Source organism: Arcicella sp. GW822-FHT02H01 (genome assembly GCF_058802005.1).
Genome location: NZ_JBXANT010000001.1, coordinates 1,740,858 through 1,856,200 on the forward strand (window position 1 = coordinate 1,740,858; position 115,343 = coordinate 1,856,200).

The 115,343-nt window shown below is 34.8% G+C and carries 94 protein-coding genes and 3 tRNA genes (2 of these 97 cut by a window edge); 40 read left to right on the forward strand and 57 right to left on the reverse strand.

Annotation, left to right across the window (positions count from 1 at the left end; genetic code table 11):
* From AC1RNE_RS07415 to AC1RNE_RS07435, 5 genes are all read left to right on the forward strand, one after another.
* Window positions 1–931, forward strand: partial view of a family 10 glycosylhydrolase gene (locus tag AC1RNE_RS07415; protein WP_492800385.1) — the 3' portion only. 149 nt of this gene lie to the left of the window's left edge; the window shows 931 of its 1,080 coding nt (coding positions 150–1,080); its start codon lies beyond the left edge, outside the window; it ends in the stop codon at window positions 929–931.
* A gap of 508 nt (window positions 932–1,439) precedes the next feature.
* Window positions 1,440–4,097 (forward strand): sensor histidine kinase, encoded by a 2,658-nt coding sequence (locus AC1RNE_RS07420; RefSeq protein WP_492800386.1) that lies wholly within the window; start codon window positions 1,440–1,442, stop codon window positions 4,095–4,097.
* A 405-nt stretch (window positions 4,098–4,502) separates the two neighbouring features.
* Window positions 4,503–7,928: a sensor histidine kinase gene (locus AC1RNE_RS07425; protein WP_492800387.1), complete on the forward strand. Its 3,426-nt coding sequence runs from the start codon at window positions 4,503–4,505 to the stop codon at window positions 7,926–7,928.
* 89 nt (window positions 7,929–8,017) lie between these two features.
* Complete coding sequence (locus AC1RNE_RS07430) at window positions 8,018–8,392, forward strand: response regulator (RefSeq protein WP_492800388.1); 375 nt, start codon at window positions 8,018–8,020, stop codon at window positions 8,390–8,392.
* Between the two features lie 89 nt (window positions 8,393–8,481).
* The gene (locus AC1RNE_RS07435; RefSeq protein ID WP_492800389.1) at window positions 8,482–12,033 is read left to right on the forward strand and encodes a PAS domain S-box protein; all 3,552 of its coding nucleotides are present in this window, start codon (window positions 8,482–8,484) and stop codon (window positions 12,031–12,033) included.
* A gap of 3 nt (window positions 12,034–12,036) precedes the next feature.
* On the opposite strand, the gene AC1RNE_RS07440 is transcribed toward AC1RNE_RS07435, so the two are convergent.
* The 4 genes from AC1RNE_RS07440 to greA all read right to left on the reverse strand — a co-directional run bounded on the left by AC1RNE_RS07440 (window position 12,037) and on the right by greA (window position 17,016).
* Window positions 12,037–13,128: a hybrid sensor histidine kinase/response regulator gene (locus AC1RNE_RS07440; protein ID WP_492800390.1), complete on the reverse strand. Its 1,092-nt coding sequence runs from the start codon at window positions 13,126–13,128 to the stop codon at window positions 12,037–12,039.
* Window positions 13,129–13,462: 334 nt separating this feature from the next.
* Window positions 13,463–13,867 (reverse strand): response regulator, encoded by a 405-nt coding sequence (locus AC1RNE_RS07445; RefSeq protein WP_492800391.1) that lies wholly within the window; start codon window positions 13,865–13,867, stop codon window positions 13,463–13,465.
* A 427-nt stretch (window positions 13,868–14,294) separates the two neighbouring features.
* Window positions 14,295–16,370, reverse strand: a complete 2,076-nt coding sequence (locus AC1RNE_RS07450; RefSeq protein ID WP_492800392.1) for a BatA domain-containing protein — start codon at window positions 16,368–16,370, stop codon at window positions 14,295–14,297.
* 172 nt (window positions 16,371–16,542) lie between these two features.
* Window positions 16,543–17,016: a transcription elongation factor GreA gene (gene greA, locus AC1RNE_RS07455; RefSeq protein WP_492800393.1), complete on the reverse strand. Its 474-nt coding sequence runs from the start codon at window positions 17,014–17,016 to the stop codon at window positions 16,543–16,545.
* Between the two features lie 506 nt (window positions 17,017–17,522).
* Between greA and fmt the strand changes: the two genes are divergently transcribed.
* From fmt to AC1RNE_RS07480, 5 genes are all read left to right on the forward strand, one after another.
* On the forward strand, window positions 17,523–18,437 hold the full coding sequence (fmt, locus tag AC1RNE_RS07460) for a methionyl-tRNA formyltransferase (RefSeq protein WP_492800394.1): 915 nt from the start codon (window positions 17,523–17,525) through the stop codon (window positions 18,435–18,437).
* 38 nt (window positions 18,438–18,475) lie between these two features.
* Window positions 18,476–18,757: a hypothetical protein gene (locus tag AC1RNE_RS07465; protein WP_492800395.1), complete on the forward strand. Its 282-nt coding sequence runs from the start codon at window positions 18,476–18,478 to the stop codon at window positions 18,755–18,757.
* Window positions 18,758–19,163: 406 nt separating this feature from the next.
* Window positions 19,164–20,333, forward strand: a complete 1,170-nt coding sequence (locus tag AC1RNE_RS07470; RefSeq protein WP_492800396.1) for a DUF6973 domain-containing protein — start codon at window positions 19,164–19,166, stop codon at window positions 20,331–20,333.
* 13 nt (window positions 20,334–20,346) lie between these two features.
* Window positions 20,347–20,679: a hypothetical protein gene (locus tag AC1RNE_RS07475; RefSeq protein WP_492800397.1), complete on the forward strand. Its 333-nt coding sequence runs from the start codon at window positions 20,347–20,349 to the stop codon at window positions 20,677–20,679.
* A gap of 1 nt (window position 20,680) precedes the next feature.
* Window positions 20,681–21,073 carry a hypothetical protein gene (locus AC1RNE_RS07480; RefSeq protein WP_492800398.1) on the forward strand — a complete coding sequence of 131 codons (393 nt, stop codon included), beginning with the start codon at window positions 20,681–20,683 and terminating at the stop codon, window positions 21,071–21,073.
* A gap of 83 nt (window positions 21,074–21,156) precedes the next feature.
* Here the strand turns inward: AC1RNE_RS07480 and AC1RNE_RS07485 are convergent, their stop codons facing one another.
* Together AC1RNE_RS07485 and AC1RNE_RS07490 are read right to left on the reverse strand one after the other, a co-directional pair.
* Window positions 21,157–21,597, reverse strand: a complete 441-nt coding sequence (locus tag AC1RNE_RS07485) for a hypothetical protein (protein ID WP_492800399.1) — start codon at window positions 21,595–21,597, stop codon at window positions 21,157–21,159.
* Window positions 21,598–21,609: 12 nt separating this feature from the next.
* Window positions 21,610–22,830, reverse strand: a complete 1,221-nt coding sequence (locus AC1RNE_RS07490) for a sulfite oxidase (RefSeq protein WP_492800400.1) — start codon at window positions 22,828–22,830, stop codon at window positions 21,610–21,612.
* A gap of 190 nt (window positions 22,831–23,020) precedes the next feature.
* Between AC1RNE_RS07490 and AC1RNE_RS07495 the strand changes: the two genes are divergently transcribed.
* Window positions 23,021–23,854, forward strand: coding sequence for a fumarylacetoacetate hydrolase family protein (locus AC1RNE_RS07495; protein WP_492800401.1), 834 nt, complete (start codon window positions 23,021–23,023; stop codon window positions 23,852–23,854).
* 47 nt (window positions 23,855–23,901) lie between these two features.
* Here the strand turns inward: AC1RNE_RS07495 and AC1RNE_RS07500 are convergent, their stop codons facing one another.
* The 9 genes from AC1RNE_RS07500 to AC1RNE_RS07540 all read right to left on the reverse strand — a co-directional run bounded on the left by AC1RNE_RS07500 (window position 23,902) and on the right by AC1RNE_RS07540 (window position 31,507).
* A complete protein-coding gene (locus AC1RNE_RS07500; protein WP_492800402.1) occupies window positions 23,902–24,441 on the reverse strand; it encodes a DNA polymerase III subunit psi in 540 nt (179 codons plus the stop codon).
* A gap of 12 nt (window positions 24,442–24,453) precedes the next feature.
* Complete coding sequence (locus tag AC1RNE_RS07505) at window positions 24,454–25,176, reverse strand: alpha/beta fold hydrolase (RefSeq protein ID WP_492800403.1); 723 nt, start codon at window positions 25,174–25,176, stop codon at window positions 24,454–24,456.
* Window positions 25,177–25,217: 41 nt separating this feature from the next.
* A complete protein-coding gene (eat, locus tag AC1RNE_RS07510; protein ID WP_492800404.1) occupies window positions 25,218–26,567 on the reverse strand; it encodes an ethanolamine permease in 1,350 nt (449 codons plus the stop codon).
* A gap of 233 nt (window positions 26,568–26,800) precedes the next feature.
* The gene (locus AC1RNE_RS07515; RefSeq protein ID WP_492800405.1) at window positions 26,801–27,943 is read right to left on the reverse strand and encodes a cysteine desulfurase family protein; all 1,143 of its coding nucleotides are present in this window, start codon (window positions 27,941–27,943) and stop codon (window positions 26,801–26,803) included.
* A 159-nt stretch (window positions 27,944–28,102) separates the two neighbouring features.
* Window positions 28,103–29,494: a phosphoglucosamine mutase gene (glmM, locus tag AC1RNE_RS07520; protein ID WP_492800406.1), complete on the reverse strand. Its 1,392-nt coding sequence runs from the start codon at window positions 29,492–29,494 to the stop codon at window positions 28,103–28,105.
* A gap of 215 nt (window positions 29,495–29,709) precedes the next feature.
* Window positions 29,710–29,780 (reverse strand) — tRNA-Gln (locus AC1RNE_RS07525).
* 69 nt (window positions 29,781–29,849) lie between these two features.
* A tRNA-Gln gene (locus AC1RNE_RS07530) sits at window positions 29,850–29,920 on the reverse strand.
* 174 nt (window positions 29,921–30,094) lie between these two features.
* The gene (gene fabD, locus AC1RNE_RS07535) at window positions 30,095–30,976 is read right to left on the reverse strand and encodes an ACP S-malonyltransferase (protein WP_492800407.1); all 882 of its coding nucleotides are present in this window, start codon (window positions 30,974–30,976) and stop codon (window positions 30,095–30,097) included.
* A gap of 111 nt (window positions 30,977–31,087) precedes the next feature.
* Complete coding sequence (locus AC1RNE_RS07540) at window positions 31,088–31,507, reverse strand: thiol-disulfide oxidoreductase DCC family protein (RefSeq protein ID WP_492800408.1); 420 nt, start codon at window positions 31,505–31,507, stop codon at window positions 31,088–31,090.
* Between the two features lie 234 nt (window positions 31,508–31,741).
* Between AC1RNE_RS07540 and AC1RNE_RS07545 the strand changes: the two genes are divergently transcribed.
* The 3 genes from AC1RNE_RS07545 to AC1RNE_RS07555 all read left to right on the forward strand — a co-directional run bounded on the left by AC1RNE_RS07545 (window position 31,742) and on the right by AC1RNE_RS07555 (window position 34,556).
* Window positions 31,742–32,836, forward strand: a complete 1,095-nt coding sequence (locus tag AC1RNE_RS07545; RefSeq protein ID WP_492800409.1) for an MBL fold metallo-hydrolase — start codon at window positions 31,742–31,744, stop codon at window positions 32,834–32,836.
* A gap of 144 nt (window positions 32,837–32,980) precedes the next feature.
* Entirely contained in the window at window positions 32,981–33,601 is a 621-nt protein-coding gene (locus AC1RNE_RS07550) for a MarC family protein (RefSeq protein ID WP_492800410.1), read from the forward strand.
* A 25-nt stretch (window positions 33,602–33,626) separates the two neighbouring features.
* Window positions 33,627–34,556: a hydroxypyruvate isomerase family protein gene (locus AC1RNE_RS07555; RefSeq protein ID WP_492800411.1), complete on the forward strand. Its 930-nt coding sequence runs from the start codon at window positions 33,627–33,629 to the stop codon at window positions 34,554–34,556.
* 72 nt (window positions 34,557–34,628) lie between these two features.
* Here the strand turns inward: AC1RNE_RS07555 and AC1RNE_RS07560 are convergent, their stop codons facing one another.
* From AC1RNE_RS07560 to aroQ, 4 genes are all read right to left on the reverse strand, one after another.
* The gene (locus AC1RNE_RS07560; RefSeq protein WP_492800412.1) at window positions 34,629–35,267 is read right to left on the reverse strand and encodes a ribonuclease H1 domain-containing protein; all 639 of its coding nucleotides are present in this window, start codon (window positions 35,265–35,267) and stop codon (window positions 34,629–34,631) included.
* Between the two features lie 34 nt (window positions 35,268–35,301).
* Window positions 35,302–35,877, reverse strand: coding sequence for a MarC family protein (locus AC1RNE_RS07565; protein ID WP_492800413.1), 576 nt, complete (start codon window positions 35,875–35,877; stop codon window positions 35,302–35,304).
* A gap of 5 nt (window positions 35,878–35,882) precedes the next feature.
* Window positions 35,883–36,929: an aminotransferase class V-fold PLP-dependent enzyme gene (locus AC1RNE_RS07570; RefSeq protein ID WP_492800414.1), complete on the reverse strand. Its 1,047-nt coding sequence runs from the start codon at window positions 36,927–36,929 to the stop codon at window positions 35,883–35,885.
* A 93-nt stretch (window positions 36,930–37,022) separates the two neighbouring features.
* Window positions 37,023–37,448, reverse strand: a complete 426-nt coding sequence (aroQ, locus tag AC1RNE_RS07575) for a type II 3-dehydroquinate dehydratase (protein WP_492800415.1) — start codon at window positions 37,446–37,448, stop codon at window positions 37,023–37,025.
* Window positions 37,449–37,596: 148 nt separating this feature from the next.
* Here aroQ and xerD point away from each other — a divergent pair, with 148 nt between their 5' ends.
* Entirely contained in the window at window positions 37,597–38,517 is a 921-nt protein-coding gene (gene xerD / locus AC1RNE_RS07580; RefSeq protein WP_492800416.1) for a site-specific tyrosine recombinase XerD, read from the forward strand.
* Here the strand turns inward: xerD and AC1RNE_RS07585 are convergent.
* The 11 genes from AC1RNE_RS07585 to ade form a co-directional block, all read right to left on the reverse strand.
* On the reverse strand, window positions 38,507–39,103 hold the full coding sequence (locus tag AC1RNE_RS07585) for a Crp/Fnr family transcriptional regulator (protein ID WP_492800417.1): 597 nt from the start codon (window positions 39,101–39,103) through the stop codon (window positions 38,507–38,509). The two genes, xerD and AC1RNE_RS07585, sit on opposite strands and share 11 nt — an antisense overlap.
* Window positions 39,104–39,209: 106 nt before the next feature.
* Window positions 39,210–39,413, reverse strand: coding sequence for a hypothetical protein (locus AC1RNE_RS07590; RefSeq protein ID WP_309913921.1), 204 nt, complete (start codon window positions 39,411–39,413; stop codon window positions 39,210–39,212).
* A 192-nt stretch (window positions 39,414–39,605) separates the two neighbouring features.
* Window positions 39,606–40,007 carry a hypothetical protein gene (locus tag AC1RNE_RS07595; RefSeq protein WP_492800418.1) on the reverse strand — a complete coding sequence of 134 codons (402 nt, stop codon included), beginning with the start codon at window positions 40,005–40,007 and terminating at the stop codon, window positions 39,606–39,608.
* 205 nt (window positions 40,008–40,212) lie between these two features.
* Window positions 40,213–41,433, reverse strand: a complete 1,221-nt coding sequence (locus AC1RNE_RS07600) for an alanine dehydrogenase (protein ID WP_492800419.1) — start codon at window positions 41,431–41,433, stop codon at window positions 40,213–40,215.
* Between the two features lie 55 nt (window positions 41,434–41,488).
* Window positions 41,489–41,932, reverse strand: coding sequence for a tRNA (adenosine(37)-N6)-threonylcarbamoyltransferase complex ATPase subunit type 1 TsaE (gene tsaE / locus AC1RNE_RS07605; RefSeq protein ID WP_492800420.1), 444 nt, complete (start codon window positions 41,930–41,932; stop codon window positions 41,489–41,491).
* A gap of 139 nt (window positions 41,933–42,071) precedes the next feature.
* Complete coding sequence (locus tag AC1RNE_RS07610) at window positions 42,072–42,992, reverse strand: sugar phosphate isomerase/epimerase family protein (RefSeq protein WP_492800421.1); 921 nt, start codon at window positions 42,990–42,992, stop codon at window positions 42,072–42,074.
* A gap of 94 nt (window positions 42,993–43,086) precedes the next feature.
* The gene (locus tag AC1RNE_RS07615; RefSeq protein WP_492803613.1) at window positions 43,087–44,802 is read right to left on the reverse strand and encodes a GMC oxidoreductase; all 1,716 of its coding nucleotides are present in this window, start codon (window positions 44,800–44,802) and stop codon (window positions 43,087–43,089) included.
* Between the two features lie 103 nt (window positions 44,803–44,905).
* Window positions 44,906–45,763 carry a BT_3987 domain-containing protein gene (locus AC1RNE_RS07620; RefSeq protein ID WP_492800422.1) on the reverse strand — a complete coding sequence of 286 codons (858 nt, stop codon included), beginning with the start codon at window positions 45,761–45,763 and terminating at the stop codon, window positions 44,906–44,908.
* Between the two features lie 74 nt (window positions 45,764–45,837).
* The gene (locus AC1RNE_RS07625) at window positions 45,838–47,307 is read right to left on the reverse strand and encodes a SusD/RagB family nutrient-binding outer membrane lipoprotein (protein WP_492800423.1); all 1,470 of its coding nucleotides are present in this window, start codon (window positions 47,305–47,307) and stop codon (window positions 45,838–45,840) included.
* A gap of 64 nt (window positions 47,308–47,371) precedes the next feature.
* On the reverse strand, window positions 47,372–50,542 hold the full coding sequence (locus tag AC1RNE_RS07630) for a SusC/RagA family TonB-linked outer membrane protein (protein ID WP_492800424.1): 3,171 nt from the start codon (window positions 50,540–50,542) through the stop codon (window positions 47,372–47,374).
* A 232-nt stretch (window positions 50,543–50,774) separates the two neighbouring features.
* A complete protein-coding gene (gene ade, locus AC1RNE_RS07635) occupies window positions 50,775–52,424 on the reverse strand; it encodes an adenine deaminase (RefSeq protein ID WP_492800425.1) in 1,650 nt (549 codons plus the stop codon).
* 207 nt (window positions 52,425–52,631) lie between these two features.
* On the opposite strand from ade, the gene cmk reads away from it, so the two are divergent.
* From cmk to AC1RNE_RS07655, 4 genes are all read left to right on the forward strand, one after another.
* The gene (gene cmk, locus AC1RNE_RS07640; protein WP_492800426.1) at window positions 52,632–53,315 is read left to right on the forward strand and encodes a (d)CMP kinase; all 684 of its coding nucleotides are present in this window, start codon (window positions 52,632–52,634) and stop codon (window positions 53,313–53,315) included.
* A 31-nt stretch (window positions 53,316–53,346) separates the two neighbouring features.
* Window positions 53,347–54,405 (forward strand): NAD(P)/FAD-dependent oxidoreductase, encoded by a 1,059-nt coding sequence (locus AC1RNE_RS07645; RefSeq protein ID WP_492800427.1) that lies wholly within the window; start codon window positions 53,347–53,349, stop codon window positions 54,403–54,405.
* 107 nt (window positions 54,406–54,512) lie between these two features.
* Window positions 54,513–57,767, forward strand: a complete 3,255-nt coding sequence (locus AC1RNE_RS07650) for a hypothetical protein (RefSeq protein ID WP_492800428.1) — start codon at window positions 54,513–54,515, stop codon at window positions 57,765–57,767.
* A 17-nt stretch (window positions 57,768–57,784) separates the two neighbouring features.
* Complete coding sequence (locus AC1RNE_RS07655) at window positions 57,785–59,434, forward strand: CotH kinase family protein (RefSeq protein ID WP_492800429.1); 1,650 nt, start codon at window positions 57,785–57,787, stop codon at window positions 59,432–59,434.
* 10 nt (window positions 59,435–59,444) lie between these two features.
* Here the strand turns inward: AC1RNE_RS07655 and AC1RNE_RS07660 are convergent, their stop codons facing one another.
* The 4 genes from AC1RNE_RS07660 to AC1RNE_RS07675 all read right to left on the reverse strand — a co-directional run bounded on the left by AC1RNE_RS07660 (window position 59,445) and on the right by AC1RNE_RS07675 (window position 62,038).
* A complete protein-coding gene (locus AC1RNE_RS07660; RefSeq protein WP_492800430.1) occupies window positions 59,445–59,957 on the reverse strand; it encodes a hypothetical protein in 513 nt (170 codons plus the stop codon).
* A gap of 75 nt (window positions 59,958–60,032) precedes the next feature.
* The gene (locus AC1RNE_RS07665; protein ID WP_492800431.1) at window positions 60,033–60,770 is read right to left on the reverse strand and encodes a dioxygenase family protein; all 738 of its coding nucleotides are present in this window, start codon (window positions 60,768–60,770) and stop codon (window positions 60,033–60,035) included.
* 70 nt (window positions 60,771–60,840) lie between these two features.
* Window positions 60,841–61,542, reverse strand: coding sequence for a pirin family protein (locus AC1RNE_RS07670; protein ID WP_492800432.1), 702 nt, complete (start codon window positions 61,540–61,542; stop codon window positions 60,841–60,843).
* Window positions 61,543–61,612: 70 nt separating this feature from the next.
* The gene (locus tag AC1RNE_RS07675; protein WP_492800433.1) at window positions 61,613–62,038 is read right to left on the reverse strand and encodes a (4Fe-4S)-binding protein; all 426 of its coding nucleotides are present in this window, start codon (window positions 62,036–62,038) and stop codon (window positions 61,613–61,615) included.
* 98 nt (window positions 62,039–62,136) lie between these two features.
* On the opposite strand from AC1RNE_RS07675, the gene AC1RNE_RS07680 reads away from it, so the two are divergent.
* The 10 genes from AC1RNE_RS07680 to AC1RNE_RS07725 all read left to right on the forward strand — a co-directional run bounded on the left by AC1RNE_RS07680 (window position 62,137) and on the right by AC1RNE_RS07725 (window position 72,537).
* On the forward strand, window positions 62,137–63,411 hold the full coding sequence (locus AC1RNE_RS07680) for a glutamate-5-semialdehyde dehydrogenase (RefSeq protein WP_492800434.1): 1,275 nt from the start codon (window positions 62,137–62,139) through the stop codon (window positions 63,409–63,411).
* Window positions 63,412–63,482: 71 nt separating this feature from the next.
* On the forward strand, window positions 63,483–64,262 hold the full coding sequence (locus AC1RNE_RS07685; RefSeq protein ID WP_492800435.1) for an RMD1 family protein: 780 nt from the start codon (window positions 63,483–63,485) through the stop codon (window positions 64,260–64,262).
* Window positions 64,263–64,429: 167 nt separating this feature from the next.
* Window positions 64,430–65,053: a porin family protein gene (locus tag AC1RNE_RS07690; protein WP_492800436.1), complete on the forward strand. Its 624-nt coding sequence runs from the start codon at window positions 64,430–64,432 to the stop codon at window positions 65,051–65,053.
* A gap of 176 nt (window positions 65,054–65,229) precedes the next feature.
* Window positions 65,230–66,951 (forward strand): DNA polymerase III subunit gamma/tau, encoded by a 1,722-nt coding sequence (locus tag AC1RNE_RS07695; protein ID WP_492800437.1) that lies wholly within the window; start codon window positions 65,230–65,232, stop codon window positions 66,949–66,951.
* Between the two features lie 60 nt (window positions 66,952–67,011).
* Window positions 67,012–68,100, forward strand: a complete 1,089-nt coding sequence (locus tag AC1RNE_RS07700; protein ID WP_492800438.1) for an MBL fold metallo-hydrolase — start codon at window positions 67,012–67,014, stop codon at window positions 68,098–68,100.
* Window positions 68,101–68,234: 134 nt separating this feature from the next.
* The gene (locus tag AC1RNE_RS07705; RefSeq protein WP_309913847.1) at window positions 68,235–68,618 is read left to right on the forward strand and encodes a BlaI/MecI/CopY family transcriptional regulator; all 384 of its coding nucleotides are present in this window, start codon (window positions 68,235–68,237) and stop codon (window positions 68,616–68,618) included.
* A 177-nt stretch (window positions 68,619–68,795) separates the two neighbouring features.
* Window positions 68,796–69,290 (forward strand): ExbD/TolR family protein, encoded by a 495-nt coding sequence (locus tag AC1RNE_RS07710; RefSeq protein WP_492800439.1) that lies wholly within the window; start codon window positions 68,796–68,798, stop codon window positions 69,288–69,290.
* A 53-nt stretch (window positions 69,291–69,343) separates the two neighbouring features.
* Entirely contained in the window at window positions 69,344–70,996 is a 1,653-nt protein-coding gene (locus tag AC1RNE_RS07715; RefSeq protein ID WP_492800440.1) for a TonB family protein, read from the forward strand.
* Window positions 70,997–71,176: 180 nt separating this feature from the next.
* Entirely contained in the window at window positions 71,177–72,013 is an 837-nt protein-coding gene (locus AC1RNE_RS07720; RefSeq protein WP_492800441.1) for an energy transducer TonB, read from the forward strand.
* Between the two features lie 221 nt (window positions 72,014–72,234).
* Complete coding sequence (locus AC1RNE_RS07725) at window positions 72,235–72,537, forward strand: isoamylase early set domain-containing protein (RefSeq protein ID WP_492800442.1); 303 nt, start codon at window positions 72,235–72,237, stop codon at window positions 72,535–72,537.
* Between the two features lie 203 nt (window positions 72,538–72,740).
* Here the strand turns inward: AC1RNE_RS07725 and AC1RNE_RS07730 are convergent, their stop codons facing one another.
* Both AC1RNE_RS07730 and AC1RNE_RS07735 read right to left on the reverse strand, forming a co-directional pair.
* Complete coding sequence (locus AC1RNE_RS07730; RefSeq protein WP_492800443.1) at window positions 72,741–73,850, reverse strand: acyltransferase family protein; 1,110 nt, start codon at window positions 73,848–73,850, stop codon at window positions 72,741–72,743.
* 29 nt (window positions 73,851–73,879) lie between these two features.
* Complete coding sequence (locus tag AC1RNE_RS07735) at window positions 73,880–74,836, reverse strand: alpha/beta hydrolase (RefSeq protein ID WP_492800444.1); 957 nt, start codon at window positions 74,834–74,836, stop codon at window positions 73,880–73,882.
* Between the two features lie 117 nt (window positions 74,837–74,953).
* On the opposite strand from AC1RNE_RS07735, the gene AC1RNE_RS07740 reads away from it, so the two are divergent.
* The 3 genes from AC1RNE_RS07740 (at window position 74,954) to AC1RNE_RS07750 (ending at window position 77,403) form a co-directional block, all read left to right on the forward strand.
* Window positions 74,954–75,673 (forward strand): tRNA1(Val) (adenine(37)-N6)-methyltransferase, encoded by a 720-nt coding sequence (locus AC1RNE_RS07740; RefSeq protein ID WP_492800445.1) that lies wholly within the window; start codon window positions 74,954–74,956, stop codon window positions 75,671–75,673.
* A 50-nt stretch (window positions 75,674–75,723) separates the two neighbouring features.
* Window positions 75,724–76,674 carry a glycosyltransferase family 2 protein gene (locus AC1RNE_RS07745; protein WP_492800446.1) on the forward strand — a complete coding sequence of 317 codons (951 nt, stop codon included), beginning with the start codon at window positions 75,724–75,726 and terminating at the stop codon, window positions 76,672–76,674.
* Window positions 76,675–76,767: 93 nt separating this feature from the next.
* Window positions 76,768–77,403 (forward strand): Fic family protein, encoded by a 636-nt coding sequence (locus tag AC1RNE_RS07750; RefSeq protein WP_492800447.1) that lies wholly within the window; start codon window positions 76,768–76,770, stop codon window positions 77,401–77,403.
* On the opposite strand, the gene AC1RNE_RS07755 is transcribed toward AC1RNE_RS07750, so the two are convergent.
* The 9 genes from AC1RNE_RS07755 to AC1RNE_RS07795 form a co-directional block, all read right to left on the reverse strand.
* Complete coding sequence (locus tag AC1RNE_RS07755; protein ID WP_492800448.1) at window positions 77,393–77,575, reverse strand: hypothetical protein; 183 nt, start codon at window positions 77,573–77,575, stop codon at window positions 77,393–77,395. The two genes, AC1RNE_RS07750 and AC1RNE_RS07755, sit on opposite strands and share 11 nt — an antisense overlap.
* A 149-nt stretch (window positions 77,576–77,724) precedes the next feature.
* Window positions 77,725–78,528, reverse strand: a complete 804-nt coding sequence (locus tag AC1RNE_RS07760) for a polysaccharide deacetylase family protein (RefSeq protein WP_492800449.1) — start codon at window positions 78,526–78,528, stop codon at window positions 77,725–77,727.
* 44 nt (window positions 78,529–78,572) lie between these two features.
* Window positions 78,573–79,412 (reverse strand): hypothetical protein, encoded by an 840-nt coding sequence (locus AC1RNE_RS07765; RefSeq protein ID WP_492800450.1) that lies wholly within the window; start codon window positions 79,410–79,412, stop codon window positions 78,573–78,575.
* 114 nt (window positions 79,413–79,526) lie between these two features.
* The gene (locus tag AC1RNE_RS07770; RefSeq protein ID WP_492800451.1) at window positions 79,527–79,964 is read right to left on the reverse strand and encodes a GNAT family N-acetyltransferase; all 438 of its coding nucleotides are present in this window, start codon (window positions 79,962–79,964) and stop codon (window positions 79,527–79,529) included.
* Between the two features lie 131 nt (window positions 79,965–80,095).
* Window positions 80,096–80,884 carry a hypothetical protein gene (locus AC1RNE_RS07775; RefSeq protein WP_492800452.1) on the reverse strand — a complete coding sequence of 263 codons (789 nt, stop codon included), beginning with the start codon at window positions 80,882–80,884 and terminating at the stop codon, window positions 80,096–80,098.
* Between the two features lie 398 nt (window positions 80,885–81,282).
* Complete coding sequence (locus AC1RNE_RS07780) at window positions 81,283–82,131, reverse strand: prephenate dehydrogenase (RefSeq protein ID WP_492800453.1); 849 nt, start codon at window positions 82,129–82,131, stop codon at window positions 81,283–81,285.
* Window positions 82,132–82,289: 158 nt separating this feature from the next.
* Complete coding sequence (locus AC1RNE_RS07785; protein WP_492800454.1) at window positions 82,290–83,468, reverse strand: pyridoxal phosphate-dependent aminotransferase; 1,179 nt, start codon at window positions 83,466–83,468, stop codon at window positions 82,290–82,292.
* 224 nt (window positions 83,469–83,692) lie between these two features.
* Entirely contained in the window at window positions 83,693–84,148 is a 456-nt protein-coding gene (locus AC1RNE_RS07790; RefSeq protein WP_492800455.1) for a regulatory protein RecX, read from the reverse strand.
* 16 nt (window positions 84,149–84,164) lie between these two features.
* Complete coding sequence (locus tag AC1RNE_RS07795; protein ID WP_492800456.1) at window positions 84,165–84,383, reverse strand: hypothetical protein; 219 nt, start codon at window positions 84,381–84,383, stop codon at window positions 84,165–84,167.
* A gap of 164 nt (window positions 84,384–84,547) precedes the next feature.
* On the opposite strand from AC1RNE_RS07795, the gene AC1RNE_RS07800 reads away from it, so the two are divergent.
* Window positions 84,548–86,620, forward strand: coding sequence for a S9 family peptidase (locus AC1RNE_RS07800; protein WP_492800457.1), 2,073 nt, complete (start codon window positions 84,548–84,550; stop codon window positions 86,618–86,620).
* A 53-nt stretch (window positions 86,621–86,673) separates the two neighbouring features.
* Window positions 86,674–87,477 (forward strand): SDR family oxidoreductase, encoded by an 804-nt coding sequence (locus AC1RNE_RS07805; RefSeq protein ID WP_492800458.1) that lies wholly within the window; start codon window positions 86,674–86,676, stop codon window positions 87,475–87,477.
* Between the two features lie 243 nt (window positions 87,478–87,720).
* Here AC1RNE_RS07805 and AC1RNE_RS07810 read toward each other — a convergent pair whose 3' ends face one another.
* Complete coding sequence (locus tag AC1RNE_RS07810; RefSeq protein WP_492800459.1) at window positions 87,721–89,052, reverse strand: amidohydrolase; 1,332 nt, start codon at window positions 89,050–89,052, stop codon at window positions 87,721–87,723.
* 406 nt (window positions 89,053–89,458) lie between these two features.
* Here AC1RNE_RS07810 and AC1RNE_RS07815 point away from each other — a divergent pair, with 406 nt between their 5' ends.
* The 3 genes from AC1RNE_RS07815 to AC1RNE_RS07825 are packed head-to-tail and all read left to right on the forward strand — an operon-like array spanning window position 89,459 to window position 94,494.
* On the forward strand, window positions 89,459–92,512 hold the full coding sequence (locus AC1RNE_RS07815) for a SusC/RagA family TonB-linked outer membrane protein (protein ID WP_492800460.1): 3,054 nt from the start codon (window positions 89,459–89,461) through the stop codon (window positions 92,510–92,512).
* 50 nt (window positions 92,513–92,562) lie between these two features.
* Window positions 92,563–93,990, forward strand: coding sequence for a RagB/SusD family nutrient uptake outer membrane protein (locus tag AC1RNE_RS07820; protein ID WP_492800461.1), 1,428 nt, complete (start codon window positions 92,563–92,565; stop codon window positions 93,988–93,990).
* A 27-nt stretch (window positions 93,991–94,017) separates the two neighbouring features.
* Window positions 94,018–94,494, forward strand: a complete 477-nt coding sequence (locus tag AC1RNE_RS07825; RefSeq protein WP_492800462.1) for a DUF4843 domain-containing protein — start codon at window positions 94,018–94,020, stop codon at window positions 94,492–94,494.
* Window positions 94,495–94,558: 64 nt separating this feature from the next.
* Here the strand turns inward: AC1RNE_RS07825 and AC1RNE_RS07830 are convergent, their stop codons facing one another.
* The 6 genes from AC1RNE_RS07830 to tsaD form a co-directional block, all read right to left on the reverse strand.
* Complete coding sequence (locus tag AC1RNE_RS07830) at window positions 94,559–95,455, reverse strand: DUF4349 domain-containing protein (protein WP_492800463.1); 897 nt, start codon at window positions 95,453–95,455, stop codon at window positions 94,559–94,561.
* 159 nt (window positions 95,456–95,614) lie between these two features.
* On the reverse strand, window positions 95,615–96,715 hold the full coding sequence (locus AC1RNE_RS07835; RefSeq protein WP_492800465.1) for a DUF4349 domain-containing protein: 1,101 nt from the start codon (window positions 96,713–96,715) through the stop codon (window positions 95,615–95,617).
* Between the two features lie 172 nt (window positions 96,716–96,887).
* A complete protein-coding gene (locus AC1RNE_RS07840) occupies window positions 96,888–97,832 on the reverse strand; it encodes a 3-oxoacyl-ACP synthase III family protein (protein WP_492800466.1) in 945 nt (314 codons plus the stop codon).
* 358 nt (window positions 97,833–98,190) lie between these two features.
* Window positions 98,191–99,453, reverse strand: a complete 1,263-nt coding sequence (locus AC1RNE_RS07845; RefSeq protein ID WP_492800467.1) for a DEAD/DEAH box helicase — start codon at window positions 99,451–99,453, stop codon at window positions 98,191–98,193.
* A 127-nt stretch (window positions 99,454–99,580) separates the two neighbouring features.
* The gene (locus AC1RNE_RS07850; RefSeq protein ID WP_492800468.1) at window positions 99,581–100,693 is read right to left on the reverse strand and encodes a DEAD/DEAH box helicase; all 1,113 of its coding nucleotides are present in this window, start codon (window positions 100,691–100,693) and stop codon (window positions 99,581–99,583) included.
* Between the two features lie 120 nt (window positions 100,694–100,813).
* Entirely contained in the window at window positions 100,814–101,812 is a 999-nt protein-coding gene (gene tsaD, locus AC1RNE_RS07855; RefSeq protein WP_492800469.1) for a tRNA (adenosine(37)-N6)-threonylcarbamoyltransferase complex transferase subunit TsaD, read from the reverse strand.
* A 123-nt stretch (window positions 101,813–101,935) separates the two neighbouring features.
* Between tsaD and AC1RNE_RS07860 the strand changes: the two genes are divergently transcribed.
* A complete protein-coding gene (locus tag AC1RNE_RS07860) occupies window positions 101,936–106,465 on the forward strand; it encodes a translocation/assembly module TamB domain-containing protein (RefSeq protein ID WP_492800470.1) in 4,530 nt (1,509 codons plus the stop codon).
* A gap of 1 nt (window position 106,466) precedes the next feature.
* On the opposite strand, the gene dapF is transcribed toward AC1RNE_RS07860, so the two are convergent.
* Together dapF and AC1RNE_RS07870 are read right to left on the reverse strand one after the other, a co-directional pair.
* The gene (gene dapF, locus AC1RNE_RS07865) at window positions 106,467–107,243 is read right to left on the reverse strand and encodes a diaminopimelate epimerase (RefSeq protein ID WP_492800471.1); all 777 of its coding nucleotides are present in this window, start codon (window positions 107,241–107,243) and stop codon (window positions 106,467–106,469) included.
* Between the two features lie 37 nt (window positions 107,244–107,280).
* On the reverse strand, window positions 107,281–107,802 hold the full coding sequence (locus AC1RNE_RS07870) for a DinB family protein (protein ID WP_492800472.1): 522 nt from the start codon (window positions 107,800–107,802) through the stop codon (window positions 107,281–107,283).
* A 120-nt stretch (window positions 107,803–107,922) separates the two neighbouring features.
* On the opposite strand from AC1RNE_RS07870, the gene AC1RNE_RS07875 reads away from it, so the two are divergent.
* Window positions 107,923–107,999: transfer RNA gene (locus AC1RNE_RS07875), tRNA-Asp, on the forward strand.
* 786 nt (window positions 108,000–108,785) lie between these two features.
* On the opposite strand, the gene AC1RNE_RS07880 is transcribed toward AC1RNE_RS07875, so the two are convergent.
* From AC1RNE_RS07880 to AC1RNE_RS07890, 3 genes are all read right to left on the reverse strand, one after another.
* Window positions 108,786–111,179, reverse strand: coding sequence for a T9SS type B sorting domain-containing protein (locus AC1RNE_RS07880; RefSeq protein WP_492800473.1), 2,394 nt, complete (start codon window positions 111,177–111,179; stop codon window positions 108,786–108,788).
* A 342-nt stretch (window positions 111,180–111,521) separates the two neighbouring features.
* Window positions 111,522–112,166, reverse strand: a complete 645-nt coding sequence (locus AC1RNE_RS07885) for a response regulator transcription factor (protein ID WP_492800474.1) — start codon at window positions 112,164–112,166, stop codon at window positions 111,522–111,524.
* Window positions 112,167–112,416: 250 nt separating this feature from the next.
* Complete coding sequence (locus tag AC1RNE_RS07890; protein ID WP_492800475.1) at window positions 112,417–114,891, reverse strand: hypothetical protein; 2,475 nt, start codon at window positions 114,889–114,891, stop codon at window positions 112,417–112,419.
* 431 nt (window positions 114,892–115,322) lie between these two features.
* On the opposite strand from AC1RNE_RS07890, the gene AC1RNE_RS07895 reads away from it, so the two are divergent.
* On the forward strand, window positions 115,323–115,343 hold the beginning of the coding sequence (locus tag AC1RNE_RS07895; protein WP_492800476.1) for a hypothetical protein. The gene runs 105 nt beyond the window's last position; the window shows 21 of its 126 coding nt (coding positions 1–21); its start codon is at window positions 115,323–115,325; its stop codon lies off the right edge, out of view.

The window sequence follows — 115,343 nt, forward strand, 5'->3', positions numbered from 1 at the left end:
AACAGAAGACGTACTTACTGAACGTTATAAAAAATATAAAGCACATGGCATCACAGGTGTTTTCTTTGAAGCCGACGATGAAAAACATTTTACGATTGCCAAAAAGCAAGGATTGACTACGCATCGCTGGATTTGGACGTTGAACAGAGGCGAAGAAAGTCTTTTGAAGGCTCATCCAGAATGGTATGCTATTAACCGAAAAGGGGAATCGTGTGCGACTAATCCTCCTTATGTAAATTATTACAGATGGCTTTGTCCGTCTCGTCCTGAGGTAAGAGACTATCTAGAAAAGGCTGTTAAAACAGAATTAAGCAAGCCTTATGTAGATGGTATTCACTTAGACTACGTACGTTACTGCGATGTGATTTTAGCAGTAAATTTATGGCAAGTATATGGTATCAAACAAAATCAGGAATTGCCAGAATATGATTTTTGTTATTGTGAAGTTTGTCAGGCTAAGTTCAAAGAATTGAAAGGGATTGATATCAAAACGGTAGAGAATCCTGACCAAAATTTATCTTGGCGTAAATTCAGGTATGATAATGTTACTCGTCTGGTAAATCATTTAGCCAAAACAGCAGCAAGTTTCAAAAAGCCTATTACTGCGGCCGTTTTCCCTACGCCAGAAGTTGCCAAAAGAATTGTAAGACAAGACTGGGTAAACTGGAATCTATCTGCCATCTGTCCAATGATTTACCACAAATTTTATAAAGAAGATGTAAGGTGGATAGGCGACGCCGTAGAAGAAGGCGTAAAGGCATTACATGGTAAATTCCCATTATATGCAGGTTTGTACTTACCCGATTTTGATAGTAATGACGAAATCGTACAAGGTATTAAATTAGCGTTGAAAAACGGTGCTGCTGGTATTTCTTTATTTGGCAATGTAAATGATGATGTGTTAAAAGCATTAGTGAAAGGCACAGCTTAAATAGTTGTTTTGTTCACAACGCCATAAAATTTGAATTTATTCTTAGGGAGCGATATAAGTCTCTCCCTAAGAATAAATATTTAACCTAACAGCCCTGCTTTCAGCAAGGGATTGTAAACAAGTATAAGTTCATAATTGTCTTATCCAAAACAATACCCCCCTATTGTCTATTCTCCATAAAAACAGATTTAAGAATATATTACTGACACCCATCAGGTTATTGGAAGTATAATTATTTTTAACGTAATTTGTATTTAAACAATAGCACACTCCATCAAAAAGCTTGATTTCTACCAAGTCACATCAATACTGTTTTTACCCAAAACTTACCATAGAATAAGATTGCTTTAATTTATTATTATATAAATCACTCTATCTGTATAAATTAACAGTATATTTAAATTACAATTAATATTATTAAACCAATTTACCTCCTTGTTTTTTCACTCTTTCTAAGCGATAAGAGGTGACAAAACTGTATTCCTTACGACAAGATATTTTTAATGTTATGACAAACTATTTAAAGAATGAATTAGAACTTCATTTAAAAAATGATGAAGAGCTTTATGATTTTGTTCAAAAAAATGCAAAAAACGGTTTATGGTTTTGGGATTTGGAGGTATCAAATTTCTGTTGGATAAGTTCAGAAATTGAATTGATATTAGGTTATAATGCTATTTTCGAGTATTCTGCTTTTGTCAATCAATTAATAAGTATTTTTATTGGTAATGATTTATTAAATACTACTAAACTAACTGCTACCAATACTCCGCATCCTGAGTATTTATTAAAGTATATTCACCAAAATGGCTCGACAGTAGCCATGAACTGTATTTGTAAGATTTTCTATGATGCTGAAGGAAATCCTCACAGAGTTTTAGGTGCTAATACGCTTGCCCAACATTATGAATTTCCACAGGTAACTTCCGACGCAACCTATAAAGCAATAGGCACATCTATCAACAATAGTAATGTCTTGTTTGTTATTAAAACTGACATTCATGGAAATTATAATTTCATTAATGATAACTACCACCGGTTTTTTGGTACTGATAAAGAATCCTTGCTAGGCACAAACTCTATGATATCTGTTATTAAAGATGATCATGAAGTATGCAGAGAAACCGTCATGAAATGCTTTAGGAATCCACTTACTCCTTTTGAGGTCTTTCTAAGAAAAATAAATAAAAAAGGGGAAATTATTACTAATCAATGGGAATTTACAGCCCTAATTGATGATGAAGGTAAACCTTTTGAGGTGCTGTGTATTGGCTATAATGTTTCTGATCATGTCAAGGTAGAAAATGATTTATCGGTATTGGTGGCAAACATGACAGATTTATTAATTTCTGTCAACAATCGTGGCATTATTACGTACGTTTCACCCAATATTACTAAGCTATACGATTATGAAGTAAATGAAATAGTGGGGAAGTTTTATGCAGATTTTATCCATCAGAAAGATTTAGAAACAGGCATACATGCTATAAGACACGCATTAATTTCGGGAGTGCCATTTAAAAATCTAGAAATTAGGTTAAAAGAAAAGCATGGTTCTTATTACTGGACAAATATCAATTCGAGTGTCAATCCGCTGAACAAGGAAACCATTATGGTACTCAATGATATAACAGCTAGAAAACACGCTGAATTAGAGCTAACCCGAACAAAGGCTCTCTTGCAAGAGACTAATCAGGTAGCTAAAATCGGTGGGTGGGAACTTAATATTAGCACAGGAGCGCTTTATTGGTCTAAAATCACGAAAGAGATTCATGATCTTGATGAATCGTATCAACCTACGGTTGATGGTGGTATTAATTTTTATAAAGATGATAAAAATAGAAAGGTTATAGCCACTGCCGTAGAAAACTGTATCCATTTTGGAACTCCCTATAATGTTGAGCTTGAACTCATTACCGTCACTGGTAGAGAAATTTGGGTGAGAAGCGTAGGTAAACCAGACTTTTCAGATCCAAACAAAAAAAGAATCTATGGTACTTTTCAAGATATTACAGAATCAAAACGAGCGGAGGAACAACTAAAGAAAACAAAAGCTTTATTAGAACAAACCAATAAAATAGCCAGAATTGGGGGCTGGTCATTTGATGTAGCTACTAGGGATATTTATTGGTCTGATGTAATAAAAGAGATTCTTGAAGTAAACCTAGATTTTTACCCCACTTTAGAAACAGGACTTGCTTTTTATAAAGAAGGCTATAGCCGAGAATTAATAGAAAATGCCCTTCAGGACTGTATAGAATATGGAATACCCTTTGAAGTAGAAACTAAAGTAACTACTACTACACAGAAAGAAATTTGGGTGAAGCTAATAGGGAAAGCCGAAATGGAGGACAATCAAATAAAACGGATTTTTGGGACATTTCAAGACATTCACCAGTCTAAAATAGCAGAAGAGAATAACAAGAATATACAGAATTTAGAAATCCTCTTGACCAGAGAAAAGCAATTGAATCAACTAAAATCAAGGTTTATATCTTTAACCTCTCACGAGTTCAGAACGCCGTTATCAGTTATTTTGGGGAGTACAGAACTACTAGATGTTTATATTAGCAAAATAGAAGATACTCAACTAAAAGATAAAACGACTAAACAATTAGATAATATTATTACGCAGGTTAATAGACTAACAGGGATTATAACCGATATATTAAATTTAGAAAAAACGGCAGAAGGCAAAATTATCTTACAAAAACAGCCTTTACTGATTAAAGAGTTTCTGGAGAAAATGGCTCAGGAATTTCAATATCAACCCAATGAACGTCGAAGTTTAGCATTATTTCTTCCGACTGACGAAAAAGAAATAATTTCAGACGAATCTATCTTACGGCACGTCATGAATAATCTTATTGGGAATGCCTTTAAATACTCAAGAGGGATATATCAAAACCCGGAAATTCATTTAACTTATTTCGATAATCATTTTTGTATTAACGTAAAAGATTATGGGATAGGCATTCCACAAACGGAGCAAAAATATTTATTCGAAACCTTTTTTAGGGCTAGTAATGTCATAAAAACCGAAGGAACAGGCTTAGGATTGAATATTGCCAAAGAATTTACGGAAAAACTACAGGGCGAAATCAGTTTTGAAAGCGAAGAAGGAAAAGGGTGTAATTTTACGCTAAAATTTCCTTATAGTATTTGAATATAGGTCATGGTATTTTTTATAAGACGTTACTCTCTTACCCTTAGGGATAAGAGAGTAAAACTACCAATAAATCTAGTATTCCTTCTTTTCAGAAGAATAAGAACTTTTTGACGTTTCTAACTGAAAATCAATTATTTAATTTTTATTTTTTAGTCTTTTAACATACTTTTTCTACACTCTATTGCCCCTACCAACAGCTATCACATAAATGGGCAAAAAGAGCAATTATAATTTCATTTTCGTCATTGTAAATAGCATTCCTTTTAATTAAATTGCCGAGTATAAGCCTCTATTTTTAATATTCAAATAATTTATTGTGTTTTCTTACTTAGTATAAAAACATTTTATCTTATGATAAGATAATCTTTGTCATAAATTTAGCAGTAATATAAGTTTACAAGTATGGCAAATTATTTAAAAAATGAGCTTATAGCACTTATTAAAGCTGATTCAACACTTTTTGACTTTATTCAAGAATTTGCACTTGATGGATTTTGGTTTTGGGATGCCAAAACTCTTAACGATTGTTGGGTAAACCCTAAGCTAGCGTCTATACTTGGTTATCATACAGATACGGAATACAACATCCTACAAAATCAGTGGTTAGATATTTTCAAAGAGAAAGAGCTTTCCTTCCTCTCGTCAAACAATCATGATACTATATATTGTGTTGATGCCATTACCACCTATTATATTCATAAAGATGGTAGTATTATCAACATGGATTGCTCGTTAAAATATATATATGATACGGATGGAAACATTAGTAAAATATTAGGTGCAAACATCATACAGCATGACGTTAGTCCTCCGCAAAAAATAGATGATAATTTTTATACTCCTATAGGCGAATCTATTATAAACAGTGAGTTTTTGTTTGTAGTCAAAACAGACTTATATGGGAATTACACCTATATTAACGATTATTTTCATAAAGTTTTTGGGGTTGATAAAACAGCCATTTTAGGTACAAACAGATTATTATCTATCATCGAAGAAGATCGTGCTGCTTGTCAGGAGACTGTCTTAAAATGTTTTTTGTATCCTTCAAAACCTTTTAAAGTAATTCTTCGAAAAAAAAATAGGCAACAAGAAATAATTACGAATCTATGGGAGTTTACAGGGCTGATAAACGATGAAGGAAAAACAATTGAGATACTTTGTGTAGGTCATAATGTCTCTGACCAAGTAAAGACAGAGAACGATTTATCAATTTTGGTTTCTAACATGACCGATTTACTCATTTCAGTAAATCACCTTGGTATCATCACATTTGTATCACCAAACGTTACCACACTATATCAATATACCATTGATGAAATAGTGGGTAAACTGTACTTAGATTTTGTATTAGATGAAGATATTGGGTTAGCACTTGGGGCCGTTAGAAAAACAATTGCTACAGGGGTTGCCTTTATTAATCTTGAATTAAGACTAAAAAGAAAAGATGGTTCATGCTATTGGACAAGCATCAACTCTAGTATTCATCCCTTTAACAAAGAAACAATTTTGGTGATTAATGATATTACCGCTAAAGTAGAGTCCTTAAATCAACTTACACAAACTAAAGAATTATTAGAAGAAGTCAGCGAAGTATCAAATATAGGTGGTTGGGAATATTTTCCTTCCAACAAAATCTTGTTCTGGTCGGATACCACTCGTAAAATCTATGACCTACCGCCTGAGTTCTCACCAGATTTAAGGAAAATTCTTGAGTTTTTTAAACCTAAAAGCAAAAAAGCTTTTTTGAATGCTATTAAAAAAGGGATTCAAAAAGGGACTTCGTCTAACTTAGAATTAGAAGTTATAACAGCTAGTCAACAAAATATTTGGCTAAGGTGTATTATTAAAGCTGATTTTATGGATGGTGTTTGTAATAGAGTATATGGTACTTTTCAAGACATAGACGAACTAAAAAAAGCAGAAATTGCGAGAGAGAAATCATCAAATTTACTGCAACATTTAGCTAAACAAGTACCTGGAGTTTTGTTCCAATTTCAACTTTTTGATACTGGACGTTACTTTTTCTCGTATGTTTCTCGACAGCTAGTCAACTCTCAGGAATTAGAGCCTCTCAATCCTGAAGAAAGGACTAAAGCGTTGTTTAAACTTATCCATCCAGATGACTATAAGATGGTTATCCGTGAAATTCAAAAAAATAGCAAAACGTTAGCCCTGACTGATATTGAGTTTAGACTAATGTTGCCTTCACAAAAAGAAATATGGTTGAAGGCGATATCAACACCTGAGCGTTTGAATGATAGCGTAATCTGGCATGGCTATATGAGTGATATTACGGATAGGAAAATAGCAGAGGAAGAATTGAAGCAAACCAAAAACTTTTTACAAGAAACAAATCAAGTTGCCCGAATTGGTGGTTGGGAAGCAGATATCAATACCAATGTTGCTTCCTGGTCGCAGATTACAAGAGAGATTCATGAATATAATGACGAATCTCCCACAGTGGATGTTTCAAGTGGCATAAATTTTTATAAAGAAGGTTATAGTAGAGATAAAATCAAGAAGGTATTCAATGATTGTATTCTATATGAAACACCATTTGACGTTCAAGTACAGATAATTACGGCCAAAAACCGAGAAATTTGGGTAAGGGTAATAGGTAAAGCCGATTTTAGTATTCCAACTAAAAAAAGAATATATGGTACATTTCAAGATATAAGTGATATTAAGGTAGCTGAGGTACAATTAAAAAGAACGACAGATTTATTGGAAGAAACCAATAGAGTAGCACGTGTGGGTGGATGGTCTATAGATGTGGTTTCTAATACAATTTATTTGTCTAAAGTAATTAAAGAAATTGTTGGGATACCCTATCATCTTCAACCGACTATTGAAGAGAGTTTGTTGTTTTATAAAGAAGGAATTAGTCGGCAGTTTATCACCGACGCTGTTCAAAATTGTATTCAACTCGGAACGCCATTTGAAATTGAAGTACAAATTGTGAATGCTCAACAGGAAATAACTTGGGTAAAAGTTATTGGAAAAGCAGAGCTAGAAGGTGAAAAAGTAAAAAGAGTGTATGGTATTTTTCAAGATATTAATCAGTATAAAATAGCGGAACAAAATGCGAAAAATCTTCAGAAATTGGAAGTTTTGTTGACCAAAGAAAAACAATTAAATCTTCTCAAATCAAGGTTTATTTCTTTAACATCGCATGAGTTCCGCACACCCCTTGCAGGTATTTTAGGAAGTGCAGAGCTACTGAACTTGCATAGTGAAAAGATTGTGAGTGAGGTATTAAAAAACAAAATACAAGAACACATTAGCCACATAACCTCGCAAGTGGATAGGCTAACGGGCATTGTAGCAGATGTACTGACGCTGGAAAAAACGGCCGAAGGTAAAATTGTTGTAAAACTTAAACCAGTAGCTATTAAAGCCTTTTTAGAAAAATTAACCAAAGAATTATATATTAATCTTCGTGAGGAAAGAAAGCTAACAATGATTTTACCAGAAGAAGAAAAAGAAATCTTTACTGATGAATCCTTATTGCTTCATATCATGAATAATTTAATCAGTAATGCCTTTAAATATTCACGCGGAATAGATAAAAGTCCTGAGGTTCAGTTACTATACGATAAACAATGTTTTATTATTATTGTTAAAGACTATGGGATGGGTATTCCATTAAAAGACCAAGAACATTTATTTGAAACCTTCTTCAGAGCAACGAATGTAATAAGCACAGAAGGAACGGGGCTTGGACTGAGTATTACCAAAGAATTTACCGAAAAATTAGGTGGAAAAATAGATTTTGAAAGCGAAGAAGGAGTTGGAAGTATATTTACATTAAAGCTTCCATATTAAAATTTGCAAACTCTTTCTTTGAAGAAGACAAAAATTATTGTAAATTAATTAGCCATTTGTTTATAAAAACTTACTTTATAAATCCCACAATGAAAACTAAAATATTATTTGTTGAAGACGACGTTGTTCTTAGGAATAATTATGTTGAGATTTTAGAGTTATTTGATTTTACCGTTATCCCTGCTGAAGATGGTGAAGAAGCAATGGCAATTCTTCAAAATGAAGAGATAGATGTAATTGTTTCTGATATAAGAATGCCCCGCATGAATGGTTTACTATTTTTGAAAAAGGTTCGTTCCGAAGAAAAATGGCTTAATTTACCCTTTATTTTACTATCTGCCCATGCTGAAAATACTGATTATGAAAACGGAATAAAAAGCGGAGCCAACGAGTATTTAACGAAGCCTATCAGAGGGAAAGATTTGGTCAATGCTATTCAAAATGTAATTGCTGAAGTACAATAAATAATATAACTGCTAAAAACCCATCCCAGTAAGATAAAATTAAAGATTAAATCATAAGATGATTTAAATAACCTACATAGATAATAGTAATGGAAGATAGGCAAATTCCTTCAAATGAAATCCTTCGTTTAGCCGCCCTGAAGGAATTGAATATACTTTATACTCCCGCCGAACAAGATTTTGATGACATCGTTACCTTAGCTACCCAAATAAGCGGTGCCTCTATTGCTTTGATTAGTTTGATGGATTCAGATCGACAATGGTTTAAAGCAAAAATTGGTATTGACTTTTGTGAAGTTTCCAGAAACGATTCTTTTTGTGTGCACATGATTCAACAAGAATCTATGTTAATTGTAGAAGATGTTACTGTAGACGACCGTTTTAAAAACAACCCTTTTGTAACAGGTGAGCCTTATGTACGTTTTTACATGGGTATTCCAATTACAACGCCTAAAGGATACATCTTAGGTTCGTTATGTCTTTTTGATACAAAAGTCTTAAAGCTAAGCCCTCAGCAAATTAATAGCTTACAGATTCTTGCTAGGCAGGCTCAATCTTTATTTAATAAAAAATCAGCACAAAATCATGCTGAAAAAATCCTTTCAACCTATGCCAACATTACGCAAGATTCAATCATTATTCTTGATTTAGACAAATACATTATCGATTCGAATACAGCTTTTCAAGAAAGGCTTGAGCTATTTTTAGGCAAAAAATATCAAAATGGTGTGAGCATTTATGAGTATTCACATCCTTCTACTCATACTTTTATTGATACCTATTTCCCTAAAGCTGTACTTGGGGAAGACATTATTGATGAATTGTTTATACCATTTTCAAAACAAGGCAATTGGTACAAAGTACGTTTTATCCCATTAAGAGACCCTCAACATAATATTCAGGGTGTAGTGATTACCCTTACTAATATTACTGACCAGAAAAATTATGAAAAAGAACTCCAATCGCTAAACAGGGAACTCAATTTTCATTACACAAACTCACCGTTAGCAGTAATTAATTGGGATAAAAATCTAATCATAAAAAGTTGGTCTGAACAAGCTGAGGTGATTTTTGGTTGGAAAGCCCACGAAGTGTTAAATAAATCATATTTTGATTTATCCCTTGTTCCTGAAAATGATTTTGATAGAGTAAGGGAATATTCAAATACGATGATTAGGGATAATATTAATAGGCTAACATCTAAAAATAAAAACTTAACAAAAACAGGCAAAATTATTTATTGCAATTGGCATAACTCCATCTTAAAAGATGAAAATGGAGAAGTAATTTCGATTTTGTCATTGGTAGAAAATGTTACTGACATCATCAAAATCACCAAAGATTTAGCCACAAAAACAAGTAATTATGAAGCCTTAATTAATAGTACCGACGATTTAGTTTGGAGTGTTGATACAAACTATCATTTAATGACGATGAATAATTCCTTTCTTAATACTTGTAATACTGAAAGAGGAATTAAATATGAGGTTGGTAGTCCTGTTTTTGTACCATCATTGTCAGTATCACTAACAACATTTTGGAAGCAAATTTACGATAGGGCCTTTCAAGGGGAAAGTTTTACAACTGACTTTTCTTATGCGGCTATAGACCCAGAAATTACTTCAGAAATATATTATGAAGTGAATGTAGACCCTATTTTTAAAAATGAAAATATCGTTGGGGCAGCGATGTCATTGCAAGATATATCTGAAAAAAGAATTGCTGAACAAAAGTTGTTGGAGTCAGAAGCTAACCTTCAAGCTATTTTTAATACAACTGATACTGGCTACATCCTTATCAACAATCATCTGGATGTAGTTTCGTTCAATAAAATTGCCAGTGATATTTCTTCTCAGAATTTCTTTAATGCCAATAAAAAAGCTGAAATAGGGAAACCGATTTTAGACTATTTCCCCGAAGAAAGAAGACCAATATTGCAGAAAATGATGCTGACCGTTTTGGATGGCAAAAAGCTTGAATATGAAATTAACTTTCCTCAACCCAATGGTACAACAAATTGGTATTTTGTAAGATTATATCCTATAGAAAACAAAACTAATCAGAACTATGGGCTAGTGATGGCTTTGTCGGATATTAGCAATCAAAAGCTTTCTGCTATCGAGCTACATATCAGTAAAGAAAGGTTTGATCTTGCTGTGAAAGGCTCTAGTGATGGTATTTGGGACTGGGATATTACCAACAATGTCACTTATTTATCACATAGATTCAGAGACATGTTGGGTTTCCCTCATGATGAAATATACCTCAATATTCCATTTCTTACTTTTTTGAATGAGTCAAGCCATGAGGACGATGTAACTCTAGTTACTTTAGCGATTAACAAACATCTTGAACAACATGATATTTTTCATCATGAGTTTAGATTAAAGACGAACACAGGAATTTATCGATGGTTTTTAATTCGTGGACAAGCTACGTGGGATGAAGAAAACCGTCCTTCAAGGATGGCTGGCTCATTAACAGACATCACAGAACGTAAGCTAGCAGATAAACAATTGCAACAAAGCGAAACGATGTTTAGTGATTTAGCTAAAAACTCGCCTGGCATTGTTTTCCAGTTTTGTGTTGAACCTGACGGCTCTTCCTACTTCTCATACTTAAGTGATAAAGGCAACGACATATTTGGTCACTTGATAAATGATAAAAATTGGGCATCAAAAATAAAAATCCCTCATAAAGAAAAAAGTGCTTTCTTTAACTCTATCGCATTGGCTATTGTCAACAAAAAAGAATGGACCTATGAAGGAGAAATAGAAACAAAAGATGGCAAGAAAAAATGGTTTCATGGACTAGCAAGTCCGATTATCAAAGAAGATAAAATTACGTATAATGGTATATCTTTTGATATTACTGAAAGAAAAATTGCGGAGGAAGACCGTAAGAATTTACGAAAATTAGAGATTTCGCTTGCCAAAGAAAAGGAAGTAAGCAACTTGAAATCAAGGTTTATTTCACTGACTTCCCACGAATTCAGAACACCCATTACTGCCATTGTTACAAGTGCTGATTTATTAGATCATTACACGCTAAACATCAATGAAAAGGCACTTCAACATAAAATCAAAACCCATATCGACAAGATAATATTTCAGGCAAATCGGTTAGATGATATGCTGAAAGATATTTTACTCATCGGAAAAACAGCTGAAGGGAAATTATCTGTTAAGCCCCAGCCTATCGATATTAATAGATTCTTGAATGATATTAATAATCAATATTATACTAACAGAAAAGATGGTAGGAAATTAAACCTATTCTTAAGTGGAGAACACCATGAAATCTCTACTGATCCCGTTTTATTAAGCCATATTATCAGTAATTTAGTAAATAATGCCTTTAAATATTCTGCTGATGCCCAAGAACCAGAGCTTCATTTAAAGTATTATCCTTCGTTTTTCTCCATTATCGTAAAAGATTATGGCATTGGTATTCCCTTAGAAGATCAGGAACATTTATTTGAAACTTTCTTTAGGGCAAACAATGTCTTGAATATTGAAGGTACGGGATTAGGATTGACTATTACCAAAGAATTCACCAAGAAATTAGGTGGTGATATCAACTTTAGTAGTAATCAATCCAAAGGCAGTACATTTACTATCAGACTTCCCTATACGTTGTAAATTTTAATCAATTTGTAATGCTGGAATTTTTAAAGTAACCTCAAAAATATTATTGTTTGTTTTCACTTCTAAACTTCCTCGTTGTTTAGTAGCCCATTCCTTTACAATATATAAACCCAACCCAGAACCATTCATATCTTTAGAGTAATGTGCCTGAAAAAAGGGTTTTATTAACGCTGTACTCATAGCATATGAGCCTTTGTAATGGTTTTGTATCTTCAACACAAACATATTATTTTCTGAAAAGGCTTCTGAGTGTATTTCGAATTTAGCATCAGAATATTGAATTACATTTTGAAGTAATTCTGTAAGCATTTGCTCTAGCAATTCTCTGTCACAGCCAAACAAAAAAGAGCTTTCACCTTTAATCTGAATATTAAATTGTGTGCTTGTACTATTCTTTAAGAAATCAAAAATGATTTTCTGTAACTCAGCAATATTCACGTTAGCTTTACTAGTAGCATTTCCCCAAGGGTCAATCCTATGTGCTAATTGATTATACCACAATAACTTACGAGTAACCCTAAGCATTCTTTGTCCAGAAACTTGTATGGCTTTTACAATACTATTCGCATCTTTTAAATCATTTTGGTTAATCATCTCTTCAAGGAGCGTACCAAAATTGATGATGCCATTCAAAGGTGTCAGGTATTCGTGTGTAGAAATTTGGTAAAAAACATCAATAGCATTTTTCCTTGTTTCAATCGCAGCATTTACTTTCTTAGCTGAACTTATCTCTATCCTTGCCTGAATAGTTTCAATTAAATCTTTTGACGAATAGGGCTTTGTTAAAAAGTCGTCTGCTCCAAGATTCATCCCTTTCCTTTTGTCTGTTAAATCCGCTAAACCCGAAAGAAAGATAAAAGGCAAATTAATAAATCCCTTGTCTTGCCTTATTATTCTCAGGACGTCAAATCCATCCATTGAGTCTAGCATGATATCACAAACCACCAAGTCTGGAATAATCTCTTCTATAAGCAAAATTCCCTCTTTGCTACTATTAGCTACAAAACATTCATAGCCATTCAGCGATAAAATTAAACTGGTATTTTCAGCAAGAAGTAAATCGTCTTCAATGAGCACTATCCTAGACATGTCTTTATCGTTTAGTCGGTAGATTATTTCAAATATAAGAGCCTCAATATCTTGATTTTGGCTACCTTATATTTATCACGTTCATAAATTTCAACATTATTCCTACTACATAATACATTAAAAATAAGCAAATTATCAGTCTTTTCATATAAGAAATATATTCTATTCCTCAAAAAAAGGATTATACGTTTGTCTTAAAAATTATTTCAATACAATTTAATGTTTTTATAGTTAAATTTTAGCATATTTTTTTTGAAAACTAGCTATCTTTAAACAAAAATCCCTTTTAGCATTCCTGCTAAAAGGGATTTTTGTTTAAAAACACTTTTTAGTGTTATACAATAGCATTAAAATATTCTTGTGCTTGTAAAATAGCTTCCTGAAGTGCATCTTTACCTACTGGCTTAGAGAGGTATTTAATGATTTCAGCATGGGGAGCATTTTTTCTAAAAACGGTATAATCAGATGCTGAAACGACAATTGTTAATATCTTTTTTTCTTTGAATTCAAAATAGTTATCTACTGTATATTCCAAAAATTCATATCCATCCATCACAGGCATATTTAAATCAAGCAACACAATGATTTTATCATATTCAGTGCGTTTAATCCATTCTATAGCCTCTTGTCCATCTGTAACTTCGTCATAAGGAATATTACAAGACTGTAGATATTTTCGCATCAAAAAGCGATTAAGGTGTTCATCGTCAACGATTAAAGCTATAGAGTTATTTGGCATTTTACTAATGTGTTAGTTCTTACTTGGAATATTGAATCTAGTTATGTTTAAAATGATGACAAGCCAACGCTTTTATGTTAATAAGTAAAATAACTTTATCAAAGTTAATGATACTTCTTGCACTGAATCAGGATATTTGATTGAAATAAAGCTAACAAAAGTCAGTTTTTTTATTCCTAACCTAAAGATTAATTATTCATCTATAAAGACTTTTTGACGAGTCAGATAATGAAATTTATTCAAAAGGTCAACCTCATTTTTTAAAGATAAAACAATCGTGATTACAAATTGTCAAATATTTAAAAAAATATAAAATATTATATAAGTACACTTTTTAATAATATTTTCCCCTAAAAACCTATTCTTTCACTTATGCAAAATTAACATTTGCTAATTCAAAAGCAACTTATTATTGATTTATGAAAAATTATTTCATCATTTTTATGATAACAATCTCCATTAATAAAAAGGCTAATGCGGCTATTAAAAAATACTTCCACAACGATATTCCGAAGTTTTGTTCTTTAAAGGTATCTACTAAATCGGCATCATCTATTTTATCAAAAACCTCAATATTTTTGTTTTTACTAAAAATATTTTTCAATTCATTTACACTATAAAAATCCATGATTGATTCATTATGGTCATGATTGAATGCCAATACTTTCTGTAATTGTCCCTCTAACAACAATTCATAATATCCCGACTCTAGCACTTGGTTATCATTCAATTGATTGGCTTTGGGCAGTTCAATCGTAAGCGTATTACCAACTAAATTCTGTACAGGAATAAATTCCATTTTATTCCTTTTTAGCGTAAACAGCGACTTCCGTCCATTCACATTAGCTTTGACATTATTTAATACGATCGCAATCGTATTAGACTCAAAAGAAAAGGCGGCTTGTTCCTGTATGACGCTCTGAGCCGCTATCTTATACATGATTGGTACAAATAGTGCATTTCGGGCAAACTCGCCATATTGAATAGCTAGAGGTGCCGCTAATAAATATACTTTGCCTTTTTCAACGGGCGAAACCGTTAGGAAAGCTTGATTGTTTCTAAAACTCAATAGCTTGTCTCCAACTGCTTGCCAATTGATTACTGCTTGCTGATTAGGCATTTGCATCATTTCTTTTTGAGTAGAATTATCAAAAATATCTGCAAAGAATAAAGACGACTTGGCAGGTTCAGCCAACGGTGTGGATTCCGTATTAATATTTTTATCCTGAATATTCCGAATATTGAACGCACTTAAAAAAGCATTGTAACTATTCAAATCAGGAGATTGATTAGGAATCACCATTAAGCTCCCTCCTGCCCTTACAAAGTCCGTCAGGGCAGTCTTCATGCTTCCTTCAATACTTTGTAGACCTTCTAAAATAATAAAGTCTACTGTTTTGAAAATCCCAATATCTACGTTAGATGCCCCATAGCTTTTAAAAGCAAAAATGCTATCGTTGGCAAAAACTGCGGGTAAATACTTATCTCCACTGTTTTGACCAAACAAATGTAATACCTTGATTTTGGGAGCAACATTCAACACAAAGAAATAATCATTATCAAAAGTAATGGGCGTATCATCAAAAGAGATATTGGCTTTTTTAAAGCCCTTGCCTTGAATATTGAAAGAGAAGTTACTAACAGTAGACGATTTTGCAGGAATTGTAGCAATGGTAGATGAAACCTGTAAGCCATCAATTAAGAGTTTTACAGGTAGGTTTTCTACTGCTTTCTCGCCTGTATTAAATAGCTTTACCGATAATTGATTTACCTGCATTTCACGCACAAAAGGTGTATTTAACCAAACAGAATCTACAAAAACATTTTGTAGCGCTTTGGCCTGCACAGGGACAACAAAAAGGTGTGAGTTGGAATCTAACGCAAGCTTTGACAGGTTTCCAGCAGTTGATTTTTGAAAATCTGAAAACCAAACATATTGATTACCGCCCTGTGAGTTATGTTTAGATGCAAGGTTTTTTTGTCGATTCAAAACCTGTTCTAACGTACGTGGACTATGCGTAAACTTGATTGAAGTAGTTCGCTCTTTGATTTGCTGAGTATTTCCAATAGCGTGTTCATCGGCAGCGAAATCATTGGTAACTAACTGTAGCTTTGAGCCTTGTGGAAAGGCAAGTAACAACTCTTCGGTTTTACTAATGGCTTTATCCAGATACGTTTTTTTATCCAGCTCGTTTTGCATTGATAGTGAATTATCAATGTATAAGCTCGTTATTCCTCCTATTTTCACCTTGCTCCCACTTTTTGAGGGAATAAATGGCTGGGAAAATGCTAAAACCAATGCTATAATAAAAGCCATTCTAGCGGCCATAATCAATAGGTGCTTTAACCTACGAAATGACGATGTAGTAGTATTGACTGCCCGCAAGAAAGCAACATTCGTGAAGTATACTTTTTTGGTTCTTCTAAAATTAAAAAGGTGAATAATTAAGGGAATCGCTGCGGCTAAAAGTCCCCAAAGAAAAAACGGATATAGAAATTGCATGAAAATGTTCCTTCGTTTTTGTTCAAGTCACAGCCTATTACTACTGAGCCTGAAATTTCATTAATGTATAAAACTACAAAAAAAAGCCATCATTGATTAAATCAACGATGGCTAATTCAAGATTTGTATAACAATCTTTTATAGAAAGATAAAATCAAAGAATAGACAGTGTCTAGCGACTGATTTCAAGAATTTCAAATTCAAGTTTTCCAGCAGGTGCTTGGATTTCTGCCACGTCGCCTACTGATTTACCGAATAGTCCTTTTCCGAAGGGCGATGAATTAGAGATTTTACCCGCTTTCAAGTCTGCTTCCTCTTCCGACACGATGGTATAAACCACTTCCATGCCACTCTTCTTATTCTTGATTTTTACTTTTGATAAAATAGATACTTTAGATGTATCAATGTTAGTCTCGTTCAACACGCGTGCATTGGCAACGATTTCTTCCATTTTAGAAATCTTCAATTCCAACAAACCTTGTGCATCCTTTGCGGCATCGTACTCCGCATTTTCACTAAGATCACCTTTATCACGAGCCTCCGCAATTTGCTTGGCCATATCCGAACGACCCTGCAATTTTAAATATTGCAATTCAGCTTTTAATTCCTCTAACTTCTCTGGAGTATAATACTGTACTTTTCCCATTGTTTTATTTTTTACAAAGTATTAATGTAAACTGACCCAAAACCTTAGCCTAGATTTTTGTCGTTTCTATTCATAACTTCTTTGAGTTGATACAAAAAAAATTACTGACATCGCTGCCAGCAAGTGTTATATCAATTCTGAAAATAATAAACTTCAATTCTTTACAAACAAAAAGAACGGCTTTCGACCGTTCTACAAGATTTTTTATGACCTTTGCAGAAATTTCGAAGCTAATTAACTTTGCTTGATTGAGTCTTTCGTTGCATATTTTACTGAATTGAGTTAGCAAAGATAATAAAACGTATTTCGATTTCAAAGAGAAATTTCAAATTGTGTTTTTTTTAGAAATTTTGTATTCAATTAAAGAAGCGAACAGCTTTGAGCCTTTAGCTATGAGCTAAAAACTATTACAATGAAAATCATTTCTTTCACTGAAATTCATTTTTAAAGGACAATTTTAGCATTCTCAATGCCACATTAATCGTGGTATAAAAAATATTAATCTTATGAAAATAATCTTTATGGGTACTCCCGACTTTGCGGTTGAGAGTTTGAAAACTTTAGTTGAAAATAATTGTAATGTGGTAGCGGTAATTACGGCACCAGATAAACCGATTGGACGTGGATTAAAAATGGGTATGTCGCCTGTAAAAGAATATGTATTAGCCAATGCACCACATATACCAATATTACAACCTGAAAAGTTAAAAAATCCAGATTTCTTAACTGAATTAAAAAGTTATGAAGCCGACCTACAAATAGTAGTGGCTTTTAGAATGTTGCCCGAAGCTGTTTGGACAATGCCACGTTTAGGAACGTTCAATTTACATGGTTCACTTTTACCACAATATCGTGGTGCTGCCCCTATCAACTGGGCGATTATTAATGGCGAGACTGAAACAGGTGTGACTACTTTCTTTTTAAAGCATGAAATAGATACAGGGTCAATCATCTTTCAAGAAAAAGAACCGATTGCTGAGACCGATACCGTGGGCGATGTCTATGTGCGTTTGATGCAGATTGGAGCGAAATTGGTTTTAAAGACTGTGAGAGCGATTGAAGCTGGTAGTTATCCTCAAGAACCCCAAATAGAATCGGATGAAATAAAACACGCTCCTAAGATTTTTAAAGAAACTTGTGAGATTGATTGGACGAAATCTACTAAATCGATTTATGATTTTATCAGAGGGCTATCTCCCTACCCTGCCGCTTGGACAACCTTGAATGGTAAAGTATGTAAAATTTACCGTACCTCAAAAGTAACGGACGAGACTATTCAATTTGAAGAGGCTTATAAAAGTGATGGTAAAAAGTACCTGTATTTTAAATGTGCTGATGGCTATTTAGCCATTGAAGAGCTACAATTAGAAGGGAAAAAACGTATGGGAATTGAGGAGTTTTTAAGGGGGTATAGGTTGTAGTTTGGACTTTAGGATTAAAATACATTATCATCTGCCTTTTGCTTTCAGACTGTATCAAAGATAGCAAAACAGTTACTTATACTTTTGATGCTGCGAAAGATACTTCTTTTATTGTAGAAAGAAGTACGAGTGCTCCTTTTATTTCATTGGACATAATAGGTAATTTATCTGATAGTACAGTAATAATCGTCACTTACTATAAGAGTACTGTACAAGAAGATGCAAGATTGGTTTTACCTTTAGACTCAGGAAGAATAAATATTAAAAATAAAAATAGGATTTTTATGACCATTATGCCAAAATTTCATTCAAACATCTGAACAATAAAAAAAGGAAAGCTAAAGATTAGTACTAGTATGTAAAAACTTGTTAATTCTTCTTGATTATTATCAATGATAGTTCTTGAATTATATTAGATATTGTTGGCCATTTAATGTCATATTTAAGTAATAAATAATTTGATTTATAAATTTGACACTTATATTTGTGGAGTATTGCAATACAAATATAATAATCGTAGAAAATTGAAAGTTAAGGTATAAATATACTTTTAATTGAAAATGATGTACTACAAGATTAATGTATAAATTTATTCAAACGCCTATTTTGCTATAAACAGTTTTTATAAGCGTAGTTTTACACAAACACTTTAGTAAAATCAACAATTATTTTGACATATTAAATGTCTACACTTTATTTTCTACATCATCTATAAACCCTCATTCAATGAAATTAAAAGCTACAATTGTCTACATTTTCAGCATAATTGCACTTCCTGTTATTATTTTTAGTTGCAAAGATAGTATTGACATAGAACACGTTAATACTCAACCTTCGAGCAAAGGTATAAAAGCCTCTAATCAAGAAATTGAAGGTCTTAAAAATTGGTATTCTGATTTGAATAGCTCTAAAAGCTCTCGTGTTTCTACAGATGGTGATTTAAAACAACTTGAGCTTTGGGACAAAGCTTTAAGCTTTAAACAAACTGATAGTGATAATAAACTATTTAGTTTGCCAACCTTGGATTTTTCGGAGGAGGGTAAAACAAAAGTAAAAAAAATATTTCTGACTGAAGTTAATGGTAAAAAAAGTGGATTTAAACTTGAAATCAATAATGAAAACTTAAATAATAAATTGTTTACTGGAACAATTCTCATTATGACTCTTGATGAGAAAGTAAAGAGAGAATACAAGTTTAAAGATAACATACTTGAGAAAAAGCAAAATCTAAGAATGTCTGATCTCAATGGAGGAACATTACCAGAAGTGACAGTTACTGCTTATGTTAATAATAATGGAACTCCCATGCTAATATCATTATTATTTCAACCCTCATCAATGCAACCTACAACATTAAATGCTATGGTTGAACCTTGTGCTGATTGGGGATGTGGTAGTCCCGTAGATCTTGAATATGATATTAACCTAGTAGATGCATTGATTGAAAAGATTAGACAATTATTACTTGAGGAAGCTGGAAAATCACTTAACGCATCTGAAATGGCCGTATTGAGAACAATGAGTACAACTCAGATTTATAGATATTATTTAAATTGTACAAATGCCACTGAAACAACTAGAATGTTATTTCCGAATGCCCCAATTGGTCAAGATAACACAGATCATTCTAATGCTTTTCAGCATACCTATTGGTCAGCACTCCATGCGTTTTATTTTGGTTATAATCTAGCTATTCAATTAACAAATGCTCATGAGGTTGGAAAAAGTGGATGCAATACAGAGATGGATCTCAGAAATAATAGTATTGGAGCTAACTTAGGCTCTTCTTACTCAGGTTTCGGCGTAGATTTAATTTCAATAATTTATAATATGAGTAAAAATGGTCAATTATGGACAGTTGGAGGTCCCAATTGTGTTCAAAAAATACCTTTTTAAACGAGATTTCATCATGAAATATGTTATTATAATAATAATTACTTGTTTTTTTTTACAAAGTTGTATTAAAGAGGGAAAAAAGGTTACTTATACTTTTGATGCTACGAAAGATACTACTTTTGTTGTTGAAAGACATGGGGATGGGCCTTCAATCATTTTAAATATTGATGGCTATTTAAGTGATAGTACAATGATAAGTGTAATATCTGATGACCCTATTATCTTAGATTCAGGGAATGTACATTTACAAGACAAAAGATTAGATTTTTATGACAATCAAGCCACTGTTAGCTTCAAACATTTAAACAATAAAAAAGGAAAACTAAAGATTAGTGCCCGTTTTTAAAATGGTCTTTACTAAAAATAAATATATTATTATCTGTCTTTTACTTTCAGGCTGTATCAAAGAGGGTAAAACAGTTACATATACTTTTGATGCAGCTAAAGATACGTCTTTTATTGTTGAAAGATATGGAGATGGTCCTGCTGTCATCATGAATATTGATGGGTATTTAAGTGATAGTGCCGAGATTTATGTATTTTACCATAACAAAGATTATGAAAAACATAATACAGACACAACTCAAAATATAGGAAGTATAGTTCTTCCCTCTATTTTAAATCCTGGCAAAGTACACATTGCACAATATATTGTTGATTTCTTTCAAGATGAAGCAACTATTAAATATAATCATCGTAACAATAAAAAAGGAAAACTAAAGGTTAGTGCTAGTCTGTAAATTGTTAAGTTAAACTTCTTATCTCTAACGAGGGACTTAAGTCCCTCGTTAGAGATAAATGATTTTGAGAGTGGTATTATTCCTCAACGATTGTCCAATTTATACCACTGTATAGTCTTCAATAATTCACGTCTATTCTGAATCTTTTTAGAAGCCATCTTCGGTGAATAGTATTTCTCTAAATAATCAAGTACTACTTTTTCTGATTCCCCTAAATCCCATAATTTATGGTTCTTCTGCATCCATCTGATTTTATCTTTCCAGCCTTCACGAGTAAATCGATGTTGTTGAATCAATTGAGTATTATGGCAAGCAGTGCACTGTGCTTTTACCATTATCAAATTAGCATCGTTGATTAATCCAGTTTCTGAATCAATCGTCAATGAATCAGATAGGCTATGGTGTTGACTTTGTAGTACTAAGTTTGATGTATTGATGCTGATGTTACTTTCTTCTGATTGTTTGAAGGCAAGAAAAACCATCATTATCGTTCCGACAAATAAATATATGTTGATAACTTTCATCTCGATGTTGGTTTATACGACTTTCACCGCAATTCTGTGACAAGCATTATTCAAATATCCCCCCGGATTCCACTGAGGAATTACCATTGGCTGCGTAATTCCTTTGCTATCGGTTGCCTTTACCCATACTTCAAAGTAGCCCTTTTGTGAAAAATCTAAGACTAAAGACCAATGTTGCCAAGCTAAACGATTTTTAGGAACTTCCAGATTACACTTTTTCCAACTAACACCATAATCAAGCGAAACGGCTACTTCCTTAATGGCTAAATCTCCCGCCCAAGCGTGTCCACGCAAGGTAATCGTTTTTCCTGTATCAATTACAGCGCCCGTTTTAGGGTAAGTAATTAAAGACTTTACAGGCATGGCTTCGATAATTTTAAAATTCTCGGGAATTTCGGCTAATTTCTCTCCTGGTTCAATCGGATTAATCGGTATTCTATAGCTATGCCCACTCATTTTTTCGCCATCATGCTCTTTGTTTCTGACCACAATCTTATCCAACCACTTTCCAGAAACAGAAGCAGGCCAACCACCAATGACTAAGCGTAGGGGAAAACCATGTTCCAAAGGAATATCTTTACCATTTACAGCCCAAGCAATCAAAGTTTCATCTTCCAAGGCTTTTTTAATCGGTACCCCCCTTGAAATAACTGATTTATTAGGCGTTCTGCTCAAATGAATATCTTTTCCGTAATAACCAATATATACGGCATCGTCTTTTAACCCGACATCCGTTAAAATATCCTTCAATCTAACGCCTGTCCACTCTGCACAACTTACTGCCCCTTGGTCCCATTGATTACCCGAAGTTTGTGGAAAATAGCCCGAACGTCCATTTCCTCCACATTCCAATGTAAGCTGATAGGTATAATGTTTAAATTTTTCCTTTAAGTCTTTGAGTTTATAAGTCTTTGAAGTCTTTACCGATTCACCACCAATGGTTAACGTCCAAGTATTAACGTCAATATTGCCTTCTGGCACCAAGCCGTTGTTGCGAATAAACATTTTTTCAACAGGCGTTACTTTATCGTCAAGTAAATGTGGAGGCGTTTCTACGTTCCAAGGTTTATCAGAAAGAATGATTAATTCTTTGTTTTTCCAGTCGGGTAAACCGCCTTCTGCTGGACTTAAAATTGTTGGAGAAGACTTTGCAAAAGGGATGTTGGGAATGACTAATCCCAACAAAGTAGAATAAGTACTTTTCTTTAAAAAATCTCGTCTGTCTTGAATCATTTTTTTATTGTTAATTTGTCTTTCAATAATGTACAAAAAATTAAATCGACATTTTTAGCCAATCAGGTGGTTTGATTCCTCACTACAAAGTTGACTTATTTTAACATACTACAAGCAAGATATTCAGTAAAAATACTATTTCTATCTGCTTTTAGGATTTGAGTCTTCCAAAATAGAAAAAACATTTAATATGAAAATATACAAAACCAAACAAGGAATTATCGTAGAATCGGCTGACAAGTTTTATTTATCTGCTGAAAACAATTGGGATATTTATGTAAATCGTGATGATTTATATGAACAAGTAAGCAAGGAAATCACCTCACTTCCAAGCATTGAATGGGCTGGTAACGACATACTTGCTCCCATCAGTCAACAAGAAATTTGGGCATCTGGCGTAACCTATATGCGTAGCCGTGAAGCCAGAATTGAAGAATCTAAAGATGCGGGCGGTGGAGATTTTTATGCACGCGTATATGATGCAGAACGTCCCGAGATTTTCTTTAAATCATCAGCGAGCCGTTGTGTAGGTACAAATGATTTTGTACGCATCCGTAAAGATTCAGCATGGAATATTCCTGAACCAGAATTGACACTCTTTGCTACTTCAAGTGGAAAAATTGTAGGTTACACCGCAGGGAACGATATGAGTTCAAGAGATATTGAGGGCGAAAACCCTTTGTATTTACCGCAGGCTAAAAGTTACGATAAGGCGGCCGCTATTGGTCCATGTTTGTATGTAACTGATGGAGAAATTAGCCCAGACACGTTGATTTCGCTAGAGATTTTGAGAGATAATGTTTCTCAATTTCAGGGAAGTATTGCGATTAATCGTATGAAACGCCAGCATAATGAATTGATTTCATTCTTATTCAGAGAGATGTCGTTCCCACATGGAGCTTATTTGATGACTGGAACGGGCGTAGTACCACCGAATGAATTTTCGTTAGCCATTGGCGATGTCATAAATATTTCTATCGAAGGTATTGGAACACTTACTAATACTGTAGAGCAGAAAGCGTAAAATTAATTTTTGAGGCTAGATTCTATCAGAACCTAGCCTCAAAAAAACTACAAAAACATCTCCTGCAAAGCCTTCCACAAGGCTTTTTTCTTTTCTACATCGGTATGCAAGTCACTTAATGCATCTGAAAACAAAAACCGAATGCTTTTGATTTCTTTGGTTTGATATGGATTGAGTGGAATTTCAAGCTTTATCTTTTGCAGAGCTACTCCAAAAGTAATAAAATGGCTAATAAGGTTTTGCGAGAAAGCCGTTCTGGCATTCATCTGGCTCAAATCTGCCAAGTGAACTAAATCTATCTGATTAAGATTGAGCTTTACAGCCGTCAAGATTTTAGCCAATAACGCTTGGTCTGCTTCGCTATATTCATCCACCAAAATAACTATTCTGTGATTAGGCACAAAATGCAAAACTTTTACTTCGTCTACCGTAGTAGCAACTTTTACCGCCGTTTTTTCCTCGACTGGTGTTGCAATTGGACTATTTTCAACAGTTATTTCTTCTTTTTGCAAACTTTGTTCAGGAATTACATACAATTGTTCTCCTGCAAAAAGTTGTTGAAAAAGGATGGTATTATTCTCGAGCATTATCTCTTACAATTAACATTTCAATAAAAACTTCCCTACAAATTTCAAACAATCTTCTGGTTCTTCAATCATCCCCATGTGTCCGACTTCATCAAGAATAGAAGATGAGAAAAATTTAGGTATCATAATTTGTGCTTTGGCATCTGCTGGAGCAACACTTTTATCTCTTTCACCAATAATAAACATTACAGGACAACGCAACGACTTCAACACGTGCTTGCGGTCGGGACGGTCGCGCATGGCTTCCATTCCAGCAATAAGAGCCTTGACAGGTAAAGACGAAGAAGCTTCAATGTGTTTTTGGATGATTTCAGGGTGTTTTTTGGCAAAAGCCTCAGCATATAAATTAGGGGTTGAAACTTTGATAAAAGCTTCCGCACCATGCGTTTTTATGAACTCCACATTTTTATTTCTAGCTGCCTTTTTCTCATCTGAATCAGCAAAAGCTGTAGAATGAAAAAGCCCAAGCCCTAATACTTTGTCAGGATATTTTTCGGCAAATGCCAAAGCAATATACCCGCCCATTGAATGCCCAATGATTACACATTTTTCAAAACCGCTTTCGGTAACACTTTTTTCTACAAAATCTGCGTAATCATCAATCGTCTTTAGATTACTCAATCGTGCATATTCTGGAACAATTATATAAAAATCCTTTTGTAAAAAAGGTACATAACCGCTCCAAATGGTAGCATCCTCACCAAAACCATGTAATAATACAACTGCTTTTTTCATAATATTGATACCAGAAGTCAAGTCTAAACACTTGCTTCATTTTATTTAATGATAGTTTTCGGAGCTATTTTTCCTCCAAACTTTAATACGAACCCAAGCAAACACACAATCAAACTTCCAAAAAATAAAATACTTAAATACTGATTATAATACACAATAGCAACCATACATACCAAAGACAACACCAAGGCAATAATAGGAAAATATGGATAAAAAGGAGCAATAAAAGGTCTGTCTAGCTGAGGTTCTTTTTTTCGCAAAGCTAACAAACTTAGCATACTCATGGCATACATTACCACAGCCCCCAAGCCCGACATAATAATGATTTTGTTGGTCGTACCCGTAAAAATAGCAATTGCTCCTACTACACCGCCCGCTATCAATGCCCAGTGGGGCGTTTGATACTTTTTGTTAACAACCGATAAAAATTTAGGCAAATATCCCGCCCGAGCCAACGCAAAGATTTGCCGAGAATAACTAATCGTATTACAATGAAACGAAGCAATCAAGCCAAATAGTCCTAAACTAGCAAACACTTTTGAAAGACTATTGTTTTTTCCTAAGGCCATCGAGAGTGTTTCGGGCAAAGGATAGTCAATATTACTCAATGTTCGCCAATCGCCAACGCCTCCGCTCAGAATCATTACGCCCAAAGCCAATATTACCAAGGTAATGATACTAGAAATATAGGCTTTTGGAATAGTAGTACGGGGTTCTTTCACTTCCTCTGCTACCATGGCTACTCCTTCAATCGCTACAAAAAACCATATTGCAAAAGGTATACCAGCAAAAACACTATCGGCTGTAATAGTAGGCGGATTGTTGGCAATAAAGTTTTCTGTTTTGTAAAAAGGAAAGATAACTGCTATAAAAATGATTAATTCTAAAACCGACAAAATAGTAACAAACAATGAAAATCGGGCAGATTCTTTGATACCGAAAAGGTTTATCGTAATAAATATCACATACATGCTTATTGCCGTAGGTACTACAGGAATAGCTGGATGCAGGAAATTGACATAACTTCCAAGGGCATAGGCAATGGCAGGGGGTGCTAATAAAAAATCTACTAATGTGGCAAAACCTGCAATAAAACCGCCCACTTGACCAAACGCTCTGTTGGCATAATCAAAAGCTCCACCAGCATGAGGAATAGAGGTTGTAAGCTCGGTATAGGAGAAAATAAAGGTAACGTACATTACGGTTACCAACAATGTTGCTATTAAAAAGCCAATTGTTCCAGAGGAAGCCCACCCATAATTCCAGCCAAAGTACTCTCCTGAAATAACAAGTCCTACTGCAATTGCCCACAATTGGGTAGTGTTAATAACTTTTTTAAGGGTTGGCTGATGGTTGTCGGCTGTCGGTTCTCGGCTGTCGATTGTCTGCATAAGTTTATAGGATTAATAAGGATTAAAATGCTGATGAATTGATAATGCTATATATTTTAAATTAAGACGAAATCCACAAACGCTACTAAAACCCATTCCAAAAAACCCAAACACTAAAAAAACTGATAGTCGAATTCCGACGACTTTCAGCCTTTTTCAAATTCGCTAATAAACAAATATACAAAAGGCTCAGAGAATCTCTGAGCCTTTTGTATTAAATTCTAAATTGACAGCTACGCTGTTACTTTGAGTATACTTACTAATTTGTCTACTACGTAATCAATCTCTTCTATGGTATTATACTTTGAAAACGAGAACCTAACTGATGGTCTTTCAGGCGAAACATTCAAGGCTGTTAATACATGCGAGCCAATATCTGAGCCACTCGTACAGGCACTTCCGCCTGATGCTGATATTTTATTAATGTCTAAATTGAACAAGAACATATCTGCTTCTTCAGATGGTGGGAAGCTTACATTTAGCACCGTGTAAAGACTTCTCTCTAAATTGTCAGAGTCCCCATTGAATTCAATATCATCTAATTCACTGCTCAATCTAGCTATCATTCTAGCTTTCAGCATTTCAATATGCTTTCTGTGTTCGTCCATGTCCGCATAGGCAATTTCTAGCGCTTTAGCCAACCCTACGATACCATATACATTTTCGGTTCCTCCGCGCATATTTCTTTCTTGCGAACCGCCATGAATAAAGGGAGATATTTTGCTCTTGGCATTGATGTACAAAAAGCCAATGCCTTTAGGGCCATGAAATTTATGAGCTGCACCTACCATGAAATCAATTTTCATTTGTTGTAAATCATGGCGATAATGCCCCATTGTTTGTACGGTATCTGAATGAAAAATAGCGCCATAGTCTTCACACAATTGTCCAACCACTGCTAAATCCAACAAATTACCGATTTCATTATTTCCATGCATCAACGAAACCAATGTCTTCGGGTTATCACGTAGTAATTCCTCTAAATGCTTTAAATCTACATGACCTTTTGTATCTAATTCAACATAACTTAGCTTGATTTTCCCTTTTTTAGCCATGTATTCCAATGTATGAAGTACGGCATGGTGCTCAATGGGTGAAGTAATGGCATGAGTGATGCCGAAATCTTCAATAGAACGGACGATAGCAGTGTTGTCTGCCTCTGTTCCACCAGAGGTAAAAAAAATTTCCGCAGGCGAAGTATTTAATAATCCTGCAATCGTTTTTCTAGCACGCTCAATGGTATTACGAACTTCACGTCCGTGTGTATGGATAGATGATGGATTTCCAAAATTAGATTCCATCATGGGTAACATAGCTTCGATTACTGCTTTGTCCATTGGAGTGGTGGCAGCATTATCTAAATAAATTCTATTCATTGAATTAATTTGGAGATTAATGAAGTGTTTTGGCTTTGATGATAAACAAAATTCTTTTAAAAGTCTATCACTTCTGTATAACAAATGGGTATTATTGAAAACTAAAAATGTCAGACAAACTGCCTGACATTCTTTTAACAAGTATTTATCTTTTTGAGTTTATCTTGAAGAAACTACTTCCTTAATATCACTCATCAATTTCTTAGCTAAATTATCAGCTTTGGTGATTGAATCTGATTCAGAATATATTCTGATAATAGGTTCAGTATTCGATTTTCTTAAATGAACCCACTCTTTATCAAATTCAATTTTTACGCCATCAATCGCATTGATTGGGTTTTTAGCATACTTTTTCTGAATAGCTTCCAACACTCCATCTACATCAATATCTGGCGTAAGTTCAATTTTATTTTTTGAAATATAGTATTCAGGGTAGCCTTTTCTCATTACTGAGATTCGCTTGCCTGATTTAGCTAAATGTGTCAAAAACAAAGCAATACCAACTAGAGCATCACGCCCATAGTGTAATTCTGGATAGATAATACCGCCATTACCTTCGCCACCGATTACAGCCTTAGCAGATTTTATCAAGGTAACTACGTTCACTTCTCCAACGGCCGAAGCATAATATTTACCGCCAGCTTTCTCTGTTACATCACGTAAAGCACGTGTTGAAGAAAGGTTTGATACCGAGTTTCCTTTATGATTCTGTAAAATATAATCTGCCACTGCTACTAAGGTATATTCTTCTCCAAATGGCGAACCGTCTTCACACATAAAGCACAGTCTGTCTACATCTGGGTCAACTACTATCCCTAAATCAAATTTACCCTTTTCAATAGCCTTGGTAATATCGGTTAAATTTTCAGGGAGCGGTTCTGGATTGTGTGCAAAATGCCCTGTAGGTTCACAGTGTAACTTTGTAATTTGCGTTACGCCTAATGCTTCAAGCAACATTGGTACAGCTATCCCACCTGATGAGTTTACAGCATCAACAATTACTTTAAAGTTTTTATTTTTGATAGCTTCTACATCTACTAATGGTAAAGCCAAAATCAAATCAATATGCTTTTGAAGCCAAGTGTCGTCTTGGGTATAGCTACCTAATTTCTTGACGTCCACAAAATCAAAATCTTCATTTTCAGCAATAAGAAGCATTTCTTCTCCATCATTGCCAGAAATAAATTCACCTGCAGCATTCAATAACTTTAAGGCATTCCATTGAATAGGGTTATGGCTTGCCGTTAAAATAATACCTCCTGCGGCATTTTCGGCAGGTACGGCCATTTCGACGGTTGGTGTTGTAGAAAGTCCTAAATCAAGTACACTTAATCCTAAACTTTGAAGTGTACCTACTACCAATTTAGAAACCATGTCTCCAGAAAGACGAGCATCACGTCCAAGTACAATCTTAAGTGTCTCAGGTTTTCTTCTTTTTAACCAAGTGCCGAAAGCTGCTGTAAATTTAACAACGTCTAAAGGTGTTAAGGATTCTCCTGCTTTTCCGCCGATAGTCCCTCTGATGCCTGATATTGATTTGATTAGTGTCAATTGCTTAATAAAATTTTTAAAGATCGTTTAATTTTCAAAAACTAAAGTTAAATATAAAAATGCTTGTCTGCTATGATAAACCTAAATTGTATCAATTTAATTGTGCATAAATTTATCTGGCGGTATTATTTAAGTTTGTTTAACGATATTTTGGTACGTGTACGAAATGATATTAACATAAAAGCCTTCAAACTAAATAGCTTGAAGGCTTTTTGTTAACCGACATGGATTCGAACCATGAATGACGGTACCAAAAACCGTAGTGTTACCATTACACCATCGGTCAATATAATTCTTTTGTGAGTTGACTTGTTAATTAAAAATCTCTCGAAACAATTGTTTCAAGAGATTTTTGTTAACCGACATGGATTCGAACCATGAATGACGGTACCAAAAACCGTAGTGTTACCATTACACCATCGGTCAATCACATTTGAATTGTGGTGCAAAATTAGTCGTATAATTCGGCTTTGTCAAGTCATTTTTTCAAAAAATAAAAAAATGACTTGACAAAATTTTATAAGTTATTGACTAATTGACCTTTATATTTCAAAAAAAACATCATTCCGACCTTACTATTGGTGGTAGAAGTAAGCTATTTTAAACAGCTACACCACTAGTTTCAACAGTTGGAGCAATCTTTTTCACTAGTCCTTGTAATACTTTACCTGGGCCACACTCTACAAAAACTGTAGCACCATCTTCAACCATATTACGAACTGATTGTGTCCAACGAACAGCACCAGTCAACTGCGAAATAAGGTTAGCCTTAATGGTTTCAACATCCGTTGAAGGCTGAGCATTTACATTTTGATAAATAGGGCAAGTAGGCTGTGCAAAAGGTGTTGCCTCGATAGCAGCAGCTAATTCTTCACGAGCAGACTCCATCAATGGAGAGTGGAATGCACCACCTACAGGCAACAATAAAACACGCTTCGCTCCTGCTTCTTTTAGTTTTTCACCTGCTTGAGCAACGCCCTCGTTTGAACCCGAAATCACTACCTGACCTGGGCAGTTATAGTTAGCCGCTACCACTACTTCATCCGTAATAGAAGCACAAATTTCTTCAATTACTTCGTCTGATAAGTTTAAAACCGCTGCCATAGTCGAAGGATTGTTTTCACAGGCTTTTTGCATGGCTAACGCACGTGCAGAAACCAATTTCAAGCCATCTTCAAAGCTCAATGCTCCTGTAGCTACTAATGCCGAGAACTCTCCTAATGAGTGTCCCGCTACCATTTCTGGGTTAAAATCTGCTGTTTCTTTGGCTAAAATAACTGAATGCAAGAAAATAGCTGGTTGAGTAACTTTGGTTTGTTTAAGCTCCTCGTCTGTACCTTCAAACATAATATCTGTAATACGAAAACCTAAAATTTCGTTTGCTTGCTCGAATAATGCCTTGGCTGATGCTGAATTATCATAAAGGTCTTTACCCATGCCCTTGAATTGAGAGCCTTGACCCGGGAAAACGTATGCTTTCATTTTAATAATTAAATGAATGTGAGTAAAATAAGTAAAAGAGCATAGTATCTCTATTGCTCTTGTGCTAAAGTCCGCAAAATTAACTATTCAATTCAACTATTTACTATCCGTTCAGAGAAATCTTTCTTTTAACTCAGGCGTTGGCATTCGGCAAGAATCTGATTTTCCAAAAATTTTATAGCGATTCTTGGCTATCAAATCATAAAAAAAATCGAGGATTGAACTCGGTAATACGCTAAAAAGAGACAAATACTTCCAAAAACCGCATAAATCTTTGGCAATTTCTAACGCTGCTTCTGATTTGGTGAATATTCTATTATTTTTCAATAAAATTATCGAATCAAAATCTATTGTATTTCTTTGATATTTTTGCAAAACGGCATTTCCTAACTCAGATTGCAACGAAGCAAATTTGAAACGCTTGTTGGGGTCATGGTCAATCACAAAATTGATTGAAGCATTGCAAAAATTACAAACGCCATCAAATAATATCACTTGCTGGCCTTTGATTAATTCATCTATATTTTCCATTTAAAATCAATTATTAATCTCAGATAATTCCTCTTACTAGTTAAACAAAAATATTGGCATAAAAGTCTTCTTATTTAAGAATATAGCAATAGATTGTATTAACTGCTTTAGTAATGATGTTTGGATTGACGAATACCAGCAGAAATGAACAAAATCAGCAAGAATAGGTGTTAGCAAGGTAATTGTTCAAATAACTACTCATTAAAAGTGATCCTAACATATTTACGCAAAATTATGCTACTAATTATCCTTGTTTTTGCCTTTCTCGGAATGGGCTTGTATGTCTTTATGCAACAAAAAGTTTTCGGCAAAGACCCCTCAGGCGCTCGCCTAGCTCGTATTGAAAAGTCACCTAATTATTCAAATGGATCATTTCAAAACCTCTCGCTTACTGAAGTAATGCCAAAGGATGCTTCCTATTGGGGATTGCTTAACGATTTTTTGAATAAGCCCAAAACAGTTGAACCAGATGATGTCCTTCCTTCTATCAAAACTGATTTAAAAACATTAGCTTCTGAGAAGCCAACCATCGTTTGGTTTGGTCACTCTTCCTACTTAATCAAATCAAAAAAAACCACGGTTTTAGTAGACCCTGTGTTTAGTGGAGCAGCCTCTCCTGTTTCCTTTTTTGGAAAAGCTTTCAAAGGTGCTGATGTATACAACGTCGAAGATTTTCCTGAAATCGATATGTTGGTACTTTCACATGACCATTACGACCACTTGGACTATGTGACCATCAGTAAATTAATCCCCAAAGTAAAGAAATTCTATACCGCTTTAGGAGTAGGTGCGCATTTGGAAGAATGGGGAGTAAATCCTGAAAACATTGTCGAGTTCGATTGGTGGGAAGGTAAAAAGATTAATGATGCATTAGAGATTACTTCAACCCCTGCAAGACATTTTTCGGGACGAGGTTTTACCCGTGGCAAGACCCTTTGGTCTTCTTTTGTTTTGAAAATTGATGGTTACAGCATTTTTATTGGGGGAGATTCTGGCTATGACCATCACTTCAAAACCATCGGAGAAAAATTTGGACCATTTGATATTGCCTTATTAGAGAACGGTCAGTATGGCAAAGATTGGCCATTGATACATACCTCACCAGAAGAAACGGCCAAAGTAGCCATAGAATTGAACACCAAAGTATTGATGCCAGTACATTGGGCAAAATTTGCCTTGGGTTATCACCCTTGGGACGAGCCTATCAATCGTTTAGTAAAAAGCTTAGAGCATTCAGATATTACACTAACAACCCCTCTTATTGGCGAACCCGTTGTCCTAGACAGCATATATCCCCACAAAGTATGGTGGAATTTTAAAAAGCCATAGTCCTATAAGTACGGGCATATTTTCTATTTAGCATGAGTATATTTGAACAGTAGCAACTTAAAGAAATACGTGGTTCAACAAATATATCAGGTCTAAAATAGCGTAAAACCTTACTAAATCTCTTTTTTGAAGCGATACAATTTTATGACAGATATAATCAATGACTTTCTAAAATCTTTTGTGCTGATTTTTGCTGTAATTGACCCCGTTGGTTCAATCCCAATTTACTTAGATGCTACCAGTAAATACAGTGATAAAACGAAGAAAAAAATAGCTATCAGGGCATCATTGATAGCGGCATTGGTGCTTATCTTTTTTATCGTGATAGGTCAAATCTTATTAGAAGCCATGCACATTTCGCTGGCAGCTTTTCAGGTTTCTGGTGGAGTAGTTTTATTTTTATTTTCGTTATCGATGATTTTTGGTCATGGCAAATCAAATGAAAAGCTAGACAAAGTGGAAGACTATAAGCATGTTGCCGTTTTTCCGATTGCCATTCCATCCATTGCTTCGCCAGGGGCTATTATGGCCGTTGTTTTATTAACAGACAACCATCGCTTTACGGTCTCTCAACAATTTTTAACCACTTTAGTCGTAATATTTACACTACTGGTTACGATGTTTTTGTTGCTTTTGGCAAAGAGTATTCAAGATAAAATTGGGCAAATTGGCATATTAGTCATTACCAAAGTAATGGGGCTAGTCTTAGCAGCTTTCGCAGTAGAAAGTATTTTAGCGGGTGTAAAAAATTACTTTAAAATCTAAATATTACTCAAAATTAATTTAAACTATGAAAAGAAGAGATTTTACAAAAAACATCATTGCTGGCACAGGCTTAGCGACGTTGCCTACTTTGGCAAAATCGGCTGAAAAAGTAAATGTAGCTAGCCCTCAACCCGTATTTAAATTAAAATATGCTCCGCACTTTGGGATGTTCCAAAATTCGGCTGGCAAAGATGAAATTGACCAATTGAAGTTTATGCACGAGATGGGATTCCGTGCTTTAGAAGATAATGGAATGATGGGTAGAACCCCAGAATTGCAAAAGAAAATAGGCGACACTATGGCTAAGTTGGATATGGCTATGGGTGTTTTTGTGATTGATGGTGGCGACAACTGGAAAACATCTTTAACCACAGGCAAACAAGAATTTAAGGATGTTTTTTTGAAAACCTGCAAAAATGCCGTAGAAGTAGCCAAACGCTGTAATGCAAAATACATGACGATTGTTCCGGGTTATTTTGAACGCAACTTACCGATAGGTGTACAAACGGGGAATGTAATTGATGCTTTTAGAAGAGGTGCCGAGATTTTTGAGCCACATGGTTTGGTGATGGTGATGGAACCACTTTCTGATAATGCTGATTTATTCCTTCGTAATTCAGACCAATCTTATATGATTTGCAAGGCTGTGAATAGCCCATCTTGTAAAATTTTATTCGATATGTGGCACATGCAACGCAACGAAGGACGCATGACACAACACATGGATTGGGTTTGGGATGAAATTGCTTATTTCCAGATTGGTGATGAACCTGGTAGAAAAGAACCTACTACAGGCGAAGTGAATTATAAGTTTTTGTTCAAACACATTAACGAAAAAGCCAAAGCAACCAATAGAGGTGAATTCATTTTAGGAATGGAACATGGCAATTCTATCGGTGGAAAAGAAGGAGAAATGAAGTTGATTGAAGCATATCGTGCTTCAGATTTAGCTTAAATATATCCCTTCATCACTAGCGACTTAAGTCCCTCGCTAGTGATGAAGATTAAAACTTAGCATCGACTAACCTTACTTCCTACCATAATCAGCAGGGTTTTCGCCCCAAAATTCAGTTTCCCATTTAAGGATTTTATTAGGGTATTGATTATTTTTTAACCAAAGCACTCCTCTTTCCATCAACTGAAATAGTTCTTCATTTTTAGCATTCCGCTCTAGTTTCGTTTTTACAGCTTTGTTCTTTACCCAACTAATCGCTGTTTTTGAATCTGAATAAATGGGTAAAGTTGAATGATGCTTTTGCAAAAAAGCTAATCCATGAACGATGGCTAAAAATTCACCAATGTTTACTGTACCTTCTGGAAAAGGCCCCATCGAAAACAATACTCGTTTTGTACCTGTTTCTACGCCCTGATATTCTAACTTCCCCGGATTACCCGCACAGGCAGCATCTACAGAAATGCTTTCAGCAATGGGTTTTCCAACCAATGCCGACGACTTGCTCGACTTACCTGTAGCACCACTTTGTGTTTTTTGTACAGATTGCCAATAATTACCTTTGAAGGCATCGTCTGCCTCTTTTCTACTTTCAAAAGATTTATATTGAGCGGTCTCAAAACCTTTTACTTGTTCCTCTGCCTCTGCCCAAGTTTCAAAAACGCCCGTTTTTCGTCCTTTCCAGACTACATAAAATTTTGCTTTCTTTGCCAATGTTAATAGATTCTTTTAATGTCGTCAAAAAAAATTATCCAATTCTTGACTTAATTATTTTAATTGAGATAGCTAAGAGAATTACGCCAAATACCTTTCTCAGCACGTTAGCACCTACTTGTCCTAAACGGTTTTCAATCCATTGTGAAGCCCTCAAAACAGTGTAGATAAATACAAGATTTAGTAAAATGCCGACTAGAATATTGATTTCATCAAACTGAGATTTCAAGGAAAGAATAGTAGTCATTGTTCCTGCCCCAGCAATTACTGGAAAAGCCAATGGCACAATCGAAGCCGCTTTGGCTCCTCCTGTCGATTCCTCTGATTTGAAAATACTTCTACCGAGCGTCATTTCCAATCCTATCAAGAAAATGATTAAAGCCCCAGCAATAGCAAAGGAGTTGATATCAACACCAAAAAGGTTGAGGATTGACTTTCCGACATATAAGAAGCCGACCATAATTCCCCCTGAAACCAAGGTAGCTTGTTCAGCATGAATATCGCCTGTTTTTCTACGAATATCAATAATGACAGGAATTGAGCCTAGAATATCAATGACCGAAAAAAGAATGAGTGAAACCGAAATGATTTCTTTAAAATTTAATTCCATCTATTTTAATATAAAATTTCTTTTAGTTTACTAATTTCAAATGCTTCAATTGCTGGAAAATTAGCAATCCTAAAAGTTGTATTTTTCCAAGTACCGTAGCCATTCCCCAACGTTATCCCTGCTATTTTAGTTCGCTCTTTTATCGCTTTAATTTGCTGTTCTGTTCCTTGGATAGCAATTACAGTATCTGACTGTATATCAATATTTTGCACTAAACAATTTACACCAAATTTATCAGTATCATTGAAGAAATTATACCAATCTTTTGCTTGTTTTTTTATTTTTCTTGAAATGTCAGAAATATCTGAAATATCACTTAAAACTTTATTCAATAAATAGATACTTAGTACATTTGGCGTATAATGAGTCTGATATTTAGCAAAATTTTCTTGCATAAATAGCAGACTATTGTAATATTTTCTATCATTAATTTGCTCGGCTTTTTGCAAAGCTTTCGGCGAGCAAATCATAATGCCCATCCCCGCAGGCAAGCCTAAACATTTTTGGACTGATGCAAACCAGACATCACCGTTGTGCCAGTCTAATTTAATTCCTCCTAAGGATGACGTAACATCTACTGCAATCATACTCTCTGGAAAAGCCTTTCGGAAAGGACTGAAATCTCTGATTTGTGTACCGTTTGATGTTTCATTTTGCGTCAAACAAAGTACTTCTATCTCAGCATTCAATGCCAAATTTACCGATGGTTTTTCTTCTACAGCAAATGATATTCTATCTACATTCTTTACTATTTTACTACTATAATCTGCCCATTTCTCTCCAAAAGCGCCATTGTAAAAATGCGTTGAGCTTTTTGAAGTAAGCGACTGGGCGATTATCTCCCAAGCCTCTGTTGCCGAAGAAACAAAGTAAATGCTATAATCGGGAGGAATATTCAATTTTTCATGCAAAAGCTGAATGGCACTTTTTGTAATTTCCATACATTCAGCACTGCGATGATTGATACTCAAAACGCCTTCCTCAAAAGCCTCTTGCATATATCTAGCTACTTGGGGATATACTTTTGAAGGTCCAGGATAAAAAGTAATCATTGACTTAATGTTAGTCGAAATCGGCTAACTGTTAACGGTGTTGATATAGTATTAGCCGTGATTTTTATGATGATGCCTCACGCCTACCCAATCTTATAAAAATGTTTGAATCGCAAAATCATAACCACGCAAGCCAAAACCAATGATAATACCAATTGAATTTTTACTGACATAACTATGGTGACGAAACTCTTCACGCTTATGAACATTTGAAATATGTACTTCTACCACAGGCGTTTTTACTCCTGCAATGGCATCAGCCAACGCAATTGAAGTGTGTGTAAAAGCACCTGCATTCAGCACGATACCCTCGTACGAAAAGCCTATTTCATGAATTTTATCAATCAAAAAACCTTCATGATTCGACTGAAAATACACTAACTCTACTCTATCTGAATATTTATCTTTTAATACTTCAAAATATTGCTCAAAAGTTTGGTGTCCATAAATTTCTGGTTCACGCTTGCCCAATAAATTCAAATTTGGGCCATTGATAATGATAATTTTTTTCTTTGACATTGTTTTTTAAATGAATGGTTATTCCAACCCTGTAAAGCAATGCTTCACAAATGGTTTTTGAGTATCTTTGAGTTAATTCTGCGGTATTAAAATCAACATTTTTATTTTTACCGACTTTCTATTCAATAAATCCCAACCGATATTTCTTATGGTATGGCAAAGCTATCTAAAAAATTTCAAAAGCTATCTTACTTTAGAACGTTCTCTTTCTGAAAATTCCATTGAAGCTTACCTACGTGATGTTCAAAAGTTGTGGGAATATCTTGATATTGCTGGTGAGAATGACATTAACCCGACGACGGTTACCGATACCCACATCTTTAATTTCTTTACTTATCTCGGTGAATTGGGCTTAGAGACTACTTCACAAGCTCGGATGTTATCTGGTCTTAAAGCTTTTTTTAAATATCTTTTACTGGAAGATGTCATCAAAACCGACCCTATGGATTTGATTGCTTCTCCAAAAATCGGACGGAAGTTACCTCCTACGCTTTCTTTTCCTGAAATCGAGGCAATATTATCTATCGTCGACCTTTCTACACCCGAAGGTGCGAGAAATAGAGCCATACTGGAAGTACTTTACAGCTCAGGTTTAAGGGTTTCTGAATTGGTAGAAATGCAATTAACAGAGTGTTTTCTGGATATTGGTTTTATCAGAATTATCGGTAAAGGCAACAAAGTTAGGCTTGTACCTATTGGTAAAGATGCGATTCATTATCTTCAAATTTACCTAGAAGAAATCCGAAAATATCAGGTTATCAAAGAGGAAGCAGGCAATTATGTTTTCTTGAACCGCCGAGGCAACAAGCTAACAAGGGTAATGATTTTCCTGATTATCAAAGATTTAGTGGCACAAGCTGGTATTCAAAAAAACGTTAGTCCTCATACTTTTAGGCATTCATTTGCTACGCACTTAATTGAGGGTGGTGCCGACCTTCGCGCCGTTCAAGAAATGCTTGGACATGAATCTATTACTACTACGGAGATTTATACCCACCTCGACCGAGAATATTTACAACAAACCATTGTTGATTTTCATCCTAGAAGTAAAAAACACCTTAAAGTTTGATATGATGACGTATACGGCTCAAACTATCTGGATGAATGCCCAAATAAGAAGCCAAATCTTTTACAGCAATTAGCCTGAGGGCATCTGGCTGATTTTCTAACAAATATAAATATCGCTGTTCGGCATTTTTTGAAATCAGTGAATAAGTGCGTTTGCTCTCTCGCACATACAGTTGTTCTGCAATCAATCGATGAAAACGTTCTGCATTCTTTGATTGCTCCATCAACTCCAACACTTTAGGATAATACAACCGAAAAGCATTCACAGCCGTAACTGCCTGAATTGAAATATTTGAAACTTGTTGTGATAAACAAGAGGCAAATGAGCTAACAAAGCTTCCTTTAAAGCCTAAATCCACACAAATACTTTTGCCATCGTGCGTATAGGCTTCATATTTTACAGCCCCTTCTATGATAAAATAAGCATATTTTTCTACCTCTCCCCTCATTGTCAAAAAGGTTTTTTTAGAAAATGTAACTTCTTCAAGTAGTTGTTTATAATACTCCCATTCTTCCGTGGAGAAATTAGCAAGTTTAAAAATCGACTCTTTGACCAGATTAGTTTTATCAAAAGGAAAAGCTACCATACATATTAATCGTCTTAATGTATTACAAATAAAAATGCTGAGTTTAGTTTAACAACTATACTCAGCATCTAACAAAGTTAAAACATTTTAGATTTCAAAATAACTATTAGTTCCACATTAGATATGTAACAAGGTCATTATCTCTCTCTACTTCTTCAATAATTTCAAGCGGATAATCGAATTTGATTTCTTTTGAATCCGTTTGTGTAAATGTAATTACGTAGCCTGTAGATTTCAAATTTACAACTACGCCGTCTCCATAGTCCGTATGGCGGATACGAGAGCCGATGCCTAAGATTGGGTTTAACATAATGGTTAATATTTTAAATGATTATACATGCTTATTTCTTTATACAACCTTCCAATTATTGTACCAAAAATAAGCTTTAGTGGTTGAGGTTGTAAAATTAGTAAACGTAGTTTAATAACCTACATTATTTGTATAATTATTTTTTTTATTTATATAGTTATATTTTCCATTATGCTAACAAATTCCCTATAATCAGTCTTCAGGGAAGGGAATATAAATAAAACTGGCAAAATCTCTGTCTAAAACAAAAAGGCAACAATACTCATCTGGGTCTTTATAGCTGCTTTGAAAAACTTCTACATTTTCCTCAGCAATAATTCCCCTTTGTAGAAATTCTTCTACAAATGAGGCATGATAATTCCATGTATTATTGTTCATCTCATGGATTCCAATTAATTTCTGACCCACTTGCACAGGGTTTTGTGAAACGGCAAAAATTGGAAACTTAGAAAAACCTCTAGTCCTAATTTGATAAGACGCTTCTTTTAAAAATTCAGAAACTAACGCAAAATCTGCTGAAATAATGCCCAAATATTTTCCATTTAAATCAGGAGAATTCGGAGCATTGGATATGGCTGTGTAATCTTCTATCATTGTTTTTTATTTTATAGACTCAAGACATTAGATTTTAGACAGTAGACTTTAGACACTAGACTTTAGATTATTGACTTAAGGGTTTGATTGTTAATTTAACTTTAACATTTATACCTCTATTTTTATTTAAACTAGAATTCCGTTATCACGTCTTTCTTCTTGTATGTAAAATCTAGTGTCTAGCTTCTTTTATCTAACATCTCCTCTAGAATCTCGCTGCGGATAGCAAACTTAAATCCTTATAATTTAAACCAAATTTCTTAGCGATAGTAGCATTTGTTAAACTTCCTTTAAAAGAGTAAACCCCTTTCATAAATGCTTTGTTCGCAAAAATGGCTTCTTCAATTCCTCCTGTCTTACCTGTTTTTAGCAAGAAAGAAGTAAAAATATTACTCAACGCCTGACTAGCGGTGTGAGCTACCCTTGAAGGAATATTAGGAACACAATAATGAATTACATCATGTTTCCTAAATATTGGCTGGTCGTGTGTAGTAATTTCAGATGTTTCAAAACATCCTCCACTATCAATACAAACATCAATAATGACCGAATTAGGCTTCATCATCGATACCATCTCTTCTGTGACGATACATGGCGTAAAGCCATCCTCCGCACGCAAAGCACCAATTACCACATCAGCATCACGAATCGCTTGCGTTAAAACATTTGAGTCGATAATACAGGTATAAATATTTTGACCTACCGAGTATTTCAAGCGTTGTAGTTTAAAAATGTCTTTATCAAACACCTTTAAATCTGCCCCTAAGCCTATGGCTATTCTAGCGGCATATTCTGAAACTGTTCCAGCACCCAAAATCACTACTTTGGTTGGTGGAACTCCCGTGATGCCTCCTAAAATAACGCCCATGCCATCATTACCACTGCTCAAATACTCAGCAGCAATCAACATCACCGTACTTCCTGCTATTTCAGACATCGCCCTAATAATCGGAATTCCGCCAGCGTTATCTTCGATATATTCATAGCATAGCCCTGTTATTTTTTTTCGGTTTAGCTTCTCGAAATATTCTTTCGTTAGTTTCGACATATTTAAGGAAGAAACCACCGTAGCACCATGCTGTAAATATTCAATTTCGAGGTCTGTTAATGGCTGAACCTTTACGATAACATCAGCTTTATACAATTCTTCGGTTGAATAAACTACCTGAGCGCCAGCCTCAGAGTATTGGCTATCTGTAAATTTTGCACCATTCCCTGCCCCAGTTTCAATAACCACTCTATGCCCATTCCTGATTAATAAACCAACGGCATCTGGTGTAAGTGATATCCTATGCTCTTGCATAGACACTTCACGAGGAAGGCCTATAAACAGGCTTTTTGCATTTTGTTTTGTCCAAACCAATGCCTCTTGTGTCATTAAGCCTGTCTGAGCAAGTACTTCTTTAAATCCTGAAGGTTGAGCCATTTTGATTGCTGAATTTCATTTATCAGAATGAACTAGTCATTCATCAATGATAATCTTAAACTTTTAACAAATTTATTACTCTTTTACCATTTTCATCTACTTCTATATTCACTTTCAAGTGCTTAGATGGCAAGAGGTTTTCTATTCTTGATGGCCATTCAATAAAACAATAATCACCAGAGTATAAATAATCATCGACACCTATGTCCATTGCCTCCTCCTCATTTTTGATTCTATAAAAATCAAAATGGTAAATATTTTCGCCACGTGTAGTAGCATATTCATTCACCAATGAATAAGTTGGACTCTGTACATGGCTATTTACCAACATACATTCGCAGATGGCTTTTATCAACGTGGTTTTCCCAGCACCCATTTGCCCTTCAAAAAGCCAAATTGGTGTGCTTTTCCCAAAAGCCAAAATCGCCTGTGCTGCTTTCCTAATATCTTTCAGTGACGAATATTCTATGGTTTTGCTGTTGCTTACGTTTTTACTCATTGTTATGGCTTTAAGCTAAAAGTAGCACACTTTAAGCTTTTATTGATGTTACTTTTAAGCTCAAGCTGAATACTTTAGACTTATTGATTTATATAGTAGCAGTCATCGCAAATGATTACTACCACTAAATTACTTATTATTAACCTAAAAACTGACTCAAATAGTTTCTTGCTGTTAAGATGGCCGTCTCTACATCTTCGGCAGTCCCTTCATATGCTTTGTCTTCCACCTCAATAACAACTGGCCCACGATAGCGCGCATCATTCAGTGCTGAAAAGAATTTTCCCCAATTAATATCTCCAAGCCCTGGTAATTTTGGTGAATGATATTCCAAAGGATTACCCATAATACCTACTCTATTTAGTTTTTCAGGATATACTTTCGCATCCTTTAAGTGAATATGATGCAGGCGGTCACGATAATCATATAGTGGACGCGTATAATCCATCATTTGCCAAACCAAATGCGAAGGGTCATAATTTAAACCTAATGTTGGAGAAGGAATAATGTCAAACATTTTGTCCCAGATAGCTGGTGTCGTAGCTAGATTTTTACCTCCTGGCCATTCGTCATTTGTAAAAAACATCGGACAGTTTTCAATCCCAATCTTTACTCCTACTTCCTCTGCCACCTTTACAATATCTGTCCAAGTCTCCTTGAATTTATCTAAATTATAAGTGATATTTTTAGAAGGGTCTCTACCAATGAAAGTATTCATCACAGGAATATCTAATTTGGCTGTTGCCAAGATGATTTTCTTGATATGATCTACATAAAAATTGGCTTTATCAATATCTGGGTCAAGCGGATTAGGATAATACCCTAATCCAGAAATAAGCACACCTTTTTCGGCTGTATAGTTTTTAATATGCGCAATCTGTGCATCGTCTAGGGTGTCTACATTAATATGCGTAACCCCTGCATACCTGCGGGCATCAGCATTTCCAGCTGGCCAGCACATTACTTCTACACATTTAAAGTTTTTCTCTGAAGCAAAATCTATTACTTGTTCAAAAGTATGATCCGCTAAAATAGCACTCACAAATCCTAACTGATGCATTGTATGATAATATATTTATTAAATTGGCTTTAGTAATTTTAAGTAAAATTAGAGAATCCATTGAAGAGTTTATACTATATAGTAAAATTACTTATCATAGCATCCCCTTCTTCATCTCTTCTACAGCATGATTTACCGCACGCGCTGTAAGTGCCATAAAAGTAAGCGATGGATTTTGGTTACCCACAGAAGGCATACAAGCACCATCTGTTACAAATACATTTTTACAGGTATGTAATTGATTAAACTTATTCAATAATGATGTTTGGGGGTCTTTTCCCATGCGTACTCCACCCATTTCATGAATATCTAATCCTGGCGCTTGCTTGCTATCCGACATATAAATATTTTCACATCCTGCCTTTTCTAGCATTTCTGTAGCTTGCTCATGAAAATCTTTAATCATTTTCTCATCGTTTTCAGTATCGTACCCAATCGATGTAATCAACTGTGGAATGCCCCATTCATCTTTCTTTTCGGTACTTAGTCTAAGATGATTTTCTTTTTGAGGAACTGTTTCTCCTTGCATCATGATAAATACTCCCCATTGTCCAGCTTTGGTAACTTTTGCTTTATAATCTTCTCCAAAGGTAGGCTTGCTTATATCTTGCTGCCAACCTGCTCGCGAGGCTGAAAAGGCTACCATATATCCACGTTGAAAATCCATCTCTTGCTTTTCAAGATTTCGGAACGATGGCATAAAAGCAGAAGTAGGTCTTCGCCCTAAGTAATATTGTTCTTCAAAACCATCGAAAGTAGCTCCACCTGAACCACGATAATTATGGAAAGCTACGTACTTACCCATTAACTCGTTATCATTCCCTAAACCGTTTGGAAAACGATTTGAAGTAGAATTCAACAAAATCAAGTTAGTATTTAAAGTAGCGGCATTCACAAAAATGATTTTTGCATAAAATTCCAATATTTCCTTTGACTGTGAATCTACAACTCTTACACCTTTGGTTTTTCCTTTTTGCTCATCGTAAATGATTGAATGCACCACTGAATATGGGCGAAGCGTTAGGTTACCTGTTTTTGCAGCCCAAGGGAGCGTTGAAGAATTCGAACTAAAGTACCCACCAAAAGGGCAACCTCTATAACACAGATGCCTCGCCTGACATTGACCACGCCCTTGTGCTAAATGAATAGGATTGGGCTTAGTAAGATGTGCGCAACGTCCAATAATCACCTGTCTGTTAGCATAATTTTCTTTAACACTCTTTTGGATATGTTTTTCCAAGCAATTCAATTCCCAAGCAGGTAGAAATTCACCATCGGGCAGACTCTTGATACCATCTTTATTACCACTAATACCTACAAATTTCTCCACTTTGCTATACCACGGAGCAATATCTTTGTAACGAATTGGCCAATCTACCGCGAAACCATCACGAGCAGGTCCTTCAAATTCGTAGTCACTCCAACGTTGTGTTTGTCTTGCCCATAGCAAAGATTTCCCTCCTACTTGGTAGCCTCTAATCCAGTCGAAAGGTTTTTCTTGGATATAGGGATGCTCTTTATCTTTCACAAAGAAATGTTGAGTAGCTTCATCAAAAGCATAGCAACGGTCTGCGATAGGGTTTTCGCTGATAACTTCCTGAGTTAATTTACCATGATGTGGTAAATCCCAAGGGTCAGTCATCGCAGTTGGATAGTCCTGAATATGTTTTACGTCTCGTCCACGTTCCAATACAAGCGTTTTCAATCCTGCCTCACACAATTCTTTTGCAGCATATCCCCCACTGATTCCAGAGCCAATTACGATGGCATCATACGTTATTTTTTTTGAAGCTATTCCGTTAAGATACATAGCAAGTTGGTTGATTTTATAGGTCAATTTAGCATAAAAATGATAAAATGCCATAAAAAAAGGGTCGCTGTTGGGCGACCCTTTTTTAGTAAAATAAAAAAAATTATTTTTTCTTAATTACTTCAGATATAACACGTGTTCCAGTACTATACTGATAATTCAATGTAAATGTTTTAGTAACAGGGTCATATTTGTTAACACCAGTTTGCTCAAATGGTCCTGCTAATCCTGTTGCAGTTCCTTGAGGAATGATTGTTACAGTGTTATCCTTGTTTACTTTTAACCACATGATATACCCTAAATCTGCAAATTCAGTTTCAGAAGTAGCTTTATCAATAGTTTTTAAAGTTTTATCTCTATCGATATCACGTGGTGATGTTGGGTGAGAGAAATATCCACTAGAGTGATAAGCACCATCATACTTGTTAGGAGTACCTCCAACAAAGATGTTCATAAAACCTAAGTTTGAACTGATTTTAACACCGCTAGCATCTGCAATTCCCACTGGAATAACATATTCTTTAGAGAAATCAAGTGTTGTAGGAAGCTTTACTTTGATTGAAAAATCAGCATCTCTAGTTCCTGCTTTAATAACCACAGGATTTACAAGTGTATATGCAGATGTTGGTAAAGCCTCATAAGGATCATCCCCTGCTGCTACTCTCTTTGCATTAGTTGATTTCAAGTAATCAGTAGCTGCAGTAGTAACTCCCATTGTTAATGACAAATCTTTGTCTAATGTATTTACTGAACCAAGGTTTACTTGATATTTTACTTCAACAAGAGTATCTATTTTAAATTTTCCTGTTTGTAAAGATCCACCTGCATTTCCAAAAATACTAACGATTGGATCTGCTCCGACACCATTGATGATGTCTGTATAGCCTTTGTCCTCTAAACAACTGCTTAGCCCGATAATTGAAGCGAAAAGTATCAGACCTGTTTTTATTATTTTTTTCATTTTGTAATTGCTAATGTTAAAATTGAGTAAATGTGACTATTTGAGTAATAATTCACTCAAATGTTCAAATTAATTTATTTCTTAGCCCAGAAGATTTTGTTATCAAATTGACTAGTAACATTTTGTGCTGCTACGTTTTCTGAATTTGTTGAAATTTCAGAAGTTGGGTAGAACAAACGTGCTGGAGCTTTTGCTTGGATAGCTTTTGTAGCTAAAGGTACCTTAGGGAAACCTGTTCTACGGAACTCACTCCATGCTTCAAAACCTGTCAAACTAAACATTGCAACCCATTTCTGAGTAATAATTGCCTCAATTTTATCTGGTGAACTAGCCCAACTTGCATTTACAATGCTAGAACCATAATAAGCGGCAGCATCAGCAGCTGTTAAACCAGCAGCAGTAAATGCTTCAGTGATACCAGCTTCATATGTTGCTTTAGCATCTCCTGTCATATAACCTCTTTGAATAGCTTCTGCTTGTAAGAAGAAACTTTCTCCAGCTGTCATTAAGACCATTGGTTGATCAAACGACTTGATAATTGCTGGACCAAACCATGAGCGTTTAGGAAAAAGGTTAGCATCGTTTCCTTCTCCAAGTGGTACCCCTACATAAATACCAGCATTATTTTTAGCTGCCAAACGAGGTAAACGTGGATCTTTCAACACATCTTGAATAGTAGTAATAAAAAAGTCTGAAGTAACATAAGCTTGTTTAGTTCCTGCATCACTACCAGCAGCAGTCTGAACGTAGTTTTCCCAGAATGGATTTTGCTTACCAGCAGTTTTCAAATAACCAGGTGTTGAGGTTACAGTACCACCAGCACCTAAGAAACCAGCACCTTCAGCAACAACTTTACCAATTTCAGTTTTTAAATCTTTCCCTGCAACATTTGTTTGACGTATTAATAGTCTCAATCTAAGTGTGTTAGCAAACTTTCTCCATTTTGTCAAATCACCTTTAAACACGATGTCTTGACCAGCAGGGCTAGGGTTATCACCAGAAATAGCTACTTTCAAATCAGCAGATGCTGCATCTAATAATGTTACTAAAGCATTATAAACTGCTTGAGCATCATCATATTTCGGACGAATTGATGCTGTTCCTTTCAAAGCATCGCTGTAAGGAATATTTCCATAAGCATCTACTAAGATTTGATAATTGAACGCTATCATTACTTTAGCAATTCCCGAAACGGCTTTCCATTTTTGAGCCTCTGCCTTATCTACAATATACTGATAATCAGTTAAGTTATCATAGCAACTATTCCAAACACCTGTACCATAAGTAGCACCGTAATCAAACTGGCGTTCTTCAATAAACCCAGAGTAACTACCTGACGGCGCCCAATAACCTCCGAAGAAATTACCGATTTGATTGTGTGTTAATCTACCAGCAGTAGTATTTAATGCACTTGATAATACTAATTCTGGTGTTGAAGATACCGCCGAGTTAGGGTTATCATTAATATCTAGATAATCACCTGTACAGCTACTTAAAAATAGTAGAGCTGTTGCGGTAAGGATTGAATATATTCTTCTTTTCATCTTGAATTTCTATTTAATGTAAAATATTTATCTGAATGACAAGTATTTAACTTAATATTTTGATTTAGAATCCTAAATTAACAGTAAAACCATAAGTACGAGTTGGAGGCGTCTGTCCTGTGTTATTCAAACCAACTGCATTAGAAGTTGTATTAGCAAATTCTGGATCAGTATAAACGTTTTCTTTAGGAAGTAAAGTAATTAAGTTACGACCTACTAAACCAACTGAAGCACTTTTAATAAATTTAGTACTTGATAAAACTTTCTTAGGTACATCATACGTCAAAGCAATTTCACGAAGTTTCCAGAAAGCAGCACTTGTTACGAAGTTTTCACCATAACGACGAAGGTTACTATCCCATACACCTAAACCACCATCTTTTACTGTTACAGTTGTATTTGGCGTATATGAACCATCAGCATTTTGAATTACAGAATTAGGGAATACAAAACGTTCACGACCGTAAGCTGCAGTAGCATCAGCAACTCCTGTAAACCACATAGTACTTGCTAAACCATGATACACATAGTTTCCACCACGATATTCAGCAACTGCATTAAATCCAAATCCTTTAAATCTCAAGCTTGTTGTTAAACCTAATCTGTATTTAGGGTTAGCCTGACCAATAGTTTTCAAACCAGTAGCAACTGATGGATAACCTGTTTCAGAGTTAACAATAACACGACCTTGAGGGTCACGCTTATAAGCAATTGCTTTAATTAACGGATATTGTTCTCCAACTGTTGCAAATACTTGTCCTAAAGCAGCATCAGTAGTTAAACCATAATAGTTAGACAAGTTAAGTTCATTAATACCTTGATACAACTCAAGCACTTTATTATCTACTTGGCTAAAGTTGATGTTGAAATCCCATTTGAAACCATTTGCCAGTTTAATAGGAGTAGTTTTCAAATCTAATTCAAAACCTGTATTTTCCATTGTTCCAGCATTAATCAAAGCTCCATTATAACCTGTAGCTTGTGAAGTAGAGATTGTAACCGTCTGACCTGTAGTCTTCTGAGTATAATAAGCTACTTCTAAGTTCACTCTGTTATTCAAGAAACCAAACTCTCCACCAATTTCGTATGAAGTTGTAAATTCTGGCGTTAAGTTAGGGTCAGGTAATGTATTACCTACTGAATAACCAGCTAAGCTACCATAAGGGAAGTTACCTGTACCAAATGTTGTTTGAAGCGCATAAGGCCCAACATTAATACCACCCACTTTAGTTGCAGCTCCTCTAATTTTAGCAAAATTCAAGAATGTTAATTCTTTCATTGAAGGAATTGCTTCTGTTAATACTAAAGAAACGTCAGCACCTGGGTAGAAGAATGAACGGTTTTGTTTGCTCAATAATGAAGACCAGTCGTTACGACCTGAAACGTGAACTGAAAGGAAATTATTGTAAGTAATAGATAAGTCACCATAAGCACCAAATAAACGGCTTTTGAAATCACTTTCACCTGCACCAGCTTCTCCGATACGGTTACCTACGTTATATAAACCTGGAACAACTAATGAATTGGCTGTTGTACTTACGTTTTTAACAGTCATTTCTTTATTATTGATACCAGCAATAAATACTCCAGCAAATTTACCAACTTTTTTGTCTACTGTTAAGAAGAAGTCAGAGCTTAAACGTGTCTCACTTGAATTATAGTCAAATGCATTACCATTTAAGTCATTCTGAGCTTCAGAGAAATCTGCTACGCTTTTTGCATAAGCACTATATTTGAATTTCTCTTGGTATGCTTTACCATTATAGTCTTTTTTAGTAATACCAACACGACCTAAGAAACTTAACCAAGAAGTAGCTTTATAAGCAAGTTCAACGTTACCTGTTAAGTTAGTGTTAACTTCTTTTCTACGGTTTACATCTTTGAAGAAAAATGGTGAGTAGAAATAAGCATTATAATAGTTATTTGGATTAGCATAGTTTAATGAACCATCTGCATTTTTAAAATCTCTCCAATTTCTATATTGATCAAGTGGTACTTGTCCACCTGTATTTAAGATATTGTTATAAAAATCAGAAGTAGTGAAATCAATCGTATTAGTAGTATAACCAATGTTGAAAGCACCTTTAAACTTACCATATTCATGCGAAGCATTTGTACGGATAGTAGTTTGATTCTTTACATCACCCGGAACAATCGCTTTAGTATTGTTTTGTTGAGCAGAAATAAAGAAAGTACTTGATTTATCACCTACTGAAAGAGATACCGCACTTTGAGTGGTAACACCTTTATCATAAGATTTCAATTTTGAATCTTTTTTGTAAGAATAAGGAGTTTTTTGGATTGTTCCATCTTCTAAAGGCATACCTAAGTCAACACCTGTACCTGGTTGTGTACCACCTGGACTAACAAATACTGAACCTGAAGTATATTCTGGACCATAAGATTGGTTTTCGAAAGGGATATAAGTACGGCTATAAGATTCAGTACCACTACCAAATCTTTCTTGTAACTTAGGCATAAAGCTAATATCCTCAATGAAAGTAGTGTTTGATACTGAAATTTTTGGAGCTCCAGCAGAACCTTTCTTTGTAGTAATAATTAAAGCACCATTTGATGCATCAGAACCATAAAGAGCAGCAGCGTTTGCACCTTTCAATACAGTTACATCATCAATATCATTTGGGTTTAAATAATTTAAAACATCAGAAGGAGCAACTGTACCATCTACTACGATAAGCGCCTCGTTGTTACCTAACAATGAACGGTTACCACGTAAAACAACACGGTTTGAAGGGTTAACACCGTTGTTAACAGTATTGATTTGAAGACCTGATACTTTACCTTGTAAAGCACTTGCAACAGATACTGCTTTAGCTTGATTAAGCTCTCCACCTTTCACACTTGTTGTACTATAACCCAAAGATTCTTTTTGGCGAGTAACCCCAAGGGCCGTAACAACTACTTCTTGAAGTTGTGAAGTATTTGCACCAAGAGAAACATTAAGCGTAGTTTGAGTACCTACTGCAACTGTCTTTGAGTCGAAACCGATGAAAGAGAAAGTTAGAGATGATGTATTACTTACACTGATTTTAAAAACACCTTCAGCATTTGTAGTAGTACCTCTTGAAGTCCCTTTGACAGTAATGCTTACTCCTGGTAACGGAGAACCATCTTCTGTTGCTGTCACTTTTCCTGTGATTAGCCTATCTTGAGCATAGGTTTGCCCGATTAAAGCCAACAGAAACACGGAGGTAATGAGTAGAAATTTTCTCATTTCTTTGATTAGTTTTGGTTGATTAAAAAATAGAAATATTACAAAAAGATTGTAATCAAACTTCAGCAACCCCACAAAGGGGTGATTTTAAATAATAGCTAAAAAAACAAAGAAATGCTTGGAAAAGACCATAATAATGAGGTTCTGTTCCTTAAAAGAAGCAAAGAGAAATAGTTTTTTTAGTTTTGGTTGATGATGTAATAACCTTTACGAGTTTATTACAATGTTAAAATTAGTTAAATTTTTCAATAAACAAGCTAGTTAGTGAAAAATTTTCTCCATCGAATAATCCAATGTCTGATAATTTAATATTAGGTATCACTAAAAGTGCCATAAACGATAGACTCATAAAGGGTGAATTCAATGTACATCCTAAATCTTTTGCAAATTTGTCAATCGCAGAATATTCTTTGGCAACCAAATAACCATCTTCGCCTGTCATAATGCCCGCTATCGGCAATTTAAGTAACATTTTGACTTTATTTTCATCAATTGCGGCTACTCCACCCTGTGTTTCAATAAGCATATTTACTACTGTTACAATCGACTCATCATCTGTTCCTACTACGATAATATTATGAGAGTCATGAGCCACAGAAGATCCTATTGCACCTTGTTTTAATCCAAAATTCTTGATAAATCCAACGGCTGGAGGGGCATCATGATAACGATTAACAACCGTAATTTTTAAAATGTCATTTGTTAAATCTGACACAACCATATCGCCTTTAACCATAGCTGGGTGTTCAGACTTCAAAGTAATCAATTGACCATCCAATACTTCTATTACTTTAATAGTTTCCGTTTCAGCCGTTACTTGAAATTGTTCAATTGTTTTAAAATTACAATCAAAGTGATTTACAATGTCACTAGGCAAATTAGGAATCTTCGAAAAACCATTTTCTGCAACAATTTCGCCAGAAATGTAAGTTGCTAGTACCTTAAAATTCGCTAGGTTTTCTACTACCACAAAATCGGCAGTATCGCCTTCTTGTAGTAAGCCCACTGGTAAATTGTAATGCTTTACGGGGTTCACACATGCCACTTGCAAAATTTCAAATAATAATGAGGGGAATTTTTCCAAGGCTCTTAACACAAGTAGATTAATGTGTCCTTCTACCAAATTGTCAGGATGTTTATCATCCGAGCAAAACATTAGTTCATTATAATATTCAGGCAATAGCTCAATTAAAGCATCAAAGTTTTTAGCTGCAGAGCCTTCTCTTATTAATATTTTCATGCCATACTTTAGCTTGTCCAAGGCTTCGTCTGCCGTAAAGCACTCATGGTCTGTCTGGCAACCAGCTTCAATGTATTTCTTGGCAGATTCGCCCTTCAACCCTGGAGCATGCCCATCTACGGGCTTATTGTAGGTTTTTGCCAAGGCAATTTTAGCTAGCATATCAGCATCCCCATTCAATACTCCGGGGAAGTTCATTACTTCAGCTAAGTAGCCTATTTCTTCATATTGTTGAAAGAGTTCTTCAATATCGGCTGGTGTGATGGTGGCGCCTGCTGTTTCAAAAACTGTTGCAGGCACACAAGGAGGTGCGCCAAAACAAAATTTGAAGGGAGTTTGTCTAGCATTGTGAATCATGTATTCTACGCCTGCTTTGCCCAACACGTTGCCAATTTCATGTGGGTCTGAAACGGTTGAAACTGTTCCGTGTACTACTGCCAAACGAGCAAACTGTACGGGTGTAAGCATCGAGCTTTCTACATGAACATGAGCATCTACAAAACCTGGCAAAATGTAAGGTGAGTTATGCTCGATGTTTTCTCCTAGTATTTCTATTTTACTAATGTTGCCATTTTGCACTTCTATACTTCCATATTTTATTGTTTTATCAAAAATGTTGATGATATTTCCTTTTACTTGCATGATTTATATTTTTTTGAAAGTCAATTGTTTAACTTAAAATGAGTTTTATTCGAAATTTTAATCTATATATTTAAACATTCAGAAGCTATCTGTACTGCCCATTTAAGTATCTTTGTTTATATTTAAATGTTGTTCTATTGAATTTTTCTAGCGAATAAAGCTATTTATATTATCATTTTATTGTTTTATCCTCAAAATTATCTTTCAATGAAAAAAGTTATTATTGCTCTTGATGGGCATTCGAGCTGTGGGAAAAGTACCACTGCAAAACGAGTTGCTGCTAAATTAGGGTATGCTTTTATTGATACAGGGGCAATGTACCGTGCAGTTAGTCTTTATTTTCATGAAAATCATGTTACGTTAACTAATCCAAAAGAAGTAGAAAAGGCACTTGCTGAAATTCATATTAGTTTTCAATTTAATGAACATCGAGGAGCAAGTGATGTTTATCTGAATGGCCTGAATGTTGAAGATGAAATCAGGAAAATGTATATTTCTGAAATGGTGTCAGAGACTAGTGCTATTACTTTAGTAAGAAAAGCAATGGTGGCTCAACAACAACAAATGGCGAAGCACCGTGGTGTAGTAATGGATGGCAGAGACATTGGCACTAAGGTATTTCCTGATGCGGAGGTGAAAGTGTTCATGACAGCCGACCCTGTGATTCGTGCTGAAAGAAGACAAAAAGAATTGCTTGATAAAGGAGAATTGGTTGATTTAGATGAAATCATTGATAATTTAAAGAAAAGAGATATTCTGGATTCTACCCGTACCGAAGGGCCGTTGGTACAAGCGGAGGACGCTGTATTGATGGATACTTCTTTTATGACATTGGAAGAACAAGTGGATTTTGTATTACAATTACACCAAAACGTATTGGAAAGGCTTTAATTATATTGCCCGCTCAATACTAATATATCTTATGAGTAAAGAATCCGCTGAAACAGATTTTATAATTGTTGGACAAGGTCTGGCAGGCTCTTTATTAGCTTACTTACTTCTTCAAAGAGGGAAAAAAGTGCAGATTTTTGATGCACCCGAAATTCCTTCTTCATCAAGGGTGGCCGCTGGTATTTTCAATCCTGTTACTGGTAGAAAACTAGTTAAAACTTGGATGGCCGATGAATTATTTCCCTTTCTTGAACACTTTTATCTTGAATTAGAAGATGTTTTACAAGTAAAGTTTTTTCATCAAGTTCCCATTTATCGCCCATTTCCTAACGAAGAAGTACAAGAATATTTTAAGAGTGATAAAGTACCTGAGAATTTCGCTGATTTTGCTACTATTGAATTTGAAAACATCGCCTACCAAGACCTTGTCAATAGTCAGTTGGGAGGAGTAACGACCAAACACTCTGGCTGGGTAGATTTAAAAATATTATTAGATGCTTTCAGAGCGTTTTTTAAACAAAAGGGTATCCTTTTTCAAGAAAACTTTAATCCTGAAAGTGCGTTATCTAATGATTGTAAGACTATTTTTTGTGAAGGCTTTCAAGCGAGATTAAATCCTTATTTTAGTTATCTCCCTTTTAATCCTGTAAAAGGAGAAGTGTTAGAGGTAACCATTGAAGATATCAGTTTAGATACCATCATTAATCAAGGAGCTTTTGTGGTTCCTTTATCCAACAATACGTTTAGGCTCGGAGCAACTTATAGCTGGCACGAACTTGATTTTATACCAACACATCAAGGTAAAGAAGATTTGTTAATGAAGTACCATAAATTAATGAAACCAGATTTAGAAGTAATTGGTCATTTGGCTGGTGTACGCCCTGCTACTAAAGACCGTCGCCCATTCATAGGAATGCATCCAGAGCTTAAAGAAATAGGGATTTTTAACGGTTTAGGGTCAAAAGGCGTGTCACTTGCGCCCTATTTTGCTACCCAATTTATAGAATTTTTACTCTTTGGAAAAGAACTTTCTCCGGAAGTCAATATAAATCGTTTTACTTCGTTATATTTAAGAGCTGGGAATTCGTGATTGCTTATTCGTTGTTCATTAGGGAATTGGCTTAAAATGCACTTCCCATTTTCTATATAGCAATGGTTAATATACGAAGAAACGCCCTTTAACTTCGTCCTAAAACAATGAGAAAACTATTACCAATAATATTTATTCTGACTACTTTTTGTTCATTAGCTCAGAATTTTTTACCTACACAAGAACCTTTCGGTAAAAACCGTATTCAATACCGTCCGTTCAAATGGAAGGTATTGGCTTCGCAAAATTTTGAAATTTATTTTTACGAAGGGGGGCAGCAAACCGCTACTTTGGCCGTTCAATTGGCTGAATCAGAATTCGATAGAATTACTGAAATTCTAGGCTATTCGCCATTTACAAAAACTAAGATTTTTGTATATAATGCCACACAAGACCTCAATCAAAGCAATGTGGGGCTAAATCTTTCAAGCGAAAGAGAAATTCGTGAGGAAAATTTAGCAAAATCGAGAATCGAAATTGCGTATTCTGGCAATGCTGAGAGCTTCAAAAAGCATATTACCAAAGAAGTAGCCCATGTTTTTGTGCATGATATGTTATATGGCGGGAGTATCAAAGAGTCTTTACAGAACTCGTTGTTGCTTAGTGTGCCTGAATGGTATATGAGTGGTATTACAGCCTATATTTCTGAAGGTTGGAATACCGAAGTAGACACTTATATGCGTGATGCTATTAACAACAAATATTTAAAAAGACCCAACTTAGCGAGTGGCAGAGAGGCTGAACTAGTTGGACAGTCTATCTGGAATTATATTGCTGAAAAATATGGAAAAGATAATATTGCTAATATCCTGAACTTAACCAGAATCATCAGGAATGAACAAACGTCTATTTCTAGTACTATTGGTGTTCCTTTTTCTAGGTTCTTGAAAGATTGGCGTGAATATTATTCAGTAATGAATGATGCTATCAATAATAGCAACTATCAGGCGCTGAAATACGATTTAAAAATAGACGAAAGTAAATTCAATAGTTTTGATAAAATCAGCAAGTTCAAAATAAGTCCAGATGGTGCTTTTATTGCTTATTCAAGAAATGAACTGGGCAAATCGAGCATTGAAATCCTAGATGTAAAAACTAAAAAGAAAGCCTTGTTGCTTACGGCTGGCTATAAAACACTTAAACAATCTGTAGATTATAATACGCCTTTGCTTTCATGGACTAAAGGTGGTTCGTTGGCTGTTATTTATGAGAATCAAGGAGACGTAGTGCTGAGTGTATTTACTGATATTACGGATAAAGATTTGACAGGTAAGTTTTTTACCCGAAAAGTATTGAGTGATTTTGACCAAGTTCAAGATTTTGATATTTCTGACAATGGTAATACTGTAGTACTTAGTGCCATCAGTAAAGGACAAAACGATTTGTTTCTTTATGACATTGCGAGGGGGAAAGTACAGCAATTAACGAATGATTTATATGATGATTTAAGCCCACAATTTGTAGGCAGTGCGGGTAAAATTATTTTTACCTCAAACAGACTCAAAGATTCTTTAGATGTTGATAAAGGAACTTACAAGCAAGTAAATAATCATTTTAATTTATTCTTACACGAAGGCAAACCAAAGCAAGAAACGGTAAAGCGTTTGGTTGATTCACTAGGAACTATTACCAGACCTATCGTATCAGACGGAAGTACGGTGTATTTCTTAAGTGATGAACGTGGTATCAAAAACATTTATCGCTTAACTGCTGGAGACTCTACTGTAACACAAGTAAGTAATTTCAGAAATGATATTGAGGACTTCGACTATACAGCCAGCACTAATAGTCTGATTTACAAATTTTTAGAAAAAAACCAGGATATTATTGCCTATCAAGCACAAGCTGATTTTAGTCCTAAAACTAATGTTCCATATACGCTTAGAAATGTGAGGCTTTATGGCATTAATCAGGCGGCGTATAATCCTGTAAAACCAACTACACTATCATCTGCACCTACTGCTGAAACAGCAAATACTACTGTTAAAACGCCAAAATTAATACTTGATAAAGGAGAAATAGATACAAACGATTATACGTTTGATATTACTTCTATTTCAAAAAATTCAGGACAAAATGGTACTGATGCGCCGAAGAATGACAAAAGAAACAAGGTTGAAAAGATAATCTTAGCGAAGCAGAGTCGTAAAGAAAACATTAAAATAAAACCTCCGACAGATTATAACAACCCTTTTGTGGTCAATAATACTGACCTTGATTTTATGGTTGACCCGCTTCCACAAAGAGGTTTTGGGCTGAAAGGAACGATTAATATGAACGACTTGCTTGAAAACCATCATCTTCAAGGAGGGATATTTATTACGCCAAATTTGAAAAACTCTGATTTATGGGGCGAATATTCGTATTTAGCTAATAGAATAGATTATAGTATAAGATTTGACCGTCGTTCAATTTCAGAAGAGACATCATCGACTATCAATAAATATCATTTTAATAGAGTTTCAGTAGCGGCTTCTTATCCAATTAATACGAATACACGCATTACTGCAACACCTTCATTTACCGCAAATAGGTTTTTGAATTTGGTAGATTTGACTACACCAGATGGTTTTTCTTCTTATCTAGGAGGTAAAATTGAACTTGTTTACGACAATACCATCAGTCATGGCGTAAATATGTTAGAAGGAACTAGGTTCAGAGCCAGAATTGAACATTATACTGGTCTAACCAATTCGATGGATGGGTATAATAGAATCTATCTTGATTTACGTCATTATCTAAAACTAGGAAAAGGTACTATCATCGCTGGAAGATTGTCGGGAGGACATTCTTTCGGAAATTCTCCAAAACAAACTGTAATGGGAGGTATGGATAACTGGCTTGGTATTCAGTATCAAGATAGAAGTGGTGATACTAAAAACCCTTTTAATCCTTTAACAGCCAATACTAAAGAACCACAAATTGATAATAAAGATATATTTTTATTAGATTATGCTACCTCTTTGCGTGGCTTTAATGTAAACAAGTTATCAGGAACAAGTCACTTATTATTTAATTTAGAGGTAAGATTACCGATTGCTAAATATTTATACAGTGGCCCGATTTATAATAATTTCTTCAAAAACCTTCAATTAACAGGCTTTACTGATGTGGGTTCTGCTTGGACGGGTGCTAGTCCATTCTCTAGAAGAAATGGCTTTAATACCGTAGTAAAGGGGCCTTCAACCAACCCATTTCAAGCGACAGTAACGGATTTTCGTAATCCATTCTTGGTGGGCTATGGCGTAGGTGCTAGAACTACCATACTAGGATATTTTGTAAAGTATGACTTGGGCTGGGGGCTAGACAATAAAGAGATACAAAGTCCAATTTCTTATATAACTTTGGGATATGATTTTTAAAATATCCTAAAGTTTATATGAATAAGTCAATTTGTGTATTATCTGTTTTATTATCGTTTAGTTTCTATTCAGGAAATAGTCAAATTTTGACGACTTCAAATCTTCCTATTTTAAAAGTCAATACTAAAGGAAGAAATATTGTTGACGAACCCAAAATATTAGCTACGATGGAGCTAATTCATAATGACAAAGGTTCGCAAAATAGCATCAATGATTTGCCTAATATTTACAACGGACTTATTGGTATAGAACTGAGGGGGTCTTCTTCAAAAGACCTTTTCCCTAAAAAGCCTTATGGCTTTGAAACATGGGCGGATACCACTGGTAAAAGTCGTAAAATTAGTTTTCTCAATTTTCCCGAAGAATCAGATTGGGTGCTTAATGCCACTTATAATGATAAGACGTTGATGCGTGATGTGTTGACGTATGACTTAGTCAATAAAATGGGGCGATATGCTACACGCACTCGCTACTGTGAAATGCTTTTGAATAATGACTATCAAGGTTTGTATATTTTGATGGAAAAAATCAAAAGAGATAAAAGTCGGGTTGATATTTCTAGTTTAAAAACAACCGATAATACTGGCGACGATGTAACGGGTGGTTATATTTTGAAAATAGATAAAACATCTGGCTCTCCTTCTAAAAACTGGACAAACAATACTACTACCCCTTTTGGTAACTACAAAACATTCTTTCAGGTAGAATATCCAAAATATACGGATATTAGCCAACCTCAATTTGACTACATCCAAAAGTATGTCAATGATTTTGAAGCAGCTTTGCTAGCACCAGATTTTAAGAGTCCAGAAGCAAAATGGCGTGAAATGTGCGATTTAGATACTTTTATCGACTATTTCTTGATTACTGAATTTGTCAAAAACGTAGATGGATACAGACTAAGTACCTTTTTTTATAAAGAAAAAATTACAAAAGGCGGTAAATTGAAAATGGGACCTGCGTGGGACTATAATCTAGCCTTTGGCAATGCTGACTATTATGATGGTTATAAGTCTACGGGGTGGCAATATAAAATCAATGACATTTCGATTCCTAAAAATGACCTTTATCCTGCACCCTTCTGGTGGCAACAATTAGCTCAGGATTCTATCTTCAAAACCAGAACAGTAAAACGCTGGGAAGCACTTCGTAAAACTACCTTCAAAACAGAAAACATTAATAAATGGATTGATTCTACTGCCATTGGCTTAGAGCCAGCCATGAAAAGGAATTTCAATAAATGGCCTAATGTTTTGGGTAAATATGTATGGCCCAATTATTACGTAGGTTCTACTTATCAGGATGAAGTCAATTGGTTAAAAGAATGGATTAGAATACGGACATTGTGGCTAGATACCCAATTCCAAACATTTGCCTTAACATTAGGCAATGAAGATATTGTAGAAAAAGAAAAACCTATTAGGGTATTCCCCAATCCGATAGAGAGCCAAACGATGATTGATTATCAGGTATTTAAGAAAGGGAATGTTTCAATTATTTTGTATGACATCAACGGGAAAATGATAAAAACTGTAGTAGATGAAATACAGACAAGCAATACTTATCAGGTATCGGCAAACCTAGAAAACCTTTCTGCTGGCACTTATATATTGAATTATCTATTAGATGGCATTCCTGTTGAAAGAGTAAAATTGTTGAAAAAATAAACAGCTACTTTCAACTCGGCTTATAAAAAGTGACGGATAAACGAGGTTGCAATTTAAACAACATGGTAGAAAGTCCTTCGCTAAGATTTTGAAGATTTTCATCCAAAGAAATCAAATAATGACCATCCCAAATATCAATTAAAGAAACCAAAGGAGTATAAAACGTTATGCCTATTTCATGTGCCTTGATATCTTTAATATTAGAATCGATAATATCCATTTGGTAATTATTGAAGGGCATAAAGTTGTTACCAAGGTTATCAGCCAAGTGATATATTTTACCCTTCCATTGTAGGATATAGGGATGCGCTGCCATGCTTATCAAAAAATGTAGCTTTTCAGCATTTTCGTCTTTGCTGAGTATTTCTTTGAAGGTAAGGAGTGGCTCGTTCTTATTATTATAAAGCTGAGATTGCATCAAAAATTCTTGATAGGTACTCTCCCAAATATATTTCTCCCATGCTGTGCGCGAATGTTGATTAATAACTATCCTAAAAGCAAACCTTACTTGTCCTTGTGGCATTATTTGATATAATTTAAAAAGAGGTCTGGAAAGTATCATCCAAAACCTCTTTCATGAATATGAATAGTTAATTGCCTAAGCCTTTACATAAATCGTATGAACCAATACATATCCCTCGGCTACACTTCCCGTTACTGTTGACATTTCATTAGCAATACCATCTACAAAAATATTATCTGTAGCATTTTTAGTATCAGCTTGTCCATGACTAGCATAAACGCCTTGGGCATAGACTACGGCACTCACATTCTCAGGAAATGCAATTTGTGTAACCAATAAAGAAGTACCCGATGCATTATATACATGGACATGGATATGCGGCGCTCTTCCAGAGTACCACCCCGGATAGATACTCTTGAAACTAGCCACACCTGTACTATCAGTAGTTTGTCTTCCTCTTAAAAAATGTACAGAAGTATAATTAGTTTTTTGCATACCAGTTCCTCCGTATTCTGAATATTCACCTGCGGCATCACAATGCCAAATATCTGTAATAGCGTTGGCTAAAATATTACAACTATTGTTTACATTTCTGATAATAATATTGATAGTAAGCGGGGTACCTGTTCTATCAGAAGTAATGTCTTTAGTAATTAATGTAGCAGGAGACTTTGTAGGAAAAGGGCCTTCTGTTTCAGCATTTGTAACTGAACAGCTTGATGGTGTAATAGTAGTATCTACGCTTCCACCTGTAGTTGTGGTAGTTGTATTAGCAACTATATCATCTTCTTTACAGGCTGTTATTAAAGGAACGGCTATCGCTACAGCACCTAAAGAGCCAAAGCTTTTTCTTAAAAAATCTATTCTTTTCATTTGATCAACATTTAAGGGGGTTCATCACAGAATACACCATTTAAGAAAGCTTTATTGGCTGGCTTTAAAATTAATTTAATTGCACTTCAATAAATAAGATAATTGCATTGTTTGAAAGAGCCTCAAATTCTATCTCAGCATTAGCGGCAAGTGCCCATAAAGCTAGTCCGTCTTTCTTTTCTAAAAGCCTGTTTTGTACTTCAAAAGCTCCTTCGATTACGAAAGCAAACAAGCCATTTTCAGGAGTTTTTAATTGATAAACACCCTCATTGCGTCCATCATATTGACCAATAGCCATTGGAATATTGGCAGGCCCAAAATTTAATAATTGATTGTTGTTTTCAAGTGAAAGATTAATAATATCGTCAGTACCAGTTAGTGAATCAATATTATTGATGCTTAGTTGTATCTGTAAAAAGTTTACTGATTTATCAGCATAAGGGTTTTCAAGGACAACAACATCACCAATTTTTCTTGTAAGCACCGCTATTTGCCCAGCAACAATGTATTCTGTTTCTTCATTACCTCTAATAGCCAATCCTCCAACAATAGGAAGAAGGATTAAGATTGAGTTTTCTTTGAGAAAAAATATAAAATGAGTCTGCTCAGCCCCAAGTACTTCTTCATTCAATACTTTTAAGTTTCCAAAAGGAATGCTACTTTTCTCAGCATACGACTCATCATTGAACGTATGAAATCTTCTGGAATTTGTTCCAATCGTAAGTCCTCTTTTTTCTGCAAGAAATATCCTAGCTTCGTTTTGTTCTAGCATGATTCATGAAAATTTATTTTTCCTTTCTTTAAAAGAGAATACATCAAATTGAGCCCTCCTATTGCTTTACCTATCCTTCAAAAGTAATTTTCACATGTGTGCCATCACAATAAGGCTTATTGCTCGACCCTCCACAACGACAAAAGGCTGTTGTTTGGCTTTTCATGGATTCATTGCCCTCGTTATCTTTTACGGTTAAGTTTCCATAAACCAATAATGGCCCATTTGGGAGTACTTCTACTAACGTAGTTGCTGTAGATTGGTTTTCTTCTTGTTTACCTTCATCATTCATAAAATAGCTTAAAGCACTAGATGGACAAGCTTTTACTTGTTCAACAATCGTATTAGTATCCTCATTTTCTAGCGTTACCCACGGACGTTTCCTAGGATTAAAAACAGTAGGCAGGCTTTTGAAGCAAATAGTAGAATGAATACATTTTGAAGGTTGCCAAACCACGGTTACTTCACCGTTTGTATATTTCTTCGTGATTTCCATGAATATATTGGGCTTTGTTCAAACGATATTACAAAAAATCTAAATACATTCTAAAAACTTTGCGAACTTTACACTGAATTTTGTTAATCAGAAAAACAATGGAACTTGAAACTTTAGCCCTTCCAAAAACAATCATTCCTCTTTTAGAGAAAACCCATGCGGCATCTGGAGAAATGAGACGTTTGACGGATGAAAAGAAAAAAGCAATTCTGGAGCGTTTGGCAGTGGTTTTATTAGAAAACAAAGCTCAAATCATCGCTGAAAATTTGAAAGATTTAATCCGTATGGATTTATCTGACCCTAAGTATGATCGACTGGTATTAAATGAAAGTCGTATTGAAGCGTTGGCAGAAAGCATTAGAGAAATAGCGGTACTCCCCGACCCTTCAGGTGCAACTTTACTAGAAAAAACGTTAGATAACGGTTTAAAAATCAAAAAAATAGCTGTTCCGATGGGCGTAATCGGAATTATTTATGAAGCACGCCCTAATGTAACAGTTGATGTAACGGCACTGTGTATTCGTTCTGGAAATGCAGTAGTTTTGCGTGGCGGTTCGGATGCTTTTGATACCAATTCGTACTTATTGAGCTTGATTCATCAGGTTTTACAAGAATTTAGTGTCAATCCTGCTTGTATTACGCTCTTACCAACCGACAGAGAATTGGTAAAAGAATTATTGACAGCTACTCGTTTTGTGGATTTAATTATTCCAAGAGGTTCGGCATCTTTGATTCAGTTTGTTCGTAAAAACTCGTTAGTACCTACTATTGAAACAGGCGCAGGTGTTTGTCATACTTATGTAGAAAGCTCGGCTGATTTAACAAAAGCGAAAGAAATTGTAGCCAATGCTAAAATATCAAGACCATCGGTTTGTAATTCACTGGAAACCATCATTGTTGATGAAACCATTGCTCCTACATTCTTGCCTTTAATTGTTCAAGATTTTGCCAAAGCTGAGGTAGAAATTTTTGCAGATGAAGTATCGTTCGAAGTATTGTCAAAAAGCAATTATCCTTATTTGCAAAAAGCCCAAGAGGATGATTTTGGTAAAGAATTTACTGATTTCAAATGCTCTATCAAAACTGTAAAAAACATTGAGGAGGCTTTGGAACATATCCGTAAACATTCTACCCGTCATTCAGAGGCTATTCTCACTACTAATGAAGGATTGGCAGAACAATTCACGACTGAAGTAGATGCTGCTGCGGTTTATACCAATGCATCTACCCGTTTTACAGACGGCGGACAGTTTGGCTTGGGTGCTGAAATCGGAATCTCAACTCAGAAATTACATGCACGTGGTCCATTTGCTTTAGAAAAATTAGTAACTGAGAAATGGGTGATTACAGGGGACGGGCAAGTAAGATGGTAGTGTGTATATAAATTGGCATTTCGAAGAAAATAAATAAAGGGGTGGCTCGTCCATCCCCTCTCGTTATCATTATGAAAATTGAAGCCTACCAAGTATCAGAAGTAATCAATTTAAAAAAGTTTAGAAACGAATATACCAACGAACCTTTGTTGTTTAATAATTCTGAACTTTTTTATAAACAAGAAGAAAATAAATACTGCTACTTACTGAGTTATGGTGTGGTTGTATTTGGCGGATTTAATGATTTAGAGAAAAGTGCGTTTCTGAAATTTGTAAAAACCTTTGCCGAAGACCTTGTCACTACAAAGTTTGAAGAAAACTTTCACCTTCAAATGGAGGCTCAAACAGCCCTTATTCTTCGTCATAATTCTATTACTATTCCCGAAATTACAGAAGATTCTATTAGAATTGTAATGCTTAATATCGGGCAGTCGGTGGCCTTAGATTATTATGAATTTTTGACGTTAGAAATCTTTCAGGATTCTCAGAAATTTACTGACGAACTTGAGCAAACTGGAACGTTCAGTCATTCAAAAAAAGACTTACTAAAATTTATCGGCAGAACCCTCAACATTAAGAATAGTATTATCGATAATCTTTACATTTTTGATGCACCAGATATAGTGTGGGAAAACGAAGACTTAGAACGTATAGACAAGGGGTTAAAAAGAAACCTTGATTTAAAGATGCGTTATCAAGATATTGACTACAAACTAAAGATTGTTCAGGAAAACCTAAAGCTCTTCACCGATTTACTACAGAACCGAGAAAGTACGCGATTAGAGTGGATTGTAATCATCTTGATTCTGATAGAAGTTTTTGATATTTTGGTAAAGAAGTTTTTTGATTGAGTTACCGTATAATAAAAAACAAACAAAACAAATAACTGATTATCAATAATTTATAAAAATATATTTATTTTCTTTTTTCAATATTTTTTTGTTGATTATTTTTTCTCCTTTACCTTTGTACCGTATTAAAATATTTTATAACACCATAATTTAAATAACTTACACTAATGAAAAAAATGAACAAAAAGTTTCTACTCATCCTAAGCTTAATCGCTTTCTCTTACGCCACTAAAGCTCAAATTCGTTTCGGTATCAAAGGTGGTGGTAATTTGGCTAATGGTTCCGTTACCATTAGAGGTACTTCCACTGATTCAAAGCCAGTCATATCTTTTCATGTAGGAGTTGTATTAGAAGCTCAATTGGCTGATAGATTATATCTTGAACCTAATTTGTTATTTTCTCGAAAAGGAGCTAGTATAGATATGACTTCAACGATATCTCAAAAAGTTACTTATAGTTACCTTGAGCTTCCTGTAAATGTAGTATATGAAGTGATAGATTATTTAACAATTGGAGGTGGTCCATATTTGGGGTATGCATTAGGTGGCAAAACTACTATAACTGATAAAACTAATAATCTAGAAGTATCACAAGATATAAAAGTAGAAGAGGGTGGTATGAAACGTTTAGACTATGGTTTAAATTTCACTGCAGGCTATGAAATAATTGATGGATTAACAATTAGTGCTAATTACTCATTGGGTCTAGTAAATATTGTTGATAATAATAGCTCAACTACAAAAAATAATGTAATTGGCATCTCAGTTACTAAGTTTTTCGGAGCTAGATAATTCTAATAATTTTATTTTCAAAAGCTCAGCAAAATCAACTTTGCTGGGCTTTTTTATTTACTGATGGCATGACTTGTAGGCATAACCATCAGTATTCTATACTAAAACTAAATCCATAAAATCGACATCCTCTTATTCCTATTTGAAATATCGTACGCTTGTACTTACATTTGTATATGGAAAACTTTGTCGTTTCAGCCCGAAAATATCGCCCGCAATTATTTGATTCCGTCGTTGGTCAGTCGCACATTACCACTACGCTCAAAAATGCTATCCGTACCAACCACTTAGCTCAAGCTTTTTTGTTTTGTGGTCCTCGTGGAGTAGGAAAAACTACTTGTGCCAGAATTTTAGCTAAAACTATTAACTGCCAGAACCTTAGCGAAGAAGCAGAAGCCTGTGGCGAATGCGAATCATGTCGTTCATTTCAGAACAATGCCTCTTTTAATATTCATGAACTAGATGCAGCCTCAAACAATTCTGTTGATGACATCCGTAGTTTGATTGATCAAGTGCGTTACCCTCCGCAATCTGGTAAATACAAGATTTATATCATCGATGAGGTCCATATGCTTTCAACGAGTGCATTCAATGCATTTTTGAAAACATTAGAAGAACCGCCATCATATGCTATTTTTATTTTAGCTACAACCGAAAAGCATAAAATATTACCGACGATTCTTTCACGTTGTCAGATATTTGATTTCAATAGAATTCAAATTCATGACATGACACAGCATTTATCTAAAATTGCTGTGCAAGAAGGCATAGAAGCTGATAATGATGCTCTGGAATTAATTGCCCAAAAAGCAGATGGAGGTTTAAGAGATGCTCTTTCGATGTTTGATTTGAATGTTACTTTTTCAAAAGATAACATTTTAAGATATTCGGAAGTACTGGATAATTTGCATATTCTGGATTATGATTACTATTTCAGAATGACGGAGGCTTTGTTAAATAGTAATATCTCGGAGTCATTCTTACTTTTTGACGAAATATTGAAAAAAGGTTTTGATGGTCATCAGTTTACTGTAGGTTTACTAGAACATTTCCGTAATCTATTGGTCTGCAAAGACCCCGTTACAGTCAGATTATTACAAGTTTCTGAATCAGTACAAGCCAAGTATTTGGCACAGTCGGCCATAGCTCCTTATTCGTTTTTAGCATCAGCTCTAAGCATCGGGTCTGCTTGTGATTTAAACTATAAAGCGGCTAAAAATCAAAAGCTACATGTTGAAATTTGCTTATTGAAACTAGCCAATATTTCAAAAGTATTGAACTTAGCCACCTTACCAGCTACGGAGGGCGAAGGCCTGGGAAAGGATTTAGGGAGTAAGGAAAACGAAACTAAGGCAAATGAAGTTGTTGCAAACACCAATGTGCAAACTTCAAACCCAGTAAGTATTCCCCAAACCCCAACTATCGCTCCACCAATTGGTAAATTAAGAAGTACAGCTACACTAGGTAAACCTGTTAATGTAGCTCAAGAACCTATCAATACAATCGCTCAGCCTGCTTCTATTCAGCAAAATAAGGCCTTTTCGTTTGAAGAATTACAAACAGCATGGGATGCCTTGGTTAAGCATTTAGAAGAAAAAGAGCGTTTTAGCGAATTCGTAATTTTAAACAGACCTTTCACGCTAAAAGGAACAACCATTCATATAGAAGTAGATAATGATATTCAAGTAGATTTATTAACGACTACTTTACGAACAGAAATCCTTAATCACCTTAGAAAGATTCTCAACAATACTACAATTCATCTGGAAGTTGTAGTGGCTGAGGTAGAAAACAAAACGTTGATTTATACTCAAGCAGATAAGTTTAGATTTTTGGCAGATAAAAACCCTGCCCTTAATGAATTAAAAAATACATTAGGATTGGATTATGATTATTAATACATTGCTTTAAGCATCAAGCAATAAGCCTTAGGCTATGCTTGAATTTCGAAGAAAAGTATGAAACGCAGAAAGTTCATTCATAAAATTTTTACCCTCGCTACGATGTCAAAATCTGGCGGGGGTATTCTTTTTACACAAGTTGAAAAAACACAAGTCATGAAAACTCGTACAAATAATCCTAATTTAAAAACTATTCTGAACTCTTGGGAAGGCACTCCAGTCGACGATGAAGGACGGTTTATGAACCATGAATTTCCTTTTCTGCCTAAATTTGGGAGTGTCTTTAAATGGATGACCACTAAGAATCCACAGAAACAATTTAAAAAAGAAGATACTTGGCGATTACCTGTTATAAAAGATGATGCTTTTTTGAAGGACACCAAAGATATGATTGTATGGCTTGGTCATGCTTCGTTTTTTATTCGGTTGAATGGCAAGCAAATCTTGATTGACCCAGTACTTGGTAAAATACCTGCTACAAAACGCCATTCTGAATTACCTATTTCTCCTGAAAAGCTTACCAATATTGACTATATTTTAGTTTCTCATGCCCATTACGACCATTGCGATAAAAGTAGTTTGAAGTTATTACAAAGCCAAAACCCTAAAGCAATTGTTTTGACGGGACTGAAAATGACTTCTTTACTTAGCAAGTGGATGCCTAATAACGAAATCCAAGAGGCTGGCTGGTATCAGCAATATCAAACCCATGATGACTTAGCCTTTTATTTCTTGCCTTCAAGACATTGGTCAAATCGTTCTTTAGGCGATGCTAATAAGAGACTTTGGGGAGCATTTGTAATAAAAAGTAATGATAAGACTATTTATTTTGGTGGAGATTCAGGGTATGGAAGTCATTTTAAAGAAGTAGCTACCTTGTTTCCTAGCATCAATGTAGCCATGGTTGGCGCGGGTGCTTATTCGCCACGCTGGTTTATGTCGCCAAACCATCAAGACCCTGAGCATGCCGTGCAGGCATTTAACGAAACTAAAGCCAAAATAATGGTTCCATTTCATTATGGCACTTTCGACCAAGCTGATGAGCCCCTATCAGAACCAGAAAAGATTTTAACGCAATTGGAAAGCGAAGGACAAATTAATAAAACACTGAAAATTTTAAAAGTTGGTGAAGTCCTTCCTGTCTAAAGTGGCTTCTTTTTTACATTCGCTAAAAAAAAATTAACAAAAACTAAGAAAATAGTTTGTAAACTAAAAAATTAGTTTTATATTTATATCAAGAATTCAAAGAGGTATCTATCATAAATAAATTCATAGAAAAAATGCAATCAGTAGAAAGAGAATTAACCAAAGCTGAAGAACAAATTATGCAAGTACTTTGGCAGATAGAAAAAGGTTTTGTTAAAGACGTTTTGGATGAGTTGCCAGAACCTAAACCAGCTTATAATACGGTATCGACCATTATTAGAATTTTACAAGAAAAAGGGTTTGTTAGTCATAACTCTTATGGTAAATCACACGAGTATTTTCCAATTATTAGCAAAGAAAGTTATAGCTCGTTTGCCACTGAAAAATTAGTAGAAGGTTATTTTGAAAACTCGTTTTCTAGTTTGTTTTCATTCTTTTCTAAAAAAGGGAAAATTGATGTAAAAGATGCCGATGAAATTTTGAGTATGATTAACAAAATGAAAGAAGAAGGGCAGTAAAAGCTTTAAGTCAGGGTCATTGAGTAAGTTTTTAAGGTACATCTATTAAATATTAAACATATCCAGTTCTACCACAATTAGTTGATAAGTATGATAAAACAAAAACATGATAATTCTACACCTTATATTTTAACTTTTGAAAATTAATGTTCTATCAATCAAAACACAATTAATACGATGGCTGAAATAGCTGCACCCGAAAACAATGGTTCTAAAAAGAGAAGTCATAAATTATCGACCAAGATTGATATGACTCCAATGGTAGATTTAGGTTTTCTACTCATTACTTTTTTTATGTTAACCACTACGCTAGCAAAGCCTGTAGTGATGGAGCTAGCTATGCCTGAAGACAGTCGTGTTAAATCCGATATTCGTTGTTCTGAGTCTTTGACAGTTGTGCTAGATGACCAAAATAAGGTTTTCTATTATCAAGGCCTAGCTTGTGATCCAAAAGTTAGAAGCACCGATTTCTCTGACCGAGGAATCAGACAAGTATTATTTGATTATAAACGCAAGATTGGAGACAATTTCACGGTAGTGATAAAGTCTACCAACAAGGCAAAATATCGAAACATGATTGACTTATTAGATGAAATGAAAATTACTAATAATAGACGATATGCCATCGTTAATATTACACCTGAAGACGAAAAACTATTGAGTATTAAATAATTACAACAATCTCTTTAATCATTAAGCTATCCGAAAACCAAACTTGTATCGCTATGAATTGGCTAAGCTATCTCCTTCAAGTAAATCTGTATTTAATACTTTTTTACGGTTTCTATCGATTATTATTAAAGACAGAGACATTTTTTAACCTTAATCGAGGCTACTTGGTGGCATCGGCAGCGTTAGCATTTTTCGTACCATTGATGCAGTCAGAATGGGTAAGGAGCTGGTTCGTTACTGAGCAAGTATCACAAACCTTTAGTACATTTTATTCGCCAGAGGTCTTTTATATTCCTACTCAAAAGATGTCAAAAGGTAGCTTAACAGTGGGTGACATGCTTGCTTTCTCTTATATCATAGGTATTATTTTGGGCATTTGTCGCTTCGGAGGGAACTTAGCATACTTAGGCAAAATGATGAAAAGAAAGATTGATGGGGATAAAAATCAAAGAGCTTTCTCTTTTTTTAATGTAGTATTTGTTAGCAGAGAGTTGAAAAATCGCTCTACTATTATGAAACATGAGTTTGTTCATATCCGACAATTACATTCTGCCGACATTATGTTGTTTGAACTCATTGCTATTTTCAACTGGTTCAACCCTATTGTGTATCTCTACAAAAGTTCAATAAAACAAATACATGAGTTTATAGCCGACGAAGTAGCTAGTCGCCATGAAGCCTCCAAAGCTGATTATGCTATGTTACTTTTTCAAGAACAATTTGGTGTTCAAGCCATTCCTTTAACTAATAATTTTTTCAATAATTCACTTCTAAAACTACGCATTGATATGTTACAAAAACAACGTTCGACTAGTACAGCATTATTAAAATACGGTTTGACAGCACCATTATTTATGGCAATGATAGTGGTTTCATCAGCTACTTTAGCTCATAAATCTATTACTAAGATTGATGATAAAATTGCTGAAGTAAGCAAGCAGGATTTAAAAGAGATTGAAAAAATCAAACTCGATACTCCCCCATCAAAATCTGCCAAACAAGTATTGTTAGAGTCTGGTATTGATGTTTCAGATGCTTTAATCATCAGTCCTACTTTGGCAAAAGAGCTAAAAGAAAGTAAAGAATCGAAAAGAGATACCAATCAGGTTTTCTCAGCAGTTGATATACAAGCGGAATATCCAGGTGGTATGGAGGCTTTTGTAAAATATCTTCAAACTAATTTAAAATACCCTGAAGCTGCCAGAAAAGCGAATGCAACAGGCAAGGTATATGTATCGTTTATCGTGAATCAAGATGGTACTACTTCTAATTTTAGTGTCCTTAAAAGTGCTGGTTATGGCATGGATGAAGAAGCTGTTAGGGTTTTAAGAAGTGTTCCAAAGTGGGAAGCGGGTGAACATCAAGGACAAAAAGTAAATAGTCGTTTTACTGTTCCAATCCATTTTGCATTAAATAGCAAATATGAAAATCCTACTATTACATTATCTAATAAAGGACAAGGTACTATTCAGTTGAAAGGAAAAACGAATGGTATAGCTATTTCATTAGCTAAGGGAGAAGAAAATTTATTTACAGGTAAGCCTGCACCACTCTATATTTTAGATGGATTAGAAATACCAGTAATTAATGATATTGACCCTAATACTATAGAGAAAATAGACGTCTTGAAAGATAAAACCGCTACTGAAAAATATGGTGACAAAGGGAAAAATGGTGTGATAATAATAACCTCAAAAAAGAAGTAAATAAAAGACTTTATTAGGCATTATCAGCAATAATCTATAAACAGATTTTATAAGTCATTGCTGACAACAAAAAATATTCATTTCGTAATTATAAGTACTTAAAACCTCAATGTGGCATTGAGGTTTTTAAAAAATCAAATCAACTAAAAAATTAGTTTTAACATCCAAACAAAAACAATCATGGAAAATAAAATAGTATTACACGAAGAAGATGAAACATTGGAAGACATTGTTTTCCAAAACCGCAACAAAGCCTATGGTGCTTACCTTTTACGCACTGGATACCAAAAATCCATCAAAATTGCACTTGGGATTGGTATTGGTATATTTTGCTTAGCGGTAGCTGCTCCTATGATTTTAGCAAATATTAAGCTTCATGATAAAAGAGAAATAACTGTAGCTCCAATAATGGTTCAAATTTCAGAACCACCTAAAGATATCCCTATTGAGCCAGAACAGGTGCTTCCTCCACCCGAAAAACCAGTTGCTCACAAAACGATTACTTTTGTCCCACCTGTAATCGTAGAAGACGATAAAGCAACAGAATTGCCCCCTGACCAAGAGACACTTAATAATACAAATGCTCAGATTAGCTCAGTAACACAAGATGGAGAAATAGGTGAAATACCCGTAGATGACCCTGACAAATTTAAAACTGGCGAAGGATCAGCACCTGTAGAAGTAAAAGCCGAAATAGAGACAACATTTATTTCAGTAGAAACAATGCCTGAATTTGCTGGTGGAAACGCTGCCTTGGCTAAATTCCTTCAGAAAAACCTACGCTATCCTCGAAATGCCTCAGATGCTGGCATTGGTGGTAAAGTATATGTACAGTTTGTGGTTGGTAAAGATGGAAACATTTCAAACATTGATATTCTGAAAGGCTTAGGGTTTGGATGTGATGAAGAAGCCCAGAGAGTAATAAAACTTATGCCACGCTGGAATCCGGGGAAACAATCGGGTAGAAATGTTACTGTAAAGTTTACGTTACCAATTGTTTTCCAGCTTGACCAATAAACCAAGGGCTTATCCTTATAATAAAATAAAAATTGTTTTAGTAAAAAGCTTTGTTAAAGTATGATTATTTCAACTTTATCTTAATTTAATCATTTGGTAGTTAGGATATTATAAAATATTTTTTTGAATATTTGTGTTAACTTTGGTAATAATAACATCAAAGTATCGACCTGAATTATTTCATAAAATAAAAATATTAATCTTAAAACCCAATTACGATTATGGCTTTAACGAAACAGTATTCTAAAAGTAAACCAGTTTGTAAAGTAACTTTTGTTCTTCCTGCAGAAACTGTAAATGGTGCAAAAAAAGTAAGTTTATTAGGTGATTTTAACGAATGGAATCCAACAGCTTTTAAAAAACAAAAAGATGGTACATTTAAAGCATCTGTTGAATTAGAAGTAGGTAAAGAATTTGCATTCCGTTATTTAGTTGATAATGACCTTTGGTTGAATGATGAAGAAGCAGATAAATTCGTTCCAACTGGTGTTTCTTATGACGAAAACTCTGTTGTAGTACTTTAAGTAGGAGTTGTGAGTGATGAATTGTGAATCGTTTATTTTACACAGACACTTAATTAAAAGACGGTAGAAAATTAAGTTGAGTAAAATCATTATAATTTTCTATCGTATTGGCAAACATACAACACTTTTGTACTGAACTTAGGTAATTTAGATTATTGCTTGTCTTAACCCTTAGTTTTTGATTTCTCCTCGGATGCTTCTATTTATACTTTCACTATCATTTTCTTCTCGTACATAATCCACAAGATTCCCAACCAAATCAGTACAAAAGTGATTGCTCCTGCCAAGGAGGCATTTTTAGGTTCACTAAAGAAGGGAACAATGAATGATTTATACAACCACGTAATCGAGCTTACTTTTTCACCATCGGGCAAAGCTATTTTTATCATGTTCATAATCCGTGGAATTAAGCCTGATAAAAAGAATACTGTAATGGCATTTACACCATATACGACGAAAGGCTTTGTCCAGAAGGTATATTTTTTAACATCTATCAACCAGTAAAAACTAGCCAGAAAGAACATCGCCAAGCCAATCGTCCAAAGGGCATAAGAACTTGTCCAGAGTGACTTATTAATTGGAAATCCTGCGGCATCCCAAGCCCATGCTATTGCTAAAGAAATACTTCCATAGAAATAGATATACATCAATTTCTCGGTTACTTCTTTATCTTTTCTTTGCAACCAAGTACCCACTAATACGCCAGCCAAGCCATTGGCAATAGCAGGAATTGTACTTAATATTCCTTCTGGATCCCACACTTTTACGGCTTTGTACAAATGAGGAATTCCTAAAATTAGCCTGTCTAAATACGCTCCTAAATTATGTTCTGGTTCTAAATTGGCTGCTCCAGCATCAGGAACTGGCACGAAAGTCATCAATAACCAATAGCCTATCAGTAGTGATGCAAAGATGATTTGTTGTGTTCTATTTTTAGTAGTTAAAAACACAATAGAGCTTACTAAAAATACCAATGCTATTCTTTGTAAAACACCGGGGATTCTAACTACTGAAAAATCAAATTTAGGAAAAAGTGAGAGAAAAAGTCCTAATGCAAAAAGCTTAGCACTTCTTTCAATAATCTTTAGAATAGTCTTACGGTCGGCTGTTTTTCCTTGAAAAGCAAATGAGATGGACACGCCTACGATAAACAGGAAGAAAGGGAAAACTAAATCTGTGGGTGTACAGCCATTCCATTCGGCGTGTTCCAGCGGTGCATAAATATGTCCCCAATCGCCTGGGTTATTGACAAGAATCATCATGGCGACCGTCATTCCACGAAATACATCCAAAGAAAGTAAGCGTTGTTTCATATTGTTGATGAATAAGTTTCTCTAATTTATCATTTCTTTATAAATTCTACAATGCCTTCTACTAAACCTTTTGAAAGCGGTAAATCGGGATTGCTATATGTTTTTAAATTCTCTTCTCTGTCCATCGGTGCATCTTTTAAAGTATGGTTCATGCCTTTAATCATCAATAATTTTGCTTTGGGATTAGCTTCTGCCAATAGGTTAGCTTCGTTCTCCTCTACCTGAATATCTGTTGTTCCTTGTATGATAAGTGCTTTAGCTTTTACTTTTTTGATTTCCTCAGAAGGCACATATTTCAGCCAAGAAATCATATAAGGTTGAATGCTTGGTCTAAAAAGTGAAAAGATATAGAAAACCTGCATCAATTTTGGTAGCTTCTGTCCGCTTTTTAATACGGCAAAATCTTTCTTTACTTCATTTTTAACAGAATCTGGCAAAGTTTGCTTTTCTGTTTGTTCAATGATGATGTCATCTATTCCTCTGGCAGGGCCAGCCACGGAAATATAGCCATCTACAGTCTCTCTTTGTGTTGTAACCATCCCTATCAAAGAACCTTCTGAATGACCTAAGACTATTATTTTGGAAAAACGATTGCTCTTCTTTAACGTATCAATCCACTGTTCAGCATCTTGTATATAGGTTTCAAAGGTTAAATCACTTTCTTTCATCATAGCACCCATACTTTTGCCTACGCCTCTTTTGTCATACCGAAGCGACGCTATTCCATTATTGGCTAAACCTTCTGCTAATAATTGGTATGAATTGGCTTTTATATTTAGCATGCTGTTGCCATTTCTATCAGTTGGCCCAGAACCTGCGATGATTAATACAACTGGTATTTTTTTCTTAGTGTTTTGTGGCAATAGCAATGTGCCATCTAAAACACCTTTAGCTTGCTTCAAGACGATGTTTTCTTCCTGATTTTGAGCAAAAGTTTGAGTGAATAAACAAAGAGAGGCAAAGAAAATAATGAATAGAGACTTCATGAGCATGATTTTTAGTGATATTAAATCACTACTTTAAAAGCAGAATGACTAATATCAGTACTTAATTTATTGTAATTTTGAAACTGTTTCAAAGATGCAAATTATCCACAATATTCAATGTCAAAAAGTATAAACGGCTTTCAGTTTAAGCAATTTATGGTTCAGCAACAAAATACTGCCATGAAAGTGACCACTGATGCCTGTATTTTAGGGGCTTACACTGATGTAACGGAAACAAAAAATATTTTAGATATTGGTACAGGCACGGGCTTACTTTCATTGATGTTAGCACAACGAACAAATGCTAAGATTATGGCCGTGGAGGTTGATGATAATGCTTATCTACAAGCCTTAGAAAATGTTCAAGACAGTATTTTCAAGGAGCAAATAGCGGTTTTTCATCAAAGTATTCAGGATTTTGCTAAAAGCAATAAAGATTTATCTTTTGAGTTAATTATTAGTAATCCTCCTTTTTTCCACAATCATTTAAAGTCTCAACAAGAGAAAAGGAATACGGCTTTGCATACTGATACACTTTCTTTTGAAGATTTAATAGCATCCGTTATTCAATTGTTAGCATCAGCGGGTCGGTTTGTGGTTTTGCTTCCTGCTTATGAAAGTAGTGTTTTAGAGATATTGGCTTTAGAGAAAGGACTTTATCCTCAGAAAAAATTACAGATAAGACATAGAAATGGGTCGAAAATATTAAGAATTATTACGACCTTTGGGCTTGCTAAAAAAGAGCTTGTCCAAGAAGAATTAATTATTCGTAATCTTGACGAAAGCTATACTGCTCAATTTGAAACGCTACTAAAAGCGTATTACTTAATTTTTTAGACATACAACGGAGGACATTCCGTTAGTTATCCCGAAATCGTATTCACAACATGTTAGATATTTCTGTTATTATTCCGCTATATAACGAAGAAGAATCATTACCTGAACTTTGCAATTGGATAGAAAAAGTGATGAAAGAACATCATTTTAGCTACGAAATCATTTTCGTAAATGATGGCAGTCGTGATAATTCTTGGCAAGTTATAAAGGGTTTGTCTGAGCACAACAGCTTTGTAAAAGGTATTTCCTTTAGTAGAAACTACGGAAAATCGGCGGCTTTGCATGTTGGTTTTAAAGACGCTTCTGGTAGGGTAGTTATTACGATGGATGCTGATTTGCAGGATAGTCCAGAGGAAATTCCTGAGCTATACCGCATGATTACAGAAGACAATTATGATTTAGTTTCGGGCTGGAAACAAAAACGCTTTGACCCTATCACTAAAACTATTCCTACAAAATTATACAATGCGGCTACTCGCTCGATGTCGGGTGTATATTTGAATGATTTTAATTGTGGACTAAAAGCTTATAAAAACGAAGTAATTAAATCTATTACACTTTATGGCGAAATGCACCGCTATATTCCTGTACAGGCAAAATGGAATGGTTATGATAAAATCGGGGAGAAAGTAGTGCAACATCAATCTAGAAAGTATGGAACGACCAAATTTGGTATTGAAAGATTCTTATACGGTTTCTTAGATTTGCTTTCAATCACTTTTGTGCAGAAGTTTGGCAAACGACCAATGCATCTTTTTGGTGGTTTTGGTATTTTGTTCTTTATGATTGGTAGCTTTATTACTGTTTACTTGATTGGGGATAAGATTTATGCCATTGCCAATCACTTAAAATTCAGAAATGTAACCGATAATCCTCTTTTCTTTTTGGCTTTGGTTTCCATCATTATAGGCGTACAGTTGTTTATGGCTGGCTTTATTGGTGAATTAATGACTAGAAATTCTGAGAAGACTACTGATTATCAGATTCGAGAGAAGGTGTAAAGTGATTTTATTACTATGATGGTGGCATTTAGAGCTTATTTAACTAATGGAAAGTTGAAAAATTAATATAGGAATAAAATATCTAAATAGCACATGAGCCAATCTAATGAAAATACAGACTCTACCTATTATGCAGATGAAAATAAATTAGGCATTTCAGATAAAAATGAAATTAACCGCCTTGAGGCAAAAGGTTTTATTAACGCCTATATTTTTATTGGAGAATTAGAGATAGAACAAATTTCATTGGACATTTATTTACTTTTAGAAATACACCAAATTGTTTTTGAAAACTTATATGATTGGGCTGGAAAGTTTAGGGAGCATGAAGTAACTGTTGGTGCTGTTAATCTTACTCCTTTCCCTAAAATTAGGGAAGAAATGTATCGTCTTTGCGAAGATGTAAATGCTCACATTGCGTATTGTATCCAACTGAAAGAAGACCAACTGGAAGAAGAATCTCTTAAATTATTAGCTGATGCTCATCACAGATTTGTCTGTATCCATCCTTTTACTAATGGAAATGGTAGGATGGGGCGGATATTTATCAATCTTATTGCAATCAAACTTAATCTTAATTTTTTCGAATTATATGATGAAAAATTAAAGAAGAAAGATGAGAATTATAGTAAGAAAACGTATATCCAAGCATTACGTGCTTATGACAGAGGTGAACGAGAGTTTTTTATCGAACTATTAAGACAAGAATATCAGCCATTTAGTTTTTAACTAAAATATCTATCTTTTTACTCTGTCTCTTTTTTTGTTTTGAATAGTGCCTACCGATAACGCTTTTAGACACCTTTTGCTCTTCTAAAGCCATTGTACCATATACTAAATTCACAATGTTTTTAGCATTATCATAACTATAAAGTGTTAGATATTTCTCTGAAACTTTCATAATCTTTTGATTTTTATTCTATGTAAATATAAATCTTAATTTCACTATTTCCCAAATATTAATAAAAAAGCATTTTGCTCTTTTGGGAATTAGGCTTATTTACAACAATTAAAAAGACGAGATAAAATCTCGTCCTACATTTTTATAATTTATTTCTTTGCTTGCAATTCTTTAATATGTTCTGCTACATCCAACATCGGTGCTACCCAAATATCTTTTTCATTTTGCTTTAGGTAATTTAACAATTCTCGATGGGCTTTTAGTGAAACGTCTATATTATGCTCACCTCCTACTCCATGAAATAAGAAAACTAAAAGTTTGCCTGATGTTACTGCTTTTTTTACTAAGTCAATCATCTGCTCTCCTGTTTGTCCATTAATTGCATAACAATCTGTGGCATATAAATCTACTTCTTGTAAATTATGCATATCCGACTTTACACCTCTGGCAGCTACAAAATCATTCTTTAAATCGTTCATGAAGTAGGTATCACCAATTTTCATATCGCCACAGGTATAAGCGAAAGTACGTTTTGATTTTCCATCTAACGTTTTTAGCAATATATTGTTCATCTTGATTTCATCAATCATCCTCCTGACAGAATATTTACTCATGTCTTTTTCAGGACTAACCCATTCTCTACCTTTTAAGGAAGCATCGCAGGGATGAAAGAGGGTATGATTCCCCATTTCATGTCCATTCTTAGCTGCCACTTTCCAATCTTCAATCCGATTTTTAAATCCGTCTGCATAACCTATTAAGTAAAATGTTCCTTTGAAACCTAGAGAATCTAATAGAGGAATGGCGTTATCTAAATGTACATTTAGGGCATCATCATAAGTCAATACTACAGCACATTTTTTCCCATTCCAAACTTGTTGGGAGCTTTGGGCTAAAGAAATAGAAAACTGAATAAGTGTCAAGAATAAAGCGAGTATAGCTTTCAATTTCATATTTGTGGATAATTATTTTGAGATTTTTATTGATTTGGACAAGCTTATTGCCGAACAATTTTAAATTTAACTTTATTGATTTTCGAAGTCCCCTCCTCCTCATTATCTATCGTAGTGTACAAATAAGTAGTATCGTTTACTATTTTAAAAGCAAATTGGGTTGGCTTGCCAGTTGCAAGGTTAAAACTTATCAAGTCAAGATTATTGTTGGGTTCACCCATAAAGTCTGTAAAAATATGGAAGGTCTTAAACGTAGGATGTCCTGTTAAACTACCGTCAGGATTAAAATTCAGCTTTGTCGCATGATTCTCTGTATCAATAAGCAGATTATTCCCCGTTAACAATTTATCATTTACCACGTATTGAAGTCCCCACGCTACATCTTTCTTGTTATTTGATAGACTAGTTACTTTAGAGAATTGCGTTTTGTCAAGCAGCTCATTTGTTTTGTTAAAATGATACAAAAATAGAAAAGCCTCTTTATTCATAACCTCATAGCCAAGCTCATAATAGTTTACTTTATCTTGATAATCTAGGATATTGGTTTTAAAGCTATTTTTCTTCCTCTTATTTAGATATACATAGAAATTAAGCCCTTCATGATTATTCCAACTTGCTTGAACTTCCAAGCTATCACCTTTTATAGCACTACCAATGATTATGGCAACAACACCTTCAAGTTTATTGGATGATTTTACAGGAGATTTAGTTTTTTCTATCTCATTGATATAGTCTGTTAAAACCCAATTACCTTTAAAATCTGATGGGAAATTTAGCGTCAAAGTATTGTTATGAACTGGCGTTTTTTCAATCGTCTGTTTCTTTTCATTTGAACAACTTCCCAAAAAGAAGAGTGTTATCAGTATAAAAATTAATATCCTCATGGTTAATCTTTGATAGTTAAATTGATATTACAAGAAGATAAAATTTTCATACCAACCACTTATAATAATTATGTAAAAAATTGGTCTCCGATAAAAACGAGACAAAATCTCGTTCTACAGTTGTTTTTTCATTTTCCAATGTTGGATTTCTCCAAAGAGTAAATATGAATCTGCATAGATTTCATACCCGATAGCTTTATAAAAATCAAGGGCATTAATGCGGGCATCAAGAATAATTTCCTCTAAGCCTTTTGCTTTCCCTAAATCTTCTAAATACTTCATCAAAAATTTCCCAACGCCTTTGCCTTGGGCATTTGTCGAAACCGCTACACAGCGTACTTGTCCTTGGGTCGCTGAATTCATTTGTAAACGGGCTACTCCTAGCAGTTCATCTGTTTCACTATCAATCGCCATCACATGGTCTGCTTCGTTTTCATCTGTTAATACTTCGCTCCCTTTTTTCTGGTGCCAAGGTTCACGCAATACTACGAACCGTAAATCATAATATTTTTCCCATTCTGCTGGCGTACTTGGTATTTTAGCAATAAGCATATTTTGGCTGTAAGCTTTGAGCAATGAGCTTTGAGCTTTTTTTAGTTTTTTTTAGTTTTTTTAATAATTCTCTACAATGACTTAGCTTACCCCTTAAAGGCTCAACGCTGATAGCTCATAGCTCAAAGCTGTTATAATTCCTTCACTTCTGTGGAAACACCTAATTCAGAAAAGAGGCGTTGCCAATAGGTAGAAATAGCAGGATTATTAAGTTTTCTTGAAGCAGTGGGTTCAAAAGGCTTAGCAATAAAAATTTCTGCCATGCTAATGTTGGGTAACACACTTTGTAAACGAGCAGCATCTTCCCTAGCCCAGCCTACCGCAGCAGCATCATCAACTGGAGGTGTTTTGTGAAAATCACGACGATTAGTCCCCGACATACTTTCTACCATATCAGAAAGGAAATATGCCTTTACTTTAAATCCTTTACCAATTTCATGGTCAATCAATGGTAATGCAGCCTGAATATCAGTATTATTTTTACTAGTAGACGTGTTTTGAGAGGTTAAGTGAGTAATTACTACTTTCTTGAAAATGCTTCGCTCTTTACCGATTTCCATTGCAAATTCTGTCTTTTGTGCTTCCGCATCTGTAGCACTTGTTCCTTCGGCTATTTCCATTTCTGATCGTGCAACCAATTCAGCTACTTTAGCTTTTGCCGTATTTTCATGGATAAAAAACACTTCTATTTTATCGCCTTTTACTTTGATATTTTCATCAATCAATTCATTAATAATCTTAGTGTATTTTTCATAAATAAACTGCTTACTTGGATTTACACTAACGGATTTATCGATAAAAATCATTGAGCAGGTCTTACTTTCGTCGACAGCATTTTCATATTTTGTAGCGGGACTCGAACAGCAAAACAATATGGTACTAGTAATAACAAACAAAAAATATTTCAATTTTTTTCTCATGGTTTTTAGGGTTATTATATATTGTGACGGCCGTTAAAAGGTTGGTTTACTGCTTAGTAATTCAAAACTTTTGCAAAATAATCAGATTTGCTTTAGAATCCATCATTACGACAAACTTATCGTTTATCAATATGTTATTATCTTTGAGGCATTATTTAATTTTGACGACTCATGAACAAAAATCAAAAAATATTTCGCTGGGTTTTTATTCTTTTCACCTTACTAATGGCAATTCTAGCGTTACAAATGGGCATGAATACCACTGCTCCATGGAATAAGAAAAAGAATAAAACACAGGTTGAAATCGAGAAGGATATAAAATTATTTTCTTTTTAAACAGAAAAACTTTCCAAACACAGTGTTTGGAAAGTTTTTAAATGCTGTCGTTTAACAACCTTCTACTTATTCAATATTCGTTTAATATCGTTTGCCTGTGTAAGGTATTCTCCAAACTTCTCGTAGCTGTCCGAAATCATTAATCCCTTAAATTTCAACAAAGTAGTAATATAAGCATCTAGTACATCGATGATATTTTCTTGATTTTGTCTGAAAATTGGAATCCAAGTTTCGGGGCTTGACTTAGCCAAACGAACCGTTGATTCAAAACCAGTACTTGCCAAATTGAAAATACTCTCTTCGTCTTTTTCTTTGGCTAACACCGTTGATGCCAACGCAAAAGAACAAATATGCGAAATATGTGAAATATAGGCAGTATGTATGTCGTGAGCAGTAGAATCCAAATAAGTAATTCTCATTTTTAATCCTTCCACATACATTTTCTTGATTAATTCGACCAATTCAGGTTTAGAATCTTCAATATCGCAAAGCACGCAGTTTTTATGATCAAACAGGTTTCTAATAGCAGCCTCTGGCCCAGAGAATTCTGTACCAGCCATCGGGTGAGTAGCTACAAAGTTTTCCCTATTCGGATGGTTTTTCACGGCATCAATCACCGCCTTTTTAGTAGAGCCTACTTCTATCACCACTTGGTTTTCAGTAACCTGATTTAATACCTCTGGCAATAAAGTTAGCAAGGCATCTACAGGAACAGCCAAAATAATAATATCCGACTGCTTAATGGCGTCTTGCAAAAGTGCGATACGGTCTATTAGCTTTAATTCTAATGCCTTAATAATATGTTCGGTTTTGTTATCAACACCGATGATGGTATCAGCAAAACCATTTTCTTTTAAGCTTAAAGCCATTGAACCACCAATAAGTCCAAGCCCAACTACTGAGATAGTCATAATTTTGTATTTGGCTTTGAGCTTTAAGCTTTGAGCAATGAGCCGTGAGCTTGTGGCGTTTAGCCTTTATTTTTAAAATTCTCTTTTCCTATAATTTTTTATACTAAAAAACTTTCAAGTCATACCCTTGCTTCTTTTTTCTTACTTCTAACAAAAGCTCAAAGCTCATTACTCAAAGCTAAAGAGCTAACAATCCTTGTAATCGCCTCCTCAAAAATAGAAACCTCTGCACACAAAGAAGTACGAATATAGCCATCTCCTGCTGAGCCAAAGATTCCCCCAGGCGTGATAAATACGCCTGTTTTCGCTAGAATTTCGTCAGATAATTCATATCCTGTTTGATAGTTAGCTGGAATTTTAGCCCATACAAACATTCCTGCTTGATTATGGTCGTATTCACAGTTCAGTAAATCCATTAATTCAAAAACCTTCTTCTGGCGTTCTTTATAGACAGCATTTAGTTCCTCAAACCAAACAGGTGGGTTTTCTAATGCTTTTACTGCTGCCATTTGCAATGGCAAAAACATACCAGAGTCCATGTTAGATTTAAAGCGTAATACTGGATTGATAAACTCAGCTTTCCCCACCAAAACTCCTAATCGCCAACCAGCCATATTATGCGACTTCGACAATGAGTTTAATTCTAGGGCTACTTCTTTCATTCCCTCAACGGCCAACATACTTTGTGGGTCGTCGTTTAGGATAAAGCTGTATGGATTGTCGTTTATGATAAGGATATTATTTGCCAAAGCAAAATCTCTAAGCTCTTCAAAAAAAGCTTTATTCGCTTTCGCTCCCGTTGGCATATGTGGATAGTTCACCCACATCAATTTCACTTTTGATAAATCTTGTTCAGCTAGTTTCTTTAAATCGGGCAACCAACCATTTTCTTCCGAAAGGTCATAAGCCACTACCGTGGCCCCTGTCAACAATGAAGCAGCACGATAGGTTGGATACCCAGGATTTGGCACTAAAACTTCGTCACCAGCTTCCAAATAGGCCATAGAAATGTGCATAACACCTTCTTTTGAACCTATTAACGGCAATACTTCATTGACAGGATTCACACTTACCCCATAGGCATTTTGGTAAAAAGTAGCAAAACCTTCACGCAAAGCAGGAATACCTACATAGCTTTGATAGGCATGGTTTTTAGGATTCTGAGCAGCCGTTGCCAATGCTGAAATAGTTTCAGCAGAGGGTGGTAAGTCGGGACTACCGATGCCCAAATTCAATACGTCAATACCTGAGGCACGCATTTCTGCGATTTGTTTTAGCTTGGTCGAGAAGTAATACTCCTGCACCAAATCCATTCGGGAAGCTGGTTTTACATTCATTGGTTAAAAAACCTCATCGAACTTGCGAAAAGGCACAAAAAAAACCGACTTTTTCAAGTCGGTTTGTGTATATGTATTTTTTGAATTTCAAAAAGATTAGTCAAAACACAACCGACTGCTACTGCGCGTAGTAGTAATAATAAGTACGGTATGTGTTCGCTGAATTATTCATGACTTCAAAGGTAATGTGATTTTTTTATTTTGACAAGTGTTTCAAAACAAGTTTATTTTTCAATAGCATCTTTTATCAAATCAAACACCAAATCAGATTCAAAACCTTTGCTTAATGCATAGCTTACTAGCTTCTGTTTGCGTTTTAGAGGATTGCTTTCTTTGATTTCTCTTGATTTCTTTTCAAGGATTTCAGCGAGTGTCTGGATATAATCTTCATCATCTATTTCGCTCATACCTGCTTTCAAGCAATATTCAGATACGCCTCGCATTTTTAGCTCTTGGCGAATCTTTAATCTTCCCCAGCGTTTTTGGCGGAATTTGCTTCCTGCAAATATTCTGGCGAAACGTTCTTCGTTGAGGTAATTATTCTCAATCAACCAAACAATCATCTCTTCGGCTTCATCGCCTATTACTTCCAATTCTGATAACCTTTTGCGTACTTCCTGTTGGGTACGTTCTTGATAGGCACAAAAATTGGCGACTTTCACGAGGGCTTCTTTATTCATGTTTAATAAGGGTACTCTATTTTCGTAATTTATCTTTTTTGAAAGAATCCATTGCTACAAAAATCACTCTAGCAATAAGTCCAAAACCAGACAAACCTAATATAACAATAAACCAAAGTTGCTTTCTATGATTATCAGAAGTAATCGCCCAAAAAAACCAAACTAAAAATAATATAAATAAAGCTGTTAACATCAATCCTGCAACAATTAATAATACATAAGCTATCGTTTTCATTTTTTTATTAGGGTTTAATTTATGTTTTTATGGAAGGCAAATAACTTTTTTACAAAGATGAAAGTTTCAAAGATAAAAGTCTCATTTATCTTTGAAAAACTTATCTTTGAGCATTGGCGTTTCCACTTTGAGGGTAGGTTGATTGAAAGTAAAAAATTAAAATAATGAATCCAGATGTAATGCAAGCTCCTGTGGCAGCGATAAAGCCACATCCCATGACGCTACACGGCGACACTCGTCAAGATAATTATTATTGGTTGAATGAACCCGAAAATCCAGAAGTTATTGAATACCTTAATGCTGAAAATGCCTATACAGATGCCGTAATGGCATCTACTAAGCCCTTACAAGAAGCACTTTTCAATGAAATGAAGGGCAGAGTGAAGGAAAACGACGAGTCTGTTCCAGTAAAAGATGGCAATTATTACTACTATTCTAGGTATATTGAAGGTGGAGAATATCCTTTGTATTGTAGGAAAAAGGGTTCTTTGGATGCAGCAGAACAGATTATGTTAGATGGAAACGTAATGGCAGAAGGATTGTCTTACTTCAGTATTGGCGGTTATGAAATATCAGATAATGAGCAAATATTAGCGTATGGAGTTGATACCGTTAGTAGAAGGAACTATACGTTGAAGTTTAAAAATTTAACAACGGGTGAAATATTAGCTGACGAAATTCCTAATACAGAAGGCGGGGCTTATGCTTGGGCGACTGATAATAAAACCATTTTCTATATGATACGCGACCAGCAGACTTTGCTGGCATCAAAAGTATATCGCCATGAAATAGGCACGCCGATAGCCTCAGATGTTTTGGTTTATACCGAAGAAGACCCACAGTTTTATATGGGCTTGGGTAGAATGAAATCAAAGAAATACATTATTTCGGTTTCAGAACAAAATGGTGTCTCCACAGAATACCGTTTGTTAGAAGCCTCCAACCCAACAGGACAATTTGTTCCTTTCTATCCACGTGAAGAGGGTTTAGAATATTCTATCGAGCATTTTAAAGATAAGTTTTATATCAGAACAAACGTGGATGAGGCGATTAACTTCAAATTAATGGAAGTATCGGAAGGACAAAGTGCAGATATAACCAATTGGAAAGAGGTAATCCCACATCGTGAAGATACTTATCTGGATGGCATGGAGGTTTTTAAAAACCATTTGGTTTTACAGGAACGAAGCAACGCTTTGATACATATTCGTATTATCAATCAAGCTACGCAGGCAGAACATTATATTCAATTTAATGAAACGGCTTATGATGCTGGGGTGTCTTCAAATCCAGATTTTGAAACGAATATTCTTAGGTACTCATACACTTCGCTGTCTACGCCCTCTTCTGTGTATGATTATGATATGGATAATCAAACTCAAACCCTGATGAAGGAGCAAACGGTTTTGGGCGAGTTTGATAAAGATGATTATGCCAGCGAACGCTTGTATGCTACTGCTAGAGATGGCATTAAAATACCGATTTCTATTGTTTATAAAAAAGGATTGAAAAGAGATGGTTCGCAACCGTTACTTCAATACGCTTATGGTTCGTATGGCTATTCTATAGACCCTTATTTTTCTGCTGCTCGACTAAGCTTGTTAAATCGTGGTTTTGCTTTTGCCATTGCGCATATCCGTGGCGGACAGGAAATGGGAAGGCAATGGTATGAAGATGGTAAATTGTTAAAGAAGCTCAACACTTTCAATGATTTTATCGATGTTTCGGAATATTTGATAGCAGAGCAATGGACATCCAAAGATAAGCTTTTTGCCAATGGTGGTTCTGCTGGCGGTTTATTGATGGGAGCTGTAACCAATATGCGACCAGACTTATACAAAGGTATTTTGGCGGCAGTGCCTTTTGTAGATGTAGTAACAACCATGTTGGACGAAAGTATTCCTTTGACTACTGGTGAATGGGAAGAATGGGGAAATCCTAAACAAAAAGAGTATTACGATTATATGAAATCGTATTCACCTGTTGATAATGTAGAAGCGAAGGATTATCCGAATATGTTGATAACAACAGGTTTGCACGATTCCCAAGTACAGTATTTTGAACCTGCGAAATGGGTAGCTAAATTACGTGCCTTAAAAACCAATAATAATAATATATTGTTGATGCATACAGACATGGAAGCAGGTCACGGTGGAGCATCAGGCAGATTCAAGCGTTTTCATGATATAGCCTTGGAATATGCTTTTATGTTGAATTTGATGGAAATCTATGCTTGAGTGATGAGTTTCTTGAATTGGGAATTTTGAGTTTTGAATACTAAGTCATTATCATGAATAAATTCCATAATAAAATAGTCTGGATTACAGGGGCTTCGTCAGGAATTGGCGAAGCTCTTGCTTATCAATTTGCTAAGGAAGGAGCAAAATTGGTGCTTTCAGCCAGACGAGAACAGGAATTACAAAGGGTAGCTAACACGACAGGCTTATCCCCTGAAAACGTTTTGGTTTTACCAATGGATATGCTACAATTTGAGCTATTCCCTGAAAAAGTAAATACTGTGTTGGCTTATTTCGGACAAATAGATGTGGTTGTTCAAAATGCGGGCATTACCCAGCGTTCATTCGTAAAAGACACCGATTTCAAAGTTTACCGAGACATTATGGAATTGGACTTTTTCAGTACCGTAGCACTAACAAAAGCTATTCTTCCACATTTTAGCGAAAGGAAAACGGGTCATTTTGTAGCGATTAGTAGTGTAGCAGGAAAAATTGGCACGCCTCTCAGAAGTGGTTATTGTGCAGCCAAACATGCTTTAATTGCCTTTTTTGATTCATTAAGAGCGGAGGTCTGGCAAGAGAATATACTAGTAACAGTTGTTTGTCCGGGCTACATCAATACGCCTATTTCACTGCATGCCTTAGATGGAAAAGGAAATGTGCATGGCAAAATGGATAGTAACCAAAGTCGTGGGATGAGTCCCGAAACTTGTGCTCAAAGAATTGTTAAAGCTGTGAAGCATAACAAAAAAGAAGTATATGTAGGGGGAATGTTTGAAGTAATGGCTGTATACTTAAAACGATATTTCCCTGCCATCGTCTATAAAATGGTTCAGAAAGTAAATACTGCGAAATGATTTGAAGATTTGAAAATGAGTTAATATTATTGAAGATATTCAAATAAAACAATTGAAGATTTAACAATGGATTAGTATTATTTCAAATAAATATTTGAAGACTGGAAATTGAATTAATATAATATTAATAGATTCAAATAAAACAATTGAAGATTTGAAATAGAGCAATATTATTTGATAAGTTCAAGGAATATAATTTCCTCATTTTCAAATCTTCAAATTCTCAAATCTTCAAATTTACTCCTATTTCCCCACACTAATCTTCCCCACAGGATTCATTTCCATGTAATCAACAACCAAACTAGCCATTGATTTCATACCTAATACAAAGCCACCCTCGTCTATATAAAAATCAGGTGTATGGTGTGCTGGAGTTTGTGCTGGCGATTTTCCTTTAGGTGCTCCTCCTAAAAAGAAGAAAAGACCCGGTACTTTTTGTTGATAGAAGGCAAAATCTTCAGCACCAGTAACGGCAGCAGTAATTGAAACATTTTCTTTACCAGCTACTCCATCCAAAGTAGGAATCATTTTCTCAGTCAAAGGAATATCATTATACGTAACAGGGCACATTCTGGTAATGTTTACTTCGGCCGTAGCACCTGCACTTTCTGCGATATTAGTTGCAATCTGTGAAATACGCGCATGAATCATATCTTGAACACCTGTATCCAAGGCACGAATAGTACCGTTCATATTTACCTCCTCAGGAATAATATTACTTCTGACACCTCCATTAATTTGCCCTACAGTAACAACGGCTGCCGATTCTGTCACAGGTGCGTTTCTACTGACGATGGTCTGTAAACCCATAATCACTTGCGAAGCCGTCACAATTGGGTCAATACTTGACCAAGGATAAGCACCATGCGATTGCTTACCTTTAATTTTGATTTTAAACCAATCAGAACTAGCCATTGTACCCCCAGGACGATACTTTATTTTCCCTATTTCTGTTTGTGAATTAATATGCAACCCAAAAATGGCATCTACTTTAGGATTTTCTAACACGCCTTCTTTAATCATCAAAGGCGCTCCTCCTTCTTCGCCTTCAGGTGCTCCTTCTTCGGCAGGTTGGAAGATGAATTTTACCGTACCTTTTAATTCACTTTTCATCGAGGCTAGAATCTCTGCTGTTCCCATCAAAATAGCCACGTGTGTATCATGTCCGCAAGCGTGCATGATGCTTACTGGTTGTCCGTTATATTCACCTGTCGCTTTTGAAGCAAAAGGAATATCTACTCTTTCCTTTACAGGTAAGCCGTCCATATCTGCACGTAAGGCCACTACTGGGCCAGGTTTGCCACCTTTTAATATCCCTACTACTCCCGTTTTGCCTACGCCTGTTTTTACTTCTATACCTAATGCACGTAAATGCGTAGCTACTTTTTCAGCTGTTTTAAATTCTCTGTTTCCTAATTCTGGATTTTGGTGAAAATCTCTTCTCCAAGTAATTACTTTAGCTTCTAGCGATTCCGCCTTTTGCGCAATTTTAGATTTTAAAGCCACAGCACCTTGTCCAAATGATGTTGATAAGGAAAGCATCAACAATGCAACAGGCAGTATTATCTTTTTCATATATAGTAGTTTGATTTTAAGATGAAATGAATTTTAACTAAATCTACTATTTTAATAACCATCTGCCAAATCTTTAATACCTGTTTAACTATTTTTACTATATAAAATAGGGCAAATTCACGTTTAATGATAGCTTTTACTCATATTGTTGCTAATAATCCCAATAATATTATTAAACCCTATTTTCTAGCAATACCCCTATTGCTTTAAAAGGCACATCTACTATTTTCACCAAACTTTTATCTTCAATTTCATCATTTAACCCAACAAAATATTGTTTATTAGCCCTCTTTGTTTAAATAATTATTGTTTAAACAAATAAAAATTTGGGAACGCAATATATTTCCTATTATTTTTGTTGTAATAAAAAATTAACAATTTTTAACATTCATACAAACTAAAAAAAATGAACAAAAAACTACTACTTAGTTTTGTGTTTCTGCTTGCACTTATATTTCAAGTAGCGGCTCAAGACAGAACTATCACAGGGAAAGTTACATCTGCCGAAGATGGCTCTGCACTTCCAGGAGTAAGTGTTGGTGTAAAAGGTTCAACAAGAGGTACCGTTTCAGCTGCTGACGGTTCTTACAAAATCAATGTTTCAGGTAATGCTACACTTACATTCACATTTGTAGGTTTCAAAAAAGCAGAAATCGCTGCTGGAACAAAATCAATTGTTAATGTTTCTTTATCATCTGATGTTTCAGATCTTGAAGAAGTTGTAGTTGTTGGTTATGGTACTCAGTCACGTCGTACATTAACAGGTTCACAAGCATCTGTTAAAGGTTCTGATATTGCGAGTATTCCAGTTCAAACTTTTGACCGTGCTTTACAAGGACGTGCTGCTGGGGTTCAAATCAGTGGTTCAAATGGTGTTCCGGGTGGTCAAGTACAAGTGCGTATCCGTGGTGTAGGTTCAATCAAAGGTGGTACAGATCCTCTGTATGTTGTAGATGGTGTGCAAATTAATACTACTAGTAGCTCTGTTTATGCTTCTACAAACCCTTTATCATACCTTAACCCGAATGATATTGAGAACATTGAAATCTTGAAAGATGCGGCTTCTGCTGCTATCTATGGTGCTGCTGCTGCCAATGGTGTTGTTTTAGTAACGACTAAAAAAGGTAAAGCTGGTAAAACAAGCATTACTTTAGATTATAACACTGGATATGTAGAACCAACTAAATATTTAGATGTTTTAAATACGCAAGAATGGATTAAACTTCGTACAGAAGCGCTTATGAATCAAACTGGTTCAACAGAATCTGTAGCTAGAACTAGTGCTTTAACAGGGGTTAGATTAAGCGGAACGCTTTCTGATGCTGAAATTGCTGCGCTTCCTACTTACGACTGGCAAAAAGAAGCTTATCAGAGCGGTAAAACGAACAACTATAATTTCTCGATGAATGGTGGTAACGACAAAACAACTTTCTTTTTGTCGGGTGCTTATAACCAGTCTGATGCGAACGTTAGAAATATCGACTATAAAGGCGGTAACTTTAGTGCTAAAATCAATAACAAAGTAAGTTCTCATGTAAGTGTTGATGCTTCGATTAACTTGAGCTCATTCAACCAAAGAGGTACTTTTGGTGGTCCAAACGGAGGTAGTTTCTTAGGTTCTCCTTCTTTCTCGTCTCCATTGATTTTACCAATGAACCGTATTTATAATGACGATGGTTCATATTTCGGAACACCTGCTGAGGGTGGTATTGCTGGGGTTTTAAACCAAAACGTTTTGATGGTAAGTGATTTGAATAAAATCAATTCTAGAACAAATCAGTTGATTTCTTCATTAGGATTAACATTCAAAATCATTGATGGTTTAACATTCAGACCTTATGCTAGTTTGGATTACCGTACTATCAACGGATACAACTTCCAAGACCCACGTACTGCTGATGCATTCAACGTAAAAGGTCGTATTGCTAGTCAACAATTTGAATTAATCAACTTCTTGACAAATGCTACTGTAATGTATGATAAGGTTATTAAAAACGATCATAAAATTGGTGCATTAGTAGGGGTTGAATATCGTCAGAATACACAAGAGAACTATCAGGCAACTGCTGAAGGTATTCCAACACCTCAGTTTACTACACAGTCGTCTGCAGCAAACCCTATTTCGGTATTTAGCTCATGGACAGGTTTCAAAAAAGCTGGGGTTTTTACTCGTTTGAGCTATGACTATAAGAATAAATATTTCTTAGGACTTACTGCACGTTATGATGGTTCTTCTCGTTTCGGTGCTGATAATCTATATGGTTTCTTCCCAGGAGTTTCTGCTGGTTGGGATATTTCTGGAGAAGATTTCTTGAAAAACAATGCTTCAGTTTCTCAACTAAAACTAAGAGCTAGTTACGGTACTTTGGGTAATGACCAAATCGGTAACTTTGACTCAAGAGGTTTGTATGGTGGCGGTGCTAACTATAATGGACTTTCTGGTATTTCTCCTTCAAGTTTAAGTAATGCTTCTTTAAGATGGGAACGTAACACAACTTCTAACTTCGCTTTAGACTATGGTTTCTTTAATAGCCGTATCCAAGGTTCTGTTGAATACTTCGTTCGTACAAGTAGTGATTTATTGTTAGATCAACCTGTTCCTCAAACGAGTGGTTTTAGTACAATCTCTAACAACTTAGGAGAGTTACAAAACAAAGGTCTTGAATTCAGTATTAAAACAATTAACGTTGACAGAGGAGGCTTTAAATGGACTACTGATTTTAACATCACTAAAATCAGTAACAAAATTACAAAGCTATACGATACTTTAACTACTTTACCAGGACGTGCTGTTGACGAGCAAATTAAAATCGGACAACCTTTGAACTCGATTTATGTAGCTCAATATGCAGGTGTTAACCCTGCTACTGGACGTGCAATGTGGTATGACAACGCTGGTAATATCATTTATCGTCTTGCTGGTAGTGTTGACTCATATTCAAAAATTATCGGTAGCCAAATTCCAAACTTGTATGGTGGTTTTACCAATGATTTTTCTTACAAAGGATTTGACTTGAACATATTATTTACTTACGAATATGGTCGTACAGCATTTAATAACCAGTCGTCATTTATGTTTGAAAACGGAGGACGTACTTTCAACACCTTACGTTCTGTATATGAAAGTAGATGGACTACTCCTGGACAAATTACAAGTACCCCAAGACCAATCAACGGTAATGCTGAAACACTTGGTGCTAGTATCGTAGCGGGTTCAAGAGTATATGAAGATGCTTCTTATATTCGTCTAAAAACTATCTCTCTAGGTTATAATATTCCAAAATCAGCTCTAAGCAAATTTGGTTTAGCTTCTGCTAGAGTTTACGTACAAGGTTATAACTTATATACTTGGACTAAATGGTCTGGTTTTGATGCAGAATGGACAAACTTAGGTAGTGGTAACACAGGTATCGTTCCACAACCACGCGTTGTAACTGCAGGTGTAAAATTAGGATTCTAATCATTTATCAGAAAACCTGTGTTTAGAAACATTAAAAGAGAAAAAATCAAATGAAACTAAAAAATATATTTAAACCGCTTGCACTTGGTCTAGTACTAGTGGCAAGTTCATGTAGCAATCTTTTGAATGTGGAACCACGTCAATCAATTGATTCTGCTACTGCCCTTACAAGTGAAGACGCTATCCGTGCTGCCGTAAATGGTGTGTATGATGTATTGCAGTCGACTAGCTTGTATGGTCGTGATTTAATTGCTATTCCTGAGGCACTAGCTGATAATGGTAGAGCAACCAATAAATCTGGCCGTTTAAATGCAGAATATTTGAACCAAGTTAACGCTCACTTTCTTATCTGGGAAAGAGCTTATTTTGCAATCAACGAAATAAATTTAATTTTAGAGGCACTCCCTAAAGCAACTGCAGTACCTGTAGCTACTAGAGATTCTTTTGAAGGACAAGTAGCGATGCTTAGAGCTTTACTTTATTTTGAATTGGCTCGTTGTTATGGTTATGAACCAAAAGTAGCTATTGCGCAGTCTGACAGAGGTACTATCCCTCTTCATAAAAAAGGTGTACTTGACCTTTCACAAATTGAAAGATTACCACGTGCAACTATTGCTGAAACGTATGATTTTATTTATGCTGACTTAACAAATGCAGTAGCAAAATTATCAACAGTTACTCTTGGAACAGCTTATGCAAACAAAGGTGCTGCTAATGCGCTTTTCTCAAGAGTAGCGTTGTATCGCGGAGATTACGATAATGCTATCAAATATGCTAATGCGGCCTTGGCTTCGGGTATTGGTAAATTCCAAACGAAAGATGCTTATGTAGGGGCTTGGCGTACAGCTAATCACCCAGAATCTATGTTTGAAATTGTATATCAAACAAATGAAAACATCGGTGTAAACTTATCTCTTCAAACTACTTTCACTACCTTATCTCAACTAGGTAATACTTCTACAACTGCTGGTTTTGGTGACTTAGTTCCAACAGCTGCTTTATTAGCTGCATTCGAAACTGGAGATGTAAGACGTAATTTATACGAAAGAGGAACTGCTGGTAGAGGAACTGCTGAAATTGAATGTACTAAATTCTTCGGTAGAAGTGGTGCAGTAAACTTAGATAACATTCCTGTAATTCGTATTTCTGAAATGTATTTAAACCGTGCTGAAGCTTATGCTTTAACAGGAAAACAAACTGAAGCATTGGCTGATGTTAATACTATCCGTACGCGTGCTGGATTAGATGCTAAAGTAGGATTGACTGGACAAGCGTTAATTGACGAAATTGCGAATCAAAGACGTATTGAGTTTGCTTTTGAAGGACACCGTTTCTTTGATTTAAAACGTCGTGGTGTAGATATCGTGAAAGCTTCACCTGCTCAAACTATCGCATTTACAGATTTCCGTATTTTGTCATTCATACCAACTCGTGAGATTCAAGCAAATTCAAACTTGAAGCAAAACGTTGGATATTAATATTTTAAATATTTAAAGAAATTTCAAATGAAAAAAATAATCAATATATCATTGCTTTTACTTGTGATGACTACTTTGTTTTCATGTTTTGATGAAAATAAGCAGTTATTCGACAAAGTAACCCTTGTAGAGTTTCAAGATGCCGTTGTGAACTCTCCAGCTTTAGGAAAAACATTTCCTATCCTAGCTTCAACGAATGCTGTACAAACTAAAACATTAAGAATCAACTTAGTGGGTGCACAGCGTGATAAAGATGAAGTAATCAAGTTTTCGGTTGATCCAGCTGAAAGTAATGCTGTAGCAGGTACTCACTACGATTTAGCAGGAGCTACTACCATCACTATTCCAGCAAAGTCTAGCTTTGGCGAATTAAAAGTAAATATCCTTAAAGCACCTGCACAGGCTGGACAAACAGCTACTGTTGTTTTTGTTTTAGAAGGAAACGGAAGTGATATTGGCCCAAATGCTAACTATAAAAAAGTAGGGTATAGAATTACTTTATAATAGTAGCATTCTTATTTTTATACAAACAGCCTTCTTGGATATTCCGAGAAGGCTGTTTGATTTTCTACTCTTTTATTGATTTTCGATAAGTTTTATAAAGCCAATATATCCCAATACCAATTAGTATAAACAACCAAAGTTTGCTCAAAAACACTATTACTTCTTCAAAAACATACCATCCAATTTTTAAGCTACTCCAAATTCTAAGAAAAAGATTGGGTTTAAAAGCAAATCTATTATCCATATTAAGAGAAGTTTCAATGGCATTAGTAACAGGCTGATACACTTCAATAGTAAGATTGCTATAGTTAACTTGGTCTTTCAAACTCAGGGTTTGTACTTTATTCATGTCTGCTTGTGTCTGAACATCTAACAGATTTTCTTCTGCTTTTGTAGTTTCATCTAACTTTTTACCTTTTTCAGCAATCCCTTTTTTATAACGTTTTTCAAAATCTGTAAAACGCTTTTTAGATAAATCTTTAGCCATTAAAGAAAAGCTTACATCTTCTGCTGTAATGTTTTTATAATCTACAAATGTCATAATTGGCTGAATTTCCCTTATCGCTTTCTCAAAATATTGATTAGGAATTCTCATAGAAAGTTGGTTAACCACCACATAAGCTTTATTATGTAAAACCGAATCTTCGCTGATTTCAACGTCATTGATTTGAATTACCCTGTTTTCTAATTTAGCGTTTGTCACAAAACCATCATACTTTTCTACAATATCTTCAATCTTATTTGTAGCTTCTTGTACATTCTTAACTTTCCCTTTTAAATCGCCTGTTTTAATAAATTTTCTGTCTTTAGTGGACTCTGACTGTAGACCTGCTAAAGTATCATTAATTATACTATCAGCACTTTCGACTGACGTATGTTCAGCCTTTTGTTCTGAACAACCTGTAAACATCATCACTGCACTGATGGCAATGGCAAAAAGAGGTAATTGGTAAGTTTTCATCGTAATGGGATTTAGTTTCAAATGAAACGCCTACAATTACTCAAGTATTGTAAATACTTAAAAACTTGTTAAAAAATACTTAAAAACTTGTTAAAAAATTTAGATTTATAAAACAAAGGCTATCCTTTTCGGATAGCCTCTACTTAATTATTAACTATTCTACTCTTTTACTGATTTAGCATAAGTTCTATAAATCCAATATCCTGCTAATGCAATCAATATAAAAAACCAGAATGTCGTAAAGAAAATAAATATGTCCTCAATAAAGAACCATCCAGTTTTTAAGCTATTTAAGAATCGATAAGAGAAAGTAGGCTGAACAGCTAACCTATTATCCTTATTAGCAAGAACTTCTACCGTATTTGCCATAGGCTGATATAGTTCAATCGTTAGCGTGCTGTAATTTATTTGATCTTTTAAACTCAAAGCCTGTACTTTGTTCATATCTGCTTGAGTTTGTAAATCAAGTAGTTTTTCTTCTGATGTAGTGATGTCTTTTAGTTTTTTACCTTTTTTATCAATCTCTTTTGCATAACGGTCTTCAAATTTCGAAAAACGCTTTTTGTTTAATTCAGTAGCTAATAATGAAGCACTTACATCATCTGCGGCAATATTTTTATGATCGATATATACCATCACAGGTTGAATTTCCCGTAATACTTTCTCAAAATATCGACTTGGAACTCTTATCGTAATTCTATTAGTGATTTCGTATGTTCTATTGTGCAAAACCGAATCTTCACTAATTTCAACTTCCTCATTTTGAAATGTTCTGGTCTCCAACTCAGCATGCGTTACATAACCATCATACTTTTCTACAACATCCTCAATATGATTTGTAGCATCTTGTACATCCGTTACTTTACATCTCAAATCTGCCGTTTTAATAATTTTCTTTTTTTCAAGACCTATTGTTGGTTCTTGATTTGGTACAACTTCTTCTTTTTTTGGTTTTTGCTTTGAAGCAACTCCTTCTTTTGATTTTTCATCAAACGTAACATCCTCTTCTTTAGGCTCTTGACCTAAAGCAAAGTCTTCTTCTGACTTTGGCTCTGAAATAGTATCTTCTGCTGGTTTTTGGTCTGAAGCCACATCTTCTTCGGACTTCTGGTTGTAAAAGTCATTTTCCGATGCATACAAAGCTGTAGTATCAGCAGTTTCGGATGAACTGATAGTCGTTTCGGCCTTTTGTTCTGAACAACTTGTAAACATCATTGCACTTATAGCAATGGCAAATAGAGATAATTGGTAAGTTTTCATTGTAATGGGATTTAGTTTCAAATGAAACGCCTACAATTATTCAAGTATTGTAAATACTTAAAAACTTATTAAAAAATACTTAAAAACTTATTAATATAAATTTAGGATTATAAAAAAAGCCTCAGAATTATATGACTAATCCTGAGGCTTTTTAAGTATTATATAAAACTTTTTAAATCGTAATCAACATTGCTCCGTATGAGTATCCACCACCGAATACAGTTACGATGATATTTTCTCCTTTTTTAAACTCCGTTTTGTGTTCATCTAATACAATGGCACAGCCAGCACAACCTGTATTACCTAAGTATTGAATATTTGAAAGCATAATGTCTTCTGAAACACCTAAAGTGCCTGCTACATTTTTAGAAATTCTAAGGTTTGCCTGATGTGGAGCGATATAGGCTACATCCTCAATGGTAAGATTATTTCTTTCTAAAATTTGTAAGCTCGCCTTTGGCATATAAGTACAAGCATTGATAAATACATCTCTACCAAAAGGCATAATTAAGCCTTTCTTAACGAGTTTTAAATTAACACTTTCAGATGCTTTACCTACATTGGCAGCTCCGCCAGTTAATAAATCCTTAATCTCCCAGTTGCTATCTGCTGTACGTTCCTTAGAAATAGACACTACCACGGCTCCATCACCCCAAAGATGCCCAGCTTTGGTATCGTCTTCGTTGTTATAAGCAGTATTGTGTTCAGAAGCCACTACCAAAGCTTTTGTGGCTTTGCCAAGTGCAAAATATCCTTGAACAATCTCAATAGCATTTAACAAAGATGAACAAGCAGAAGAAATAGTAACTACTGGTATTTCACTAACATTAATATGGTGTTGAACAGCATGTGCTAATGTGAAAATACTATCATAAGGAGTGTAAGTTGCACCAACAATTAAATCAACTTCAGCAATATCATAAGGTAAACTCTCTTTAATTTTATCAACAGCTTGAATGGCCATTGTATGCGTATTCTCATCGGCTGAAGCTTTACGACGTTCGCGAATGCCAGTACGTTCGGTTATCCAGTCGTCACTCAATCCATTTAATTCTTCAAAATAAGCATTGGTAATAATTTGTTCGGGCAAATAACTTGCGATAGCGTTTATAAACATTTGGGTTATTTTGGTCTTTTCTTGTAAATATCAACGTAATCACTTGACAATGAACTTGGTATAACTTTATGAGTATTCCGATTTCATTGATGACCACAAAAAAATAAATTTTGGGTCTAAATCTAATACAAAGGAACTCAATGTTTTTTCATAGTACAACAATTTATTAGAAATAAACAATTATTACTTAATAAAATCCTGTATTTTTTTGTACTATTTCCATGTTTTTTGGATAAATCTCATAAAACTAAAGTTAAATGCTATATTCTACAAGTTTTATCCATTTGAAGGCTCAAAATGATGATTCTTTCAAAAAATGATATATATTATTGTGCTGTTAATACTTTTCATCCTATTTCTACCTTGATTCAGCCTTTTTCTTGAACCAAACTTTTTTACTTTTGTTGCTTACTTCACTTGATTTTGCAGGTAATTTTTGAGCAACTTGAGGACGTACTGGAGTCGGGGTTGATATTTTCGGACTACTATTTTTAAAGGCATGGTCTTCAATTACTGGAATGTTTTTAGCAATCAGCTTTTGAATATCCCTCAAAAAAGTTTTCTCTTCACTATCACAGAAAGAATAGGCCGTACCGTTTGCTCCTGCCCTACCCGTACGTCCAATTCTATGCACATAAGTTTCAGGAATATTCGGAATATCAAAATTGATTACATACGCCAAATTATCTACATCAATCCCTCTGGCTGCAATATCAGTAGCGACAAGCACTCTGGTTGTCTTATTTTTAAAGTTTTCTAAAGCTCTTTGGCGTGCATTCTGGGCTTTATTACCATGAATGGCCTCGGCTTTAATCTCATGTTTTGCTAATACCTTTACTACTTTGTCAGCACCATGCTTTGTACGTGTAAAAACTAATACTGTTTCTATGGATTTATCTTTCAAAATATCCATCAACAAAGCATTCTTTTGGTCTTTTTCTACAAAATATACGGCTTGTTTGATGGTATCTGCCGTTGATGATACGGGTGTTACCTCTACTTTAACAGGCTTATAAAGAATATTATCCGCTAATTTTTGAATTTCTGGAGGCATCGTAGCTGAGAAAAACAAAGACTGACGTTTAGCTGGTAGAAAGGTTAAGATTTTCTTGATGTCATGCACAAAACCCATATCTAACATACGGTCGGCTTCGTCAAGGATAAAAACTTGAATATCTTTCAGGGTAATAAATCGCTGATTGATTAAATCTAACAATCTACCCGGAGTAGCTACTAATATATCTACGCCATCTTGTAAAACATCTGTCTGACGCCCTTGTTTTACACCACCAAAAATTACGGTGTGCTTAAGCCCTGTAAATCGTCCATAGGCTTTGAAACTATCATCTATTTGTATGGCTAATTCACGTGTGGGCGTAACAATCAATGCTTTGATGGTTCGCTTGGCACGATGTTGAACAGGATGCTGCGTTAAAAGTTGTATGGTAGGAATGGCAAAAGCTGCAGTTTTGCCAGTACCCGTTTGGGCTACTCCTAACAAATCTTTTCCTTGAAGTATTGCTGGAATCGCTTGAGCTTGAATAGGTGTCGGAGTACTATAACCTTCCTCAGCTAGTGCTTTTTGGATAGGTTCAATTAAATTTAATGCTTGAAATGACATGAGAATATTGTTAAAAACGAAAAGGTTTTGATATGCAAAACGAGCATATAAAACACTACAAATCAAATGATTGTTTATTTATAACAAACGTTAAATGTTACAGTTTAGTTACAAACAATAGTATTTGTTATAATTTTCTAAAGGATATATTCAACAATTTAGAGAACTCTGAAATTCTTTTCACCTCTGATTGACTAACAAAGCAAATCGAAATACCTCTTTTGCCCGCTCTGGCAGTTCTACCACTTCGGTGAGTGTAATATTCTGGCTGGTCGGGTAATTGATAGTGAATAACATACGCTAAATCATCAACATCAATTCCTCGGGCAGAAATATCAGTGGCTACTAATATTTTTAATTTATGGTTTTTGAAAGCACGCATCACTTTGTCTCGCTCGCTTTGTTGCAAATCTCCATGAATAGCATCTACCGCTATATTTTTGCTGACAAGTTGTTTCGTCAATGTTTGTACCGCTACTTTGGTTCTACAAAAAATAATGCCTGTAGAAGCACCCATCGTATTCAAAAACTGAAGCACATAATTAAACTTCTCGCGTTCATCACACACAAAAAATTGGTGTTCTATCAGGTTATTCACCACTTCGCTTTTACTAACTTGAACCGTATGCGTATTTTTAGACATATAAGTGTCTACCAATTTCTGCAAAGCACTTGGTAAAGTAGCCGAAAATAGCCATTTTGTACCATCATGAGGTATTTGTCTTAAAATGCTATCTAGTTCATCTTTGAAACCCATGCTTAACATTTCGTCGGCTTCATCCAAAATCAAGGTTCTCACAGCCGTTAAACTCACCGCTTTTCTTGCTAGCAAATCAATTAACCTCCCTGGGGTAGCCACAATAATTTGGGTCGGTTTCGATAATGCTCTTAGCTGAATATCTATTTTTTCGCCTCCATACACAGCTTCAACAAATATTTTTTCAGGGGCATATTTTGTCAGTTTAAACAAATGCTTTGCTATTTGTTGACATAGTTCGCGTGTGGGCGCTAATATCAATGCTTGTACTTCTTTTGATTTAGGATTTACCTTCATCAATAACGGCAAACCAAAAGCAGCAGTTTTACCTGTTCCTGTTTGTGCTTGTCCGATAAAATCGTTTTGATTCTTTAATAAATATGGAATTGCTTTTTCCTGTATTTCAGTAGGCTTATTGATGTTCATTTCAGTCATTGCTTGGATGAAATGCTCAGATATGCCTAATTCTTTGAATGTTGCCAAAATTGTGTTTTTTAAGTGACAAAGGTAAGGAAATATTAATGAAGAAGTCCTTTGCCAGAACATGATATAAAAAAGGGCTACAAGTTTGGTTACTTGTAGCCCCAAAAAGATAAAGCACAATTACCAAGCCATTCTTGGCAAAGGGCTTACATCTTGTGAACAAAATACGCCTTTTTCTGCTTTGAAATGCGCTGCCATCGCTATCATTCCAGCATTATCTGTGCAGTATTGAAAAGCAGGTATGTATACATTCCAGTTTTCTTGCTCACCCATTTTTTGCAATGCTGTTCTTAATCCAGAATTAGCGGAAACGCCACCAGCAATGGCAATTTCTTTGATTTTATATTGCTTAGATGCCTTTTTAAGTTTTTGTAATAATATTTTAATCAACGTAGCCTGCATAGAAGCACAAATATCTGCAAGGTTCTCTTCTACAAAATTGGCATTTTGCTTAATCTCTTTCTGTAAGAAATATAGGAAAGACGTTTTAATGCCTGAAAAAGAATAGTTCAAGCCTTGCATCTCTACCATCGGAAAAGGGAATCTTTCAGGGTTTCCTTCTTTGGCGTATTTATCAATCAATGGCCCTCCTGGGTAAGGTAAATTCAACAGTTTTGCTGTTTTATCAAACGCCTCTCCTACCGCATCGTCTTGCGTTTCACCGATTACTTCCATTTCTAAAGGTGAACGTACAAAAACAATTTGCGTATGTCCGCCACTCACTGTTAAGCATAAAAAAGGGAAATTTGGCTTGGGTTCGTCAATAAAATGTGCCAAAACGTGCGCTTGCATGTGGTGAACATCTATCAAGGGAATATTCAAACCCATTGCTAAAGCTTTTGCAAAGGAAGCCCCTACTAATAATGAACCTAAAAGACCTGGTCCACGCGTAAAAGCAATGGCATTTAGGTCATTTTTTGTTATCTTCGCTCTTTCAAGTGCCTCTGCCACAACAGGTACAATGTGTTGTTGATGTGCACGGCTTGCTAATTCAGGTACAACCCCACCCCATTTTGTATGAATGGCTTGGCTTGCTACAATGTTGGAACAAAGTTTGCCGTTAATAATTACAGCCGCTGAGCTGTCATCACATGATGATTCGATTGCTAAGATTGTCATAATAATGCAAAGATAATAAATGCTAGTTGATAGAACATATATAAACCCAATACCTTAGTAATTCTATAGTACCTCCTAAATCTTGTTCTTAGCATTCAACCCGTTTAATATAGTAAAAAATAAATGTTCATAAAGGTTTCTAAAATACTGACAAAAATAATTCTCTACACGGTAGTAGGCTTATTGTTGTTGGCTGTTTTAGGTTCTTTAGCACTTAGAAGTTCCTATTTACAAACCAGAATTGCCCAATATTATGCGCCAAAGATTTCTAAGACCCTTGGCTATCCGATAGAAATCGATAAAGTAACGATTCGTTTTTTTGATGAAGCAACTCTAGAAGGCGTAAGAGTAAAAGATTATCACAATCACCAGATGATTGATATTGAAAAGCTCGACCTTGATTTTCAATTAAAAAGTCTTTTACAGGATTCTCTTAAAACAAAACTGGATTATGTAAGGCTATATCACCCTAAGGTGGGTTTAGTAACTGATAAAAACGGAGATTTGAATATTGATGAATTTATTCGTCGGATTAATAAATTGACGGCTTCGCCCACACCAGATCCTAAGCATAAGCCAACACCTTTTATCATTAGTGAGGCTGATATTGTAGAAGGAATTTTTAGCATGAATGATGAGTCGGAACCCTATATGAACGACCGCAAGTCGTTCGACCATTATCATTTCAAGCTTCATGAATTAAATGGACATCTTAAGAATTTTACTTTAATAAGAGATACTGTTACTTTTCAGACAACGCTAAAAGCCTACGACCGTTCGTCTGACCTCAGGATTAAAACGCTGAAAACACATTTCTTGATTTCGGATACACAGATGCGTTTTGATGATTTATTACTGAAAGTGAATAGTTCGGTAATAAGGAATAACATCGTGATGTCATTCAAAAGTCAAAAAGACTTTAAACATTGGAATGCTAGGGTAAAAATGCATGCTAATTTCGACTCTTCAGTAGTAGTAGCCAACGACATTGCTCGATTTGTGAATGATATGTATCAATACAAAGATGTGTATTACCTCAATGGCAAATTTGATGGTACTGTGAATGAGTTTAAACTTCATAATTTTGATTTATACTTCGGGCAAAAATCTAAGCTACGGGGTGATTTTTCGTTTAAAGGACTTCCTGATATTCCTACAACAGATATGGATTTCAACATGCGGAAATCGTATGTTTTTGTCAACGACTTAGAGAAATACATTGGGAAAGACCCTGTAAAAGCCATTGAAAAATTTAATAATATTACTTTTGATGGAGCGTTCAAAGGGACGACTTCCAATTTTAAAACAACGGGTTTGATTACTTCTGATTTAGGGAAATCGGATGTGGATGTAGCCATGGTTTTAAAAGCTAACGAAGCGAATTCTACTTATAAAGGTTCGTTGAAATTAGAAGATTTTAAATTAGGCAAACTAATAGATAATGCAGGTTCATTGGGTGACATCTCTCTTTCTGGCAAGATAGAAGGCATAGGCTTTTCATTGAAAAATGCTAGTTTGAATTTTGATGGAACCGTTAAACAAATTACTTACAACGATTATAATTACAAGAATATTGATATTAATGGTAAACTAGCTAAAGAGCTTTTTGATGGTAGAATTGCTGTTAAAGATACCAACTTGGTGCTTAACGTATTTAGTAAAGTAGATTTACGCAATGGCAAAAGCGATGTAGATATGCTGGGGAAATTATCTAAAGCTAACCTAAAAAACCTTCATTTCACAAAAGATGACTGGCGGATTTCTACCATCCTTGATGTTCAATCAAAAGGAAAAAATATTGATGAATTAGTAGGCAAGGCAAAGTTTATCAACACGTATGTTACGCTAGACAAAAGAAACTTAATCCTTGATTCTCTTTATATAACTTCAACCATTGAAGATATAGGACGACAATTAAATATCGAATCAGATTTAGTAAACTTAGACTTCAAAGGCAATTTCAAACCTAGTCAGGCTTTCGAGGATTTAAAGGTGCTTGTTGAGGAATATAAAATTTATTTTGTGGGTGACGAAGCTACTAGAAATGCATACTATGCCAAAAAGCCATTAACACCTCCACAGAATTATCAAATAGACTATCAATTCTACCTCAAAAACTTTGACCCAATTCTAGGGTTTTATTACCCTGATGGTCATATTTCAAAAAAGACTTTGATAGAAGGTACTTTCGGAATTAGTAATACTTCTACCTTTTCGCTTAGTTCCAAAATAGATACATTGGTATTGGGACAAAAATATCGTTTCTATCAGTCAGATATAGATTTGAATAGTTCGAAATTCTATAATACGCCAGAAATACTAGCGTCTTTGATTCTGAATTCCAAAAAACAAAAACTTGGCGTATTAGCCCCTACCGTTAACCTTGAAGCTGAAGCGTCGTGGGCAGTAGATAGAATTGGATTTACCAGCGGTCTTAAACAAGAAGGAACAACTAACCAAGTAAACTTGAACGGTACGTTACAGTTTATTCAAGACGGTTTGGCCTTGCAATTTAAACGCTCTAAGTTCCATTTATTAGATCAAGATTGGAAGATTAGTCCAGACAACTCACTGACAATTATTGGCAACGAAATCACGGCGAAAGACTTATACCTGAGCAATTTAGACCAATTGATAGCCTTAAACGGTACGCTTTCGGAAGATTCGCTCAAGAACCTGACATTTAAAGCCAAAAATTTTCAGTTAGAAACCCTAGCACCTATCATTTCATTAAACATGAAAGGCTTAGTGAATGGCGAGGTTGATTTAAAAAACATTTATAAAAACATAAACGTTGATAGTCGCCTGAGCATTAAAGATTTATATGTTGATAATTTCTTGATTGGAAATGTAACAGGTGATGGCATTTTTGATAACGAACGCCAATTGGTTGACATCAACTATTCATTGGAACGTTTGCAAAGTCAAGTGTTGACAATCAGAGGTATTTATGACCCTAAGCAAGCCGAAAATTCGCTAGACTTATTAGCGACTTTGAACCAGACAAACCTACAAATTTTAGAGCCTTTTACGAAAGGACTTTTCTCTAAAATTGGTGGCGTAGCCATTGGAACAATCAATGTTTCAGGAAAACCTTCGCACCCAATTTTGGAAGGAGCAATTGATATTAAGAGAGGAACGTTGTTCTTTGACTACCTTAAATCGACACTAAACTTTGAAGATAAAATCACGTTTGAGCCTGATGAAGTAAGGGCAAAAAGTCTTCGCCTTACGGACGACGAAGGGAATAAAGGTACGTTGAAAGGCAGTGTTTTCTTTGATGGTGACAAGACATTTAACGTTCAGTTAGGGACTACGATGAATCGGTTCAAAATTTTGAATACCACCAGAAGGGATAATGACACCTATTATGGTACCGCCTACGCGACAGGAAAACTAAATTTAGGTGGTACGTTTGATAACCTAACTATTTCAGCCGACTTAAGAAGTGACCGTGGAACAAAATTATATATTCCACTTGATAAAGCCCAAGATGCTGGGAACCAAGAAGAGATTGAATTTATGAGTGCGAGAGTAGCCAAAGATTCTCTCAATAAAAACTTAGCCCTTAATAACACCTCAACCAGTGGTATTAAAATGGATTTCAACTTTGAAATTACGCCTGATGCTTATGGTGAAGTACAGTTCGACAAACAAACTGGGGATATTATGCGTGCCAACGGGTCGGGTATTATTAACCTGAAAGTGGATACCAGAGGAGGCTTTGATATGACGGGCGATTATAACATAGAGCGTGGAGATTATACCTTTACATTTCAGAACATTATCAATAAAAAGTTTAATATTCAACGAGGAAGTAAAATATCATGGTCGGGTGACCCATATGAAGCCATCGTTGATATTCGTGCCTCTTATACTCAAAATTTAAGTTATCTAGGCTCAGTAATAGACTCAACAGGCAGAGGTAAAGAATTGCGTAGCAAAGCTGATTATACTCGTCGATATCCAGTAGATATTACGATTAATTTAAAAGATAGGCTTTTGCAACCTACCATTTCGTTTAATTTAAGAATGCATGATTATCCTCAAAACCCTGATTTTAATTCGGCTGTTACCGCTTTTGAAAACAGGATGAAAACGGATGAGCAGGAATTAAACAGACAGGTAAGTAATGTGTTGTTGTTAGGACAAATGGTTTCGCAGACGAATGCTAGTGCCTTTGCGGCGGCTAACTTAGTCAGTAACTTAACGGAGCTATTATCCAATCAGTTGAGTAATGTATTCTCTAAGATTGACCAAAACCTAAATGTTGACTTGTCGCTCAATGGAAATGGGCTGAACCAAGATTTAATCAATAATTTACAACTTAGGCTTTCCTACAATTTTAACGACCGTTTCAGGATTACACGAAGCGGAGGATTTACTACGGCTACCAATCAAACAAATGCCCAATCACTTATTGGCGACTGGGCATTGGAATGGTTTATTACGAAAGACGGAAGCCTAAGATTTAAAACATATAACAGAAACATTCAAACATCCATTTTAGGGGCATTGAATACCTATCAGACGTTTACTTCAGGGGGTGCTAGTTTGCTATACACCAAAAGTTTCAACTATTTATTTATTAATAGGAAAAAAGCTAGAAATCCACTAGCCCAAACAGACGAGCCCGTTATCGTCAATCCGTAGTTTAAACGGTCAAATCAACTTCACCTTCAAAAGCTCTGATGGCAGGACCAATTAAGAAAATGTTTTGATAGCCGTTTTCAATACGTTCGAACTCAATTCTTAGCTGTCCGCCCATTACTTTTATATCTACAAAATTTTCAAAGCCCAAACGAATATTGGCAGACAAAGCACAAGCTGTTACCCCTGTTCCACAAGCATAAGTTTCATCTTCTACACCACGTTCATAAGTACGTACTGATAAAGTGTTTTCGCCAGTCACCTCCACAAAATTCACATTGGTTCCTCCCTTACTTACAAAAGGTTCACCATAACGTATAGTCTTGCCAGTATTGAATACATCATAGTTAGCCAAGTCGCTCACATACGTTACATAATGTGGCGATCCAGTATTCATAAAATCATATTCGGGTGTTTTATCTATTTGATTGACATCAATCATTTTTAATGAAATCACCTCCTTTGTCACCTTCGCCTCATGTTCGCCATCAACTGCAATGAATACCGTAGAGTCGCCAATAATACCTAAATCATGAGCGAATCTCACTAAACATCTACCACCATTACCACACATTGAACCTTCTGTACCATCGGCATTAAAGTAAACCATTCTGAAATCATAGCCCTCAGCCTCTTGCAAGAGCATTAAACCATCTGCTCCAATCCCAAAACGACGATGACACAAATGGGCAATCAATTCTTGTGAAATAGGAAAAGTTTTTGAACGGTCATCTACCACTACAAAATCATTACCAGTACCTTGATATTTATAAAACTTCATCTTAAATGTATTCTACTGTTTTATATTCCTTAAAAATCTACGCAATATTATAACGCTCTTTTAATATATTCAAATGGTGGCGTTCATGTCCAGCAATCATCCAAACCAAAGCCCTTGCTGAAACTGCATTTCCATTCGCTATACCAATCCTCGAAGCCACTTCTTCAGAGAACGATGAAAACAGCGCGATAGAGCTTTCTCTTACTAAACGATACTGTTCTAACAAAGATTCAAAAGACTGTTCATTAAAATCAGAGGCATCCATGTATTCATTTTCATCAAAACTGGGTAAAGATTGTTTTTCACCCCTAGCAATCGCCAAAGCTCGGTAGCCAAAAATGCGTTCAGTATCGGTGAGGTGACCTAAAATTTGTTGAGGAGTCCATTTTCCAACCGCATATCGATACTTTTTTTGCTCTTCAGACAAATTTTTATATAAATTTTTCACTACATCTTTCTGCACCATAAGTGCTTCAATAACATTTTGACTTTCAACCTTTTCTATATAAAAAGAAAAATACTTACCATCAGGAAACTCGTTTTCAAAAGGTTTTCTCATTATTTTTTTTGATTTTTTTTTGACAAAGGTATTGTATTCTAAAATAAAACGACTAATTTTGCATCACAATAAAACAACGAGGTAAACGAAAAGTTAACAAGTTGTTAAAATTGTAAAAAAGGTTTGGTAGTTCAGTTGGTTAGAATACATGCCTGTCACGCATGGGGTCGCGGGTTCGAGTCCCGTCCAGACCGCCAACTAAAAGTCTCATAATCAGTAGATTATGAGACTTTTTTGTTTATTTTGGTTTAAACGCAAAATCTCGGTTTAAACATGGTTTAAACATTTTTGGGCTCAAGTGGAATAGTTGGGGGGACAGAAATTTCAAGCATAAATTTTAGAGAGAAATTCAAGGTATGTAAAAGTAAGGAAGAAGCAACCAGAAATTGGCTCTGTGATATAATAATGTAGAAATCTCAAATATAAAATCTTTCCAAGCAGTATTCAAATTCATCCCCTTCCTCATTTATCTATCCTGAATTTCTTTATCAATCGAAGTACAAATGCTTTAGCTGAAACATTCAACCGTGCGACTGACCATGAAAAAGTAAAGTCCTTAAGAGGTGTCAATATGTCAAATCCTTCCTCTTCAGACTCTCTAAAAAATATGTTTAAACTTTTAAGTCTCCAAAAATTCCACTTGAAACGGGAAGGTCTTTAAAACATTTGAAGTATCGGTAATGCAATTGATACGACTACGTCCAGAGGACGTTTGTTTTTTAATATTTCTACTTGTTTACTGAATTTGAAAGAGACTTAATCAGAGAAAAAACGAAAGCGGATTTGGAATCTTGCTCGTTTCAGGGGGAAGAAAAGGTAAACGACACTAAAGCATGACGAATAAAGCAGAGAAAGAGCATATTGGCAGAAACCTATTATAAGGAAGGCAAAATGGGTGTAACCAAATTGCCTTAGAGATAGGTTTTTCAAAAATGATACTTTAATACTTAAGACATAGTATGGAATACGATCTGCTAAACCAATCACCGAGTAATCAACAGTGAACCATTAAAAAGAAATCCTTTACTGGGTACCACAATTCGGTATATATAGGTATCTACAGGCAAGAGATCATTTTTAAACGTACCATCAAAAGGTGTTGAATAACCTTTTGAATAGAAAACCATTTCACCCCATCTATTATAAATGCTTACTTCTACATCTTGATAGCTTTCTGTTCCTGGTAATATCCAATTATCATTTTGTGAATCCCCGTTAGGACTAAAGACATTGGGTATCCAAATTTTTTGCGTAACATTTACTTTAACAGTATCTTGAGATACACAGCCATTATCATCAATCAAAACTAAAGTATAAGTTACGGTCTCATTTGGTCTAGCAATAGGTGATGCTATTTTCCCATTGGAAAGGGTGTTTTCTGGAAGCCATTGATATTTAAAATCTTTACTATTAGGGGCAACCAAAGATACACTTGCCCCTTTCCATATATTAAATTCTTTGGGATTTAAATTTAATTTAAAAGATTCTGCTATAATTATATCTCTTTGTGCAGAACCAGATTGACACTGTAAAAGTCCTTTATACTCATAATTAATTGTATGTTTCCCTAACCCAGCCAAGTCTGGATTGAATGCTCCTTGATTCTGATCAATAATTCCTAGCCCTTTAAAAATACCCCCTGCTGGATAACCTTTTAATAAAATTACTCCTTTATTAAGTTCACATATTGAAGGAATACTATCCATCTTAATTTCCTCTTTTTGTACACTCTCAATCTTTAATTTCTCTGATTCTTTTTTACAATTATTAATATCGGTAACTATTACAGTATAATTCCCAGTAACACCTGCTTTATACTCTGGAATAGTAGTTATTGTTAAATGTGTTCCATTTAGTTGCCAGTCATATTGTAAATCTTCTCCTTCATTTGCTTTTAATAAAAGTGTTTCTCCTTCACAAATTAAATTACTAGCCCTATCAGAGTTTAGTTCTGCCTCTGGATTCATAAACTCTTCTACAAAAATAGTATCACTTACAGCTGGACAATCGGTTGGCTTAGTATTATCAGCAATAGCAACAAAATACTTGCCACTTTTATTGACTTCTATTTTCTGCTCAACATTACTTATTATTTGTTCATCCTGCAACCATGTATAGCTAAAATTACTACCTTCTAATGGAGCTTCAAGAATAACGTTACCTCCTTCACAAAAGGTTTTCTCATTAGCTTTTAACTTAACTTTTTCGGTCAATAATTTAAGCGTGATTTGTCTTGATGTTCTTGATTTTGTACATTGATTTTTGATAGATACTGTCAAATTATAAACTCCTGGTTTGCTCGCAACTAATTTATCGTAATTGGCATCAGGAATATTATCTCCATCTAACTCCCATTGATAGTTCCAATTGGGGTTAGTAGTAGCCTGAAAAGTTACTTTATCTCCAAAACAAATGCTAGGTTCAGTTCCTGGTCTTTCCAACACTGAAATAACTGGGTCAGGTAGATTAGTAGGTACAGGACAATCTATGATTTTCAATTGAAAATCTCTTTGTGTAATGCCTAGTTTTACATAAACCTTTCCTATTTTTCTATATTCTGTACAAATTACAGAGAAGACAAAAAGACCTAATTGGTTTGGAGTAACCGTGATAAACCCTTTTTTAGCATCAATACTTAAGTTTGGAGCACCTGGAATGGTATTAGATAAACCATACCCATTCTGCCAAGTAACACCCGCAAATGGTCCACTCAATAATCTTTCTGTTTCAAAAATGGAAGATTTCCCTAATAATGGTGTTGCTAATTGATAATGAAGAGAATCTCCATCTGCATCTTTTGCCTTAAAATTGTATTTAAAAGGGTCGTTTATACAGACATATTCCCCACTAAGCACATCAAATGAGGGTGTGGAATTTAAAAAAAACTTCCCATTACGTTTCATCGGGGGAAATTCTGTATAAAATGCCATACTTGCTTGATAAGAATTAACAATGTTTGTTATTCCTGCATTTCTACAACAACGGTCTTGATAAATATAATATCCATCCGCATCCTGAAAGTTCTCAGGGTTTACTTCCCATTCTGCCTCATAAGTAACTTCAATGATTTTTAGCTTATTAAGTTTGGCACAATCTTCATTACTATATTCAAATAAAGTTTGTTTACTCATTGGTAAACTTAGAACAGTTATTGACTTATGATTACTCTTCTGAGAAATACCAACTTTTTCAACAGTATTAGGCACATCATAGGAAGGGTTAAGTGCATTGAAATATAATTTCAATATAATTGCATACTTCCCAGGAGTTTTACCGATAGCTTGCATCTCGATATGTCCACCCACAATATGATCAGCTCTTAAATCTGTTGTTATTAAGAATAAAAAAGTGAGACTGCAAACTATCTTAATAAACATATTCATAGATGAATGATGTAGTTTTGTGATGATATTACTCTTATACACTTATTCATTGGCTCTTCAAGCAAAGATTATACAATATTTTGTGCTTTTTTTCATTATTCATCAGTAGTACTATATACGCTTTGTACAGATGTTGACAATAGATATTTATTGCATTAAACTCTCAAGCTATCATTAAATATAACTGACGCTCATTAATACTTTTGCATATAGGTGTTACTATTATTTGATAGTCAGAAAAGAAGCCTTAAAAAGAGCCTAAATTCTTTCTTTATTTGATTCAATAAAATGCAGTATAACTCTTTAATATTAAGTGTTGTATCTTGTTTAGTAAACCTAAACACTCCTCAATCGTACATAATCATGAGCAAACGATGTAAGTCTTCGCTTGTTCTTGAGTCCTAACTTTAACGATATATTGCTCTTATGCTTTCTGACAGTAAAAACACTAATGTGAAGCTTATTAGCGATTTCAAGTTCTGAATTAGCCTCTAATAGTAAACTCCAAATATCTATCTCTCTATCTGAAAGTAAATTTATTTCTTCATCATTTTTATACTTATTTCCTGAAACATTCTGAAATGCAACGTCTTTTCTCATAAATATAAATTGCAGGTAAAGAATGAATTCATTTTTAGTTATTCCGTGATAAATAACATTCGTAATTTTCAACAATGATTTACTAAGACAATTGCGAATAACCAGAAAATTTCTTGCGTAAAGTATTACCCTTGTAGCTAAGTTGTTCTTTTTAAGAAAATCAGATAGAATATTTTCAACACTAGCTAAAGTAATTGGATCAGTAAGTAAAAAATCTGGCCTATACATTAACAAATCACTTAAAAGCATGCTCCCATTACTTGAAAAATGAGATACGTCAAAAAATACTTGTGAGTCAAATTTTAGTGATGCTATAAACTCTGCAGTAAGTTTATCTTCTAGGGCTATTACTAAATTAGGGTAAGAATTATTAATGTTCATATCTTAAATAGAATTATTAAGTAGAAATATAAGGTTGTAGTAATAAAAATAATACATGGAAACAAAGATATAGAAATATAGTATATTCAATATACTTGAGTAAATAAAATATTTTATACTTGGTGCTTATTAAATAATGAATACTTCATTCATTTTAGATTGGCTTCCCTTGAGGAAGTCAATCTAAATGAATAAGCGAGTAGTGGGTATATATATAAAAGTTACAAATGTTTATATTCGATTAATCATATTACTGATTATAACGTAATGAAACCTCTTTGGTTGGCTTGTATTGATATGTATATATTCTATATGGAAAACCCGCACATATAACTATTCCACTACCACATTCTAAGAAACCTTGTGTATATATTGCTCTTACATAATTTCCCGAGAGTTTTTCATATGTTATATTTTTTTTAGACAGAATTTGATTACTTGAATTATAAACCTCTTCGCTTAATAATAGTCCACGTTCCAATGACTTATCAATAAAAGGTTCATACTTATTTCCACTTCCTCCAATTCTCAAGCTATTAGAAATAGCTTCGTCCATGTGTGCACCATCATCTGATTCATAATTAGTGTAATTATATACTTTATACCCATTAGAAGACACCCCGTTTATAAGTTCTTTTTCCACTACTCTTCTATATCCAATATGACTTCCCATAGAATTAATACTGATTGGAAGAGTGTTCTGTATAGATAGAAAATTGTTTGTATAAGTTGCTGTAGATGAGTTGCAAGAAACCATTGTATATCCATTAGTGGATATTGTAGAATAAATGTGTTTCCCTGACGAAATACCACTACTCGATGTTCCATCAGTATTTAAATAAGTATAATTTTTCGTTTTTATTTGATTTCCATCATACGAAAGAACGTTTTGTATTCTCAATCCTCCAACAGGAAATAATCCAGTATTGGATAAAGAGAAAGTCCCATCATTATTTGTTTCCTTATATTTAAGAATCGTATGTGGTTCATACACTAATTCTGTTGTACCCCCTGTCGGGTAAGTTATTTTTTTTAGACTTCCACTTCGTAGAGCTAAAATATCTGTTGTTGCCTCTTTAGAAGCTGTAAATAAACTAAAATTATTATTTGAGATATCTGTTATCAGATTAGATAAATCGTAGCCAGCTTTATTATTAAAGAAACCCCAATGGTCAGTTTTATCAAACTGTTCCAAATAACCAGGTAAACTAATATCTGTATAATATTCAAATTCGTGTTTAATTTTTAAATTATCATTATCTTTAGCAATTTCATTTACTTTGCTTAACATCAAACGTTTCGTATTATCAGTTGCTGTATTGTATTCTAATGCCACATTTCGTACAAGATTATTATCTTTATCTTTTATCTGAACATTATCTAGCTTCCTCCAAACTAATTTATCTAACAATGCTTGTATCCTCTCTGAAGCTCCACTTTGAGCACTACCTAATAGGGTATTCCAGTTTAAAAAAGGGAAAATATTCGCTGGAACATTGTTAATAGATGTTCCATGATATGTAGAGGTTTGTTCAAAAAACTTACTTAAAATTCTAACAGGGTATTTCATTTCAGTTGAAACACTACTGTTAAATTCGATGATATACGAACTGGAAGTGATACTTGATAAATAAGTTGGTCTTGTTAATGAACCACCATAAAACCCATTCGTTGGTATTTTATAGCCACTTTGGCTACAAGCATGAGTAAAATTTAAAAGATTAACATTTGTAGCATATGAAAAAGAATAGGCAGATGATGACCAAGATGGTGTAAAAGATGCAATGAACTTCCCATTTGAGCAATCTGTAGGTGCTGTATAGTTAAAAATAACCTCTTGTCCTTCTGGGGTCTTCATCTTAGTGAGATACCATGTATTGGCAACCCATATATCTGGAATTGTACCCGATGAGTTCATCATTTGACCAAAAAAATTCATAGAGTATTCTATTGCAGATGATACTCCGCCAAAAGTAAATTGTGTACCATCATCTGTGGTAATGGTAAAACTCTTAAATGTTTTTGACGTTTTCGTGAATGACAATCCTATATAGCCATCACAGGTTACTTTCAAATCTTCTGGCATAGGTAAAAAAGATTCATCTGTTGTTACTTTCATTGACGAATTAGATTTTACAACCCACTGCTTTAGATGATTAAGATAAAAAGAACCAGAATATCCCATAAAATTAAAATCGAATTCATCAGGTTCTGTATCATTGGCAAAAGAAGCTATTTCGTCTTTTACATAACTTTTTGTTTCCCAATTAGTTTTGTCAAGCTGAAAAGTACTGTACCAATAACCTTTAGGAGTGTAAGTACCTCCATCATCATAATCATCGGCAGCATCTTTTATTTTCCTTGTGATTGCTCCACCTGCATTCAAATTCCAATTTAATCCTACCCAGCCAGGATGTTGATTAATACGTACACCAGATGCGTGATAGCTAAGTGTAATAGGAACTTTTATTTTTCCTTCGGTTAGTGTATAAATAGGTATTTCTATATTAGGTGTACCTGTGTAGAGAGAAACAGGAATTTCTCCATATAACCCTAACCCTGCAGCGTTTGGACTTGGGATATTAACATCTGGTTTTTGAAATTGAGCATGTAGTGAAAATAAGCCAATATTGAAAATTGGAAATATAAGATATAAGAGTATAATCCAAAACTTTTTATAAATTATAGTTTTTCTTATACGTAAGTAGTTGTAGTTACTTTTCATTTAAATATTATTTTATTATTGCTTATTATACTAACTTTCTTTAATTAAATTAATCATTTTAAAATATTATTAATTGTTTTTAAACCTGACGGGTATATTGATAATTAAATTATTAATTCATTTAAAAAGTTATCTGCTCTACAATATAGAAACAGACAAAATCCTTCTTCATCCTCAAATCTAAACGAAATACTGTTTTCTTTTTTGAAAATTTGTTTTTGAGACTACATTTTATACCTTGAAGATATAAACTTCTAAAAGCAAGGGTATAAGGTAGTAGTTCTACCGAGTGAATTTCCCCCTCATCCAACTCTTTATAAAATGCTATCGCATTTTTGCGAATCATAAGATTGACGAACACAACGACGTAGTTAAATACTACGCCGAGTGAGGGACATAAACGCATTTCCCCTTATCCAACGCTTTATAAAATGCTATCGCATTTTGCCAAT

Excerpts from the sequence above, each read along its gene's own strand:
- AC1RNE_RS07420 (WP_492800386.1), top strand. The coding sequence starts at position 1,440 with ATGACAAACTATTTAAAGAATGAATTAGAACTTCATTTAAAAAATGAT.
- AC1RNE_RS07425 (WP_492800387.1), top strand. The coding sequence starts at position 4,503 with ATGGCAAATTATTTAAAAAATGAGCTTATAGCACTTATTAAAGCTGAT.
- AC1RNE_RS07430 (WP_492800388.1), top strand. The coding sequence starts at position 8,018 with ATGAAAACTAAAATATTATTTGTTGAAGACGACGTTGTTCTTAGGAAT.
- AC1RNE_RS07435 (WP_492800389.1), top strand. The coding sequence starts at position 8,482 with ATGGAAGATAGGCAAATTCCTTCAAATGAAATCCTTCGTTTAGCCGCC.
- AC1RNE_RS07440 (WP_492800390.1), bottom strand. The coding sequence starts at position 13,128 with ATGTCTAGGATAGTGCTCATTGAAGACGATTTACTTCTTGCTGAAAAT.
- AC1RNE_RS07445 (WP_492800391.1), bottom strand. The coding sequence starts at position 13,867 with ATGCCAAATAACTCTATAGCTTTAATCGTTGACGATGAACACCTTAAT.
- AC1RNE_RS07450 (WP_492800392.1), bottom strand. The coding sequence starts at position 16,370 with ATGCAATTTCTATATCCGTTTTTTCTTTGGGGACTTTTAGCCGCAGCG.
- greA (WP_492800393.1), bottom strand. The coding sequence starts at position 17,016 with ATGGGAAAAGTACAGTATTATACTCCAGAGAAGTTAGAGGAATTAAAA.
- fmt (WP_492800394.1), top strand. The coding sequence starts at position 17,523 with ATGAAAATAATCTTTATGGGTACTCCCGACTTTGCGGTTGAGAGTTTG.
- AC1RNE_RS07470 (WP_492800396.1), top strand. The coding sequence starts at position 19,164 with ATGAAATTAAAAGCTACAATTGTCTACATTTTCAGCATAATTGCACTT.
- AC1RNE_RS07475 (WP_492800397.1), top strand. The coding sequence starts at position 20,347 with ATGAAATATGTTATTATAATAATAATTACTTGTTTTTTTTTACAAAGT.
- AC1RNE_RS07480 (WP_492800398.1), top strand. The coding sequence starts at position 20,681 with ATGGTCTTTACTAAAAATAAATATATTATTATCTGTCTTTTACTTTCA.
- AC1RNE_RS07485 (WP_492800399.1), bottom strand. The coding sequence starts at position 21,597 with ATGAAAGTTATCAACATATATTTATTTGTCGGAACGATAATGATGGTT.
- AC1RNE_RS07490 (WP_492800400.1), bottom strand. The coding sequence starts at position 22,830 with ATGATTCAAGACAGACGAGATTTTTTAAAGAAAAGTACTTATTCTACT.
- AC1RNE_RS07495 (WP_492800401.1), top strand. The coding sequence starts at position 23,021 with ATGAAAATATACAAAACCAAACAAGGAATTATCGTAGAATCGGCTGAC.
- AC1RNE_RS07500 (WP_492800402.1), bottom strand. The coding sequence starts at position 24,441 with ATGCTCGAGAATAATACCATCCTTTTTCAACAACTTTTTGCAGGAGAA.
- AC1RNE_RS07505 (WP_492800403.1), bottom strand. The coding sequence starts at position 25,176 with ATGAAAAAAGCAGTTGTATTATTACATGGTTTTGGTGAGGATGCTACC.
- eat (WP_492800404.1), bottom strand. The coding sequence starts at position 26,567 with ATGCAGACAATCGACAGCCGAGAACCGACAGCCGACAACCATCAGCCA.
- AC1RNE_RS07515 (WP_492800405.1), bottom strand. The coding sequence starts at position 27,943 with ATGAATAGAATTTATTTAGATAATGCTGCCACCACTCCAATGGACAAA.
- fabD (WP_492800407.1), bottom strand. The coding sequence starts at position 30,976 with ATGAAAGCATACGTTTTCCCGGGTCAAGGCTCTCAATTCAAGGGCATG.
- AC1RNE_RS07540 (WP_492800408.1), bottom strand. The coding sequence starts at position 31,507 with ATGGAAAATATAGATGAATTAATCAAAGGCCAGCAAGTGATATTATTT.
- AC1RNE_RS07545 (WP_492800409.1), top strand. The coding sequence starts at position 31,742 with ATGCTACTAATTATCCTTGTTTTTGCCTTTCTCGGAATGGGCTTGTAT.
- AC1RNE_RS07550 (WP_492800410.1), top strand. The coding sequence starts at position 32,981 with ATGACAGATATAATCAATGACTTTCTAAAATCTTTTGTGCTGATTTTT.
- AC1RNE_RS07555 (WP_492800411.1), top strand. The coding sequence starts at position 33,627 with ATGAAAAGAAGAGATTTTACAAAAAACATCATTGCTGGCACAGGCTTA.
- AC1RNE_RS07565 (WP_492800413.1), bottom strand. The coding sequence starts at position 35,877 with ATGGAATTAAATTTTAAAGAAATCATTTCGGTTTCACTCATTCTTTTT.
- AC1RNE_RS07570 (WP_492800414.1), bottom strand. The coding sequence starts at position 36,929 with ATGATTACTTTTTATCCTGGACCTTCAAAAGTATATCCCCAAGTAGCT.
- aroQ (WP_492800415.1), bottom strand. The coding sequence starts at position 37,448 with ATGTCAAAGAAAAAAATTATCATTATCAATGGCCCAAATTTGAATTTA.
- xerD (WP_492800416.1), top strand. The coding sequence starts at position 37,597 with ATGGTATGGCAAAGCTATCTAAAAAATTTCAAAAGCTATCTTACTTTA.
- AC1RNE_RS07585 (WP_492800417.1), bottom strand. The coding sequence starts at position 39,103 with ATGGTAGCTTTTCCTTTTGATAAAACTAATCTGGTCAAAGAGTCGATT.
- AC1RNE_RS07590 (WP_309913921.1), bottom strand. The coding sequence starts at position 39,413 with ATGTTAAACCCAATCTTAGGCATCGGCTCTCGTATCCGCCATACGGAC.
- AC1RNE_RS07595 (WP_492800418.1), bottom strand. The coding sequence starts at position 40,007 with ATGATAGAAGATTACACAGCCATATCCAATGCTCCGAATTCTCCTGAT.
- AC1RNE_RS07600 (WP_492800419.1), bottom strand. The coding sequence starts at position 41,433 with ATGGCTCAACCTTCAGGATTTAAAGAAGTACTTGCTCAGACAGGCTTA.
- tsaE (WP_492800420.1), bottom strand. The coding sequence starts at position 41,932 with ATGAGTAAAAACGTAAGCAACAGCAAAACCATAGAATATTCGTCACTG.
- AC1RNE_RS07610 (WP_492800421.1), bottom strand. The coding sequence starts at position 42,992 with ATGCATCAGTTAGGATTTGTGAGTGCTATTTTAGCGGATCATACTTTT.
- AC1RNE_RS07615 (WP_492803613.1), bottom strand. The coding sequence starts at position 44,802 with ATGTATCTTAACGGAATAGCTTCAAAAAAAATAACGTATGATGCCATC.
- AC1RNE_RS07620 (WP_492800422.1), bottom strand. The coding sequence starts at position 45,763 with ATGAAAAAAATAATAAAAACAGGTCTGATACTTTTCGCTTCAATTATC.
- AC1RNE_RS07625 (WP_492800423.1), bottom strand. The coding sequence starts at position 47,307 with ATGAAAAGAAGAATATATTCAATCCTTACCGCAACAGCTCTACTATTT.
- AC1RNE_RS07630 (WP_492800424.1), bottom strand. The coding sequence starts at position 50,542 with ATGAGAAAATTTCTACTCATTACCTCCGTGTTTCTGTTGGCTTTAATC.
- ade (WP_492800425.1), bottom strand. The coding sequence starts at position 52,424 with ATGCAAGTAAAAGGAAATATCATCAACATTTTTGATAAAACAATAAAA.
- cmk (WP_492800426.1), top strand. The coding sequence starts at position 52,632 with ATGAAAAAAGTTATTATTGCTCTTGATGGGCATTCGAGCTGTGGGAAA.
- AC1RNE_RS07645 (WP_492800427.1), top strand. The coding sequence starts at position 53,347 with ATGAGTAAAGAATCCGCTGAAACAGATTTTATAATTGTTGGACAAGGT.
- AC1RNE_RS07650 (WP_492800428.1), top strand. The coding sequence starts at position 54,513 with ATGAGAAAACTATTACCAATAATATTTATTCTGACTACTTTTTGTTCA.
- AC1RNE_RS07655 (WP_492800429.1), top strand. The coding sequence starts at position 57,785 with ATGAATAAGTCAATTTGTGTATTATCTGTTTTATTATCGTTTAGTTTC.
- AC1RNE_RS07660 (WP_492800430.1), bottom strand. The coding sequence starts at position 59,957 with ATGCCACAAGGACAAGTAAGGTTTGCTTTTAGGATAGTTATTAATCAA.
- AC1RNE_RS07665 (WP_492800431.1), bottom strand. The coding sequence starts at position 60,770 with ATGAAAAGAATAGATTTTTTAAGAAAAAGCTTTGGCTCTTTAGGTGCT.
- AC1RNE_RS07670 (WP_492800432.1), bottom strand. The coding sequence starts at position 61,542 with ATGCTAGAACAAAACGAAGCTAGGATATTTCTTGCAGAAAAAAGAGGA.
- AC1RNE_RS07675 (WP_492800433.1), bottom strand. The coding sequence starts at position 62,038 with ATGGAAATCACGAAGAAATATACAAACGGTGAAGTAACCGTGGTTTGG.
- AC1RNE_RS07680 (WP_492800434.1), top strand. The coding sequence starts at position 62,137 with ATGGAACTTGAAACTTTAGCCCTTCCAAAAACAATCATTCCTCTTTTA.
- AC1RNE_RS07685 (WP_492800435.1), top strand. The coding sequence starts at position 63,483 with ATGAAAATTGAAGCCTACCAAGTATCAGAAGTAATCAATTTAAAAAAG.
- AC1RNE_RS07690 (WP_492800436.1), top strand. The coding sequence starts at position 64,430 with ATGAAAAAAATGAACAAAAAGTTTCTACTCATCCTAAGCTTAATCGCT.
- AC1RNE_RS07695 (WP_492800437.1), top strand. The coding sequence starts at position 65,230 with ATGGAAAACTTTGTCGTTTCAGCCCGAAAATATCGCCCGCAATTATTT.
- AC1RNE_RS07700 (WP_492800438.1), top strand. The coding sequence starts at position 67,012 with ATGAAACGCAGAAAGTTCATTCATAAAATTTTTACCCTCGCTACGATG.
- AC1RNE_RS07705 (WP_309913847.1), top strand. The coding sequence starts at position 68,235 with ATGCAATCAGTAGAAAGAGAATTAACCAAAGCTGAAGAACAAATTATG.
- AC1RNE_RS07710 (WP_492800439.1), top strand. The coding sequence starts at position 68,796 with ATGGCTGAAATAGCTGCACCCGAAAACAATGGTTCTAAAAAGAGAAGT.
- AC1RNE_RS07715 (WP_492800440.1), top strand. The coding sequence starts at position 69,344 with ATGAATTGGCTAAGCTATCTCCTTCAAGTAAATCTGTATTTAATACTT.
- AC1RNE_RS07720 (WP_492800441.1), top strand. The coding sequence starts at position 71,177 with ATGGAAAATAAAATAGTATTACACGAAGAAGATGAAACATTGGAAGAC.
- AC1RNE_RS07725 (WP_492800442.1), top strand. The coding sequence starts at position 72,235 with ATGGCTTTAACGAAACAGTATTCTAAAAGTAAACCAGTTTGTAAAGTA.
- AC1RNE_RS07730 (WP_492800443.1), bottom strand. The coding sequence starts at position 73,850 with ATGAAACAACGCTTACTTTCTTTGGATGTATTTCGTGGAATGACGGTC.
- AC1RNE_RS07735 (WP_492800444.1), bottom strand. The coding sequence starts at position 74,836 with ATGAAGTCTCTATTCATTATTTTCTTTGCCTCTCTTTGTTTATTCACT.
- AC1RNE_RS07740 (WP_492800445.1), top strand. The coding sequence starts at position 74,954 with ATGTCAAAAAGTATAAACGGCTTTCAGTTTAAGCAATTTATGGTTCAG.
- AC1RNE_RS07745 (WP_492800446.1), top strand. The coding sequence starts at position 75,724 with ATGTTAGATATTTCTGTTATTATTCCGCTATATAACGAAGAAGAATCA.
- AC1RNE_RS07750 (WP_492800447.1), top strand. The coding sequence starts at position 76,768 with ATGAGCCAATCTAATGAAAATACAGACTCTACCTATTATGCAGATGAA.
- AC1RNE_RS07755 (WP_492800448.1), bottom strand. The coding sequence starts at position 77,575 with ATGAAAGTTTCAGAGAAATATCTAACACTTTATAGTTATGATAATGCT.
- AC1RNE_RS07760 (WP_492800449.1), bottom strand. The coding sequence starts at position 78,528 with ATGAAATTGAAAGCTATACTCGCTTTATTCTTGACACTTATTCAGTTT.
- AC1RNE_RS07765 (WP_492800450.1), bottom strand. The coding sequence starts at position 79,412 with ATGAGGATATTAATTTTTATACTGATAACACTCTTCTTTTTGGGAAGT.
- AC1RNE_RS07770 (WP_492800451.1), bottom strand. The coding sequence starts at position 79,964 with ATGCTTATTGCTAAAATACCAAGTACGCCAGCAGAATGGGAAAAATAT.
- AC1RNE_RS07775 (WP_492800452.1), bottom strand. The coding sequence starts at position 80,884 with ATGAGAAAAAAATTGAAATATTTTTTGTTTGTTATTACTAGTACCATA.
- AC1RNE_RS07780 (WP_492800453.1), bottom strand. The coding sequence starts at position 82,131 with ATGACTATCTCAGTAGTTGGGCTTGGACTTATTGGTGGTTCAATGGCT.
- AC1RNE_RS07785 (WP_492800454.1), bottom strand. The coding sequence starts at position 83,468 with ATGAATGTAAAACCAGCTTCCCGAATGGATTTGGTGCAGGAGTATTAC.
- AC1RNE_RS07790 (WP_492800455.1), bottom strand. The coding sequence starts at position 84,148 with ATGAATAAAGAAGCCCTCGTGAAAGTCGCCAATTTTTGTGCCTATCAA.
- AC1RNE_RS07795 (WP_492800456.1), bottom strand. The coding sequence starts at position 84,383 with ATGAAAACGATAGCTTATGTATTATTAATTGTTGCAGGATTGATGTTA.
- AC1RNE_RS07800 (WP_492800457.1), top strand. The coding sequence starts at position 84,548 with ATGAATCCAGATGTAATGCAAGCTCCTGTGGCAGCGATAAAGCCACAT.
- AC1RNE_RS07805 (WP_492800458.1), top strand. The coding sequence starts at position 86,674 with ATGAATAAATTCCATAATAAAATAGTCTGGATTACAGGGGCTTCGTCA.
- AC1RNE_RS07810 (WP_492800459.1), bottom strand. The coding sequence starts at position 89,052 with ATGAAAAAGATAATACTGCCTGTTGCATTGTTGATGCTTTCCTTATCA.
- AC1RNE_RS07815 (WP_492800460.1), top strand. The coding sequence starts at position 89,459 with ATGAACAAAAAACTACTACTTAGTTTTGTGTTTCTGCTTGCACTTATA.
- AC1RNE_RS07820 (WP_492800461.1), top strand. The coding sequence starts at position 92,563 with ATGAAACTAAAAAATATATTTAAACCGCTTGCACTTGGTCTAGTACTA.
- AC1RNE_RS07825 (WP_492800462.1), top strand. The coding sequence starts at position 94,018 with ATGAAAAAAATAATCAATATATCATTGCTTTTACTTGTGATGACTACT.
- AC1RNE_RS07830 (WP_492800463.1), bottom strand. The coding sequence starts at position 95,455 with ATGAAAACTTACCAATTACCTCTTTTTGCCATTGCCATCAGTGCAGTG.
- AC1RNE_RS07835 (WP_492800465.1), bottom strand. The coding sequence starts at position 96,715 with ATGAAAACTTACCAATTATCTCTATTTGCCATTGCTATAAGTGCAATG.
- AC1RNE_RS07840 (WP_492800466.1), bottom strand. The coding sequence starts at position 97,832 with ATGTTTATAAACGCTATCGCAAGTTATTTGCCCGAACAAATTATTACC.
- AC1RNE_RS07845 (WP_492800467.1), bottom strand. The coding sequence starts at position 99,453 with ATGTCATTTCAAGCATTAAATTTAATTGAACCTATCCAAAAAGCACTA.
- tsaD (WP_492800469.1), bottom strand. The coding sequence starts at position 101,812 with ATGACAATCTTAGCAATCGAATCATCATGTGATGACAGCTCAGCGGCT.
- AC1RNE_RS07860 (WP_492800470.1), top strand. The coding sequence starts at position 101,936 with ATGTTCATAAAGGTTTCTAAAATACTGACAAAAATAATTCTCTACACG.
- dapF (WP_492800471.1), bottom strand. The coding sequence starts at position 107,243 with ATGAAGTTTTATAAATATCAAGGTACTGGTAATGATTTTGTAGTGGTA.
- AC1RNE_RS07870 (WP_492800472.1), bottom strand. The coding sequence starts at position 107,802 with ATGAGAAAACCTTTTGAAAACGAGTTTCCTGATGGTAAGTATTTTTCT.
- AC1RNE_RS07880 (WP_492800473.1), bottom strand. The coding sequence starts at position 111,179 with ATGTTTATTAAGATAGTTTGCAGTCTCACTTTTTTATTCTTAATAACA.
- AC1RNE_RS07885 (WP_492800474.1), bottom strand. The coding sequence starts at position 112,166 with ATGAACATTAATAATTCTTACCCTAATTTAGTAATAGCCCTAGAAGAT.
- AC1RNE_RS07890 (WP_492800475.1), bottom strand. The coding sequence starts at position 114,891 with ATGAAAAGTAACTACAACTACTTACGTATAAGAAAAACTATAATTTAT.